Origin of the sequence: Micromonospora sp. NPDC049900 (genome assembly GCF_044461025.1) — a bacterium.
In the GTDB taxonomy this organism is placed as follows: Bacteria; Actinomycetota; Actinomycetes; order Mycobacteriales; family Micromonosporaceae; genus Micromonospora.
Map to the genome: position 1 here is coordinate 286,110 of NZ_JBITKM010000006.1, position 98,901 is coordinate 385,010.

Genomic DNA, 98,901 nt, shown 5'->3' on the forward strand with positions numbered 1-98,901 from the left:
TCGCACCGCGAAGGCGATCATTCGGGACACCGCTCTGGAACTCTTCGGCGAGCAGTGGCCGGCGGCGGCGTCGCTCAAGCAGGTGGCGGAGCGCGCGGGCGTCTCGCAGTCGCTCATCATCAAGCACTACGGGTCGCGGGAGGGCCTCGTCGCCGCCGTGGACGCGCACGTGCTGGGCGTGTTGGGCAACGCGCTGGAGGCGCTCGCCGAGACGGCCGGTTCCGGTCCGCCCGACCGCTTCCTCGCGTCGGCCGACGCGCTGTCCTCCCCGGCGGCCACCCGGTATCTCGCGCACCTGCTCGTCGGTACCACGTCGCGCTCGGTCGAGGCGTACCGCATGGTGCAGGGGTTCGCCGACTCGCTGATGAACCGGATGGCCGACGCGGGCGCGGTCGCGAAGGACGTGGACCGGGCACAGCTCGCGGTCGTGCTGCTCGCCCACGAGCTGTCCATCATCCTGCTGCGCGACCGCATCACCGACGTGCTCGGCGCCGATCCGATGGGTCGCGACGGCCTCCGGCGTTGGTGGGACACCATCGACCGGCTGTACTCCGGCACCGCGATCCAAGCCCCCGTACCAGCCGACGGCTGAGTGTCGCCTCCGGGCCGGGCCGTTTCATACCGGCCCCCGGCGCAGCCCGAACTCGACGGGTGCACAAACGTTCACTATGCTGAGCGATAGTTCACCAATCGTCTCCGAGCGAACGGCAGCCATGCCCACGACCACGTCCCCGAGTCCGCCGCGCGGTCCGGTCTCGCGGCTCAACGACCTGCTCGTCGCGCCCGGAGCCACGCGGGCGGAAAGTCGGCTCAGCTACCTCACCGCAGGTGTCGGCGCGACCGTCGCCGGGGCCGTGGGCGCCGCTGCCGGCTACCCGGTGCCGATCGTCCTCCTGCTGACGGTGCTCGGGTTCGACCTGTTCGGTGGTGCCGTCGTGAACGCCACCGTGTCCGCGTCGAGGAGATTCCACACCGGCGTCGACGTTGTCCGGCGACAACTGGTCTTCGTGGCGGCCCACGTCCACCTGCCCGTCGTCGCGTTCGTCCTGCCCGCGTACCCGTGGTCGACCGCGATCGTGCTCTATGCCGGCACCCTCGCCGCCGCCGTGCTGATCGCCACCGCCGCACCGGCGCTGAAACGCCCACTCGCGTTCGCGGCCGCGACCCTGCTGCTCGTCGCGGCGGTCACGCTCTCACCGGTCCCGACGGCACTCGCCTGGTTGGCACCGATGCTCATCCTCAAACTCCTGCTCGGACACCTGCTGCCCGGCTCCCGGACCACGGAGGGGACGTCATGACCGAGACCGGACAGACCCGCACGCGCACCGATGACGTGGCCGTGTCCGAGCGCGCCCTGGCCCGCACCGGGACCCTCGTCCTCGCCGGCTTCGCCCTGCTCTGGGCGGTCTCCGGCCTGCACCTCGCGCCCGCCGCCGCGCGCATCCCGCTGCTCGTCGCCGCGACCGTGATCACCGCCGTCGTCCTGGCCCTGGGGGTGACCCGGCCTCGACCGCAGGTCACCCGGCGCCTGTCGGCATCCTGGATGCGCCGGTTCAACCGGGTCGGCGTCGTGCAGGGACTGCTGATCGGCGGCGTCTGCCTGGTCGCCGTGCCGACCGGACACCCGAGGCTGATCCCCACCCTCGTCCTGGTCGTCGTCGCGGCGCACTTCGTGCCGCTCGTCGCGATCCTCCGGCAACGCGAGTACGTGGGCACCGTGCTCGCGCTCGCCCTGGTGGCCGTCGGGTCCCTCGTCTCGTACGTCATGGGAATGCCGGAACTCGCGGCGGCCGTCACCTCGCTCGGCGCGGCCGTGGTGCTCTGGACGACCGCGGTGGTGGTCACCCGACCGGTGGTGGCGGTGAGCACTCCGTCGGAAACCGTGAGTCGGGTGTGACGAGAGTCAGTCCTCCCCGACGACGGTGACGTCCTTCCAGAACGCGACCCGGTCCCGGACCATCTCCGCCTCCGGCAGCGGCTCGGGGTAGTACCAGACCGCGTCCACGCTGGTCTTCCCGTCGTGCGCCAACGTGTAGTAGGACGCGGTGCCCTTCCACGGGCAGAACGTGTGCGTGTCGGAGTCGCGCAGCAGGTCGTCGCGGAGCGCCGTACGGGGGAAGTAGTGGTTCCCCTCGACCACGACGGTGTCCGTGCTCTCGGCGAGGACCAGATCGTTCCAGATCGCTCTCGGCATGGTCCCAGACTATGCCGATCCGTGCGCCGGTCCACCCCTCGTCATCGCGGCACCTCGTGCAGTGTCACGGCGTCGAGCCGACCGTGGGCGACCTCGGCGGTGAGGTACGTGGCGTACGGCTGACGCCGCCGGTCGGTCGGCGAACCGGGATTGAGCAGTCGCAGGCCACCGGGCGCCTCGCTGTCCCAGGGGATGTGGGAGTGCCCGAAGACGAGCAGGTCGCAGTCGGGGAACCGGGCCGCGCACCGCCGCTCCCGGCCACCGGCCGGACCGGTCTCGTGCACCACGGCCATCCGCAGACCGCCGACCTCCGCGCGGGCGATCTCCGGCAACCGGGTACGCAACTCGGGACCGTCGTTGTTGCCGAAGACACCGATCAGCCGGGCGCTGCGTCGCTCCAGATCGTCGAGCAACGACGCACTGACCCAGTCTCCGGCGTGGACGACGAGGTCGGCCGCGTCGACGGCCGCCCACAGCCCGGCCGGCAGATCCCGCGCACGTTTCGGCAGGTGGGTGTCCGCCATGATGACCAACCGCACGCGGCCAGCGTAGCGTCGTCCGCGCGCGGTGACCGGCCGGAGCGGCTAGGCGAAGCGGTCGGCCAGTCGCGTCAGCTTGGCGAGGTACTCCGGCCACGGATAGTCGGTCGGGATGTTGGTGTTGTCCTGCCGTAGGCCGATCGCCGTGTCGAGCTGCTCGCGCATGATGTCGGCGTGACCGGCATGACGCGTGAGGTCCCAGATCACGTGGATGATGACCCGCTGCAACGTCACCGCCTGCCGCTCCGGCCGCCACCACGACACCCGTCCGGGCGCGTCGAGCGGCAGCTCGGTGATGGTCTGATCCGCGAAGGCCGCGACGCGGCGGTACAGGTCGATCAGGCCGTCCTGCGTCTCGTCCTCACGCGCGTACCAGTCCGCCTGCGGGTCCTCGTCGAAAGCCGACTCGGAGACCAACTCCTCGGGGGGTCGGGAACGCGCGACCGAAGGTGGGCCCGAAGTAGCCGGCGGCGGGAGGCCAGGACCTCGTCCCTGGTCCACCTGCACCGCCGTCGGAGTGCCGGGCTCGTCCACGTGCCGCTGCTCCTTCACCCGCACCGCTTACCGGCCCAAGCCGGTCGGGGCCGACCGCCTGTTCGGCAGCACGTCAGCGGGGCAGGGTCTGCCGGGGAACCGGCCCGGTCGATGGCGGGTCGATCGTCGCTGCCATCTGTCCTGCGGACTGCGCGAGCCGGCGGTGCTCGCTGGGGCTCACCCCATGGACCCGTTTGAAGGCCGTGCTGAAACCGAAGGCGTCCGAGTAGCCGAGTCGACGCGCCATGGCGGCGACCGTCACGGTGGTGTCGGTCAGCATGTCGGCGGCGAGGGCCATCCGCCAGTCGGTCAGGTAGGTCAGTGGCGGCTCACCCATCAACTCGGTGAATCGTTTCGCCAGCGTCGTGCGGGACACCCCGGCCCGGGCCGCCAGGGAGGCGAGCGTCCACGGCTCACCCGGGGCGTCGTGCATGGCGCGGAGCACCGGGCCCACCGTGTCGTCGCCCAACGCCCGATACCAGTGGGGTGCCGCCGCGCCGGGTTGGTCGAACCAGTCCCGGATGGTGCAGACCAGCAGCCAGTCCAGCAGGCGGTCCAGCACGATCTGTCGACCCGGGCGGCATCCGCCGAGCTGGAAGTCCAGGTAGTCGCGCAGCGACGAACAGTCGTGGTCGTCCGGTACGACCAGCACCGGCGGGAGCACTCCGATCAGCCGCTGCGGTGCCTGGCCCCGGACGTGGTAGGCCCCGGCCAGCAGCAGCATCTGCTCGGCCGTGCCCGGCTCCGCCGTCGGTGTGCCCGGCGGCTGGTGACAGTCGACGTCGCGCACCTCGTCGGGCCGGAACGTCGACCGGGGCTCGGCGGAGAGGACGAAGGGGTGTGGTCCCCGCACCACGACGGCCTCGCCGACCCGGACCCGAACCGGCTCGTCGCGTTCCGGGTGGACGATCCACGCCTCGCCGCGCAACGGAACGCAGAGCGTCAGAGGTGCGCCGTCGGTGAACCGCAGCGCCCACGACGGCGAGAGCACCGACCTGCCGAAGGCGGCGCCCTCGGCGCGGACGTCCCGCAGCAGGGTGTCGAACGGATCCATCGCTTCACCCTAGGGGTGCGGACGATCGCACATGCCGCGCGTACGACGAGCCATGTCCTGCCGACGGGAGGGCGGGTTGACTCGTGGCCATGACGAAAGAAACGAACGAGATCCTCGTCATCGGGGGGACCGGGAAGACCGGACGTCGGCTGGTGCGGGCGCTGCGGGCGTCCGGCGAGCGGGTACGGGCGGCTTCCCGTTCGGGCGAGGTGCTCTTCGACTGGACGCAGCCGGACACCTGGCAGCCCGCGGTGGCGGGGGCGTCGGCCGTGTATCTGATCGCCCCGGCGGACCCGGCGGTCGCCGACGACTTCGTGTCACGAGCGGTGACGTGGGGCGTCGGCCGCTTCGTGGCGCTCTCCGGACGCGGGATCGACAGGATCGACCGCGAGTTCTCGCCGAGCATGCTCGGCGCGGAGGAGGCGGTCCGTGCCTCCGACGCGCACTGGACGATCATCCGGCCGAACAACTTCCACCAGAACTTCGACGAGGACCTGTGGCGGCAGCCGCTGGTCGAGGGTCGCCTCGCCCTGCCGATGGACGCCACACCGGAACCCTTCGTCGACGCCCAGGACATCGCCGACGTCGCGGCGACCCTGCTGACCGAGGACGGCCACCACGGGCAGGTGTACGAGCTGTCCGGCCGCCGGGCACTGACCTTCGCCGAGGCGGTGGCGACGATCGCCGAGGTGTCCGGTCGGGCCATCCGGTACGTGGAGTTGACGCCGGAGGAGTACCGGACCGAGGTGCTCGCCGAGGGCTGGTCGGAGGCGGACGCGGCGGCGCTCAACCTGATGTTCGCCGGGATGCGGGCCGGCTACCTCGCCCAGCCGACCGACACCGTGCGGCGGCTGCTCGGACGTGAACCGATCGACTTCGACACGTACGTCGAGCACGCCGCGTCGGCCGGTGCCTGGTCGTGACGCGGCGCCGCCGTCGGGCCGCTCGAACGTGACGGTCTTCCCGACGCCGCGCGTCGCCGCGCTACCCCTCGGCCCAGACGCCCAACTCGTTCCCACTCGGGTCGGTGAAGTGGAAGCGACGGCCGCCCGGGAACTCGTACGGCCCCTCGACGACCTCACCGCCGGCCCTCCGGACGGCCTCGACGCTGCGGTCCAGGTCGGCCGAGTAGAGCAGCACCAGGGGGCCGCCGGTCCGCACCTGCTGGTCCAGGCGCAGACCGCCCACCTCAGGCCCGGAGGTCGGACCGTGGATGCCGGCGTACGCCGTCCCGTAGTCGGTGAACTGCCAACCGAACGCCTCGGCGTAGAAGCGCTTGGCGTCGGCCAGGTCGGTGACGGTGAGCTCGACGTAGTCGAGGGCATGGTGCCGGTGCGAGGTCTGCTGGGACATGCCCACCATTCTTCACCGGGGGTACGACTCAGGTGTCGGCTTCCTGTCGGCGCCGGTACTCCTCGTTCTGCCGGCGGGCCTCCTCGAGCTGGTCCTCAAGGATGATGATCCGGCAGGCGGCCTCCAGTGGAGTGCCCTGGTCGACCATCTCCCGCGCTCGGGCGGCCAGGCGCAACTGGTAGCGGGAGTATCGGCGGTGCCCGCCGGCCGACCGGGACGGGGCGATCAGCTTCGCCTCGTCGAGCCGGCGCAGGAAGTCCTGTGACGCGCCGGTGATCTCCGCGGCGCGGCCCATCGTGTAGGCGGGGTAGTCGTCGTCGCCGAACATGTCATCGGGTTGGGCCATAAACGAATCTCTCCATGACGAGGGCCCCGGCGCTTGTGCGCCGGGGCCCGGGATTACGGGTTGGAAACACCATCTACCGACTGGTCCGTCGGGTTCTCGTATCCGCACCTGCCGCCGTCGGCGTGGGGCGCGAGGATCGCATAAGCGTGACCGGAGACCACCTTTCGTTCGATGGAACCTGCGGTGTCCGCGCCAGTGGTGCAACCGTTTCCTGGCAGCGGGCGATCCAACGGTGTTCAGCCCTCCCTTTCCTCTACTTCCACCATGTGTCGTGCTGCCCGCCGGTGTCGGAGCCCACGCGACTTCATGGCCCCGCACACGTGCGGCGAGCTGTCCTGCCGGGTCGGGGAAACGCCCCGCCCGTGTTGCCCCTGACCGGGAACTGCGTCAGGTCCTGCTGCGGTGCCGTGTCGTGGCGCCGCTGTGCCGAGCGGGCCGCGATGGTTCCGGGCCCTGCTTGGTGCTCGGTCTTACCCGTCTGCGTCTTCCTCGGACCTCATCTGTCAACACCAGGAACACTAGCCAGATCGGATGCGAATGTCTAGTGCTTCGAGCATAGATTTTCTCGTTCACCCCCCGAGATCGTGAGATCGCGGTCAGTGCGGAAGGCTCCGGGGGTGCGGGAGTGGGGGAATTCGTCGCGGAGCGAGTGGGCGCGGGTGATCACCTGCCACCCACCGGTGGTGGCCGACGACGCGGCAGGATCCGTCAGCGCCCGATGATCGACTATGCGGCGGATCCGTACCGAGCCCGCAAACTCACCGTCCTAACAGGAATCTGATGAGTGGTCCGGATGATGCTTCTACGTCTTGATCGTCTGATGTGGAGGTCTGATGAGAGGACTGAAACGGGTCGGTGCGGCCGGGCTGGCCACCGCTCTCGTGCTGGGGCTGGGGCAGCCCGGCTGGGCTGTGCCGGGCGGGGGCGGTACGCCCGGTGGTGGTGGACCCGGCCTCGGCGGCGGGGCGTCGGCCAGGGCCGACCACCAGCCGGCGACGGTCACGCTGATCACGGGGGACCGGATCACCGTCGACCGGGGCGGTCGGGTGACGATCCGTCCGGCGAAGGATCGCGCGGACATGCGCTTCCGGTCCCACCGGATCGACGGCGAGTTGCACGTCGTACCCGCGGACGCGGTGCCGCTGATCGCCTCCGGCGTGCTGGACCGTCGGCTGTTCAACGTCAGCAAGCTGATCGAGTACGGCTACCACGACGCCGCCCGCGACCGGCTGCCGATGATCATGGCGTACCCGGACGGGGCCGCAGCCCGACGGGGCGGCTCGCCGGTGCCCGGTGGCGAGGTCCGGGTGGACCGGGCGCTCCCGGCGATCGAGGGAGCCGCGGTCAGCGCGGACAAGGCCGACCTGGCCGACGTCTGGACGGAGCTGACCGGAGCCGAGGAGGTCGCCGACCGCATTCCCGGCGTCGAACGGATCTGGCTCGACGGGAAGCGCCGCCCGGCGGTGGACCGGGGGGTACGGCAGATCGGGGCGCCGGCCGCGTACGAGGCGGGCTTCACCGGAGCCGGGGTGACCGTCGCGCTCCTGGACAGCGGCGTCGACCTGACCCACCCCGACCTGGCCGACGCGGTGAGCGAGGCGGTCACCTTCGTGCCGGACACCGACCCGGTCGACCGGCACGGGCACGGCACGCACGTGGCCTCGACCATCGCCGGCCGGGGCACCGCCTCCGGCGGCAAGTACCGGGGTGTGGCGCCGGACGCCGACCTGGTCTCCGCCAAGGTCTGCGACGACTGGTGCGAGGACTCGGCGATCCTCGCGGCGATGCACTGGGCGGCCGTGGACAAGCAGGCCGCCGTCATCAACATGAGCCTCGGCCGGTGGGACGGGCCGGAGATCGACCCGACGGAGGAGGCGGTGAACACGCTCACCGCCCAGACCGGCGCCCTCTTCGTGATCTCGGCCGGCAACGACGGACCGGGTGCGCGTACGGTCGGCTCGCCGGGCAGCGCGGACGCCGCGCTCACCGTCGGGGCGGTCGACCGGGACGGAAGTCTCGCGGACTTCTCCAGCCGAGGCGCGCGGGTCGGTGACGACGCCGTGAAACCGGACATCACCGCTCCGGGCGTCGGGATCGTCGCCGCCCGGGCGGCCGAGGGCGTGATGGGCGTACCGGTCGACCAGCACTACGTCGCCGAGTCCGGCACCTCGATGGCCGCGCCACACGTGGCGGGCGCGGCGGCGCTGCTCGCGCAGCAGCACCCCGACTGGGACGCGACGCGCCTCAAGTCCGCCCTGATGGGCTCGGCCAACCCACGGCCGGGTGACACCGCGTACCAGCAGGGGGCGGGCCTGGTCGACGTGGCGCGGGCCGTCGGGCAGGCGGTGACCGCCGATCCGCCGAGCGTGTCGTACGGCCGCACCCAGTGGCCGCATCACGACGACGACCCGATCACCCGGACGGTCACCCTTCGCAACGACGGGACCGAGCCGCTCACCCTCGACCTGACCTGGCAGATCATCGGGCCGGACGGCAAGGCCGCCCCCGTCGGCATGTTCCGCACCGCAGCACCGCAGGTCACCGTGCCGGCCGGTGGCTCCGCCGAGGTGGCCGCCACGGTGGACACCAGCGTCGACGGAGTGGACGGCTACTACAGCGGGCACCTGGTCGCGACCGCCGGTGAACGCCGTACCGTCGTCCCGGTCGGGGTGCACCGCGAGGTGGAGAGCTACGACCTGACCGTCCGACACCTCGACTCGACGGGGGCGGCAGCCGACACGTACTGGACGCTGGTCAACGGGATCGACGGTCCGGCGTACGAGGCGCTCGACGGCACGTCCGGCGGGCCCACCACCATCCGGATCCCCACCGGCCGCTACGCCGTGACCGGCCTCGTCGAGGAGTTCGGCGAGCGGGAGCGCAGCACCGTGCTGAGCCGACCGGAGATCGACCTGAACCGGGACCTGACGGTCACGCTGGACGCCCGGAAGGGCAAGCGGATCACGGCGACGGTGCCGGAGCGCACTGCCCGCCCGGTGCTGGTGCAGGCCGGGGTGCTGGTCGACATGTACGAGAACGCACCGGCGAAGATCGACGTGTGGGCCGGCGGGTTCGACGCCCTCTACACGGCCCAACTCGGTGACCGGGCGACCCACGACCACATCAGCGGCTTCGTCGCACACCAGTGGGCCAGGCCGGACGGCGACGGCGGTTTCGCCGGTAGCCCGTACATCTATCACCTGGGTGAGGGGTTCCCCGGCCGGTTGCCCACCGGCTACCGCAAGGACGTGCGGCGCGCGGAGTTGGCCACGGTACGGCACGAACTGCGCGGCGAACGCCTGGGCGACATGGTCGAGCGGAGCATGACGGCGGAGTTCGACGGGGTGTACGGCTGGACCGCGAGCGCGTCGGTGCCGGTCGGCGACGTCTGGACCGAGTACCACAGCACCACGGACACCGCCTGGTCGGGTGCGGTCAGTGTGGCGCAGAGCGGCGACGGGGAGCTCGACGAGGAGTTCCGGAAGATCCTCTACGGCGCGTCGGAGCGATACCGGGCCGGACGCAGCTACCGGGACGTGTGGAACGCCGCGCCGATCGGGCCGACCCTGCTGCGCAACGACACCCCGTTCAGCAGCGCGAGCCGGATCGAGGACTTCATGCGGATCGACATCCCGCTGCACGGCGACGCGGCCGGGCACGGTGGTGTCTCCAACGGGGACACCGGTCGGACCGCGCTCTACCGGGGCGACGAGCTGGTCGAGGAGTACACCGGGGCGCTCGACGCCGGTTTCGGCTTCTTCGAGGTGCCGCCGGCGGCGGCGTCGTACCGACTGGAGACCTCCTCCCGGCGCAGCTTCACCGAGTTGTCCACCGAGGTCGCTCTGAACTGGCGGTTCCGGTCCGCCCGGCCGGCCGGGGACGACTGGGAACGCCTGCCGGTCATGGTGGTGCGGTTCGATCCGAAGCTGGGCCGCGACGCCGCCGCGCCGGCCGGTGGGCGCCTGGACATCCCGCTGCGTGTGCTCGGCAACGAGGGGGGCGCGGTGACGCCGAAGAAGGTCACCGTGCAGGTCTCCTACGACGACGGCAGGATCTGGCAGCCGGCCACGGTCCGGTCTGTCGGCTCGACGTGGACCGCGACGGTCCAGCACCCCCGTTCCGGCGGGTACGTGTCGCTGCGCGCCTCGGTCACCGACCGGGCGGGCAACAGCGTCGACCAGACGATCGTCCGCGCGTACCGGCTGCGCCGGGGGTGACCTCGGTCGACGGCTGCTGCGGCGGCTGACCGCGCACCGTGCCGCCCGGTCGATCCGACCGGGCGGCACGGCCGGTCCGTGAGGCGACCGGAGTTCGGGGTGTCGTGGGATCAGTGCGCGGTGAGCGTCCCGCTGATCTCGTTCGGGGCCGACGGCAGTTCCACCGAGCCGACGATCGTGCCGGTGGTCAGGTCGAGCCGGTGCACCTTCCGGGTGGCCGGTTCGGTGACGTAGGCGGTGTCGCCGCGGACGAACAGGGCCGGGCGGGGCTCCTGCCAGTTCATCGGCTCCTGCCAGGCGGCGACCACCGGCCACGAGGCGGTGAAGGTGCCGGTGGCGGGGTCGACCACGTGCAGCTTGCCGTCGGTGCCGAGGATCAGGCCCGCACCCTTCGGGCCCCGGGCCAGCGACCGGAAGCTGTAGCTGACGCCCTCGGGCATCGGCACCACCTTCAGGGCGTTCGCGGCGGTGTCGATGAGCGCGAACTGCTCCGGGAACTCCCGCTCGGCGTCCGGATCGATCTTGTAGTCACCGAGCAGGACGGGCGAGTCGTCGCTGCCGACCTGGGTGCCGACGGCACCGTACGCCCGGTCGCTGGGAACCTTGACGAACGCGCCGTTCTTGAACAGCAGGACGCCGTCCTTGCAGCCGAACGCGACGACCTCGCCCTGGGCGACGGCCTCGCCGTGAACGCCGGGGCACTCCTCGCTGCGGGCGAACTCCCTGCCGTCCTTGTCGAGCGCGATCGCGCCGGGGCGGGACTCCTCGGTGCCCAGGGTGACCACGAGGGTGCCGTCGCGCAGTTCGACCGCCACGCCGTGGTGCGGCTGCGCGGTCCGGTACTGGCGTGCGGCGGGCTTGCCGTCGGTGAGGTCCGCGGAGGCGAAGCTGTGCACCTCACCGGTGCCGTCGGTGAACAGGATGGTGCGGTCACCGTGCAGGACGACGTGGCCGGGCTTCGCGCCGGGGTAGCTGATGTCGGTCATCCTGCCCGCGGCGGCGTCGAGCACCTGGAATCCGGCCTCGGTCGAGACGAAGACCCCGGTGGCGTTGCCGGCCGGGTTCACCCGGTTGAACCCGTCCAGAGCGATGGTGTGCGCCACCCGCAGGGTCTCGCCGTCGAGCACGTAGATGCCGCCCTCGTAGGTGATCGCCACCGGATCCTGCACCGAGTCGGTGCCGGCGGGTGCGGGCGATCCGCTCTCCTCCGTCGTCTCGGCGGCGCATGCGGTGAGTGCCAGCGATGCGGCCAGCACCGCGGCCAGACCACGGCTTCTGCGTGGAGTCACGATCGTTTCCCTTCTAATGAAACTGACAACCATTTCCAATAACTGTACAGAGGTGTGCCCGGACCGGACGTGCCGGGGGTCAGCCGCTCAGGCCGTCGACGATCGCGTCGACGTTGAACCGCATCATGTCCAGGTAGGTCGCCGCGTCGCCGTCGGCATCGCCGAGCGATTCCGAGTACAGCCCGACGACGCGTACGGTGATGCCGGCCTCGTCGGCCAGGACCTCGGCCAGGCGTGCCGGTTGCGCGGTGTCGGCGAAGACGGCCGGCACCCGGTGGGTCTCGATGGCGGTGACCAGCGAGGCGAGGTCGGAGGCGCTCGGTGAGGCCAGGGTCGTCCCGCTCGGGATGATCGCGCCGACGACGGTCAGGTCGTAGCGCGCGGCGAGGTAGCCGAACACGTGGTGGTTGGTGACCAGGACGCGGCGTTGCGCCGGCACCCCGGCGAACCGCGCGGCCACCGTCGCGTCCAACTCGCCGACCCGCTTCGCGTACGCCTCGGCGCGCTGCCGGAGGGCGTCGGGGTCCACACCGTCGACGTGCGCGACGATCTCCTCGGTCAGCACCCGCACGGCGGCGACGACGCGGACCGGATCGGTCCAGAAGTGTGGGTCCGGCAGGCCAGCCGCGTCACCGTCCTGATAGTCCATCGGTTCGACCCGCGCGCCGACCTCCACGGTGGGCACCCCCTCGGCCTGCGCCGCCCGCACATGGTGCAGCACGCCCTCCTCCAACCCGAGACCGTTGAAGACGAGCAGGTCGGCCGTCTGCATGGCGTGCGCCTCCCGGGCGGAGACGGCGAACGAGTGCGGGTCGGCGTTCGGCTTCATGAGCACGGTGACCCGAGCGTGGTCGCCGACGATCTCGCTGACGACGTCGCCGAGGATGTTGGTGGTGACCACGATGCGCGTCCGCTCCGGCCCGGTGCAGGCGAGACCGCCGACCATCAGGACGGCCACCGTGGCGAGCGTACCCAGGACTCTGCACACCCTCACCGGCCGACCTCCACCACGAGATCCGGTCGCTCGGTGACCCGCAGCGTCCGGGCGGTCCGCAGCCCGTCGCGATAGTCGATCTCGTGGACGATCCGGGCGGCCGGTTCGGCGAGGTAGGCGCGGTCGACGTCGAGCGTCAGGCTCGCCGCCGGCACGGCCGACCGGGCGAGTTCCCGCCCGGTCTCCAGGTCGTAGCTGACCAGCGTGCCGGTGGTGTCGAGGGCCAGCACCGTACGTCCGTCGGCCGGTGAGGCCGCCGCCACGAGTCGGCGGTCGTCCACCGGCAGGTAGCGCAGGACGGCCTTGGCCGCGTTCACCGACCAGATCCCGGCGCGGTCCGCGACCGCCGCCTCGTTGCTGCGTGGTCGGTATCCGAAGACTCCGGTGGCGACCGGGGTGCGGGGGCTGTCCAGAGTGGTGGCGGTGAGCCGATCACCCTCGTGCCTGACCCGGACGAGACCGTCCGCGCAGGCGATGACCGCGCCGCCGCGCAGCACCGCCGATCCGCGTGGGGCGGCACAGGCGACGTCGAGCCCGCCGGCCGGTTCGCCCCGCTCGTCCATGGACACGATCCGGTCCGCCGGCCGGTCCGGATCGTCGCCGACGGCGACGAGGAGATGCTCCGCGTACGGCACGGCGAGCGCCGTGGCACTGCCGGTGGGGATCGTGGCGAGGCGGGTCACCTGGCCGGCTTCGAGCGCACGCCGGTCGAGCACCGTGACCCTGCCGTCGGTGGTGCCGATGGTGGTGTGGGCCTCGAAGCCGACGACCGTGGTGATCGGCGCGTCGAGCGTCAACGAGCCGACCGGACGGGCCGACGCGCGGTAGTGGTGGACGTGGTCGGTGTGGTCGACCGTCCAGACGCCGGTGTCGACGATCTCGACCCGTCGGTCCCCGTCGTCGACGTAGACGAACCGACCGTCCTCCGTGATCCGTTCGGCACCGACGGAGAGGTCGACCCCGCTCTCCGACTCGGTGATCAGGTCGAGCAGGTGCAACCGCTGGCCGCCCCGGGGCGCGTACGCGATGGCCGACTGCGGCTCGGGTGTCTCCTCGGCACCGGCGACGTAGCCGTGCGGTGTCTCCTCGGTCCCCGGTGGATCACCCGACCCGCAGGCGGCCACGGTGAGCGTGAGGCCCAGGGCGAGGACACGGGCCGACAGTCTGTCGGTTCTTGTCACGGACGTCCTTCCAGCGAGGGGGCGGCGACGGGCGCGGGCACCGGGGACCGGAGACGCCGCACCGTGGTGGCGATCCACCGCGCGCCGAGAATGGTGAAGAAGATCAGTACGGTGACGGCCGCGATCGTGGCACCGGCGGCGGTCGCGGCGTACCAGGAGCCCCAGAGGCCGACCACGGTGGCCACCGAGCCGATCAGGAAGCTGGTCAGCATCAGGGCGGGCATCCGCCGCGCGACGAGCATGGCCGCTGCCGACGGCGCGATCAGCATGCCGAAGGCGAGCAGTGTGCCGACGACGCTGAAGGCCACCGCCATCGTGATCGTGAGTAGCGCGAGCATCACGGCGTTGGTCAGGTCGGGGCGCAACCCGAGCGTTCGGGCCTTGCGCGGGTCGAAGGTCAGCGCGAGGAACGGCCGGTAGCACGTGACGGTCACCGCCGCGACCACCGCCACCGCGACGCCCAGCATCACCAGGTCCGACCAGCGGATCGCCAGGACGTCGCCGAACAGGAACGCGGTCAGGTCGGTCGCGAACGACCGTGAGTGCGACACGATGATGACTCCGACCGAGAGCATCCCGACGAACAGCAGCCCGATCGTGGTGTCGCGTCCGAACTCGCGGCTGTGCCGGAGCGCGTTGACCCCGGCCGCCATGGCGAACGCGCTGGCGGCGGCACCGACGACGAGGTTCCCGCCGAGGATCGACGCGACCGCCACGCCGGGCAACATGCCGTGGCTCATCGCCTCACCGAGGAAGGTCATCCCTCGGGCGATCACCCAGACGCCGACCAGCGCGCACGCGCCGGCCAGCAGCACGCCGCCGACGAGCGCGCGGACGACGAACGACACCGTGAACGGTTCGATCAGGGACGACATCACCCGACCGACTATACTGAAACGAAAACCGTTGCCGATAAGGGGTTGCTGTGGGTCCCGTCGTCCTGACCGCCGAGAGCGTCGGCTTTCGATACGCCGACGTTCCCGTCCTGCGCCATGTCGACCTGCGCGTCGAACCCGGAGCCGTGATCGCGCTGACCGGCGCCAACGGCTCCGGCAAGAGCACGCTGCTGCACCTGCTGGCCGGCGTCGCGCAGCCCACCGAGGGGCGCGTCCACCGTCGGCCCGGCGCCCGCCTCGCCCTGCTGCCGCAGCGCACCAGCGACATCGACGCCACCCCGCTGACCGTCGCCGAGTGCGTCCAGATCGGGCGCTTCACACCGCGCCGCCGCCTCGGCCGCGACGATCGCGTCGCGGTCGCGCAGATCATGCGGCGACTGGACATCGCGCACCTGGCCCGACATCGGCTGCGCGAACTCTCCGGCGGCCAGCGACAGCGCACGCTCATCGCCCAGGCGCTCGTCCAGGACGCCGACGTCTACCTCCTCGACGAGCCCACCGCCGCCCTCGACACGCCCAGCCGACAGCGGGTCCACGAGCTGCTCGCCGAGCGCGTCGCCACCGGCGCGGCCCTGGTCGTCGCCAGCCACGACCCCGCCGAGACGGCGCTCGCCGACCGCGCCGTCCACCTCGACGGCGGCACGCGCGGCACCGTCGTCACACGGTGACGACCCCTGCCCCGGCCGCTCAGTGGCCCTTGGTCACGTCCAGTCCCTTCGGGGTCAGGGCGAACACCACGACCACCGACACCAGCATGATCGCGGCACCGATGCCGCCGACCAGCATCAGCCCACGGGTGAACGCCTCCTGCGCCTGGGCGGCGGCTGCGGCCCCGGCCGGACCGAGGCCCTCCAGGACGTGCAGGGCGCCGCCGAGGGACTCCTGGGCCACCCCCACCTGCTCGGCAGTCAGCCCTGCGGCGGCCAGCTCCGAGGCCGGGAGTTCGGCGCGGTACCACGCCGCCGCAGTGCTGCCCAACACGGCCACGCCCAGCACCGCGCCCAGTTCGTAGGAGGTCTCCTCGATGGCGGCGGCGCTGCCCGCGTGCTCGGCCGGGGTCCCGGACATGATGATCGCCGAGGCGATGGCCAGCGAGCCCATCCCGGCCCCGAGCAGGGCCAGGAAGACCCCGACCGGGGTGTACCCGAGTGGCTCGGGGGCCACCGCCAGGACCGCGAAACCCAGACCCGTCAACGCCAGGCCCCCGACCAGGACGGTACGGGCACCGATGCGCTGGGCCAGCGCCGGTGCCAGCGGCGAGACGACCGTCGCGGCGACGGCCAGCGGCAGCAACGCGACACCAGCCTGCAACGGCGACATGCCCCGGACGAGTTGGAGCCACTGGGCCGAGAGCAGCAGTGCCGACCCCATGGCCAGCATGGTGAACAGCGCCGCCAGCGTGCCGGCCGTGAACGAGGGGACACCGAACAGGCGTACCCGCAGCAGCGGCGAGTCGCTGCGCAGGCACCGCAGCACGAACCACACCAGCAGGGCGAGTCCCGCCGTCAGCGCCGTCAGCGCCAGCAGGTCGGTCGGTCCCTCCTTGGCGATGCGCTTGATGCCCCACACCAGGGCGGTCATGCCCGCGATGGACAGGGCGGTGGCCAGCGCGTCCCAGCGGCCCGGGTTCGGGTTGCGGGCCTCCGGCAACAGCAGCACCGCCGCGACGATCGCCGCGACCATCCAGGGCACGTTCAGCAGGAACGCCGCCTGCCAGGCGAAGTGCTCCAGGAGCGCGCCACCCACGATCGGTCCCACGGCCGCGCCCAGGGAGGCCACCGCCGCCCAGATGCCGAGCGCCTTGGCGCGTTCGGCCGGATCGGTGAACAGGCTGCGGATCATCGACAGGGTCGCCGGCATGATCATCGCGCCACCCACGCCCAGCAGGGCGCGAACGGCGATCACCATCGGAGCCGACTCGGCCACCAGGACCAGCAGGGACGCGCCACCGAAGACCGAGAATCCGGTCAGGAGCATCCGCTTGCGCCCCCACCGGTCGCCCAGCGTGCTCATGCTGACCAGCAACCCGGCGAGGACCAGCGAGTAGATGTCGACGATCCACAACTGCTGGGCGGCGGTCGGCGACAGCGCCGCGGCCATGTCGGGCAGCGCGACGTTGAGGATGGTCATGTCCATGACCACCACCAGCAGGCTGGTGGAGAGCACGGCCAGGGCGGCCCACCGGCGTCGGGCGGACAGGTGCCCGGCGGTGGCCCCGGGTGCGTCGGAGGTGTGCGTCGTACTCACTGGTCCTCCGGGAGGGCCGTGCCCATCAGGGCTGTGATGGCCATGCGCAGGGCCCGCTCGTCGACGGGCCGGTCGTGCAGCAGGGTGTAGAGGATGACGCCGTCCAGGTAGAGGGCGGTGGCCTGGGCGGCCTCCGGGGTGGCGTACGCCGAGAGGATCTCGGTCATGCCCCGGATCCAGCGCTGGGCGTACGGACGCAACTCGGGCTGCTGGACGCCGGCGTAGTAGAGCAGGTTCTCGGCCTGTAGTCGCGCGTGGTCGCTCAGGTAGTCCATGAACAGCGCGGCGAGACCCTCGGCGCTTCCCCGGCAGGCGTGCACGGCCGCCGCGACCTGCCGGATCTCCTCGTCGGCCTGGGCGACGACGACCTCCAACGCGCTCGTGCGCAGGTCGTCCAGGGAGTCGAAGTAGTAGGTGGTGGCGCCCAGCGGCACCTGGGCCAGCTCGGCCACCCGGCGGTGGGTCAGCGCCTCCCAGCCGTTGTCGATCATCTCTTTCGCGGCGACGTCGAGCATCGCGCGCCGCCGTCCCTCGGGGTCCCGGCGAGAGGTCACGGGCGCTCCCGGTGTGCGGGTCGTCCGGTGGTCATGCGTGACTCCTCGTTCTGGTACGTCCGTACAAGTACAAACGTACTAGACGGCGCGCGCCTGTCGGCGTGACCCGCGTCACCGCGCCCGGGCCGTGCGGGAAAGGAAGGGCCCCCTGCTAACGCCTGGTGTATTGCAAGGGTCCCTTCCTTGCATCCGGTCGGCCTCGGAAAGAATGCCGCAATCATCGACAAGCATCATTGCATTGTGCTGTGTTCAAGTGATGGCGAGCGGCGTTTCTCCTGCTCAACTGAGGTTGACAGCAAGAATTGTCCGGCACGGCGCGGGCGAGATCGTGGCCGCGATCGCCGCCCGGGTGCCGGTGGTCGACCTGCGGATCGACGAGCCCTCGATCGAGGACGTGGTCCGCCGGGCGTACGCGGGCGAACTCGGTCAGCCGACGGTGGGAAGACCGACACGAGGGCGTACCGGACGCTGGCCCGGACGGCCTGGTCGACGGTCCTGGTCTACCGGGGCGAGTTCCTGCTCCAAGTCGCCGGGGTCGCGGTGCAGACCGTGGCGCTGTTCGCGGTGTGGCGCGCGTTGTTCGCCGCCGACCCCGGCGGCGAGATGGCCGGCCTGACCTGGGAACAGATGAAGGCGTACCTCTTCGTCGCCTTCCTGGCCGGCACCCTGCTGTCCAGCTTCACCGACGGGCAGGTCGCCCTGCGGGTGCTGGACGGCTCGGTCGCCATCGACCTGCTCCGCCCGATCGACTACCAGGTGGCCCGGTTCGCCGAGACGATCGGCTATCTCGTCGGCGAACTGCTGGTGGTCGCGGTGATGGGCTCGGTGCTGCTGCTGGCGTTCGGCGGGATGCCGTTGCCCGACCCCACCCAGGCCGGGCTGTTCCTGCTCAGCCTGCTCGCCATGGTGTCGCTGAAGTTCGCACTGGTCTACCTGGTCGGCCTGGCCTGCTTCTGGACGGGCAACTTCCACGGGCTGAGCATGTCCCGGATCGCGATCACCAACATCCTCTCCGGAGCACTGGTGCCGATCGCCCGGTATCCCGACTGGCTCCGGACATCGCCGCGGCCGTGCTCGGCCAACTGGCCGGGCTGATCTTCGTGGCCATGATCTTCCGGCAGGTGCCCGTCCTCGACGGCTGGACACAGTGGGAGGTCCTCTGCGTCTGCGCGATGGTGATGCTCGCCGAGGGCACCTGGCACCTCAGCGGGATGGTCAACCTCGGTGCCCTGGACTATCTGCTGGTCCGCCCGTACCCGGTGATCCCCCAGGTGACCGGTCCGGGCCGTCGCGGACGCGACGGCTCCGATCCGGACCGACCACCCGGTGGACCGGTTCGTCGTCGACGACCGGACCGACCGGGTGCAGGACGCGGCCCGCCGCTCCCACCAGGAGGGACGGGACTTCCTTCCGGTCCATCCGACGCCGCGCGGTGTCCGGGTCGGCCCGTACGTCACGGCCGGGCAACCCGGCTGCCACCACTGTGTACGTGTCCGCGAACGTCGGGCCCGCGTCACCGGGACACCCCAGCGCTCGGCGCACTGGCGCGCCCTGTACGAGGGATCCGTCACCGCCCCGACCCCTGTCCTCGGCCCACCGGTTCGCGCCACCGTGGCCGTGCTGGTCGCCGACGAACTCGCGCGGGTGGCACGCGGTGCCACCGCCCGGTGCGCGGGCGCGGTGCTGGAGGTCGGCACCGCCACCCTGGCGGTCAGCCGACACCGGTTCATCGCCGAGCCCGAGTGCCCGTCATGTGCGACCCTGCCCGACGACGGTCCCGAGGCGGGCACCCTCACGTTGGTGTCCCGGCCCAAGTCGGCGCCGGACAACTACCGCGCCCGTAGTCTCCCCGCCGAGCACGAGCGGCTGCTGGAGACCATGGTCGACGTCGAAACCGGCCTGATCTCGTCGATGACGCTCCACCACAACCACCCGATGATCCTGGCCGCCGCCATCGGCGGCCCGGCCTGCTGCACCGAACTGTCCGGATACGGGCGCACGTTCAGCTTCCCGGCCAGTGTGTCGGTCGCCCTCGCCGAGGCACTGGAACGGCTGGGCGGCACCCTGCCCCGGGCCCGCCGGACCCGGGTCCGCGCCTCGTTCCGCGAACTCGGTCCGGACCGCGCCGTCGCACCCCCGGCGCTGGGCCTGCCCGACTCGCCGCCGCACCACAACGCCGCGCGCTACCATCCGGACCTACCGCTGATGCTGGTGGACGAGGACGACCGGGCCGGCGAACCCAAGGCGTTCTGCGGCGCGGGCGCACACCTCGACCCCGAACGGGCACTCTGGTCCGGGTTGGTCGAACTGGCCAGTGTCGCCGACGCCACGAAGGAGATGGTGGCCGCCGACACCACGGCACCCGGCTTGGTCGTCGACTCTGACCTGGTCCGGTCGATGGAGGACCACGCGCTGGTCGCCGCCGCCCCGCCCCGGCTCAGGGAACTCCCGGTCCGGCTGGGGTACCGGTCCACGCCGCTCCCGCCCGAGGAGATCAACCCCTACCCGCACCCGTTCCCCTGACCCGCACCGCGACGGTCGGCGGTGACGGCTGATCCCGGCGGGCAGCAGGTCATTCCGACGCCTCGGCGTCGGCGGTGGCCTCCGGCGGCAGGTCGGGATCGGGATCGGAGCGACGGGGGCCTTCCGGACCGTCGTCGTCGAAGCGGAGCAGGGTCTCGACCCGGGTGATCCGGAAGCGACGCTGCTCGACGGTGATGTCGTCGGTGCGGCCGGCGTCGAGCGCGTCGGTGGCCTGCTGGTACGCGGTGGCCTGCGCGTCGGTGAGCATCCGGGTGCGCGGTTCGAGGTGCCGGAAGGCGTAGGCCAGTTCGTCGCGGGCCTCCTGTGGGGTCGCGACCGCCCGGCTGACCGGCTGCCACGCGCCGTCGACGCGCTCGGCTGCGGCGTAACGGGTGGGCAGCAGGGCGGCGTGCGGGTGGGTGCGTACGGCGGCGACGCTGTCGGCGTACACGTCGGCCGGCACCTGGGCACGGGGGTAGTGCGCGGTCAGCAGGTCGACCTTCAGCATCGCGGCACCGACCCCGGTGGGCGCGGCCGGGTCGGCGATCACCTCCGCGTCGAGGAAGCTGTCGTGCTCACCGTATTCGGGCGGGTCCGGGTCGGTGGGACGCGGCGGTTCGGGCCCGTCGGGGCCGAACCGGGCGAACGTGTCCACGCGGACGACCCGGTGTGCCTGTCCCGCGACCGCGACCTCGTCGACCTTACGACGGTCGAGGATCCGCGCGGCGGCGGTCACCTCGGCGGCCAGCGCCGCGTCGGTGGTGTCGAGCAGCCGTTCCCGCAGCCGGTGCGCGAGGGTGGTCCGCGCCTCCTGCGGGGTGTCGCTGAACAGGGCGACGACCTGCCACCGCCCGCCGCCGAGGTCCACCGCGTGCCCGAACATCGGAGCGCCGATCCGGACGATCGGGTACGCCTGCGCACGGGACACGGCGTCGTGATCGGTGACCGCGCCGACGGGGTCGGTGCGCCGCTCGACCCACACCACGGTGGACGGCCGGGCCTCGTCGTTGCTCATGGGCATCATTGTGGTGCGCCATCGTGGCGACTGTCAGGTCGGCACGCGGCATCCGGTCGCGATCCCGGCCCATCGACCGGCGTGGCCGATCGGGCCGCAGAATGCGGCCCAGGGTCATCGGCTGCCCTGGTACGCACACCCATTCGTTCTCGCCACGCCGGCACCGATGGGGAGATCGGTGACCGGACGTCGATGCGATTCATGCACCACCGGTTAATGGCCCGTCACGGTGCGCGTGCCCCGGCTGTGCAGAGGCTTCACCGCACCGGTACGAGCGTTTCGTCCAACCGCGCGAGATGAGTCGTGCGGGCGGTCAGCGACCGGCTTTCGCGTGGTACTCGTCCACGATCTCCTGCGGAATCCGGCCCCGGTCGGAGATGTCCTTACCGGCCTTCTTGGCCCACTCCCGGATCGCCTTGTTCTGCTCCCGGTCGGTGCTGGCGGAACCCTGACCACGAGCAGCCCGGCCGCCCACGACCACGCCGCCGCGCCCCACCTTCGTGCCGTGGGCGACGTAGGAGGCGAAGGCTTCCCGCAACTTCGCGGCATTGCTGCTGGACAGGTCGATCTCGTACTGCACGCCGTCGAGAGAGAACTTCACGGTCTCGTCGGCGTCGCCACCGTCCAGGTCGTCGACCAGCTTATGAATGATCTGCTTAGCCACGTCTGAGCACATTCCCTTCCAGTGAGGACAGTTCCACGAACGTGGTAGTCACAATAGCGCCTGCGTTACTTGCCGCGTCAACGGGATCCGCATAACGGCCCAGGTATTGACCGATCCGATCGCCCGGGTGGATCTGCCCGGCCCGAGAGGGCCGAAAATGTGCGGTGCGGTAAGTGGACGGCGACTATGTGTCGCGGCGAAGGGTGGCCGACCACCCGCCGCCGCGCGATTCGGGGCTCCGGCCGGGGGCCGGGACGGTGCTCGCCCGACGCGGCCCCGGCCCGTCGTGAGCGATTGCGGCCCGGGCGGGTGCGGTCCACGCCGTCCGGGCCGCCTCGACGCGGTCGACGGCGGTGCGCGGTTCCGGTGCGGTTCCGGTCCGCCGGGTCGCTGCCGCCGCGCGATCGGCAGGCATTACCCCGATCTCGCCCGACGGCGTCCGGGGAATCGTTCGCGGAACGGTCGGCCGAGTCGGCGGGGCGAATTCGTGGGAGCGCCATTTTCGACTGCGTTCGACACCGGACGCACCGCTGCTCCGGTCCGGAAGTGGTCCGGGCCGGAGCAGCGGCGAAATTGCCGACCTTACGGATCAGACGATGTTGATGTCGCTGCACCACATGTAGGTCTGGTCCATGTGCGACGCCTTCCAGATCACGAAGAGGACGTGCTGTCCGCTACGGCCGGAGGTCGAGACGTTGAACGAGATGTTCTGCGTCGGCGCGTACCGCCCGGTCGTCTGGATCAGGTCGATGTTTCCCCACCCGACCTGCTGGGTGGCCGGGTTGAACCCCTGCCGGGTCAGGTACACCCGGAAGAAGTCGGCGCCGTGGCTGGCCTGGTCGTAGAACTGGAGCGTGAAGCTGCGGCTGACGGTGGTCGCCTTCCAGGCGCCCGGCTGGTTCAGGGCGTTGTTCCGGGAGAGGGCGTTGCTGCACAGTTGACCGTCGGGCGTACGGGCCTGGAACTGCCCACCCAGGCCGTCCCGCAACTGGCTCATCCAGTTCCACATGGTGTCGGGGTTGGCCTGGAAGGCCCGGTAGCACATCGGGTCCTGCGTCTGCATGGCCGGATCCATGTGCCGGTGGCCCCAGTTCTGCCAACACTGGTAGGCGCGGGTCGCCGGGTTGATCACGGTGCCGTGGGCCTGGGCGGCACCGGCCCAGGGCAGCATCGCGACGACCATGGTGAGCGCCAGGGCGAGCGCCTGAAGAGGTCGGTGGACGACCGACCGGGATTGAGGGGGGTGGTGTGAACTCACGGTGCATCCTCCGTTCCGAGCGCTCCGGGGGACGGTGTGGGAGCGCTTCCAACGAGTGTTGCATCGAGGGTACCCTATATCAATGATCGTCTATTGATTTTCGGAACCGCACCATTCACCCGGCACGACGAACTCGTCGATCGTGTCGCCGCTCATCTCGTGTCGTACGGGGAATCGGATCTCTGCGCCGTCCGCGTCGGTCCCGGGACTCCGACTCCATGGCACCGTCGACTGACCTTCCACTCAGTCGCCGCCGTCCCCGGCACGGGGGCGGCGGCAGGGCCACGCCCGGTGAGCGGGCGCGTCGTCCCGTAGGTTTGGCGGTGCGGCAACGGGAACCACGGCGAGGGGCGGAGCACACATCATGACGGCGGTATCGGGTCGACGGCCTGCTGCTGTGGGTCCGGCGGTGACCACGCCCGCGGCAGAGGACGACCTGCGTACGTTGTTCGGCCAGTCCATCGCCGTGTTCGCCGCGCTGGCCGGGCCGACGCACGTGCTGGAGGCCGCGAACCCGGCGTTCTTCACCACGATCGGCCAGGAACGCGCACGCACCGGGGTCCCACTGGCGGACCTGATGCCCGAACTCGCCGGTCAGGGCTTTATCGACCTGCTGGACCAGGTCTACCGCGCGGGGGAGTCCTACACCGGACGTGACGTCCGGGTCGAGCTGGGCACCGGCCCGCAGGCCCGGGAGACCTTCTTCGACTTCACCTACGAACCACGCCGCGACACCGACGGTACGGTGATCGGCATCCGGGTGATCGGCGTGGAGACCACCCAGGTCAAGCACGCCCAGTGGCTGATGGCCGAACATCGCGCCCTGCTGGAGCAGATCGCCCGACAGGCGCCCCTGACCGAGGTGCTCGACGGGATGGCCCGCTGCATCGAGAACCTCGCTCCGCAGGAGGTGCTCGTCTCGGTCCTGCTCGCCGACACCGACGGCCGGCACCTGCGCCACGGGGCGGCACCAAGCCTGCCGGACTTCTACAACCAGGCCATCGATGGCATCGCCACCGGCGAGGGTGTGGGTTCCTGTGGCACCGCGGCCCACCGGCGGCAGCCGGTCGTCGTCACCGACATCGCGACCGACCCGTTCTGGAGCGACTTCCGCGAGTTGGCCGACCGGGCCGGGCTGGCCGCCTGCTGGTCCACGCCGATCCTGGCCCGTGACGGCGGACTGCTCGGCACCTTCGCCATGTACCACCGCGTTCCGCGCGTCCCGCAGGACACCGACCTCGCCATCGCCCGGCTCTTCGCCGGCACCGCGGCACTGGCCATCGAACGCCACCACATCGAGCAGGCGCAGAAGGCCGCCGAGGAGCGCGCCGCGGCAGCCCACGACGAACTGGCCAAGGCGGTACGCGCCGAGCGCGAACTCCGCGCCGAGGCCGAGCAGCGCGCCGCCGCCGCTGCCGAACTCAACGCCCGGATGCGGTCCGCCGCCGCCGCACAGGTCGCGGTGCCGCACCCCGATCACTGCCAGCTCGGCGGCACGGCCGGATGCGCCGAACCGGCCGAGATCAAGATCGCCGACTCCTGGGGCGACGCCGCGTGGGGCTGCCCCGCCCACGTCGAGGAAGCCATCATCAACGTCCGTTCGGTGTTCATCGCCAACGAGGAGCTCGGTGGTCTGGCCGCCTACCTGGCCCGCTGACCCCTGTCGGGGCGGACCGGAACGACGCCGGCACCGACGACGGCGCGCGGCAGGCGGTGTGGGATGGGCCGACGGCAACCATCGCGCGCCGCCATCGCGGACCACCTCGCCCCGACCCTGCGGGCGTACACGCTCACCGTCGATCCGGCCCGGTGGGTGACCCTGGTGTTGCCGCCGGACCGCTACTGGCAGGAGCGCGCCGCGCTGCCCTGGATCTGAGGCCGTCGAACGCCACGAGCTGAATACCGCGGTCGGCGCCGTGACGTCAGCTCCCGCCCCGGGATCGGCGCGGATAGCCGCCGGTCGACCGGCCCGCGACGAAGGTGATGGCCGTCACAGTGATCCGGGACCCGATCGTGGTCCGCCCATCGTCTTACCCGGTGTGAGTACCGGCATGGACGCGGCGGACGAGGGCGAACTCGTGCGGCGCGTCGCCTGCGGAGATCGGCGGGCCTTCGACGAACTGTATCGGCGCACCGCGCCGTGGCTGGAGGTGCGGCTGCGCCGCCGGTGCGCCGACCCCGACGTCGTCGCCGAGGTTCTCCAGGACACCTATCTCACGGTCTGGCGGGCCTCGGGCACCTTCGCCGGAGTCCGGACCGGAGGGGGCGGGGCGCGGGGGACCGCCGTGGGCTGGCTGTGGACCATCGCCGCCCACCGACTGGTCGACGCGTTCCGTCGTCGGGCCCGCACGGCGCGACTGCCGCAGGTGCCACTGATGCCGACCACGGCACCCGCCGCCGAGGACGAGGTGATGGCGGCGCGGATCGGACAGGAACTCGAACAGGCGCTGCTCACGCTGCCGCCCGAGGTCCGGGCCGCCCTGCGCGCCACCGTCCTGGACGGCCTCTCGCCGCGAGAGGCGTCCGTGCTGCTGGGGGTACCCGAGAACACCGTCAAGTCCCGTGTCCGCCGGGCCCGCATCGCGCTCCGGGAGGCCCTGTCATGACCCCCCATCCGACCCTCACCCAGATCGAGCGGTACGCCACCGCCGACCCCCGCCTCGACGAGCCCAGCGTCTGGGCCATCGAGGTGCACCTGGAGGACTGCGCCGACTGCCGGGCCCGGCTGGCCGGCAGCACCACCGTCGACACGCGTACCGTCCTCGCCCAGGTCGCCGCCACCCTGGACCGGGAGATCGCCGCGTCCCCGGCCCCGGCCGCCCGCAGCCGGTCCTGGACGGTGCTGCGCCGCCGCTGGCTGGCCGGCACGCTCTTCCCCTGGCTGGCCATGACCGCCGCGGTACTCGCCTGCGCCGTCCTGCTCAGCGAGTTGTGGACCGAGTTGCCGTCGCTGGTGCTGCTGCTCGCGCCGCTGGCCCCGTTGCCCGGCGTCGCGGTCGCCTGGCACCGGCGGGCCGATCCCGCCTGGGAACTGATCGCCACCACCCCCGGCGCCGGCCTGACCACGCTGCTGCGACGCACCGCGACGGTGCTGGTGGTCGTCATCCCACCCCTCGCCCTCGCCGGCTACGGCACCGGCGTGCCACCGGCGCTGACGCTGTTGCCCTGCCTGACGTTCACCGCCGCCACGCTGGCGCTGGGCAGTCTCGTCGGCGTCCGTCGGGCCGCGATCGGACTGGTCGCGGTATGGACGCTCGCGGTGATCACACCCAGCATCGCCGCCGCCCGTACGCCACTGGTGCTGACCGAGGAGAGCACCGGCATCTGGGCACTGACCACGGTCGCCCTGACCCTCACCGCGCTGCTGCGGGCCGACGGGCTCCGACGACTCGCCCAGCAGTAACACCTTTCCGCCCACCGGACGCGCGACGCCGCGTCCCGCTCCACCGACCCCGAACGAAGGAGGATGCCGATGCGTGCCCTGAGCGCGGCCGAAACGGCCGTCACCACCCATCCCTGGGCTGTCCACGCGGAGGGACTGCGGGTCCGCGCCGGACGACGCCTGGCGGTCGACGGCCTCGACCTGGCCCTGAACATCGGGGTCCACGGACTGCTCGGCCCCAACGGCGCCGGGAAGACCACGCTGATGCGGTCCCTGGCCACCGTCCTCGCGCCGGCCGCCGGGCGTCTGACGCTGCTCGGACACCCGGTCGACGGCCGCGCCGACCTGCGGGCGGTGCGCCGTGGCCTGGGCTACCTGCCGCAGCACTTCGGCTTCTACCCGCGCTTCACCGTGCGGGAGTTCGTCGGATACATGGCGTGGCTCAAGGAGATGCCCAAGGCCGCGATCCCCGCGGCGGTCCAGCGGGCCGTCGACCGGGTCGGCCTGACCGACCGGGCCGACGCCCGGCTGAAGACCCTCTCCGGCGGTATGCTGCGCCGCGCCGGCATCGCCCAGGCCATCGTCAACGACCCACAACTCCTGCTGCTCGACGAGCCCACCGTCGGCCTCGACCCGGAACAACGACTCGACTTCCGCGAACTGCTGCGCGACCTCGGCACCGACAGTTGCGTCCTGGTCTCCACCCACATGGTCGAGGACGTGGCGGCGGCCTGCACCGACGTGGTCATGATCAACGAGGGGCGCCTGGTCTGGCAGGGCACCGCCGAGGCGCTCAGCGCCCAGGGCGACCAGAGCCACCCGGGCGACAGCCCGACCGAGCGCGGCTATTCCGCCGTCCTGCGCCGGCACCGGGCGGAGGCCGCCCGATGAGCATCCTGGGAGTCGAACTCCGCCGCTCCGCCGCGCTCGGTGCCGCGCTGATCACCGTGCTCGCCGGGATCGGCGCACTCTATGTCGCCCCGGCCCGCTGGTCCGGCGGCTGGATGTCGCTGGCTCTCATCACCCGCGAGTACCTGCTGCTGATGTGGCCGTTGGCGCTGGCCGCCGGTGCCTGGCAGGGCCGTCGGGAACACCGGTCGAACGTCGGCGAACTCTTCGGCACCACCGCCCGGCCCCGCGCCCAGCGGATGGTGCCCGTCCTCGGCGCGATGGCCCTCACCCTCGGCACCGCCTACCTGCTGGTGACCGTGGCGGGTGCCGCCCGGATCGCCACCAGCGCCGGCTATCTGCCCCTGCTCGGCTTCGCCGTCGTCACCGGCGTCGGCGTGCTGTCCCTGATCGCCGCGGCCTGGCTCGGTCTGGGGATCGGGCGTCTGCTACCCGCTCCGGCGACCGCGCCCGCGTTGGGCGTGGCCGGTGTCCTGCTCGTGTCGGTCAGCATGTTCCTCCGACCGGACTGGCTGGCCGCAGCGGTGTCACCGATCTATGGCACGAGCCAGTTCCACGCCTATCAGACGATCGACAACCGGGTCAGCGGTGCGGTGGCGATCTGGCTGGCCCTGCTCGCCGTCGCCGGACTGATCCTGTTCGTCGCCGGTGGCTGGCGGGCCCGTACGGCGGCGCTGGTGCCGGTGCTGCTCGGGCTCGCCGCGGCAGTGGCGGTCGTGCCCCGGGACCCGGCCGTGCTCGACGCGCCGGTCGACCCGGTCGCCCGGGAACTGGTGTGCACCGACGACGCCCCGACGGTGTGCGTGAGCCGGGTCAACACCAGGGTCCTCGACGACCTGACCCCGCTGGCCCGTGAAGGTCTGGCGGCGTTGGCGAAACTCCCGGACGCCCCGACCGCCGTGCACGAGGACACCGCCACGTACGGGCACGGCGAGGCCACGCCGTCCCGCGACGACGTCGTCGAGGTGCCGGTCCGGATCGACAGGTACGGCGGACTCGCGCACCCGGGCGTCGTGGCCGTCGAGGTCGTCCGAGGGCTGGGCGTCCCCATCGACCTCGAATGCCGGCAACACCACGAGGCGGTCGAACGGGCGGCGGGGTACTGGCTGCTGGGCCGCGAGCCGCAGTCCGACGTCGGGCTCATCCCCGGCATGATCCAGGAGGACCCCGAACTCAACGCCGAGGCGCTCGCCCTGTGGCACGGGCTCCGCGAGGTCTCCGCCGACGAGGCTCTGGCCCGGGTGACGGCGGTCCGTGACGCCAAACGCGCCTGCGAGGACCCGACGGGACTGCTGTCCCGGAGCCCCCGGTGACCTGGACGCTGCTCTACCTGCGCTCCCGGCGCGTACCCCTGGCCCTGGCCGTGGCCCTCGGCGGCGCGGCGGTGATCTGGACGCTGTGGCTGACCATCGCCGACGAACGGGACGTCGCCCCGACGACGGTCGTCCTGACGGTCCTGCTGATGGTCGCGGTGCTCTCGGCCACCCTGGCCGCCCCCGACGAGAACCTGGACCGGACCGCCTCGGTGCGGTGGCCGCCACGGCGCGCGGCACACCTGCTGGCCGGTCTGCTGGTGGTCCTGCTGGTCCTGCTCGCCACCCGCTACACCGGGGCCCGCTTCGGGCCGGCCACGCTGGTGTTCCGCGACGCCACCGGCCTGCTCGGACTGACGGCGCTGTGCGCGACGGTGGTGGGTGCCGGTCGATCGTGGTTCCTGCCGCTCGGCTGGACCGCCGTCGCGGTCATGTATCCCCTGGAGGGCACCAGGGGAGCGGTGCTGACCTGGCAGGCCCAACCCACCGACAGCACCGCCGCGACGGTGACGGCGGCGGTGCTGGCCCTCGGCGGGCTGATCGCCTACTCGCTGGCCGGCCCGGCCCGCAGGGAAGCCACCGAGTCGATTCCCTGAGGCGTTACAGGAATCGGCAAGCCATTGATATTCTTCGAGCAGATCCAGTTCGTGCCGCTCGTCATGGAGGTCGTCATGCGCCTGCGCCGCACGGTCGTGTCCCTCGTCCTGCTGGCCGCCGCCGGGGTGGTCGCCACCCTCGGTCTCGACCAGGCCCAGGAGATCTCGCACCTGGCGGGATTCACCTGGTCCAACTGACCCGACCGCACCTGCTCGTGATCGTGGACCTCCGACGAACGCGAGCAGGTGCGTGTGTCACCGGTCCGGTGCACCCGGGGTGCGAGGCGACCGGGTCACCGCCACGGTGAGCGCCGTGGACAGGCAGACGGAGGCGCGGGCGATGGGCATCAGCATGACGCCGGAGCAGCATCTGCGGGTCAGTGGCGCGCAGTTGTACGAGTCGATCGGGTCCGCGTACCCGGCGACGCGGCGCACCGAGCCGCGCATCGCCGCACGGGTCTGGGAAGCCCTCGGTGACGCCCGCACGGTGCTCAACGTCGGGGCGGGCACCGGCTCGTACGAGCCCACCGATCGTGAGGTCACCGCGGTGGAACCCTCGGCGATCATGAGGGCGCAACGTCCCGTGGACGCGGCACCGTGCGTGGCCGCCAGCGCGGAGAACCTGCCTTTCGAGAACGGGGCGTTCGACGCCGCGCTGGCCTTCAGCACCGTCCACCACTGGCACGACCCGATCGCCGGGCTGCGCGAGATGCGGCGGGTGGCCCGTCGCGTCGTGGTGTTCACGCACGACGCCAGTGACACCGGTTGGCGTCAGCGGTTCTGGCTCAGCCGGGACTACCTGCCCGAGGTCGCCGGCCTGGTGGTCGGCCGCCCCTCGGTGGACGAACTGGCCCGCGCCATCGGGGCCCGCACGGAGCCGGTGCTCGTCCCGTGGGACTGCGCCGACGGCTTCTTCGAGGCGTACTGGCGCCGACCCGAGGCGTACCTGGAGGAGCAGGTCCGCCGGGCGGTGTCGGTGTGGACCCGGGTCGGGCCGGCGGCCGAGCAGCGCGCCGTACGCGCTCTCCGGCAGGACCTGTCCTCGGGCCGGTGGGCCGAACGCAACCGCGAACTCACCGACCTCGACGCCGCCGAACTGGGCCTGCGACTTCTCGTGGCCTGAGGCTCACCACCCGGAGTGGGGATCGCTCAGGTCGCGGTGAAGACGACCGCGCGTCCGGCGGCGGCGGCGCGCTCGTAGAGGGCTGTGATCTCGGTGAAGCCGTCCCAGGTGTACGCGAAGTCCGCGTCGTCCTGGGCACCGAGGTAACTCGGGTCGTCGACTGCGTCGAACCGTCGGCGCAGCCACGCCGGTTGGACCTCGCGCAGGGCGTCGGCGACATCCCGCACCTCGGCGGCGCTGACGTAGACGACGTAGTACTGGTCGTGCAGGTGCCGCCCGCCGAGCACCGCGTGGGACAACGGGTACGTGCCGGCGTCCGGGTCGAGGGTGCCGTCGGTCAGGCAGCGGTGGACGGCGTCCCACGCCTTGTCGGTGTCCGCCGTCAACTCGCCGTCGGTCCACGACTCCTCGATGCCTTCGAGGATGTCACCCACACCGCCGCTGTCGCCTCGATCGGCGGCCACGAGCAGTGCGCGTTCCGTGTCCGCCGCGACGGCGAAATGCACTCCCAACATCCCGGGATCGTACGGGGGCACCGCACCGTCCCCGGTCGGTGCGGCGGGTGGGCACCCGGCTGACGCCGGATGCCCACCCGTTTCCCCGTCGGACGGTCACCGACCCGAGGCGAGGGGCGGTCCGGATGTCAACGGCGCAGCAACGCGTCCGAGACCTTGAGGTGCGAGATCACCTCTTCGATCTCCGGCGGTCCCTCGACGTAGTCACCGGCCTTGAGGCGCTGAGACTGCACCCGGTACTGCTCCTGTAGGGCGGCCAGACGCTGGGTTGCCTGGATGGCCACGCAGTCGCCGACCGGATCGCCCGGCATTTCGGGCACCGTCACGGCCGGGCAGTCCACACCGAACTGCGCCGGAGCGTGGCCTCGCGGTGAGAACCAGTCGTTGTACGCGCACGCACCGCCCAGCGTCTCCGGCCGGCACGCGTCGTACGCCTTCAGTGCGCCCGCCATCGCCTCGGCGAGGTGATCGGAATCGCCGGTACCCGGCAGGGTGAACGCGCCCGGGAGGTGCTGTCCGCCGAAGAGCAGGCTGTTCAGCGTCTCATTGGTGCGCAGCGCCTTGGCCCAACCGACCTGGCTGTACGCCTGCAGGAGCAGCAGGGTGTCGTTGAGCTTCGTGTACGCCCGAGCGAGCGGGGTCGCCGGAGAGTTCAGGTCGGTGAGCACCCGCTGGTAGTAGTACTTCTGCCGACCGTGCAGGGCTGCGGTGGCCCGCAGCCAGGCGTCGTCCTCGCTGGCGGCGACGTTCGAGATCTGGGCGTGCCGTTCCACGCCCGTCCGCAGGCCGCTCGCCCAGAGGTTGGACACCGCCTCGTCGGGGGCGATGCTCCGGCCGGACCCGGTCTTGGAGTTGTACCACTCGACCTTGCCGGCGGAGCCGACGTGGACCAGTCTGCGTGCCTCCCGCCACTCGCCACCCGGCCACTGGACGTGCAGCCGGATGGTGACCCGTACGTCGGCGGTGGTGCCGGTCTCGTAACCGGCCTCGTAGTACTCCTGGTTCTCGTAGACAGCGTCGAAGCAGGTCTTGAACGACGGCTGCGCCGCCTGCGGCAACAGGGTGTACGCGGTGTGGTACGAGTGCGGCAGGTTCGCCGTCACCCCGTTGCTCGGCACCGGCAGGGGCCTGGCATTGGTGGCGCAGGTGCGCATCGTGTCGACCGCCGCCACCCGACCCGGGGGTGCCTGGTTGGCGTGGCCGAACGGGTCGTACCTCCCGTTCATCCCGACCTCTTTGCGGATGTCGCCGAGCGCACCCGTGAGCGCCGTCAGGTCCGTCCCGTACGACTGGGTCAGCTTGGTGAACAGGGTATTGGTGCCACCGGCTTCGGTGGGACCGCTGAAGCTGCGGGCGACCGTCAGGATGTCCTGGCCGGTGTTCTGCAGGTCGATCGCCCGCTGCGGTGTGCCGGTGCGGGCGAATGCGGCGTTCTGCTCGGTCATCGCGATGTAGGCGCGGGAGGCGGCCGACCACACCCCGGCGTTCGGAACGCCGAAGCCGGTCTGCACGGTGGGCATCGGGAACTGGGGGTCGTACCCGCGGGCCAGCCGGGCGAGCAGCAGCATCGAGCCGTTCGGCGTGTGGGTCCTCACCCCGTCCACGCCGAGGGAGCCGACATCCTTGGTGGTGACGGCGAGCCCGCTGGCGGCCGACTTCTCTTTGCCGTAGTGGAAGAAGGCGGAGACCGCCGGCCAGTAGAAATCGAAGTTGTCCAGCGGGCGGCCGGATTTCGCCTCGTACCCGAGATAGGTCTCGGCCTGCAACTTGAAGTCGTGCATCGCGTTCTCCTCGAACGCGGCGTGGGTACTGACCGCCAACGCGCTGACCTTGGCGTCGAGCCCCAGCAGGATGGACTGGATCGAGTCGAGGCGGGCGCGGACGTCGCGGATGTCGCCCCGGAGCCGGTCGAACTGGACCAGCATCTCGTCGAAGATGACGACCAACGCCTGCTCGATCGCGTCGAACCGGACCTCCATCCGGGTGCCCAGCTCCCGCATCTCCTGACGCATGGCGGCGATCTGGTCGAGGATCATCTGTTCCGGGCTGGGACCGCTGCCGAAGAAGACCGACGTGAGTGACATCGCGGCGCCGAGCAGGTTCCCGGCGAGAGCAGCGGTCCCGATCGAGCTGAGCGCCTCGAAGACGTCCAGGCCGGCGACCTTCGGGATGTACTCGTTGATGGCGGTCGCGATCGTCAGCGCCGCGCCGCCGACCGTGGAGATCTCCTTGGCCGCCTTCTTGTCCGCGAACCCGATCAGGGTGGCGACGAAGTTCAGCGCGGCGCCGGCGCCGTCGATGGCGACCTGCCGGTCCTCGGCCTCGGACAGGGCCCGGGTGTAGTCCGCCGGGGTCGGCTTGGGCCCGGGGCCGACTGGATACTTCACCGACATCCGCGCCAGCTCCTCGCGGAGCGCCTCGGTGTCGGCGTTGATCCGTGCGAAGCCCTGCCGCGCCATGTCGAGCAGCTCCGTGGTGGACGCCCGCTGCTGGGACATCATCTGGTTGAGCGCCTCGGCATTGATGAAGGAGGCGAGCAGCGGATCGGCGAGCATCTCGCCCCACGTGGCGTTCAGCCGGATGCCGACCCGGGCGCCGATGAACCCGTCCCAGGCCTCGGCGAAGGCCGGATCCTGCTGCCCGAGTCGGGTGATCTCGCCCCACTCCCGGTCCTGCACGGTGTAGAACCGTTCCAGGTACAGGTAGTTCTGGTAGGCGCCGGTCACCTGATGCCGGTAGAGCTGTTCGGAGGCGAGTTGGTCACCCCAGGTGCTCTCCAGCAGCACCCGCAGGGCGGGGGCGACGAAGCTGACCCCCGGGAGCCCGGAGATCGCCTCGATTCCCTTGATCACATAGCTGTATGCGGTCGACTCTGTGCTCGGCATGCCGGCGTACTCGTTGCTGACCGCGGTGTTGAACCGGATGATCATGTCTCGGAGCTGGGCGGCGGTCGCCTGCGGATGGCTCGCCCGCCAGTCCCGCAGGGCGGCCGAGACGATCATGTCCTGGATGCCCTGCTGGCCCCGGTCGTGAATCCGCATGTGCAGCGAGAAGAGACGGTCGCGGGCCTGTTGCGGGTCCCAGTCGCCGGTGTCGTCGGCGCGGGCGACGACGGCGCTGCCGAGGAGCAGCGAGAGGACGGTGACGAAGACGACGGCGAGCCGTCGCCGCAGGGCGGTGCCTTTTCTCATGCTGACGCGCGACGGCGGGATCTTGCCGCCGGCCCACGTGGTGGGTGACACGTTCACTTCCCCAATCTGCTGTGGACAGCGTCGACCGCACATGGTCGGTGCGGCCGGACGCGAACGTCCCACCGTGACGGCCGGCGCTGCGAGACTGATGGGAAGTCACTGGGAAGCGGTCGGCACGAGCCCTTCGTCGACGAGCAGGCCGGTCAGGCCGGACCAGGTCAGACCGGTGCCGCGAGCGCGAGCGGCCCGGTAGTCGGCCGGGTCCATGGCGGCGGCCACGGCGGCGGTGTTGCCGGGCGCGTCATGCGGATCCATCTGCTCCGGGTGGTAACCGATGCTCGCGCCGAGGGTCTCGACGGCGCCGAGCAGCACCGCCCCCGTACCGGCCCGGCCGGTGCGGCCGAGCGCGCCCGCCACCGAGTGCACCAGGGCCAGCCAGCTCGACCGGTCGTGCCGGGGGTCCGCCTCCCGGAGAATGTCGGTCAGGATGTGCAGCGCCCGGTCCGGCTCACCGAGGTCCACACTGACCTTGGCCTGCATCCACGCCGAGGAGAGCATTGCCCACTGATGACCGCAGGAGCGGGCCAGTGTGTTGGCCCGCGCCAACTCGTCGCGCGCCCGGGGAAGGTCACCGCAGGCGCGGCTGAGCTGACTCCGGACGGTCAGCGCCTCGGCCTGCGCCCACGGTTCGCCGACCAGGTCCGCCAACCGCACCGCCTGGTCGGCCAGGGGAAGGGCACCGGGGACGTCGCCGCCGATGGCGGTCACCGATGCCAGGTAGATCACGGCGGTCGTGTGCGGGTGCCGGGCACCGACCTGGGCGCACAGTCGCGCGGACTCACCCAACGCGGCCACGCTACCGTGGTGGTCACCGCTGAGGTAGGCACAGCCACCGATCGCCATCAACAGCCGGGCCCGAGCCAGCGTCCACTCCGCCGAGCCGGACGCGGCCCCGTCCGCACGCGCGTCCAGCGCGGAAAGGGTACGACCGCCCCAACGTAGCCCTTCCGCGATCTGGCCGGTCCGGTACCAGAACCAGGCGAGCGCGCCGCAGATCCGCGCCGCGAGCAACACCTCGTCGGCGGCCAGTGCGGACGTCAGCGCGGCCCGGATGTTGTCGCGTTCCGCGCTGAGCCGCGACAGCCATCCGGTACCGTCGGCGGTCGGCAGCCGTTGTTCTCCGATCTCGACCAACCCGAGCAGCCACCGTCGGTGTCGCGCCGACGCCCGGTCCCGTTCCGCCTCGGTGAGCGCCGCGTTCGCGTACTGGCGAACCAGCTCCAACATCCGATAACGGCGCGGGGTGGTGTCGGAATCGGCGGTAACCAGCGATTTGCGGACCAGCGCCAGCAGGACCGGCACCGGGTCGGGCACCTCGGCGTCGCCGCTGACCTGCCGGACGGCGTCCAGGTCGAAAGCCCCGTCGAAGACGGCGAGCTGTCGAAACAATGTCTGCTCAGGCCTGGTGAGTAGTTGGTAGCTCCAGTCGATCGCGTTTCGGACGGTGGCGTGCCGGTGGTCCTCGTCGGGCGACCCGCTACCGAGCAGAGCGAGCCGGTCGTCCAGTTGAAAAGCGATCTCTCGCAGGGACAGCGCCCGGCACTGGGCGGCGGCCAACTCGATCGCCAGGGGCAGACCGTCGAGGTCGCGGCAGACCTGCGCGGCCAAGAGCCGGTCTGGCCCTTTGCCCGGATGCGTCAAGGTGGCTGCGGCGATTCGATCCGACAGCAACTCGACGGCGTCGTCCAGGCCGAGCGGCGCCAGCTCCATGACCGCCTCACCGGGTACGCCGAGCGGTTGCCGGCCGGTGACGACCAGGCGTAGCCCCAGACACCCTCCGAGCAGGGTACGGGCCAGGTCGGCGACCGCCGCGACGAGATGCTCGGCATTGTCGACCACCAGCAGCGCCTTCCGGTCGGCGAGCCGCTGAGCGAGGTGCTCGGCCGTGCTCACGCCCGGCAGCGCGAAGACGTCCGACACCGCACGGACGACCTCGGTGGGATCGTGCAGACTGGCCAGCTCGACGAGCCACGGACCGTCCGGGTCGGTCCGTTCCCGGCAGTGCTCCAACACCAGCCGCGTCTTGCCGACCCCACCCGGCCCGACGACCGTGACCAGACGATGACCGGTGACCGCCAGTCCGAGGGTCGCCAGCTCGCCGCGTCGGCCGATGAAGGACGACAGCCCGGCCGGCACGTTGCGTCGGGGTGGTGCCACGTCCGGCAACCTGCGGGACGGCGTCGGTCGCGGATCGAGGGACGTGTCGTTGCGAAGGACCTCAGCCTCCAACCGGCGCAACCCCGGGCCGGGGTCCACACCGAGCTCGGACACGATGCGCTCACGGGCCCGACGCAGGGCGGCGAGCGCGTCTCCCTGCCGTCCGGCCCGGTACAACGCCAGCACCAGCAACTCCCAGCCCCGCTCACGCAACGGCTCGTCGAGTACGAGCGCCTCCAGGTCGCCGACGGCACTCTCATGGTTGCCGCCGGCAAGCACCGCCGCCAGGCGCTGTTCGCGGGCCATGGCGTGCAGTGCGTCGAGCCGCGCCACCTCGGTCACGGCGAACTCGGAGTCGACGAAGTCGGCGTAGGCCGGACCTCGCCACAATGTCAGCGCCTCGCCGAGCACCGCCGTCGCGGCGTCGTGGTCGCCGGCCGAGGTGTGCCGGTCGCCGCGCATCACCAGAGCGGTGAACCGTTCCGCGTCGACGAGACCGGCCGGCACCCGCAGCGCGTACCCCGGGCCTTCCCTGACCACCACCTGCGCCGGAGTGCGGGCCGCCCGGCCTGGTTCCAGGGCCCGCCGCAGACTCGCCACGTAGCCGAAGAGGGTCGCCTGCGTCGGGGTGACGGCGTCGTCCCAGACCTGGTCCATCAACCGGTCAGTGGGAACGATCCGACCGCGCGCCGCGACCAGACAGGCGAGGACCTTGCGTTGGCGGAATCCGCCGAGGTCGACGGGGACCCCGTTCAGTCTCGCCTGCAGGGGGCCCAGCACCCCGAACTCAAGACGTGGTGGCACTTCCCGACAACCTCCACCGGTCGACCATTCCGAACCAAGATCATCATCGATGGTCGACCGTATCACGGGTTTCCACCCGTCGGTCGACACGTGTGAGGTGTCGAGGGGCTGAAGCGTAACCCATAAGTTACACTTCATTCGTGGACGAGGTGGCTGCGGCGATCGCCGACCCGGTGCGCCGGGAGATCCTGCTGATGCTGCGCGGCGAGTCGCTCTCGGCCGGGCAGATCGCCGACCGGTTCGTGATCAGCCGACCGGCGGTCAGTCGTCACCTGCGCGTGCTGCGGGAGGCCGGTCTGGTGCGCGACACGCCCGACGGACGTCGACGGGTCTACGCCCTGACCACCGCGCCCCTCGACGAACTGGTCGGGTGGTTGGGGCGGCTGATGCGCCCGCCCCGATGGCAGCAGCACCTCGACGCGTTGGAGACCGAGGTCTTCCGCACCCGCCGCGAGCGGCGCACCACCACGACCGCGCAGCACCCATCGACGAGGGAGACCGCGTGACACCGACCCCGACCGGCCGACTGTTCGACCGCGACCTCGTGCTCACCCGCACGTTCCGCGCACCCATCGCCGACGTCTGGGCGAGCCTCACCGAGTCGTCACGGACGGCGCGCTGGTTCGGCCCGTGGCGGGGTGACGCGGGGCCCGGCCGCACGATCGAGGTGCAGATGGCGCACGAGGAGGACACGCCCTGGATGGACATGACCATCGAGGCGTGTGAACCGCCGAACCGACTCACGGTCTCCGCGGTGGACGAGGACGGCAGTTGGCATCTGGACATGGCGCTGTCCGAGAGCGCGGGCGTGACCGAGCTGCGGTTCACCCACCACCTGACCGCCACCGACCACGTCGGCGAGTCCGGGTCGGGGTGGGAGTACTACCTCGACGCGCTGGTGGCCGCACACACCGGTCGGCCGAGGCCGAACTTCGACGACTACTACCCGGCGATGAAGGAGCACTTCGAAGCGCAGCGATGAGCAGCTTCCGGCGCGGGTGCTCCGCTCTGCCAGGACACGTTTTCCCGAGATGTCATGACATCGGCGGCTTCGCCGACCCATGGCGGCGGCGAGTGGGTCGACAATCCTCCATGGACTGGCGATCGGAGTCGCCTGGGGGAGGGTGCGGGATGAGTGGACCGGCCGGGCAGGCGCAGGCGGCTCTGGCCCGGTTCGTCGACGACCTCAAACGCCTGCGGCAACACTGCGGATCCCCGTCGCTGAACACCCTGGTGGCCGTGTCGACGGCGCTGGGGTCACCGCTGGCCCGCTCCACCCTCAGCGACAAGCTCAACGCGAAGTCGTTGCCGGAGTGGCCGTTCGTCGTCTCCTACGTCACCACCTGCCTGGCCCACGCCGAGCGGGCCGGGATCCCGGTGCCCGCCGAGATGGCGGAGCTGAGCCGCTGGGACGCGGCGCACTGGCGGCTGTTACGCACCGTCGACGCCGGTCGCGCGGAGGACCGCCTCCGAGCCGCCGCCCGCACGCAGCTCGCCCGGCGCACCGAGGACACCACCGTCGGGACGGCTCCGCCGGTGACACCCCGGCAGCTCCCGGCGGCGGTACCCGGGTTCGTGGGACGCCGTACGGTGCTCGCCGAGCTGGCGGCGCTGCCGGCACACCGGCACGCTGCGCCGGGCACCGTGCCGGTGGCGCTGCTCAGCGGTACGGCCGGCGTCGGCAAGACGGCGCTGGCACTGCACTGGGCACACCAGGTCGCCGACCGCTTCCCCGACGGGCAGCTCTACGTCGACCTGCGCGGGTTCGACCCGGACGGGCCGGTACCGGAACCGGCGGAGGTGCTGCGGGAGTTCCTGGAGGCGTTCGGGGTCTCCGCGCCCCGCATCCCGGCGGGTCTGTCCGGCCGCTCCGGGCTGTTCCGCAGCCTGCTGGCCGACCGGCAGGTCCTGGTGCTGCTCGACAACGCCCGCGACGCCGCGCAGGTGCGTCCCCTGCTGCCCAACTCGCCCGGATGCCTGGTGCTGGTGACCAGCCGTAACCACCTGCCGGGACTGGTCGGCATCGAGGCCGCCCGACCGTTCGTCCTCGAACCGCTGTCGCCGCCGGAGGCGTACGAACTGCTCGCGGTCCGGCTCGGTCCGCAGCGGCTGGCCGACGAGCCGCACGCGGCGGCACGGATCGTCGCGGCGGCGACCGGACTACCCCTGGCGTTGGCCATCGTGGCGGGACGGGCCGCCACCCGGGTCGGCCTCAGCCTCGGCCACCTCGCCGACGAGCTGGCCGAGCCGGGACGCCTCGACGGATTCACCGGCGGCGACCGGACCCTCGACATCCGGGCGGTCTTCTCCTGGTCGTACCGAGGTCTCGACGCGACCACCGCATCAGCGTTCCGCCTGCTGGGGCTGCATCCCGGACCGGAGGTCACCGGCGCGGCGCTGGCCAGTCTCGCCGACCTGTCCGCCACCCGGGCCGGGCGGACGCTGGCGGCCCTCGCCGACGCGAACCTGGTGTCCGAGCCACGGCCCGGCCGGTACGCCCTGCACGACCTGCTGCACGCCTACGCGGCCGAGCAGACGACCGGACACGACCCCGACCCGGTACGCCGGGAGGCGCTCGGTCGTCTCCTCGACCACTATCTGCACACCGCGTACGCTGCGGCCCTGCTCCTGTACGACCACCGCGACCCGATCAGCCTCGTCCCGGCGCGCGTCGGGGCGGTGGTCGACCCGCCGACCGACCGGGCCGGGGCCTGGCACTGGCTCGCCCGGGAACACCGGGTGCTGCTCGCGCTCGTCGCCCTCGCCGCACATCACGGCTTCGACACGCACGCCTGGCAGCTCGCCTGGACCGTCAACACCTACCTGGACCGCATCGGCGCCTGGTCGGAGCAGTTGGTCGTGCAGGAGCTGGCGTTGGTCGCCGCGGCGAGGGTGGGCGACCGGGACGGTCAGGCCCGTGCCCACCGCAACCGGGCCGTGGCCTGCCTGCGGCGCGAGGACCACGAGCAGGCCCGGTCCCATCTGGACGCCTCGCTGGCGCTCTACACGGCCCTCGGCGACGCGGTCGGCAGCGCCCGGGTCCATCTCAACCTCGGCATCCTGGCCGAGCGTGAGGGGCGACTGCGCGACGCCCTCGACCAGGCACGGCAGGCGCTGGAGCTGTTCACCGCGGCGGGGAACGTCAGCGGTCGGGCCAACGCGCTGAACAACATCGGCTGGTACCACAGCCAGCTCGGCGACTACCCGCAGGCGTTGGCGCACTGCCAGCAGGCGTTGGCGCTGCAACAGCAGGTCGGCAACCGGTACTGGCAGGCGCACACCTGGGACAGCCTCGGCTACGTGCACTTCCGGCTGGACCGGCAGCCGCAGGCGATCCGGTGCTATCACCGGGCGCTGGCGCTGTGGCGGGAGGCGGCGGAACGCTACTTCGAGGCGACCACGCTGACCCACCTCGGCGACAGCCACCGTGCGGCCGGCGAGCCGGACTCGGCCCGTACCGCCTGGTGTCGGGCGCTGGAGATCCTGGAGCAACTCGACCACGCGGACGCCGCGCAGGTCCGGGCACGGTTGACCGCCGCGCCGGCCCGGTCGGCCTGACCGAGCCGGCGTGGATCGGCTGTGGGCGGCGGTCACCGCCACTGCGCGTAGTTGGTGAGAGCCTGCTGCGTCAGTCGGGTGACGACGCTGCTGGTGTGGACCGGTCCGGTGCCACCCACGCCGCTGCTCAGGATGCCCAGGGCGGTGAGCGTGGGCGGGCAGGGGCAGGGCGGCTTCGGCCAGGGGAAGTCCAGTCGCGGCGGCAGCGGGCACCAGTCCTCCGGGTCGGGGGTGTAGGCGACGGGGCTGCCGTCCTGTCCGCCGCTGAAGCTGTGTGCCGCGTAGAGCTGCGTGGCGGTCTCGGCGCGGATGCGGTCGGTGCTCGCCCACTGCCCGGTCCGGTCCGCCGGATACCCGTGGGTGACGGTGCACGAGCCGGTCAGGGGCTGGGTGGTGGATCCGAGGTCGTACCAGCCGGTGCTGTTGCCGACGGCGCAGTTGAGCTGCACGGCCCCGTAGTCGTGGGCCGGGTCGCCGCCGCCGGGTGCGTAGATGGAGCCGGTCCAGTTCTGCGGGGCGAAGAGGCGGGTCGCCGCACACGAGCCGAAGGGCGCCGTCGTCCCGTTGTGCCCCGGGTACGCGACGATGTTCGTCCGCCAGCCACCGCTGGAACCTCCGGTGTGCACGCAGTGTCCGGCCGTCGCCACCGTTCGGGCGCTGATCATGAAGCCGGTGCACCTGCCGCCGGGGAACGTCAGCAGCACGGTGGCACTGGCGGGATACGTCGTGGTCGACGTGACCGGAACCCGGTTGTCCGGTCCGGCGCTCGTGGTGGCCGCCGCCGGTGCCGCCGCGAGGACCGTGGACGCGAGCGCCACGGCGGCCAGGGCGACGACCGCCCCACTTCTTCTCAGCATCGGATCTCCTTCGTCGGGGGGCGGTTGCCCGGTGTGCACGCCCACGGTGACCCGGTCGCCTGCTGTCCGGCCGGTTCCCGGACACCGGCCCGGCCGGACGACGGGGACCCGGTCGCGCGGCGTCGGCGGGTGCGGCTCTACAGCGGCGGTGTCGCCGGGACGGAGGTGCGACGTCGGCGGTGCGCGACGTCGAACAGGGCGATCGCCAGCAGGACCAGATTGGCGCAGATCACCGCGAGCAGCGGGGTGAGCGCCAACGCGACCGGGGCCAGCGCGCCGAGAAGCGCGATGCCGGCCAGCAGCGGCCAGGCGACCCGGCCGAAGACCTCGTACTCGAAGCGGATCCGCCCGACGAGGAAGATCGCCGGTCCGCCGACGACGATGGCGAGCAGCTCCGGCTCGACCGTGCCGGTCGGCTCGGTGATGATCAGTTTGGCGCTGGCGGCGGCCGTCACCACCCCGCCGATCATCAGCAAATGGGTGTACGGCGCGGACCGCGCGAACCGGCCGGGTTCCCGGGCCTTCTCGATGGCCCGGGTCAACTGCGCGGCGGCCCGGTGCACGTAGATCCGGAACAGCAGCGTCGCGCTGGCGAACGCCACCACGATCGCCGCGGTCCGTTCGGCGGTGACCGGGTGCGCGCTGTACGTCAGGCCGGCGACCAGGATGATGTCGCCCAGGGCGATGATGAAGAACTGGTGGTACCGCTCGGCCATGTGTTCGGCGATCGGGTTGAACTGGGCCGCGCCGATCCGTCGCCGACCGGGGAACGGGTAGCCGAGCGCGAAGGCCAGGTAGTCGACGGCTGCCGCGCCGCCCCACCACCACAGGCGCGCCGTGCTGTCGGCGAGGGCACCGGCGATCCACGCGACGGCCGAGATCCCGAACCACGCCCAGATCCGGACCGCGCGTCGGCGCGGGATCGGCTCGTGCAACGTCAGGAAGAAGAGGAATCCTCGACCGAGGTGACTGGCCACGTAGGCCCCGGCGAAGATGGCCGCGCGGTCGGCGAACGCGGACGGCAGGGCGGCGGCCATCATCAACGCGCCGAACATGACGCCGATCGTCACCACCTGGATGACCCAGCTGTCCGGGTTGTAGAGGTCGGCGACCAGCGTGGTCAGCACCCACACCCACCAGACGGCGAGCAGGACGACGACGGCCTCGGCGACGCCCCGCCAGGTCAACTTGGTCACCAGGGTCTCGGACAGCAGCGCGAGCGCGACGACGAAGACGAGGTCGAAGAAGAGTTCCAGGAAGGTCGCCCGGCGCGGGGTGGCGGCACTGCGGAGCAGGCTGTTGGCGGAGGTCATCGCGGCACCCGGCCGCAGGCCGACGCCACCACCGCAGACTGTCCTCTGGTAACCATACGGGCTATATCGTAGGAATGTCCTGGTGGCCAGGTGCGTGGTCCGTGGAGTACGTGCCCCCTCTGCGTCCGAGGCCGGAGCGTCTCCGGATTGACCTTGCCCCAGGGGCCGGGCCCACGATGAGACGATCCACAGCGTCGGGCCGGAGGAGAACCATGAACGACGACCTCACCGCCGGTGAGTTCCAAATGATGACCGGCTTGTCGGCCAAGGCGCTGCGCCTGTACGCGGAGCGCGGCATCCTGGCCCCGGCGTCGGTCGACCCGCACTCCGGCTACCGGCAGTACGCGCGCTCGCAGGTGCGACACGGGATCATGGCGGACCTGCTGCGCCGTGCCCAGGTGCCACTGTCGGAGTTGGGCGAGGCCGCCGACTTCCCGTTCGCGCAGTGGCGCGACAGCGTCATGATGCGGCGCAGCTTCGAGGACTTCTTCCTCGCCGTCGCCGAGCGCATCGCCGGATTCGACCCGACCGACCTGACCGCCCACCGTCAGCACGCACCGAGCCTGGACTGGGTGGGCGTGATGCTGGATCTCGACATTCCCGACGACGTGGAGGGCACGATCGGGCGGATGTCCGAGATGGCCGCCGTCACGCCCGAGATCGACCAGGCGTTCGGTGCGGCCCTCGCCGACCTGGCGGTGCCACCGGCCGACCTCTGCTGGTCCGCCGCCCCGCAGTCGGCCGGGGCCGGTGCGGGGGCCGCCCGGATGCTGCTGGCCCGCCCCGGGCCCGCCGGCCTCGACGGGGCGTCCCGCGACCTGATCGAGGAGCGGGTGCGCGCCCGGACCGGCGAGTCGGTCCGCGTGGTGACCGGGACGCTGCCGCCCCGGCTGGAGATCACGTTCACCGCCACCGCGGTCGGCGACCTCTCGCCGGTCGACGAGGCGGCGGCCGGTTACCGGCACCTGCTCGCCTTCGGGGAGTTCACCACCCGGCATGGCCTGACCGCGTTGTCCCCGATGCCCCGGGAGGTCAGTCACGGCCCGTCGCTGTTCTCCGACGACCCCGAGCACCGCCCGGTGAGCGTCTTCGACGCCCGTCCCTGACGAATCCGACCACGGTCAGCGCAGACATCCATCGTCTGCTATATATGGGAACGCTTCCACAGGCGGTCGACGGACTCTGGTCCCGCCTGGGCACCCGTGACGTACCGACGGTCGGACGCCGGGTGCCCGGCGGCGGACCGCTGCCGTGGCGACCAACGGAGGACAGGCATGCGCACACTTCTCGCCGCGGTGACCGCCGCGCTGACGCTCGCCGCTACGGCCGGCAGCGTCCCGTCCGACGCCGCGAACGCCTCGCAACGCGGCTCCTGCACCCGACACATGCTGTTCTGCGAGGACTTCGAGCGCCTGCCGCGCGGCGGTGCCAGCAGCCTGAACTGGGGCATCGACACCCGCAACGGCACCCTGACGGTGGAACGCACCCACCGGGGCAACCAGGTGCTGCACGTACACACCGTCGACAACGGACGCGCCTTCCTGCGCGTCGACGACTTCGCCGCACCGGGCAACCGCTTCTACGGCCGGATGCGGCTGCGCGTGGACGCCTTCCCGACCGCCCCCGACTGGGCGCACTTCACCCTCGTCGAGGCCACCGGCACCGGCAGCGCCGAGATCGTCCGACCGGTCGGCGGCCAGTACGCCCCCACCGTCCCCGGCATCTTCTGGGGCGTCGGTGCCGACGGCGGGCCCACCGGCGACTGGACCAACTGGCGCGAGTCCGCCCCGGTGGTGGAGGACACCTGGCAGTGCGTCGAGTGGAAGCTCGACCCGACCGACAACCGCGTCACGGTCTGGATCGACGGGGTGGCCAACCCGGAGCTGACCGCCTCCACCACCGAGCACGGCGGCAACGACGTGCCGTTCGTCCTGCCGACCGTGAACACCGTGAAGATCGGCTGGCAGCTCTATCAGGGCGGCACCACGCCGGGCGTCTTCGACCTCTGGATCGACGACATCGCGCTGTCCAGTCGACGCCTCGGCTGCTGACCGCCACCGTTGCGTGCAGGTCCGGTGGGAGCCCGGGTAGCCTCGGGCGGGTGCGGATCATCGCGTTCCTGGCAGTCCTCCTCGTCGTGCTGGCCGCCGTTGCGCTCATCGGAGCGGTGCTGACGGCCGGTGCCCGACGTCGCCGTCACGCTGCGCAGGTGTCGGCGCGGTGGACGGTGCGCCACTACGCCATCCCCGGTCGGGGGCACACCGTGGTCGGTGTCAGCCTCACCGACGCCGACGGTCGGATCCACGGTGAGAACGTCGTCGCCCGCATCCCGGACGGCGCTCCCGACTGGCAACGCGACTTCGTCGCGGCCCGGCAGGAGGCCGAGGAACGCGCGTTCCACCTCAACAGCGACCGCCCGCCGATGCTCGGGAGCTGACGCCGTCGGGTCTCGCGGGTGCGGCACCGGCGGCTGGGCTAGCCTGCCTGCTCATGGAGGCCACCGACGACCGTCTCGACCTGGTCGTCGACCCGGCCCGGCCCACCGGTCGCACGCTCCTGGCCGGTGGCGTCGAGCAGTCGTACGTGGATCTCGCCGACCCCACCTACCTGCACTTCGAGTACGTGCGCCGGATGGCCGCCGTGGCCGACCTCGCCGCACCGGCCGGTGATCCGCTCGACGTGCTGCACCTGGGCGGCGGCGCGTTGACCCTGCCGCGCTACGTCGCGGCGACCCGGCCCGGCTCGGCGCAGGTGGTCGTCGAGCGGGACCCGGCCGTGGTCGACCTGGTGACCCGGGAGCTTCCACTGCGGCAGCCCGGAGTCGAGATCCGGGTGGACGACGCGCGGCAGGCGGTCACCGCAGCGTCCGCCGACGCGTACGACCTGGTGTTCGCCGACATCTACCGGGCGGCCCGGATGCCGCCGCACGTGGCCACCGTGGCGTTCGCCGCCGAGATCGCCCGGCTGCTGCGGCCGGACGGCGTCTATCTGGTCAACGTCACCGACCTGCCGCCGCTGCTCCTGGCCCGGGTCCAGGCGGCCACCCTGCGCGCGGTCTTCGCCGACGTCTGCGTCGTCGCCGACCGGCGGATGCTGCGCGGCCGACGGTACGGCAACGTGGTACTCGCGGCGGCCACCCGCCCGGGTCGGCTGCCGGTGACGCGCCTGGCGGCGCGGGCGCGGCGAGACCCGGTGCCGGGCGCGGTGCTGCACGGGCCGACGGTGGACGCCTTCGTCGGCGGCGTCCGACCGCGCACCGACGACACCGGGCGCTGAGCAGGCCGCCACACGTCCCGCTGACGCGTCGATCGCCTGGCCGACGCGGTGCTGGCGTTAGACTCGCCGGCCATGGGACGGATCGTCTTCAGCCTCAACCTCACCCTGGACGGTTGCGTCGACCACCAGGAGGGGATCGCCGACGACGAGACGCACGCCTACTTCACCGGCCTCATGGACGAGGGCGGAGCGATGCTGTGGGGTCGCGTCACCTACGAGATGATGGAGAGTTCCTGGCCGGCCGTCGCCCGTGGCGACGTGGAGGCGCCGCCGGCCCTGCGCGAGTGGGCGGTCAAGCTGGAGGCCAAGCCCAAGTACGTGGTGTCGTCGACGCGCACGGACTTCCCGTGGGCCAACAGCCACCACATCGCCGGCGATCTGCGTGCGGGCGTGCAGAAGCTCAAGGACGCGACCCCGGCCGGAGTCCTCCTCGGCAGCGGCAGGCTCGCGACCGCGCTCGACCGGTTGGACCTGATCGACGAGTACAAGCTGCTCGTCCATCCCCGGATCGCCGGTCACGGCCCGACGCTGTACCAGGACGGGCTGCCGGGTACGCGTCGACTCGAACTGCTCTCGGCGCAGCCGATGCGCAACGGCGCGGTGGCGCTGCACTACCGCCGCGCGCACTGAAGCCGGAGTCCATCGCCGCCACCGGCCACGTCGGGCGGGCCGGCGGGGCTTGCGGCGCGCACGTCGCCGAGTAGGTTCATCGACGTGGATCTGGAGGAGATCGCCGTCCGGCTCGGCGTACCCGTCGACGACGTCGCACGCGTCCACCGGCTCGCCGGTGACCGCCCGTCGGCCCCGTTGCCCGCGAAGGCCGACGCGCCCGCGCTCCTGGACCGGCTGGCGGTACGCCCAGACGACGCCGCCGAGATCTTGGCGGGCTGGCCCGATCCCGACTCGCCGCTGTGGACCCCGGAGCTGCGGTGGCTGCTCGACCGCTCGATCGCCCTGGTCCGCGCCGACCTCGGTGGGTACGACTGGCTGCCGCCGGGCCCGGAACTGCCCCGCGAGCGTGGCCCGGCCTGGCGGCACCTGTACGTGTACGCGTACCTGGCCCTGCTCGACGTGGTGCGGGCCTTCCACCGCGACCACGGCGTCCCCGACGCGGTGTCCTGGACGACCCTGGCGGACCTGGGCCGCAACCTCGCGATCGACCGGCGGATGCACCGTGAGGGCTGGCCGGTCATGCAGAGCTGGTTGACCCTGCACGCCCGGGGCGGCCTCTACGAGTTGGGCCGGTTGCAGCACCACCGTGGCGAGGGCAGCATCGGCCTGCACGTCCCCGAGGCGGGGCCGCTGACGCCCCGGGCCGTCACCGACTCGCTCGACGCGGCCCGTGCCTTCTTCCCGCGCCACTTCCCCGACGAGGAGTACGCGACGTTCTCCTGCGGCTCCTGGTTGCTCGATCCGCAATTGCGGGAGTACCTGCCGGAGGACTCCCACATCGTCCGGTTCCAGCGCCGGTTCACCCTGGAGCCCTACGAGGAACCGGACGGGCTGGACGCCGACGTCGAGGTGCTGCGGTTCGTGTTCCGCAGCCTGAGCACGCCCGTGGACGAGCTGCCGCGCCGCACCGCGCTGCACCGCGCGATCGTCGACCACCTGCGCGCCGGTCGCCACTGGCACTGGCGTCGAGGCCACTTCCCGATCTAGGGCCGGGGCCATGACCGGGGCGTGTCCGGAGAACCTCGGTGTGGCTCGGGCGCTCTAGCCTGAGGGCATGTCCGGCTTACCAGCTTCGATCGAGGACACCGCAGAGGAGATCGGATTCGGCCGGGTGGAGCGGGCCTTCCGGCCGAGCTACTCGCTCAGCGTCTCCTCCGCCTTGTTCTTCCTCCTGTTGGGAGTGCTCTTCGGCGTCGCCACGACCGCGGTCACCACCACGGTCGGGATCGTGGTCATGGGCGGCCTGACCGGTGCGGCGGTGCTGCTCGCCGGATGGGGTGCGGTGGACACCCGGCGGCTGATCCGGCGCCGGTTCTATCTGTGCGACGGCGGCCTGTTGGCCGCCGAGAACCACACCCGACTCACCCACGCGATCGCCTGGGCAGACATCGCCGAGGTCTGGCGCTACCACCTCCGCATGTACAGCGAGAACGGCGCGACGACGATGCACCGCTGCCGGTTGCGGCTCACCGACGGCACCAGGGTCAACCTGGAGAAGCCGCCGCTGGTCGACGGTGCGGACCTGGGCGAGCAGGTGGAGCGCCGGGCGGCCTCGGCCCGCCTCCCGCAGGTGCTCGCCGAACTGACCTCGGCCGGCCGGGTCGAGTTCGGTCCGCTCACGGTGACCCCGGACGGGATCGCCTCGGCCGGCAGGTACGCGTCCTTCTCCGACATCGCCGTGGTGCGACTGCGTCGGGTCCGGCTCAAGATCTGGACCCGCGACGCCGCGAAGCCGGTCTCGGTCCTGGTCCGCCGGGTGCCGAACCTGTGGATGCTGGTACTCATCCTCCAACGCCACGGCGCGCCGACCGACATCGAGCTGTACCGGCCGGCCTGAGCACCGCGCGTCCACCGAGCCGAGCACGGCGGCCGACGGTGGCGCCCGTCCCGGTCAGCCGGTCGGCCGCTCCGGAGCACCGGGCTGCGCCGCCTCGGGCCCCGGCACGGCCGTCCGTTGGCCGGGTACGTCGGCCGGGGCGGCGCTGCCCGCCGACCCTTCGGACCCGGCGGCGGCCGGTGCGACCGGAAGCGCCGTCTGCTCGCCGGCCTCCCGCAACGCGGTACGCGCCACCACCTGCTGCAACGTCACGGTCCGCTCGGAGCGGCCCCGCCCGATGAAGCTGACGAACCAGTGCAGTACGGCGGTGACCCGATTCTTGAAGCCCACCAGGTACAACAGGTGCACGGCGAGCCAGAGCAGCCACCCGGTCAGTCCGGCCAACCGCAGCCGCCCGACGGTGGCCACCGCCGAGAAGCGCGAGATGGTCGCCATGCTGCCCTTGTCGCGGTACCGGAACGGCTGTCCCGCCGGCTCGCCCCGCAGCCGCCGCAGGATCTGCCGGGCCGCGTGCCGCCCGCCCTGGATGGCCACCTGCGCCACGCCCGGCAGCCGGTCCAGGGCCATCAGGTCGCCGACGACGAACACTTCGGGGTGCCCGGGCAGGGTGCAGTCGGGCTCGACCCTGACCCGACCGGCCCGGTCGGTCTCGGCGCCGGCCCGCGCGGCCAGGTGCGCGCCCAGCGGCGAACCCGACACCCCCGCCGCCCAGATCTTCGTCTTGCACTCGATGCGCCGTCGCTGGCCGTCCCGGTCGGCCACCTCGATGCCGTCGTCGTCCACGCCGACCACCGTGGCGCCCAGCTCCACGTCGACGCCGAGGCGGTGCAACTGCCGCAGCGCCTTGCCGGAGAGCCGGTCGCCGAACGTGCCGAGGACCGAGTCACCGGCGTCCAGCAGCACGATCCTGGCCTTGCGCGGGTCGATGCGCCGGAACTCGCCCGGCAGGGTCCGGTGCGCCAGCTCGGCGATCTGCCCGGCCATCTCCACGCCGGTCGGTCCGGCACCCACCACCACGAAGGTCATCCACCGCGCGATCGCCGCCGGGTCGGTCTCCAACTCGGCCAACTCGAACGCCCCGAAGATCCGCCCGCGTAGTTCGAGCGCGTCGTCGATGCTCTTCATGCCCGGCGCGTGCTCGGCGAACTCGTCGTGCCCGAAGTACGACTGCGTCGCCCCGGCGGCGACGATGAGACTGTCGTACTCGACGCGGAACGTGGTCAGCGGCGCGTTCGCGGTGACGGTCCGGGTCTCCAGGTCGATGTCGGTGACCTCGCCCAGCAGCACCTCGGCGTTGCGCTGGCGGCGCAGTATCTCGCGGGTGGCGGGCGCCACCTCGCCGGGGGAGAGGATGCCGGTGGCCACCTGGTAGAGCAGCGGCTGGAACAGGTGGTGGGTGGTCCGCGCGACCATGGTCACGTCCACCGGCGCGCGGCGCAGCGCCTTGGCCACGAACAGCCCGCCGAAGCCGGATCCGATGATCACCACCCGGTGCCGCCGGTCACCGGTGCCCGTGCCGTCGGTGCTCCTGTCTCGGTGCATCTGCGCCCTCCGTCCCGGTGTGAGCCACGCCCTTCGGCGTCTGCACGTCATCCTCAAGCGCGCTCCCGGCCGGACGGAACCGGCGGCTCGATCAATCTGATCTGATTTCCGGTACGTCGGCGGCGAAACCCGTGCCTCGGCGGCTCCGCGTACGGCCGGACCAGAGCGCCGTGTCCGGCGGCCCGCGCCGTACGTTGCCTCTGTGACGGCGCTCACCGGTCCCGGCCGCCGGCAGGTCGGCGCCGAGGCGTGGACGGACCGTGACACGCGCGTGCGGAGCGTCAGCAAACTTGATTGATTCCAAAAGAGTGGAGTAGGTTGGCCGGCATGACGTCCGACTTCGAGGCCCAGCTCCGTGCGGTCTCGTTGCGCGTGACCCGGCCCCGACTGGCGGTGCTCGCGGCGCTGCGGAACCACCCGCACGTCGACACCGACGCGGTGACCCGGCTGGTCCGGGCCGATCATCCCACCGTGTCCCACCAGGCCATCTATGACGTGCTGCGGGCTCTGACCGACGCCGGTCTGGTGCGTCGCATCCAGCCTGCCGGGGCCGTCGCCCGGTACGAGTCCCGGGTGGGGGACAACCACCACCACGTGGTCTGCCGCTCCTGCGGCGCGATCGCCGACGTGGACTGCGCCGTCGGTGACGCCCCCTGTCTCACCGCCTCCGAAGACCACGGTTTCGTGGTCGACGAGGCGGAGGTCGTCTACTGGGGCACCTGCCCCGACTGCGACCGCACGCACCACCAGTGACACGCACCACCAGTGATCCGCCAGGTCGGAAGGAAGCAGCACATTGAGTAACGCACAGCACGACGGTCCGACGAGCGCCCAGGGCGTGGACAAGAAGGCCGAGTCCGGCTGCCCCGTGGCCCACGACTCGGTGACCGCGCACGGCAGCGAGAGCGAGAACCCGGCGATCGACTCGCCCACCCCGAAGACCGGCGGTCGCCCGCGTACCAACCGGGACTGGTGGCCCAACCAGCTCGACCTCTCGGTGCTGCACGCCCACTCGTCCAAAGGCAACCCGCTCGGCGCCGACTTCAGCTACGCCAGGGAGTTCGCCAAGCTCGACGTCGAGGCGCTCAAGCGGGACATCACCGAGGTCCTCACCACCTCGCAGGACTGGTGGCCGGCCGACTTCGGCCACTACGGCGGTCTGATGATCCGGATGAGCTGGCACGCCGCCGGCACGTACCGCATCGAGGACGGTCGCGGCGGCGCCGGCGACGGCGGCCAGCGGTTCGCCCCGCTCAACAGCTGGCCGGACAACGCCAACCTGGACAAGGCCCGCCGCCTGCTGTGGCCGGTCAAGCAGAAGTACGGCCAGCAGATCTCCTGGGCCGACCTGCTCGTGCTCGCCGGCAACGTGGCCCTGGAGTCGATGGGCTTCAAGACCTTCGGCTTCGGCTTCGGCCGCCCCGACGTGTGGGAGCCCGAGGAGATCTTCTGGGGCCCGGAGGACACCTGGCTCGGTGACGAGCGCTACGTCTCCGAGCAGGAGATGGCCACGGGCGTCGGCGCGACCGAGATGGGCCTGATCTACGTCAACCCGGAGGGCCCCCGTGGCAACGCGGACCCGCTCGCCGCGGCGCACTTCATCCGGGAGACCTTCGCCCGGATGGCGATGAACGACGAGGAGACCGTCGCGCTCATCGCCGGTGGCCACACGTTCGGCAAGACCCACGGTGCCGGCATCGCCGACGACCACGTGGGCCCGGAGCCCGAGGGCGCCCCGCTGGAGACGCAGGGCCTGGGTTGGCTGAGCACGCACGGCAGCGGCAAGGGCGCCGACACGATCACCAGCGGCCTCGAGGTCACCTGGACCGACCGGCCGACCGAGTGGAGCAACCGCTTCTTCGAGATCCTCTTCGGCTACGAGTGGGAGCTCACCACCAGCCCGGGTGGGGCCAAGCAGTGGGTCGCCAAGGACGCCGAGGCGATCATCCCGGACGCCCACGACCCGTCGAAGAAGCACAAGCCGACCATGCTCACGACGGACCTGTCGCTGCGTGTGGATCCGGCGTACGAGCGGATCTCCCGCCGGTTCCTGGAGAACCCCGACGAGTTCGCGCTCGCCTTCGCCAAGGCCTGGTACAAGCTGCTGCACCGCGACATGGGCCCGGTCAGCCGCTTCCTCGGCCCGTGGGTCCCCGAGGCCCAGCTCTGGCAGGACCCGGTGCCGGCCGTCGACCACGAGCTGGTCGGTGACGCCGACGTCGCCGCCCTCAAGACCAAGGTCCTACAGTCCGGGCTGAGCACCGCCCAGCTCGTCTCCACCGCCTGGGCCTCGGCCGCCAGCTTCCGCTACACCGACAAGCGGGGCGGCGCCAACGGTGCCCGGATCCGCCTCGAACCGCAGCGGAACTGGGAGGTCAACCAGCCGGAGCAGCTCGCCGCCGTGCTCAAGACGCTGGAGGACATCCAGCGGGAGTTCAACGCGGCCGGTGGCGCGAAGATCTCCCTGGCGGACCTGATCGTGCTGGCCGGCTCCGCCGCGGTGGAGAAGGCGGCGCGCGACGCCGGGGTCGAGATCACCGTCCCGTTCCACCCGGGCCGCACCGACGCCAGCCAGGAGCAGACCGACGTCGAGTCGTTCCGGGTCATGGAGCCGCGAGCCGACGGGTTCCGCAACTACCTGCGCCCGGGTGAGAAGACCCAGCCGGAGGTGCTGCTCGTCGACCGGGCGTACATGCTCAACCTGACCGCGCCCGAGATGACCGCCCTGATCGGCGGCCTGCGCTCGCTCGGGGCCAACGTCGGCGACAGCCGCCACGGCGTCCTCACCGACCGGCCCGGCGTGCTCACCAACGACTTCTTCACCAACCTGCTCTCCCCGGGCACGCGGTGGAAGGCGTCGGAGACCGACGAGCACGTCTACGAGATCCGCGACCTGGCGACCGACCAGGTGAAGTGGACCGCCACCGCGGTCGACCTCGTCTTCGGCTCCAACTCGCAGCTCCGGGCGCTCGCCGAGGTCTACGCCAGCGACGACGCCCGCGGCAAGTTCGTGGCCGACTTCGTCGCCGCCTGGACCAAGGTGATGGAACTCGACCGGTTCGACCTGGCCTGATCCGGGTCGTACCGAAAGGGGCTCCGGTCGATCGTCGACGATCGACCGGGGCCTCCCGTCTGTGGGACACCGCGCCGACCTCCCGTTCCCGGCAGGCCGCGCGGTGTCCCTACGCGGTGCGGCGGGCGAGCACGAAACCCGCCCCTGCGGCGACGGCGACGAAGACGACCACCACGCTCAGCGCCTGGTTCAACGTCGCGCCCGCGCTCTCCGGCGAGGACCCGCCAGCGGCGGCAGGCGGCGCTGCGGTCGCCTCCGGCGGGTTCTCCAACACCGCGTTGGTCGCGATCAACCTCGGTGCCGGGTAGTCGCTGTCGGCGGTGCGGTCGATCCAGTCGAGTGAACTGCCGTCGGCACACCGTTGCAGCACCGGGAAGTGCAGCGTGTCGCCCGCCTGGGCGGCGATCCGGGCGGTCACGCCCACCTCGGCTGTCTCCAGCCCCGGTCCGGTGAACGTGACGCGGTCCCCGGAGAGCGCGGCGGACCAGCCCTCCGGTTCCACGGTGCCGGTCGCGGTCACCCCCTCGGGCAGGGCGACGACCAGTTCCGTGGTGGGGGAGTCGTCGCAACTGTGGTCGTAGGCGAACGTCAGGGTCGTGCTGCCGTCACCGTTCGGCTGCGCCCCCGCGACCTCGACGTGCGCCGAGGCCGGCGCCGTCCCCAACGCCAGGTACGCGACCACGCCGCCCGCCACGGCGGCCGTCCGGATCCACCGTCGCGGCGTCATCCGACGTCCACCGTGACCCGGGCGACCGGACTCTCGTACTTCGAGGTCCGGACGCTGACCTGGACCACCCACGAGCCGGCGAGCGGCAGGTCGACGACCGCCTCGTACCGGCCGGGTCCGGTCGGCGACAGCGTCCGTTCCAGCGGCCCGACGTCCATCGCGGGCAACTGGACCGTCAACCTGGGGTCGTCGACCGGCTCGACGGGCCGGCCCGTCGCATCGAGCAGATTCAGTTCCATCGAGTTCACTCCCACCACCCCGGGGGTCAGCCGGACCACGGCCCGCCCCGACCCCAGCGGAGCCTCCACCAGGATCGGACGCTCCCCGGCATCGGCCGCCGGACGCGTACCGGCCTCGGTGACCGGGCTCTGCGTGACCAGGAACCCGGTGGCGGCGACCACCCCGACCAGCAGCGCCGCCTCCCACCGGACCGCGCGCCGCAGCAGCCGCCACGCCGCCGGAGCTCCCTCGTCGCGATCGATGGCCACGACGCGCGGCACCAGACGGAACCGGTTGTGTGCGGCCACCGCCAGCACCACGACGGTCAGTCCCGCCTTGGTCAGCAGGGCCAGACCGTAGGCCGTGTCCCAGAGCGCCTCCCAGGACCCCAGGATGCGCCATCCGAGCAGTACCCCGGCGACGCCGAGCAGGGCGACGAGGACGGCGGCGACCCGCGAGAACGCGGACACCGTACGCGCCGCCGCGCCGGGCGGCAGTTCGGCCGACCGGGTCAGCGTCCAGGCCAGGGCCACCAGCCCGCCCAGCCACACCCCGGCGGTGACCACGTGCAGCACGTCGGCCGGGACGACCAGCCAGGCCGGACCGTAGGTCCGGGTGTGGCCGACCAGGGCGACCGCCCCCCAGGCGAGGACCACACCGGCGAACGCCACCGCGGTCAGCGGCGCCCGCCGGTCGGGACCGGTGGCCCCGGCAACCGGCGAGGGCTCGGCCGCCTCGACGGTAGGCGGAGACCCGGCCGTCGCGGTGGCCCACCAGGCGGCACCCAGACCCAGCATCACCAGCAGACTGCTCAGGGACTCCTCCGCACCGAGGCCGGCGGTCCACAGCGCGGGATCGACCAGTCCGTCCAGGTTGCGGCCGTCCTGCCAGGCGGGCACGGCCGGCACCAGGACCAGCCGCGCCACCACGGTCAGCCCCACCGACCAGGCGGCCAGCCGCAGCAGCCGTCGCCGCAGCACCGGCGCGTCGGCGCGCAGCAGCACCAGCAGGAAGACCAGGACGCCCGCGCCGACCAGCAGGCCGAGGTACGCGAGCGCCTCGGTGACCTGACGCAGGACGTCCAGCCCACGTCCCGGACTGCTCTCCGGCACCGCCACGGTGGAACTGCTCGGCGCCCCCACCGCGAAGCTGAATCCGCCCGAGACGGGGTGGCTGTCGGCGGAGATCACCCGGAACGTGACGATGTAGGTGCCGCCGGGCAGCTCCGGCGGCACGGTCAGGACCACCGTGGTGTCCACCGACCGGCTGTCGCTGGACAACTCCGCGCCGGCCGCGTCGAGCAACCGGACGCCGCCCGCGCGTACCGCCACCGGCTCGTTGAAGGTCAACGTGATCTGGGCCGGCGTGGTCGCCAGCACGGCGCCGTCGGCCGGGTCGGTGCCCAGCAGGACGGCGTGGGCGGCGGCCGGCGCCGCCGGCACGACGGCCGCCAACAGGCCGAGCAGGCCGGCGAACGCGATGGACCACACCCACCGCGTTCGCCCGCCTGCTGCCGTCCGCCGTGCCGCGAGGCCGCTACGGGACGTCACCTGCGTTGCCGCCCGTCAGGCCGTCCTGCGGGTACGCGCCAGCGCCAGCCCGCCGGCCAGCAGACCCAGCGCGCCGAGCACCAGGCCGATCCACCCCACCGCGCCGCTGCCGCCACTGGACTCCGTGCTGGTCCGGGCCACCGGCTGCACCGCGGCGTCGCCGTCGGCCTCGGCGGTCAACACGAACTTCGGTGCCGGATACTCCAGCTCGTCGGCGTTCTGACCGTCGGCGGGCATCTGCACCCAGGGCGTCTCACCCTGCTCGCAGGTCTGCACCGAGGGGAACGCCAGCGTCTCGCCGGCGGCGTCGGGCAGCTTCACCGACAGCTCGAAGGTGTCCCGCAGGTCGGCCGGCAACGGCGTCCTGGCGGTGTAGACCACCTCGGCGACCCGCTGGGTGACCTCGTTGCCGTGGCTGTCCTTGACCGGCGGATTCAGGTCCGCCATCACCTTCTCCACCGTCCAGTTCGGATTCACCGTCGGCGTGACGGTGACGATCCGCTCGGGGATCTGGATGGACACCTTGGTGGTGGCGGAACCGTCGCAGCCGTGCGGCACACCCATCGTCAGCACGGCGTACGAGCCGGCGGTCGTCACCGACGGGCTGATCGTGACGTGCGCGGCGGCCGGTGAGCCGGCGAGCGCCACGGTCGCGGCGGTGAAGAGCCCGAGAGCGCCGAGCTGGGCGACCCGACGACGTGTGAGGAACATGTGTGGACGACCTTCCGGGAGGGGTGCGGCGACCGGTGCGTACGCACCTCGCTTACCTGGTCGGGCACACCCCGCCCGGAGTTCCCTGCATCGTCGAGGATTTCTGCCGTGGTCAGGAATCCGCGCGGGTGCCGAGGGCGAACCGGATGGTCGTGGTCAGCCGGAGGCTTCCGCCGTCCGGGGACAGCACGTCCGCCACGTCGGCGAGGGCGGCGGGCAGCCGTTCGGCCGGGATGCTCTCCAGGATCGTGCGGGCTCCGTGGGACCAGACCCAGGCGACGAAGTGGTCGCTGTCGCGGAACCGGCTCTCGAACGGTACGTCGTGCACGGTGACCTGGTGGTAGCCGGCGCGGCGCAGCAGGTCACCGGTCGACTCGCGGGTGGCGAAGTCGTCCTCCCGGCCGGTCGCCGGTGGTTGGCGGCGCTCCGGCGGCACGTGCCGGGCCAGTGTGCCGAGCGCCGCGGTGAAGCGCGGGTCGTAGGCGGCGAAGGTGGTGACGCCGAGCCGCCCGCCGGGACGCAGCAACCGCCGGTAGGCGCTCAGTGCGGACAGCGGCGCGGGTAGCAGGAACACGACGAGTCCGGCGAGCACCGCGTCGAAGGCGGCCTCGGGCAGGGGCGGGTCCTCGGCGTCGGCGACCTCCACCCGGACGTGCGGGAGGCCGGCGGTGTCGGCGCGGGTCAGGTCGACCATCGTCGGAGCCAGGTCGATGCCGACGACACCGCCGGTGGGGCCGACGGCCTGTGCCGCGGGCAGCAGGACGGCACCCCGCCCGCATCCGACGTCGAGGACCTGTTGTCCCGGGCGCAACCCGGCCCGGCGTACCAGTTCCCGCCCCATCGGGCCGAAGAACTCCACGCCGACGCGGTCGTAGGTGGCGGCGCTGCGGTCGAACACCGCCGCCGTGTCGTGGCTGGCGCGAGTCGCGCCGATTCGGTTACTCACGGGCTTCCCCCTGGGTGTCTGGTGGTGCCGTCGAACCATCCATCGTCGTGCCTCTATACCCAGCCCACCCGGACCTTAACGATCACGGTATTCGTTCCAGCCTCCGCGCGTCGCTCCTTGGCGAACTCGGTTCGAAGAAACGTCCTCGCTGAAGCGCCACCGATATGAACTATCTTAAGATCTGGGCGTTGCGAGATTAAGAAAATCAAGCTACAACTAGTCCTAGGTACGTCGTCGACGGCAGGGGGCCGCAGGTGGACTGGCAGGAACTGACGGATCTGACCCGTGGGCAGTCGTTCGTGGTCGAACGGGTCCGCCTCACCGGCAGCGGCATCGCGGTCGAAGGACAGTTCGAGCCGCCGCAACTCGCCCAACTCGGCGTCGACGACCAGGTGTTCGTGGCCGCCTTCGTGCGGTCACACGGCTCGATCAAGGAGATGGAGCGGATCTTCGGAGTGAGCTACCCGACGATCAAGTCCCGCCTCAACCGGATCGCCGCCCAGCTCGACTTCGTGGACACCGACCCAGGGCCCACCGGCGCCGACGTCGTCGACCGCCTGCGGCGGGGAGAGATCGACGTCGCACAGGCGTTGACCGAGCTGGAGAGTTCACGGTGATCCCGCAGTTGGTGACGATCCGTCACCGCCGCCCCGACGGCCGCTGGCGGCGGCGGTACGTACCGGTCCTGCCGGTCCTGCTGCTGCTCGCGCCACTGCTGCTGATCGCCCTCCCGGTCGGCCTGATCGCCTGCCTCGTCGTCCGGGTGAACCCGGTGGCCGCGTCACGGGGGGTGGGACAGGTGCTGTGCGCCCTGCCCGGCACCCGGATCGAGATCGGGCAGGGCGGCAAGGCCCTGCTGATAAGCGTGAGATGAGTCGAGGAAGAGGACCGACATGAACGAGCAGCGCCGCCAGATCCTCCAGATGCTGGCCGACGGCAAGATCACCGCTGACGAGGCGGAACAGCTCATCAGCGCCCTGGAGCGTGAGCAGGTGGCGTCGCCGACGGCGGCCCTGCACCGCCCGAAGGCGCGCCCCAAGTATCTGCGCGTGCTGGTGACCTCGAACGACGACGACGGTCCCGGCCAGGTCAACATCCGGGTCCCGCTGCAACTGCTGCGCGCCGGGGTACGCCTCACCAGCCTGGTCCCCCCGCAGGCGCTCAGCAAGGTCAACGTCGAGCTGGCCAAGTCCGGCGTACCCATCGACCTGACCCAGCTCAAGCCGCAGCACATCGAGGACCTCGTCGAGCAGCTCGACGACCTCACCGTCGACGTGGACCAGCCCGAGGCCAAGGTGCAGGTCTTCTGCGAGTGACCCGCACGTCCCGCAGCCGGGCCGCGGGGTGTCGGGCAGCGCGGCCCGACACCACGCGTCACCTGTCGGACAACAGTGCGGCGACCGCCTCGGCGGTGCTCGGGTGGGTCTCCACCAGGGTCGCCGCGCCGCCACGCGGTGTGTGCCAGCCGTCCGCGACGCCGAACAGCTCGGCGACCGCGTCCACCGGTTCCGGATGACCGGCCAGCAGGGCGTGCACCGGCCCGGCCGCCGCACCCGGGACACCCGCCGCGACGGTCGGGGTGGTGGGGGCGGTGGCCAGCCAGGGCGGCACCCAGGAGTCCAGCTCGGGCAGGGTGCCCGGGAAGGTACGCCCCGCCTCCCGGACCAGCAGCGGCACCGACTCGGCGCCGTGCTCCCGCAGCGTGGTGACCAGATTGGGTAGCCAGGGCAGCAGCACCGGGTCGGGCAGCCGGGCGAACGCGGTCGACATGGTCTCCACCACGAACGGCGCGAGCCCCGGCACCGGTTCCAGCGCGTGCACGAACCCGGACAGGTACTGCGGGAAGGCCGGCACCACCAGCGGGTTCGCCAGCAGCTCCCGGCACTGGGCCCGCAGCTCGGTCAGGGGCAGCAGACCGAGCTGGTGCCGGGCCGCCCAGAGCAGGGCCACCTTGGCCGGAGCCTGCGGATGGGACTGACCCACCGCGAGTTCGAGCTGGGAACGTTCGCAGCCCAGGGCGAGTGCCAGGCTCTCCAGGCTGAACAGGAACCCGAGCATCGCCCCGACCTGCCGTACGCCGGTCTCCTCCTCGACGAAGGCGGTCGGCAGCAACGTGCAGTAGTGCGCGTACCCGGTGGTCACGAACGCCGCGCACCAGGCCGGCAGCGTCGGCGCGGTGGCCTGGTGGTGAGCGAGCAGCCGACGGATCCGGCGCAGCACGTGCGGCGCGTCGTCGACGGTACGTTCGGCGGCGAGCAGCTCCACCGCCCGGTTGCCGAGTTCCTCGACCAGCCGAGGGCTGTCCAGCAGCCGGATGGCGTCCTCGACGGCGGTGAGCGCACCGACGGCGGTGGCGTCCGGGCCGTGTGCCGCCCGACGCAGGCGCTGTTCCAGCACCTGTTCGACGGTCACGCCCTCGTACCCGAGTTCGATCAGCGCACGCTGGTGACGGCCCAGCGCCAGGTCCCAGCTCTCCTGGATGGACCGGTGACCGAGCCGACGTTCACCCATGATCGGACGGACCGCACCGGGCGGCAGCACGTGCCGCAGCATCCAGAGCAGATCCGAGCAGCCCGCCAGCTCCGGGCTGGCCGGTAGATCCAACAGCGCCCGCTGCATGGTCCGCTTCTCCAGGTCCAGACCGAGCGGCTGGAGCCGGTCCAGCACGTCGCGGGCCAGCGGCGGCAGGGCGTCGTAGCCGACCTGCCCGATCCGGTCCCCGCCGAGCAGGATCTCGCAGAGCCGCCGCACATCGCGCCGACCCGGCACCACGTCCTTCTCGATGCACGTCACCGCCGCGTCGGCGAAGTCGTACGGGGTGGGTCGGGCCCGGTCACGCAGCCCGGCCAACAGGATCGAGGTCTCGAACACCGCGATCGCGTCGGCGGTGCTGGCCAGGTAACCGTTGCGCCGGGCCAGCCGGACGATGTCCACACACCACCGGCGCAGCTCCGCCTCGTCGAGCCCGTCCAGGGTGGGGGGAGCGGCGAGGAACCCGGAGAGCCGGTCGGTGACCGCCTCGGCCGGTGCCGGATCCGGCTCGCCGCGTCCCCGTCGGCCCCGGGACGTGCCGCCCCGCTGGCCGTCCAGCCGGTACGGCGTCACACCCGACCCGCTCACCGCCCTGGTCCAGCTCGCCGCCGCGATCGACACCGATCCGGGCGCGAGACCGAACTGTGCCTCGATCGCCGAGTGGCTGGACGGGATCAGGCCGTACCGCCACCGGGTCGCGGTGCGCGGCGAGATGTCGAAGTCCGGGGCGGTGGAGTCCAGGCCGAACTGCTCGACCCGGCTGGCGGCGTGGAAGGCGCCGCAGACGTAGAGACAGTCCTCGGGTGCCGCGCCGGAGGCCGCCAGGTGCTGCCGGATCCGGGTCCACATGTAGCGTTCCCGGTCCTCGTCCCGGTCGGTGCGGTCCGACCCGGCGGGACGCAACCGCCGGAACAGGCTGCCGATCAGCACCATCACCTGACGGTAGGTGTCGTGGTCGGCGACGGTGAGTGGCCGCTCGACGTACTGGTCCCACCACTCCGACCAGTGCCGCACCTTGCCGTGGTGCAGCAGGTGCGCCTCCAACTCGGCGAACCGGGGACGCAGGTCGCCGATCTCCACGCCCACCGCGTCGCCGTGCAGGGCCGCCTGTTCGCCCGCCTCGGCCCCGCTCTCCGCGCCGGGCACCTCGCCCGGTGGTGGTGTCTCGGCACGGGGCGACCACTGGAAGACGTGATCGGTGGAGCGGTCGACCAGCACCAGTTCCACCCCGGGCGTCTCCAACGCGTACGCGATCGCCTGGTATTCGGCGGACGCCTCGGTGACCGGCGCGATCACGCTGAGCGGACCCCACGCGGCGGGGAAACCGTCGAGTTCGGAGGCGAACGCCTGCACCGCCACCGGCAGCCGACAGTTGCGCAGTTCCCCCAGCAACGGCCGCAGGTCCTCGCAGAGCTCCAGATAGATCACCCGAGGCTGCCTGCTCCGCAACCGACGCACCATGGCCAGCGCGGAGGCCGGCGAATGGTGGCAGACCGGGAAGATCTCCAGCCGCTCGCCCAGGGCCCGGTCCACGTCGTCGACCATCCCGGCCAGGATGTCGGCCAGCGCGTCCGGACCGCCCGCGAACGCGGCGGCCGCGTCGGTGAGCTGCTCACGCAGGGCACCGAACGCGCCGACGGCCGCCGGGGCGCTCATGACAGGGCGGCGATCGCCTGACGGCCACCGTCGAGGAAGCCGCGCCACTCACCGCCGTCCTCGGTGGCCCGGGGCTCCACCACCGCGTGCAGGTACTTGTTGAGGATCGCCAGGTCCTCCGGGCTGCGTCGGGCCAGCGATCCCATCAGCGAACCGGCGAGCGTCTCGGCCCGCAGGGTCCGGTCGCCGAAGAACTGACTGTGCAGGATCGCGTCCTCCAGCACCCCGATCTGCTCGGCGGTGGACAGCGCCGACTCCAACTTCTCGTCGTCGCTGGTCGCCGACGCGGCGGCGGCCCGCAGGTCGGCGAAGCTCTGCAACAGGATGTCCAGCAGCGTGGGCGGCACGTCCAGCTCCACATGGTGGCGGCGTAGCAACTCCTCGGTCCGGAACCGGACGATCTCCGCCTCGCTGCGTTTGTTGGTGACCACCGGGATCCGGACGAAGTTGAACCGTCGCTTCAGCGCGGACGACAGGTCGTTGACGCCCCGGTCCCGGCTGTTGGCGGTCGCGATGATGGAGAATCCGGGCTGGGCGAAGACGATGTTGTCGTCGTTCAGCTCGGGGATGGAGACGTACTTCTCGGACAGGATGGAGATCAACGCGTCCTGTACGTCGCTGGTGGACCGGGTCAGCTCCTCGAAACGGCCCACCACGCCCTGCTCCATCGCCGTCATGATCGGCGACGGGATCATCGACTCACGCGACTGGCCCTTGGCGATGACCATGGAGACGTTCCACGAGTACTTGATGTGGTCCTCGGTGGTGCCGGCGGTGCCCTGCACGACCAGCGTGGAGTTGCGGCAGATCGCCGCCGACAGCAGTTCGGCGAGCCAGCTCTTGCCGGTGCCCGGGTCACCGATGAGCAGCAGGCCCCGGTCCGACGCCAGCGTCACGATGCTGCGTTCGACGAAGCTGCGGTCGCCGAACCACTTCTGCGGGATCTCCCGGTCCAGACCGTCGGCGCGTTCCGAACCCAGCACGAACAGCCGGACCATGCGCGGGCTCAATCGCCACGAGTACGGCTTCGGTCCGGTGTCCACCGACTCCAGGAAGTCGAGTTCGTCGGCGTACTTGACCTCGGCGGGGGCACGCAGCATCTCGGACATCAGGGGTGTCTCTCCTAGGTGAGGAAGCTCTTGAGTTCGAAGACGAGTTTGCGGATGTGGCCGGAGACGACCGGGGTGCCCAGGTCCTTGAAGCGCTGTCGGAACCACGGATTGACGCTCTGCTGACCGGAACTGCTGACCGAACCGACCGGGATGAACCGCACCCCCGACCGGTGCACCGCCTCGATGCCGTCGAACAGGGGCTGGGACCGGCCGAACTCGTAGAAGTCCGAGATCCACACCAGCACCGTGTTCCGCGGCTCGACGATCTTCGGGCGGGCCATCGCCATCGCCACCGGCCCGTCGTTACCGCCGCCGAGCCTGGTGCGCAGCAGGACCTCGAACGGGTCGTGCACCCACGGGGTCAGGTCCAACGCCCGCGTGTCGTACGCGATCAGGTGCACGTCGACCTTGGGCAGCCCGGCGAAGATCGACGCCAGGATGGTGCAGTTGACCATCGAGTCGACCATCGACCCGGACTGGTCCACCACCACGATCAACCGCGACGGCGTGGTCTTGCGTGCCGTCTGCCGGTAGTAGAGCCGGTCGACGTAGAGGCGTTCGTCCTCCGGGCTCCAGTTGGTCAGGTTCTGCCAGATGGTGCGGTCCAGGTCGAGGTTGCGGTAGGCCCGCTTCGGCGGCACCGACCGGTCGATGCCGCCCACGCTGGTCTGCTCCACCTGGGTCCGCAACACCTCGGCGACCTCGTCGACGAAGCGGCGGATCAGCGCCTTGGCGTTGGCCAACGCGGTGCCGGACAGGTTGGCCTTGTCCCGCAGCAGTTGCTCGATCAGCGACATGCTGGGCGTGAGCTGACGGGCCAGCACCGGGTCCGCCAGCACCTCCCGCAGGTGCATCCGCCGGACCAGGTCGCCCTCGATGCCGGCGAGGGTGCCGCCGAGGCCGGTGCCCTGTCGGCGCAGCTCGCCGGGGGCGCTGCCGAGCGCCTGCTCGAACCAGCCGGCGTCGGCCTGCCAGCGGGCCAGTTGACCGGCGCTGACCGGCCCCGTACCGGTGGCGAACACGTTGAGCAGCACCTTCGACACCAGCGCGGCCCGCCGGACCTCGGCCTCACCGGGCTGATACGACCCGTCGCCCGTCGCGGCCTCGGGGTCGGAGAGCAGTCCCCGCAGCTCGTCGGCCACCTCGGGGAAGCGCTGCACCACGGTGTCCACCGACACCGACGGGTCCAGCAGGGCCGCCGGCAGGCCGAGGTCCTCGACCACGGCCATGCTCGCCGACTCCAGCGTGGGCTGCTCGTCCGGGTCGAAGATCCGGCCCAGCAGCCGCCAGTAGAGCACCTGCCGCCGGTTCGCGGCGGCCTGGTCGTCGGGGGAGTGGGTCATCGGCGCAGCAACCGTCCCGCGCGTTCGCGCAGTACGGCCACGGCGTCGCCCGCCCTGGCCTCGGACTTGGCCACCTTCGGGTCGGTGACGCCCTCGGCCCAGTCGCCGTTGTGCGCCTCGACGGGCGCGCGTTTGACCGTGGCCTGCACCGCCAGAGGCTGCACCCACCACCGTCCACCATCCCACCGCGCCAGACCGAGACAGCAGGTCGAGGCGGCGACCAGTGCGGGGGTGAGTGGACCGGCCGCCGGCAGCCGTTCGACCGTGACGCCGATCGACTCTCCGTCGCGCTCAAGGGTGAGGCCGTCGCCGTCCTTGCGTACCCGGTAGCCCTCCATCAGCACCGGTTCGGCGATCACGGCCGGATGCCGGTCCAGCGGGGCGGTGGCCGCCGCCGTCGCCTCGGCGAGCAGCAACCGGCCGGTGGCGAACGGGTCGGCCGGCTCGCCCGCGCGGGCCTGCGAGTCGCACCAGGTCAGGTCACCGCCGCGCACCGGCAGGTCGGTGACGGCCACCGCCCGCCGCTGGGCCACCGCCGCCAGCAGCACCGGGTACGCCGCCAGGAGCCGCCACACCGCCGGCCCGGTGATCGTCTCGACCTTCCCGGCCGCCACCGCCGTACGGACCAGTCGGGCCGGTCCGCCGTCGGAGGGCTCCAGGACGGCGTGCACCTGCACCTGCACCGCCGTGGCGTGCTCGTGCACGTCCACCCCGAGCGGGAGCAGCCGCCCGGAGACATGCGTGACGTCGTCCACCGGGCCGGAGCGATCCCGCGTCAGCAGCACGGCGCGGGTCCACAGGTCGGCCCAGCGGCGGGCCGGCACCTGCGGCATCGTGGCCACCGGCAGGCTCGCCCGCAGCTCGGCGGCGAGTCCGTCGAGCAGCACCGCCAGCCGGCGTAGCCGTGGCTCGGCCAGGGCGGCCTCGACCGGTGACCCGACGGCGGAGAGCATCTCGTGGTCCACGCCGCGCCAGCCGGCCACGGCCACCTCGTGCAGCCAGGCGGCGGCTGCGCCGCTCGCGGCGGAGATCTCGGCCGGTGCACCGGCCGGGGCCGTCCACGGTGCCCGGTCCCGCCCGACGGCGCTGTCGAACCGGTCGAGCAGCGCGTCGTGCGCCGCACCGAGCAGCGCCGACCGGGCGCCGGCCAGGACGGCGAGGTCGTCCGGCCCGAACCCGCCGGAGGTCACCCTGCCCACCGCGTCGGCCACCCGGGCAGCCAGCGGGGTGCCCGCCACCGCGTCGGCCATCGTCGCCAGTGCTGCGGCGGCCTGGTCACCGACCCGCGCGAACCCGCCCACCAGTGCCTCGTCGAAGCCGACCACCACCGTGTCGACGTCGGCCAGACCGACCGGACCATCCTGCGCCAACTGCGCCAACTGGGTGCCGAGCATCAGCGACCCGCCCCGGTGGCCGGGAACCAGTGCAGCTCGGGCAACGCGGTGCCGCTGTCCGGTAGTTCGAGGTAGGCCAGGTGACGCAGGAACCGGCTGAACACCACGGCGGCCGGGGTCGGCTCGTGCCGGGTGTCCATCCGGGCCAGCAGGTCCGTCCCGCTGCGCACCCCGTCACCGCCGTCGACCCGCAGGTACCGGCCGACCCGCTCGACGCCGTACTGGAGGACGGCCTCGTCGGCGAGGGAGTGCAGATGCTTGCAGGGCGCGCCGCGCAACCCGCCACAGGGCCGGTTGTTGTTGGTGCTGCAGTGATAGGCGTGGGTGCCGGCGGTCACCGACGAGACGTAGACCCGCTCGATGTCCGAGCCGCTGGAGACGACGCCCTGTAGTCGGCCGTCGGCCAGTTCGACGAAGGGCACCTTCGCCAGCTTGCGCGGGCGGGCCGGCGGCATCACCGCCAGCACGCTCCGCCGCCGCCACGCGGCCTCGTCGGCGTCCGTCACCGCAATCCTCCCGCCCGCCGCGGACTCGACGTCCGCCGTGGTGATGTCGCGCCGACCGGTGTCGGCGTCGTGCTGACAAGATCCTTGCCCACCGGTACGACATCCGATCGTGCGGGCTGACATGCCCCGCCGCCCGTCACCCATCAGTCCATCCTCCTAGGATGCTCTACGGGGCGTGTCAGCCGACACGAACCCCGACCGAGGCAACGGGCGATGGACCGCGATCAGGGGACGACCGGTGGTGGCCGCATGGGACTGCTGCGGTCCGCCTGGCTACTGACGGGCGCGGTGTGCCGCGCACTGGCCCGCCTGACCCGTCGGCAGCGGGCGATCGTGGTGCTGCGCTACGTCGAAGACCTGTCGGTGGCGCAGATCGCGGCGGTTCTCGGTTGTCCGACCGGCACGGTCGAGGCGGCGACGCACCAGAGTCCCGCACCGGACCGACTCGACGCGGTGGAGCACCGCGTCGAGTCGTGATCCGGATGTGGCACCGGCGTCGCGCTCCGCTCCCTCAGCGGGATGCCGGCTGGGCCGCCGGTCCTGCGCTGCGCCTGCCGGCGGCGACCGACGGCCGGTGGGGGCCGGTCACCTCGCGCGCGATCGACGCGGTCGGTCCCGGGAGGTGCTCCGGCGTCCGCAGGACGTGGTCCGCGCCGCTGAGCGCGATCACCCTCGCCGCGCTGCTGGTGGCGGTGACGGTGACGGTGATCCGCTGGCCCCGCGTGGCGGCGGTCTCCCGGACCACGAGCAGCGCGGAGAGCGCGGCGCAGTCGAGATAGCGCAGCGGAGTCAGGTCGAGCACCAGATGGGTGACCCACGGGGGAGTCAGGAGTTGCCCGAGGTGGTGCCGGATGACCGTGGTGGTCGCCAGATCGGCCTCCCCGGACAGGGTCACGTGCCGGGTGCTCGGTCTGGCGTCGTAGTACTTGAATCGCAGAAGGTCCTGGTCAGTGACGAGATTCATGCGAATGCTCAGTCCCTGCCCTGGCGAAGGGCACTGGCGCGGCCGGATGAGGTTGCCACCATCGATCCGGCGCCGGGGAGGACAGCGCGTGGGTGCCGACCTCGACGTGGCGCGTAGGGCGCCTCCCTCGACCGTACCCGTGGCCGGCGACCGGTGCCATCCCCGCCGATGCCGGCGTCGACGCCGTCGGCCCGGGTCCGCCGTGCCTCGGCCTGCTCGTCGCCGCAGGTCAACCGTCTGATACCGGGGTGACCGGTTCGAGCTGCCGGACCGCGTCGACGATGTCGGGGAACGCGTCCACGAACGCGTCGACGTACCGGGGCTCGAAGTCCGCGGGCGTCCGGATCCGACTCTGGAGGCAGCCGATGAAGTGCAGTCCCGCGCCCCCGGCGGCCAGGGCGTCACCGGGGGAGTCCCCCACGTAGACGCACTGTGCCGGCGGCAGTCCCGTCGACGCCAGCAGTTCGTCGAAGGTACGCGGGTCCGGCTTGCGGAACCGCGTGTTCCCGGCGTGGTAGACGCCACTGACCCGGGTGGCCAGGACGTGGTCGGGTGCCAGCATGTGCCGGACCTCTTCCTCGGTCCGCGACGTCAACAGGAACACCGCCCGGCCGGACAGTACGAACTCGTCCAGCGCCCGCAGGTTCTCCGGCGGGATCACGTCCAGCCGGCCGTCGGCGATGTGCCGTTCCAGTGCCTGCTGGTGCAGCGCGGTGAACCGGGCCAGGTCGAGGCCCGGCGACCGGATGGGCATGGCGTCCAGCAGCGGCGCTCCCCACGTGGACAGGTGCACGTGCGGAGGGATCGGAGGTCGGCCCATCCGTGCCAGCACCTCGTTCTCCAACGCGAGCGCGGCGGCCTGGGTGAGGCACAGGGTGTCGTCGACGTCCACGATCACAGCCCGGATCACACGCCCAGCGTAGACCTCTCTCGAGTCCGTGCGAGGGACCGAGGAGGTGGCACCCGTGACTGTTTGGAGATGGGCGTTCCTCTCCGGGGCCACGGTCGGGCGATAGGTCGTCCGGAAGCACAGGCCGCCACGGACGCGCTGCTGCCGCTGCCCGAGTTCGGCGACGGCCGCAGCGCTGTGGTGACCCTGAATGGCCCGGGGCGTGCGCCGCCCCGGGCCACCGGCGCCAGGGACGCGGGCGTACGGCTGCGGAGGACGACGAGCCCTGAGCCCGCCTGCCGGTCGCCCGGGATGCGGCAACGCACGCCGCGACAGCCTGCGTTTCCCCGTACCGCTTCCACCACTGACGCGCGTCACCCGACACGTCGATACCGATTCGACATCTGCCGGAGTCCGTGGATGCCTTTGGGTATCGGGCGGTGTCCGCTACGGTGTCACTGCCACAATAGTTGTCAGGTGCAACTCAGTAGAGCACAGCGCCACGCCGTTCAGCAACTATTGTGGTCGTCCCCAATCGGGGTGCGGCGATCGTCGCAGGTGGATCGGAAGGATGGTCATGGCCGACGTTGGTGGCACCGACGGGCCGACCTCGTTCGCCGCCCGGTTGCGGCACCTGTTCGAGACGCGTCTCAAACCCGGCACCGACAGACCGTTCACGCCGGACGAGGTCGCCAAGGCGACCGGTCTGTCCACCAGCTACGTCAACTACCTGCTCCGGGGGGAGCGGGACAATCCGTCGCGATCGGCCATCCAGCAACTGGCCAACTTCTTCCGGGTGGAGCCGAACTTCTTCTTCGACCGGGTCGCCGACGCCGAGTCGGTGAGCGACCCGGACCTGGAGACGATCACCGTGCTCGCCCGCCGGATGCCGCCCGGCGCGCCACGGGCCAGCCTGCGGGCGATCGTGGAGCAGGTCGCCGCGCTGGAGGCACAGAGCAAGGAACGCCGGGACCGGTCCGACCCGTAGCGCGGATCCCGCTCACCGAAGGGCGAGGAACGTCGGCACGGCGACGAGCACTCCCACGACGGTGCCGGCGACCACCTGGGCGACGGTGTGGTCCCGCAGCCGTACGCGCGACCAGCCGACCAGCGCCACCAGCGGTACGGTGACGACGAGTGCGGGACCGAACGCGACCACGAGCACCGCGGCCGAACCGGCGGCCACCGCGGCGTGGATGCTGAGCTTCCAGACCAGGTTCACCGCGGTCACCGCCACCCCGAGCAGGAACATCACCACGACGATCGCGACGACCGGTCGGGGCGCGTCGAGGCCGATCATCAGCGACAGTCCCACGAGTACGGAGAGCAGGCCGTACAGCAGCGGCGTCCGGCGCTGCTCGCGGACCCGGATGTGGTGGTCGGTCAACCGCCCACGGCGGACGTCCCACCAGATCAACGCGTTGGGGATCGCCGAGCAGAACAACGCACCCACGAGCGCCCACCCGAGGCCGTCGACGAGGGGGGACACGCTCGTCACCCCGATGACGACGGGCATCGCCGCGGCCAGCAGCGCCGGTGCGAACACCTCGGTCACCACGCGTGCGGACCGCAGCGCCGGTCGACCGGAGCGGACCTCCCTGGTGTCGGACACTCCCGCATTCTGCCCGGCCCGGCCGGTCCGTCGCGGCAGGGGCGCGCGCCCGCGCGGGGATCCCACGATCGACGCCGGTTGGCTATGCTGCCCCCTTGTGCCACCACTATTGTGGCGCAGCGCGAGTCTCGACGGACCGGACGTGGGGATCAGGACGAGGACGGACGACAGGCACGGGAACGTCTCGGTGGAGGCTCGCACGGGGGGAGCGCGGGGGCGATGTGGCGGCACCGACGGCAGGTCCAGAGGCTGATCCGCCAACTCGTGGTCGACCTGCCGGCACCGTTGACGCTCCCCGGCATGATCTCGACCCTGGCCCAGGCCCGTCGCCGGGACATCCAGGTCCTGGCCATGACGATGGGTGAGCAGGCCGGGCTGTGGGTGGCGACCGCGGAGACGGACTACGTGCTCTACAGCCGCGACTCGTCCCCGCTCGTGCAGACCCAGACGATCCTGCACGAGTTGATGCACATCGCGCTGCGGCACACCGGCAAGGTGCTGCTGCCGTCCACCGTGCCGGAGCCGACGGACTCGGCCGGCGTCCGGGCACTGCTGGCCCGCTCGTCGTCGACGTTCCACGACCGCCAGGAACACGACGCCGAGCTGCTGGCCACCCACCTCGGCGCGCAGATGGCCGCCGTCGGCCGGGTCGGCGGCTTCGACGATCTCGCGGACGAGACGGCGGCGGTGATGTACCGCATCGCCGCGACGCTGACCGACTAGCCGGGAGGTACGCATGCTGGTGGCGGCGGGCCACGTCGCGGCGCTGGTGGTCGCCGTCGCGGCGTTCGTGGTGAGGCTGGGCGCGCTACGACGAGACCCGTCGAACCCGAGGATCCGGGCCAGCCTGGCGATCTGCCTCGGCTGCGGCGTCGCCGTCACCGCCGGGTGGGCCCCGGTGCACAGCGGGATCGACGGGATGTCCGGGGTGCCGAACCTGGCCAAGCCCGTCGAGCACGGCGCGGCACTGATCACCGCCACCGCGATCCAGTTCCTCTTCCTGCATCTGGGGGATCCGCAGCGGGCGCGTCGGTCGATGCGACGGCGATGGCTGTTCTTCGCGGTGGTGGCCACCGTGATGATCACGATGTTCTGGGCCGCCCACGTCCCCGAGTCGGAGCCGATGCACTTCGCCGAGCGCTACGGCGACCGGCCACAGGTCATCGTCTACATGCTCGCGTTCCTGGCATACCTGGGCGTCTCCGTGGTGGACATCCTGCGCATGTCGCTGGGCTACGCGCGCTTCGCCGGCACCCGGCTGAAGGTCGTCATGCGGTTGTTGAGTGCCGGTGCGTTCTTCGGCGCCGCCTTCGTCGGGCACAAGGCGCTGTTCCTCGCCTGGAGACTGGCCGGCTCCACGCCTCCCTGGCCCGAACCGGTCGCGTCGCAGTCGCTGGTCACGCTGTCGGTCGTGCTGATCTGTTCGAGCTTCGTGCTGTCCGCGGTGTGGAGGACCGTCGACGGTCTGCGCGCCTGGCCGCGCAGAAGGGCGCTCTACCGCGACCTGCATCCGCTGTGGTTCCTGCTCTACCGGGCCGTTCCGAGCATCGCGCTGCACCCGCCCCGCAGCCCGGAGCGCAACCCCTGGTGGGTGTGGGGCGTCGGGCAGCGACTGTACCGGCGGTGCGTGGAGATCGGTGACGGTCTCCAGGCGGTGGGGCCGTCGGATCCGCAGGTGGTGGCGCGGGCCCGGCGGCGTGCCGCGACGGCAGGATGGGACGGGGCCCGGGTGGCTGCTGCCGGGGAGGCCGCCGGGATCCTGGTCGCCGTCCGGCGGTACGTGCGGGGACAGGTGGCCGACGCCACGGTGGAGCCCGGTGTGGAACCGCCGTCGGGAGACATCGCACACGCCGACGTGGAGGCCGACGCGCGGCGCCTCGCGTCGATCTCCGCCCTGCTGGGGGACCGGTTGATCCACGACACCGCCGTCGAGCGCCTCGACACCGGCTCGACCTAGTCGTCGGTGAGGACTGGCGCCGACCCGTGTGGTGATGAGAGCGTATGTGCCGCAACCAGATGACTTGTCCGGGCGGGCGCGTGCGCGGGAAGCGGCAGGAGATCACCATGTCCGAGAAGGGCACCAATCAGCCACGCCTGCGTATCGGTGGTTGGATCTCTGCGCCCGACACGGACACCGCCCCGACAGCGTCCCATCGGTCGGGCCGCGGCCGACCCGACCGGCCTGGTGGAACGCCGCACCGGAGCACGCCGTCCCCGGCCTTGCCCCGCATCGTGCTGTCCGCACCCACCCGGCGGAGCCGTACTCCCGCCGAGGCCGGTCCGGGTCGTCGTCCCGGCGACGGGTCCGCCACCGTACTGCTCCCGCCGTCCGGTCGGTCGCATCCCGGCGCGGCCGCCGACGTCCGGCGTAAGTTGCTGCTCTGTGGGGTCGCGGTGGTCGCCGTGAGCACCATCGTCGGCGTGACGGCACTGTACGACGGGTCCACACCCGAGCCGGTACGCGGCGAGTTCGCCGCCGCGGTGCCCCGCCCGGACCAGCCCGGCGACGGACTTCCGATCGGTCCCGGTGCTCCCGGTTCCGACACGCCTTCGGCTGTCCCCGCAACGCCCACCCTGTCGCCGGGGGCCACCCCGACCGTCGACGGTGGTGGAGCGAGCGTGTCCCGCCGGGCGACTCCGGGCCCCACGTCCGCACACCCCGTCCCCGTCCTGCCGCCGCCGGTGGCGAGCGACCCCGCGCGTCCCTCGTCGACGCCACCGGCTCCGACCGGCACCGCCCTGACTCCGGGTGCCCGCATCGGCCTGGAGGCAGCCGCCCTGCCCGGCCGCCGGGTGCGGCACGCCGGGTTCCAGGCTCGCGTCGACGCCGTCGACGCCGGCAGCAGCGCCAGTTCCAAGGCCGACGCGGCGTTCGTCGTCCGCACCGGCCTCGCCGGGGCCTGCCTCTCCTTCGAGTCGGTCAACTTCCCCGGTCACTACCTGCGGCACCACGAGTTCCGGGTGTTCCTGCACCGCGCCGACGGCAGCGACCTGTTCCGCGCCGACTCGACGTTCTGCCAGGTCACCGGCATCAGCGGTACGCACACGTCGCTGCGTTCCTACAACTACCCGAACCGTTACCTCCGGCACGACGGGCAGCGTCAGATGCAGGTGTCCCCGATCGGCGACGGTGCCTCCTCGTCGTCGGCGACCTTCGTCGTCCGTCCCGCCCTCTGACGCCCCGCGTACCCCCGGCTCCGTCCCGGTAGTCCGCGCCGCGCCGACGTCGCCACCAACCGGGTCGCGGGCCGTCGGGCCCGACCGAGGAGACGGATCGGCGGATCGGAGCGACACCCCCCGGGCCGCCCCGATCCGCCACGCCCGCGTACCGCCGATGAGTGTGCCGGTCCGGGCGTCCCGGTTGACAGAGGCCGGTATCCCGACGGCCGGGACATCGGCCCGATGGCCCGATTCGGCCTACGGCCGCCGCTTCCGTGGATGTCCGAGGATCAGCGCACCCGATCCTGCTACTGCGCGGCGTAGATCTGTTGCAAGATAGTGGCAATAGCAAAGTCATCGCAGAATGACGTGGAGGAACTTCCTGATGGCGGTCTACACCCTGCCCGACATGCCCTACGACTACGGCGCTCTGGAGCCGGCGATGTCGGGGCAGATCCTGGAGTTGCACCACAGCAAGCACCACGCCGCGTACGTCAAGGGGGCCAACGACGGCCTGGAGCAGCTCGCCGAGGCCCGTGCCAGGAGCGACTTCGGCACGCTGGTCGGTCTGGAGAAGACGTACGCGTTCAACCTGTCGGGGCACGTCCTGCACACGATCTTCTGGGGCAACCTGTCGCCGGACGGCGGCGACCGCCCCGACGGTGAGTTGGCGGCGGCGATCGACGAGCACTTCGGCTCGTTCGAGGCGTTCGCCGGCCAGTTGTCGGCGGCGACCAAGAGTGTCCAGGGCTCCGGCTGGGGCGTACTGGCCTGGGAGCCACTCGGGCAGCGGCTGATCGTGGAGCAGGTCTACGACCACCACGGCAACGTCGGACAGGGCACCACGCCACTGCTGGTCTTCGACGCCTGGGAGCACGCCTACTACCTGCAGTACAAGAACGTGCGACCGGACTACGTGGACCGGCTGTGGAACCTGGTCAACTGGTCGGACGTGATCGCCCGGTTCGACGCCGCCCGCGCCGCCACGCCGACGATCTGAGCGGCGTGACCGGCCCAATCCCGGCCGTGGCGGAACTGGTGCAACGCGCCGCCGGGGTGATCGCCGCCAAACACCGTGGTGACCTCGCCGGTGCCGAGGAACTACTCGCCGCCTTCGACTCCGAGCAGGCCAGGACGCTCGGCTTCTATCTGCTGGCCGACCTCAGCCTCGGACTGCTGCGGACGCAGAGCGGCCAGTCCCTGGACGACCTCGTTCGGGAACTGTCGCTGCTCGTCGCCGCCACCGCCGGACGGCCCGAAGCCTGATCGGCGGAAACGACACTGGCGGCCCTGTCCCACGGGTACGGGACAGGGCCGCCGAGGCGCTCACCCCGGCGGGCCTGTCGTGGGCCCGCCGGGCGTGGATCGGTGGGTCAGCGTTGCAGGGTGAGCAGTCCGGGGCGGTAGGGCAGGAGGCCGTAGTCGCCGCCGGAGTTCGGTGCACGGCCCTGGTACAGGAACTGGAGGTTGCAGGCGTTGACGGTCATGGTCTGGTCGGCGTTGGTGCGGATGAGTTCGCCGTGGCTGATGTCGTTGGTCCAGGTGGCGCCGCTGTTGGCTTTGCCGGCGAAGGGGTTGTTCTCGGTGGCGGCCTGGGGGGTCCAGGTGCCGCCGAGGCTGGTGGCGGTGAAGGAGCGGAAGTAGCGTCCTTGGGAGCCGATGGCTTCGACGAGCATGAGGTACCGGTTTTCGCCTTCGAGTTTGTAGACCTGCACACCTTCGAAGAGGTTGTTGGTGGTGTCGGTCATGATCGTCGTGTAGTTCGAACCGAAGTTGCCGGGGAAGTTGCCGATGGGCATGCTGGCGCGGTAGATGCGGCCGTTGTCGCCGGCGAAGAAGAGGTACATGTTCTGGCTGTCGCCGATGAGGGCCTGGTCGATGGGGCCGGTGCCGGAGTTGGTGATGGATCCGGTGAACAGGGTTTGTGCCGGTCCCCAACTGTTGACGTCTGCCGGGTTGGTGGAGGTGCGGTAGGAGAAGGCGGGGCCGCCCCACTGGTAGGCGAGGACCCAGATGTTGCGGGGGGCGAAGTAGAACAGGGAGGGGGCGACGGCGGAGAAGGGCATCGGGTTCTGGCTGGCGGAGCCCATCTGGTTCCAGTTGGAGAAGAGGCCGAAGTTCATCGAGCCCCAGCTGGTGCCGGTGTCGTGGGTGGTGGCGTAGACGAGTTGCTGGCCGTTGTAGGGGGCGTGGGTGAAGTCCTTCAACGACACCCAACCCGCACGCGGCTGCGCCAACGCGCCGGTCGAGGACCACCGGTACGACGACGGCAGCGAGCAGGTACCCGACGGCGGCGGAGTGGTCGGCGTGGTCCCGCCGTCGGCGCGGACGAGCTGCCACTGCTGGTTGGTGCCGCCCCAGTCGTCGTACTGCACGATGTTGCCGCCGTCAGCGGTCGAGGCGCCCTGCACCTCTACCGCCTTGTTGCTGTTGCGGTTGATCAGACGAACGTAGCCACCGGCCGAGTCGGCCAGCCGGAACTGCTGGTTGGTGCCGTTGCCGTCGGTCCACTGCACGATGGACGCGCCGTTGGCGGTGGAGAAGTTGTAGACGTCCAGCACCTTGCCGGACAGCCGCGACTTCAACCGGTAGTAGCCACCGCCGGAGTCGACGAACTGCCACTGCTGCTGATTGCCGTTGTTCCTGGTCCACTGGGTGATCCGCGCACCGTCGCTCGTGGCCAGGTTGTACACGTCCAGGGCCTTGCCGCTGTTGCGGTTCACCAACACGTACCACGCGTTGGTGTCGACCGTGGCCGCAGCGGCGGGCGTCGCCAGCACCGCGGCGGCGGCACCACTGACCATCACCGCTGCCACGCCGGCAGCGATGACCCGCGGCAACCACCGGCGCCGCCGCGACGGCGGTGCGATCGATGGAGATCTACCGAAGGCAGACATGATCCTCCTTCAATGACCAACAGATGAACGGTCCGCCCGGAGTCGGGCGCACCGTGACGCACGGGTCGAGCGCAATCGCGGTATGGCAGCGCTAACATGATCGCCGCTATAGCTGGGCGCGCCCGATCCCAGATCCGGCGCAGCGGGCTTGCCCGGTAAGCCGCAGGCGCCGTCCTTAGGCATCGACTGTGAGCGATAACATGCCGTTCGTCAAGTCGTAACGTTTCCGACTCGGCACTCCGGTGCCGGGGCTGCCGGACCGACGGTCAGGGGTGGCCGTGCGCGCCGTCCGGGCCCGACGGGGTGAGCCTGCGGCTTCCCGTCATCACGACCCTGGGGGATCGACCCGCCGTGTCGCTCGGCGAGCCCCCGCATGCCGCGCAAAGCTGCGGGTTGCGGCGTAGCGCGTCGCCGGTGCGCAGACGTTCGAGGCAGGTCGTCGGTGGGCACATCGGACAACGGCCATGGTGACCCCGAGCCTCCCGGCCGGACCTCCACGCCGCCGTCGATGTCGGTGCCCACCGTCTGCTCGCCTGCTGCCACGCACGCCCGCCACGCTGGCGGATGTCACCGCGACGCGCAGTGGCCGGAGGCAACTGGGTCTGGGTGGGCAGCGGCGGCGGCTCCGCCGACGCAACGGCGGCTATCATGATGGCCCGACGGCGAGCCGCTGAGACTCGCGTCGCCGGCCCCGGGGTGAGCTGCGAGGCTGCCGTGTCGGCCCGAGGCCCCGGACGAAGGGGAGTGGCGATGGCGATCAAGTCGATTCCGGGCGCTGCCCGCAACACCAGGCAACGGGCCGAGGTCGTCGGGCTGCTCGACGAGTTGACCGAGTTCCGTAGCGCCCAGGGACTGCACGCCCAGTTGCGGGACCAGCAGGCGTCGGTCGGCCTGACCACCGTCTACCGCACCCTGCAGGCGTTGGTGGACGCGGGTGAGGTCGACACCGTGCGTCTGCCCTCCGGCGAGCAGTTGTACCGCCGGTGCAGCCGCAGCCACCACCATCACCTGGTCTGCCGCGAGTGCGGTCGCACGGTGGAGGTGGTCGGTCCGGCGGTGGAGGAGTGGGCCGAGGGCGTCACGGCGCAGCACGGGTTCACCGATCTCAACCACACGCTCGAGATCGTCGGTGTCTGCGCCGACTGCGTGCGCCGATAGGGCGTGCGAAGCCTCCTGCACGGACGGTGGCGGCTGACGGGCATCGTGGTGGCTTTCCGTGTTCGGGCATTGACGCGTGGTCACCGACATGGTGTGCTCAGTCTAACGAAAGCGAAAACCGTGATCGTTAACTGAGGAGGACCATGTCTCTCACCGTGCCGCCCGACCTGTTGCGGGCCGCCGAGTCCGGCCCCGTCGACGACGAGGAGTTCGTCGCCTGCGTTCGGGAGTCGTTGCCGTACGCCTGGCAGACTGTCAGCCGGGTGGCGTCGGACCTGGCCGGCTCCGGCGAGGAGTTCGCCGACAACGTGCTCCCGCCGCCCAGTGAGGCGGAGCGGGGGCAGTTGCTGCGGGCGCTGGCCAGCGACGCCATCCGGTCCAGCCTGGAGCGCCACTTCGGCGTCAAGCTCGCCTTCCAGAACTGCCACCGGGTCGCGGCCTTCCGGCCGTCGGCGGTCGACTCGGACACCTACCGCCGGTTCGTCTCCACCCGGGGCCAGTTGCTCAACCAGTCGCCCGAGCTGCGTGACTGCTGATCCCCGCCGCACCCGGCGGGCGGAACGGGACGTGCACGCACACCTGTTCCTGCTCGCCGGGCAGCGGCCCGGCCACACCCACACCGAGGTGCTCGCCGACGCCCACCGGTACGGCAGCGCGGCGGAGGCCGCCGGCTTCGACGGGGTGTGGATCGCCGAGCACCACTTCATCCCCTACGGCGTCTGTCCCTCTGCGGTCGCCTTCGCCGCGCATCTGCTCGGCGCCACCCGGCGCATCGCGGTCGGCACCGCCGCCTGCGTGCTGTCCAACCGGCATCCGGTGGCGCTCGGCGAGGAGGCGGTGCTGCTGCACGAGCTCTCCGGCGGTCGGTTCCGGCTGGGCGTGGGCCGTGGCGGTCCCTGGGTCGACCTCGAGGTCTTCGGCACCGGCCTGGACCGGTTCCGACAGGGCTTCGGCGACTCGGTGGAACTGCTGCTGCGGTGGCTGTCCGGGCAGCCGGTGGTGGCGGGTAACGCGCGCTTCCCGTTCCGGCCCGTCGCGGTGGTGCCGCGTCCGCGTGGCCGGGTGCCGGTCTGGGTGGCCGCGACCACCCCGGGGACGGTCGACCTCGCCGCCCGGCACGGACTTCCGCTCCTGCTCGGCCTGCACGCGGACCTGGCCGAGAAGGCGGAACTGGTCGCCCGGCACGCGCGGGTGGCCGCCGCACACGGGCACGACCCGACCGGCATCCACCACGCCAGCGCCCACCTCGCCCAGGTGGCGGCGACCGACGACGCGGCGGCGCGGGCGGTCCGCGCCGGCCTGCCGCCACTGCTGGCCGGCACCCGGGAGTACGTGCGCCTGGACGGTGCCGCAGGTGGGCGTCGCGATCCGGAACGCTATGTGGACCATCTGATCGACATCCACCCGGTCGGCTCGCCCCGCCGATGCCGAGAGGCGGTGGCCCGGGCGGCGGCCCTGCCCGGCGTGCGGCATCTGCTGTTCATGGTCGAGGCGGCCGGCGGCCGGGACGCCACGCTGGACACCATCCACCGGCTGGCGGCGGACGTGCTCGACCTCCCCGCGCAGGCCGAGCCGGAGAGGGCGTGACGAGCCGGCGACAGCGCGCCGGAGGCGATGACCTGGTTCTGACGCAATCAGCGGGTTGTCCGCGGCGGGTGCCGCACCACCCGTTACCATCGCGCTCATGGAAACGGTTTCCGTTGGCATCAAGGGGTGGTCGCGGTGAAGGTAGCGTTCGTCGGCAAGGGCGGTAGTGGGAAGACCACGCTCACCGCGCTCTACGCCCGCCACCTCGCCGCCGCCGGCCGTCCGGTGCTGGCGATCGACGCCGACATCAACCAGCACCTCGCGGTCGCCCTCGGCGGGCCGGAGCCCGCCGCCGCTCCCGTGCCGCTCGGCGCTCACCTGCCCGCGATCAAGGAGTACCTGCGCGGCGGCAATCTGCGGATCGGCTCCGCCGCCGAGATGGTGAAGACCACCCCGCCGGGCCGGGGTTCCCGTCTGCTCCGGGTGGACGAGGAGAACCCGATCTACGCGACCTGCGTGGCCCCCGTCGGCGCGGTGCGACTCGCGGTGACCGGCGAGTTCACCGCCGAGGACCTGGGGGTGGCCTGCTACCACTCCAAGGTCGGTGCAGTGGAGCTGCTGCTCAACCACATGCTCGACGGCCCCGGCGAGTACGTGGTGGTGGACATGACCGCCGGTGCCGACTCGTTCGCCTCGGGGCTGTTCACCCGCTTCGACCGCACGGTGCTGGTCTGCGAGCCGACCGTGCGCGGGGTCGGTGTCTACCAGCAGTACGCCGGCTACGCGCGGGACTACGGGGTGGCGCTGTCCGTGGTCGGCAACAAGGTCGAGGACGCCGCCGACGTGGAGTTCCTGCGCGAGCACGTCGGAGACGACCTGCTGACCTGGGTGGGACGCTCGGCGTACGTGCGCCGGGCCGAGCGTGGCGACCTCGGGCCGTTGGACGAGGTGGAGCCGGAGAACCGGGCGGCGCTTGGTCGCCTGGCCGAGGTCGTCGACACCACCACCCAGGACTGGGCGGCGTTCACCCGCTGGGCCCACGAGTTCCACCGGCGCAACGCGATGGCCTGGGCCAACGACCGTACCGGCGTGGACCTCACCACGCAGATCGACCCGGACTTCCGGATGGGGCCGGCCACCGTCCCCGCCTGAGCGCGGCAGTGGACCCGGCGGCTGAAACCCCGTCGTCCCGCCCGGTGTCCGGTGCCGAGGCCGGGCGGGCGCGGGTTGTCGGAGGAGCGTGTGAAGATCCTCGCCATGACCGAATGGATCTACAACGAGCGCCCGGCGGGCGTACGGTTCCTCACCGAGCGCATCGGGGAGCCGGGACGCGACGAGATCGAGGCCGAGATCTGGGCCTGGATCGTGCGCGGCGACACCGACGCCGACGAGTTCGTGGACTTCTTCGACCAGGACGGTCAGCGTCACGGCGCTACCGACGACGAGCTGCGTGCCGCGTACGAGACGGCGGTGGCGGCGCGGCGGGAGCAGCAACGCGGCTGGGGTGAGGTGAGCGGCAACCTGACCCGCGCCTTCGCCGAACTCAACCGGCGTGGAGTGGTGGCCAGGGAGAACTTCACCTGCTGCGGCACCTGCGCGGCGGGCGAGATCCACGACGAGCGGGACGACTCCCGGCACTGGCACGGCTACCTCTGGTACCACCAGCAGGACACCGAGTCGCTGGTCGACAGCGAGGACGGCCAGGTCTGGCTCGGCTACGGGGCCTATCCGCCGGTGGACTTCGACGAGGCCGCCTACTCCGCCCTCTCCGAGGCCGAGCAGCAGGCCGGATACCAGGCCGACCTGGAACGATTCCTCGACGATCTCGTCTTCCCGGTGCTGCGCGAGCACGGCCTGCGGGTGGAGTGGAACCGCCAGCAGTCCCAGCGGATCAGCGTCACCGGGGCCCAGTGGTACGCGTCGGTGCTCTGAGTTCGCCCCGGCCCGCCCCGGCCGGGAGGTGGCGACCCCGACCTGCACGGGGTGACCGTCGAGGCCGCTGACGCCGGACTGCGCGACCCGGTGTGTCGCGAGACCGAGCCGGCCTGACGACGCTCCGTCAGGCCGGCTCGGCCGCTGACGTGTCGCCTCCCGGGCCGGGCGCGCGGTCGAGGAGACGGCGCAGGTTGGCGCCGAGGACGTCCGCCCGCTCGGTGGGGGAGAGGTCGTCCAGCCCGACGGGTTCCAGCGTCTGCGTGAACGACACATGGTCCAGGCTGGGCGGGAAGTCCGAACCCCAGTACAGTCGCCGGCTGCCGAAGCGGTCCAGGAGCAGCTCGACGAAGGGCCGGGCCGCCGCGTGCGGCCAGGCGTGCGACGGCTCGCTGACCGCGTACAGGCCGGAGATCTTCACTCCGACGTGCGGCAGTCGGGCGAGGTCGAGCAGCGCCGCCAGGGTCTCGGTGGCCTGCTGTGGAGTCGGGGGCGTGGGCCGACTGCCGGGCAGCCCGAGGTGGCTGAACAACACCGGACACCCGTCGAGGGCGGCGAGCGCGGGGCCGAGCCGCCGGGTGGCGGCCGGGGTGGCGTTGAGGCTGAGCACCGCACCGGCCGTGGCGAGGTCGGCGGCGCAGCCGGTCACCCAGTCGGCGAAGCGGTCGGCGGCCTCGGGTTCCGCCAGGTAGGCGGCCACCCCGACGAAGCCCGCCGCCCACCAGCGGGCCAACTGCCCGTCCGCCGGTCCACCTGGTGGAACGTAGGCGACCGGGGCGATCCAGGGGTGCCGGGTGGCCAGCCCCGCCAGGTAGTCGTTGTTCCCGGCGAAGCGCGGCTCGCCCTCGTACCCGACCACGAGGGCCCGATCGATGCCGTGTACGCGACGGATGTCCTGATACAGAGCGATCTCCTGGCCGCCTGCCGGGGAGCGTCCGTACCGGCCCGGGTAGCCGTCGGCGAACAGGTGCAGGTGGGCGTCAGCGCGATCCATGGTCACGGACGATAACCCAAATTCTGGCTGGTTATTGACGCGGCCACCCCCCTGACTTAGGTTCTTGTCTCAATTAGGTCCGGATTGCAGGTCGCGAGCGAAGGGTGGGCCGGGTGGCGCGGGGACACGACGGGGTTGATGAGCTGGTACGGCTGAGGCGTCAGCTCCATCGCCACCCCGAGCTGCGGTTTACTGAACACCGCACGGCCGGGACGTTGGCCGAGAAGCTTCAGCCGTTCGGGCGGTTGCGCACCGGCATCGCCGGTACCGGACTGGTACTCGAACTCGAAGGTCGCCTCCCGGGGCCATCGGTCCTCCTTCGGGCCGATATGGATGCCTATCCCGTGCAGGACGCCAAGACCGAGCCGTACGCCTCGACGTCCGCCGGGGTCTGCCACGCCTGCGGACACGACGTGCACATGACCGTCGCGTACGGTACCGCCGCCCGGCTCGCCGCCGACCCGCCGGCCCGGGGCTCGGTCACCGTCCTGTTCCAACCCGCCGAGGAGATCCCGTTCGGCGAGACCTCCGGCGCCGCCGCCGTCCTCGTCGACGAGGCGCTGCGCGGCCGGCGCTTCGACGCCGTACTCGGCCTGCACTGCTGGCCCGACCTGCCGGTCGGCACCCTCGGCGTGGACCGCACCACCGCGATGGCGGCCAAGGACGCGTTCCGCATCGAGGTCCTCGGTCGGGCCGCGCACGCCGCCACCCCGGCGCTCGGCCGCGACGCCATCCTCGGACTGAGCGGCATGGTGAACCTGCTGCACGCTGCGGTGGCCCGATCGCGCAACGCCGACGAACTGATGGCCTTCAACATCGGCACCATCTCCGGCGGAGCCAGCCAGAGCCAGGTCGCCGGTTACGCGGAGGCCACCGGCACGCTGCGCACCCTGGACGAGGGCGTCCGCGACCGGCTCAAGACGGTCATCGAACGGGTCGCCCGCCAGCAGGCCGCCGCGCTCGACCTCGGCGTCCGCTTCACCTGGGCCAACGAGATGCCGCCGGTACGCAACGCGGCCGAACTCGTCGCACTCGCCCACCGCGAGCTGCCCGACCTGGTGCAGGTGGCGGACCTCGCGGTGCCGCCGCTGACCACCGACGACTTCGCGCTGCTCGGCGCGCTCGGCCCGAGCCTGTACGTCAAGCTCGGCGTCACCGGCGAGCGCGGGGGCGCGCCCCTGCACTCCGGCTCGTTCGACGTCGACGAGCGGTGCCTCGACGTCGGCGTGACCGCCTTCGAACGGCTCACCCGAGCCGTACTGGACGGGCGACTCCCTGCGGCTGCCCCCGGTGTCGGGACGACCGTACCGGCACCCGCCGGGCCGGACGCGGCCGTCGCGGCGGTGACGGCATGAACCGCGTCGTCGACCGCACCGTCCCGGTGCCCACCGGCGGCACCCGGGCAGGCGCGGCATGAACGCCGCGCCGGAGGTCGCCGTCATCGGTGCGGGCGCGTTCGGGCTGCGGCACGTCGCCGCGTACCGGTCGATCGGCGTACCGGTGGCCGCGCTCGTCGACCCGGACCCCGACGTGCGGGACCGGGCCGCCGCCGCGCACGGCGTCGCCCGTACCTACGGCACCGTCGCGGACCTGCTCGCCGCCGGAGCCCCGCAGGCGGCCTCGGTCTGCGTACCCGGACCCGCCCACCGGGAGGTCGCGGTCGCGCTGCTCGCCGCCGGAGTGCCGGTCCTGGTCGAGAAGCCGCTCGCGGCGACGGTCGCCGACGCCGCCGCGATCGTCGCGGCGGCCCGCACCCACCAGGTCCTCTGCCAGCCCGGACACATCCTCCGTCACAGCGCCCCGCACCGGGCGCTGTACGACGCGGTCCGCGCCGGCCGGCTCGGCCGGGTGCTGGCCGTCTCCTCCCGCCGGGACCGCCCGCGCGCGCTCAGCCGGCTCTTCCCCGGCGAGCATCCGGCCCTGCTCACCGCCGTGCACGACGTCGACCTGGCCATCTGGTACGCCCAGTCGCCGGTGGTCGAGGTCCGTGCGACCGCCCGGACCCGACCGGGACCGACCTCGCCGGTCCTGGTGTGGGCGGAGCTTCGGCACGCCAACGATGTCGTGTCGTCGATCCGCAACAGCTACCTCCTGCCTGACACCACGCCCAACCACACCTCGGACCTGGTCGAGGTGTACGGCACCGACGGGGTCGCCCACGTCGACCTCGGCCACCCCACGCTGCTCGTCCAGGCCGAGCAGACCGAGGCGCCGGACTGGCTGCTCTCGCCGGCCGACGGCGGCGGCGCGCTCGCCGCCGAACTGCGCCACTTCGTCGGTCAGGTGACCGGCACCGACTCGTCGGCGGTCGTCCCGCTCGCCGACGGACTGCACGTGGTGCAGGTCGCCACGGCCATGGCCGACAGCGCCGCCGCCGGTGGCGAACCCCGTCGGATCTCCCTCGAACCCCTCTCCTGACAGGAGCTTGCGCCGATGTTTCGTCGTAGATTGACCGGCGTCCTCGCCGCCGGTGTGGCCACCGCCGCGATGCTGGCCGGATGCGGGGGCGGTGGCGACGCCGCCGACGGCCCGGTCACCCTCAAGGTGCTCACCTGGGAGCCGGGCGGCTCCGAGTACTGGCAGCAGGTGAAGACCACCTTCGAGGCCAGCCACCAGAACATCAAGCTGGACCTGCAGTCGGTCCCGTTCGACAAGTACCCCGAGGTGCAGGGGCCGTACATCACCTCGCAGTCCGGGCCGGACGTGATGGCCAACAACGCCGGGCTGGAGCTGTTCGACCGGCGGGGCGCGTACGTGCCGCTGGGCGATCGGGCCGCTGAGATCAACAAGGACCTGGTCACCTACAGCGGCGCCTGCGAGGGCTTCGACACCAGCAAGGCCTGCTTCGGCGTGCCCTTCTCCTACCAGGGCAACGTCCTGTACTTCAACAAGGACGTGCTGCGCGGCGCCGGGCTGGACCCGGAGAACCCGCCGGCCACCTGGGACGAGTTCGGTGCCGCCTGCGAGGCGATCAAGAACTCCGGCAAGACCTGCCTGGCGCTGGGGTTGTCCGGCACCTTCCCGGCGTACTGGGACTTCCCGGAGATCGCCCGGAACTACCTGACCGAGGACGACATCCGCGGTCTGCTCGCCGGCACGCTGTCCTGGAAGGACCCGAAGCTGGTCCAGGTCCTGGAGAAGCTCGCCGAGATCACCACCAAGGGCTGGACGAACAAGAACGCCCCGTCGATCACGATGCTGCCCGACGGCGCGGACATCTTCCAGCGCGGTGACGCCGCCTTCGCCGGCACCATCATCTCCGACGCGGTGAACTGGGAGGCGTTCGGCAAGGCCCTCGGCGACGACAAGCTCGGCGTCACCCGGTGGCCGGTGATCAACCAGTCCGCGCCGCTGGCCGGCAAGTTCTCCGGCATCGAGGGCGCCGTCTACGGCGTGACGCAGTGGAGCGAGAAGAAGGAAGCCGGCCTGGAGTTCATCACCTGGCTGGCCGGCAAGGAGAACGGCGAGCTGTGGGTGAAGCACGCCAAGGGGCAGCCGTTGAACAAGAACGTCGACCCCGCCCTGCTGCCGTCGTCGCCGGCCTTCAAGAAGATCCAGGAGTTCGTGGCCGAGCCGACCCTGCACGCCGGTGTCATGCTCTCCGGCCCCGAGGCCGACGCGCTGGCCCGAGGCTGGCAGCAGATCACGCTCGGTCAGCTCACCGTCGACAAGTGGGCCGACCAGATGCAGCAGGCGCTGGAGCGCAGCCCGACGAAGAAGCAGGGCAACTAGTCGCACCGGGTGGGGTGGCCGGGCGCCACCCCACCCGCCAGCCTCCGGGGAGGACAGCCCGATGAGCATCTCCACCGCGTCGGCCGCCGATTCGGCCGTCGCGACGAACCCACCCCCGCCGGTACGCCGCACCCGGCGACCCCGGCACGCCCGGGAATGGTGGCTCGGCGCCCTGCTGGTGCTGCCGGGGATGGCCCTGGCGGTCACCTTCAAACTGGTGCCGCTGATCCGGGGCGTCATCACCAGCTTCGAATCCTCCAGCGGGTTCGGCGACAGCTCGTTCGCCGGCTGGGACAACTACACCCGGATGTTCGACGACCCGGTGGTGCTGGCCAGCTTCCGCAACGCCCTGCTGGTGGTGGCCACCCTGCCGGTCTGGATCGTGCTGCCGCTCGTCCTGGCGGTGCTGATCCACCAACGGGCACCGGGCTGGAAGTTCTTCCGGGCCGTCTACTTCGTCCCGTACACCATCGCGCCCATCGTGGTCGGCATCATGTTCCGGCAGATCCTCAGCCCGGACGGACCGATCAACGCCCTGCTGCGCGCGGTCGGGTTGGAGCCGCTGGCCATCGAGTGGCTCAACGGGCAGAACAGCGCGCTCTTCTCACTGGTCGCGGTGGCGCTGTGGAGCTTCTTCGGTCTCGGTGTGATGACCTACCTGGCCGGGCTCGCCACCATCCCGGACGAGGTGCTGGAGGCCGCGTACCTCGACGGGGCCAACTTCTGGCGGCGGCTCTTCTCCGTCGTGGTGCCGATGCTGCGTCCCACCGTGGCGTACTGGAGCGTGCTCTGCGCCTCCGGCGTGCTGATCTGGCTGTTCCCGCTGATCTACGCGTTGACCCAGGGCGGCCCCGGCGACGCCACCATGCTCCCCGAGTACCTGGTCTTCCTGACCACCTTCCAGTTCCTCGACCGGGGGTACGGCTCGGCCATCGGCATCGCCCTGTTCGTCTTCGTCGCCGTGTTGTCGATCTTCAGCGTGCGGCACATGTTCAAAGAGGGGACCCGGAAGCCGCGATGAACCGGCGACACTCCGCCCAGATCGGGCGCTACCTGTTGGTCTTTGCGTTGGTGGTGGTCGCGGTGGCGGCGCTCTATCCGCTGCTGTTCACCGTGGTCAGCTCGCTCAAGACGCAGACCGGGTTCGCCCGGGACCCGCTCGGGCTACCGGCCGGGATCACCTTCGAGAACTACGTCGAGGCGTTCAAGCGGATGAACATGCCCCGGCTGCTGCTCAACTCCATCATCACCACGGTCGGTGGCCTGGTGCTGTCGGTGCTGGCCGCGATGCTGATCGCGTACACGGTGACCAAGCTGCGTTTCCGGGGCGGCAAGCTGGTCTTCCTGTTCATCATCATCACCCTGACCATCCCCAGCCAGGCGATCATCTACCCGCTCTACCAGACGGTGCTGGACCTGGGGATGTCCGGCGAGTACCAGGGACTGATCCTGGCGTACGCGGCCTTCGGCCTGCCGCTGGGCACGTACCAGCTCGCCGGCTACTTCCAGCAGGTGCCCGACGAGCTGATCGAGGCCGCCCGGGTCGACGGGGCCGGACACTTCACCATCCTGTTCCGGCTGCTCGCCCCGATCGCCACCCCCGCCCTGGCGGCGCTGGCCATCTTCAACTTCGTCTGGATGTGGAACGACCTGCTGCTGCCACTGGTCATCATGGGCGGCTCGGACTCCAAGACGCTGATGGTCGGCGTGTCCCTGCTCAGCGGCCAGTACGACGTGTCGGTGCCGCTGGTCAGCGCCGGCCTGATCGTGGCCCTGCTCCCGGTGCTCATCATCTACCTGGTGTTCCAGCGCCAGCTCGTCTCCGGTGCGCTCGCCGGCTCCGGCAAGTGAGCACACCGACCGACCGGCCCGACCCGGATACTCCTCAATGTCCGAGCGCGGGTCACCCCGGTCCCGTCCCCGATCCCGGCACCGGATCGGGGACGGGACCGGCCCGCGGGCCGGGCGTGCAGGTGTGCCACCTGTACCGCCTGCGTCCCGGGGCGGAGGCCGAGTACGAGCGCCGGCACGTCGAGCTGTGGCCGGAGATGGCCGCCCTGCTCGACGAGGCGGGCGTGTACGACTACCACATCTACCGGCACGGTCTGCTGCTGATCTGCGTCCTGCAGACCCGGTGGGGCTTCGACCACGCTGGCCGGGTCACCGGCGCCTCCGAGGTGCAGGCGCGGTGGACGGCGTCGTTGTCGCACCTGTTCGCCGAGATCGCCGACGCCGACGGCGAACCCCTGTGGGCGTACCCCGTCTTCCACCATCCCGGCCGCCGGGTGTAGGCACCGGGATGTAAGGAACGGCTGTAAGGAAGGGTCCCCTGCTATGCACGAGGCGATAGCAGGGGACCCTTCCTTACAGCTATACGGCGTAGGCGATGGAGCCGTCGGCGCGGTGGGGGATGCGGGTGAGCGGGCGGCCGGTCAGGTCCAGCGGGGTCTCGTCGGTGAGGTCCAGGGTGACGCCGAGACCGGGTTCCTCGGGGATCGGCAGGAACCCGCCCTCGCGGCGGACGCACGCCCGGGCCGGACCGTCGGCGAGGGTGTCGTCCAGCGGGGAGTACTCCTGCGTCACGAAGTTCGGGATCGCCGTGTCCAGGTGCACCGAGGCCATGGTGAGCAGCGGTCCGAGGCAGTTGTGGCTGACCACCGCCGCGTGGTACGACTCGGCCAGCGCCGCGATCTTGCGGGCGTGGCTGATGCCGCCGGCCAGGCCGAGGTCGGGCCGGACGTACTGGGCCCCGCCCTGCGCCAGCAGCTCCTTGAACTCCCAGATGGTGTGCAGCCGCTCGCCGTTGGCCATCGGCACCCCGAGCGCGCGGCGGCTCACCTCGGCCTGGCTGCTGACGCTGTCGATCTGGATCGGGTCCTCGACCATCAGCGGGTGCAGCCGACCGACCGCCGGGATGACCGCCTCGGCCTGCAACGGGGTGAGCTTGCGGTGCAGCTCGATGAGCAGGTCGACGTCGGGTCCGACCGCGTCGCGGACGGCGGCGGTGGTGGCCTGGGTGTCGCTGACCAGCCGGGCCAGCGACAGGTCGCCGTAGTCCGCCGGCAGCGGGTCGAACTTCACCGCGGTGAACCCGTCGGCGACCGCCGCCGCGGCCTGTGCGGCGAGGTCCTGCGCGCCGGTACCGGGCAGCAGCAGGTGCAGCCGGATCCGGTCCCGGACCCGACCGCCGAGCAACTGCCAGATCGGTACGCCGAGTCGCTTGCCGAGCAGGTCCCAGAGCGCCAGGTCGATGGCGGAGACGGCGGCGGTGAGCACCGATCCCCGGAACGGTCCCATCCGGTACAGGTGGTGCCAGTGGTGCTCGATGCGGCTCGGGTCGGCGCCGAGCAGGTGCGGGCGGAACGCCTCCACGACCGCGTGTACGGCTCCCGGATACCCCCAGCAGGCGGACTGCCCGACGCCGACCAGCCCGGTCGAGGTGTGCACCGCGACGAAGTGCGCGTCGCCCCGCACCACCGACTCGACGGCGGTGATCTCCATGCTGCCCCCAAATTAGAGCCCTATAACGGCCACAAACTTGCTCATGCACTCTTCCATAGCATGATGTCCCTGGTCTAGGCTCCAATCCGAACGAGCCGGAATAGGGCTCTAATTCATCTATGGGGGTGTGATGGGTCTGCCGGACGACTACCGGGCGATGGCCCGGATCCGCCGGTTCGAGGAGCGGCTGGCCGCCCTCAAGGACGACGGTGAGATCCCGGGCTCGATCCACCTGTGCAACGGTCAGGAGGCGATCCCGGTCGGTGCCGCCCGCGCGCTGCGCGACGGTGACCACGTGACCGCGACCTACCGTGGGCACGGCTGGGCGCTGGCCCGGGGTGTGGACATGACCGGGCTGTTCGCCGAGATGATGGGCCGGGACTCGGCGGTCAACGGCGGCCGGGCCGCCTCGCCGTACCTCTCCGATCCCGGACGCTGGTTCATGGGGGAGAACTCCATCGTCGGCGCCGGAGTGCCGATCGCCACCGGTGCCGCGCTCACCGCGCAACGCACCGGCAGCGGCGCGGTCTCGGTGGTCAGCATCGGTGACGGCGCGATGAACCAGGGCAACGTGCACGAGGCGATCAACCTCGCCGCCGTGCTCGACCTGCCGCTGGTCCTGGTGGTGGAGAACAACGTCTACTCGGAGATGTCCCGCATCGAGGACATGGTCCGCATCCGCCAGCTCGCCGAGCGCGCCGCCGGGTACGGGATCCCCGGCCGGGTCGCCGACGGCAACGACCCGGACGCGGTCGCCGAGGCCGTCGCCGAGGCGGTCGCCCGCGCCCGGGAGGGCTCCGGCCCGTCCATCGTGGAGGCGATGACCGAGCGCCTGGTCGGCCACTACAGCGGCGACGTGCAGCACTACCGCCCGGCCGGTGAGATCGCCGCCGCCCGCGAACGCGAGCCGCTGGTCCGGATCCGGGCCGCCGCCGACGCCGAGCTGACCGCCCGGCTCGACGCCATCGACGCGGAGGTGGCCGCCGAGGTGGAGGCCGCCGTCGTCGCCGCCCGCGAGGTGCCGTTCCCCGACCCGGCGACCGTCAAGGAGTACGTCTATGTCTGAGTCGCTGCGGTACATCCAGGCCGTCAACGCGGCGCTGACCTGGGCGCTGGACAGCCGGTCCGACACCGTCTACTTCGGTGAGGACGTCGCCCTGCCCGGCGGCCCGTTCGGTGCCACCAAGGGGCTGCACAAGCGGTTCGGCACCGAACGGATCTTCGACACCCCGATCTCCGAGACCGGCTTCCTGGGCATGGCGCTCGGCGCGGCCATGACCGGCCTGCGTCCGATCGCCGAGATCATGTACGCCGACTTCTCCTTCGTGGCGATGGACCAGATCGTCAACCAGATCGCCACCATCCGCTACTCCAGTGCCGGTCGGTGGAAGGCCCCGCTGGTGATCCGGATGCAGCAGGGGTACTCACCCGGTGCCTGTGCCCAGCACTCGCACTCGGTGGAGGCGTACTTCGCGCACACGCCCGGCCTTCGGGTGGCGCTGCCGTCCACACCGGACGACGCGTACCAGATGCTGCGCACCGCGGTGGTCAGCGACGACCCGGTGGTCGTCGCGGAGGCCCGGATGCTCTACCCGACCCGGGGCCCGGTCCGCACCGACGCGCCGGTCGAGCCGATCGGCGGCGCCCGCGTGGTCCGCGACGGCCGGGACGCCACCGTGGTGGCCTGGTCCCGGATGGTCCCGGCAGCCCTGGCCGCCGCCGACCAACTCGCCGCGGAGGGGATCGAGACCGAGGTGATCGACCTGCGGTGGCTCAATCCGCTGGACTTCGACACGGTCGGCGCGTCGATCGCGCGCACCGGCCGCCTGGTCGTCGCCCACGAGGCGAACCTGACCGGCGGATTCGGTGCGGAGATCGCCGCCCGGGCCGCGTCCGAGTGCTTCGCCGACCTGCGTGCCCCGGTGGCCCGGGTGGCCGCCCCGGACGTGCCGATGCCGGCCGCCCCGGCGTTGCAGAAGGCCGTGGTGCCCGAGGCGGACCACGTCGCCGAGGCGGTCCGCGGGACGGTCCGGCGGTGACCGGCGTCGCCCCGGCGGTCGGCCTGCTCACCGGCCGCCGGGTGGTGGTCGTCGGCGGTGCCTCCGGCATCGGGCTCGCCACGGTCCGGGCCGCCGTCACGGCCGGCGCGGCCGTCGCGGTGCTCGACGCCGACGCGGACGGCGCCGCCGGTGCCGCCGCGCAGGCCCGTGCCGCCGGGGCGACGGCCGTCGCCCACGCGGTGGACGTGACCCGGGAGACGCAGGTCGCCTCGGTGTTCGACGCGGTCGCCGCCGACCTCGGCGGCATCGACGCGGTGCTGCACGTCGCCGGGATCATGCGCGGGCAGGGCACCGACGTCACCGACCTGCCGCTGGAGCTGTGGCAGCGGGTGATCGAGGTCAACCTCACCGGACCGTTCCTGGTCGCCAAGCACGCCGTACGACACCTGACCGACGGGCACGGGGTGCTCGTCCTGGTCGGTTCCAAGGCGGGCGTGTTGGCCGGATCCGGCTCGGTACCCTACGGCGCGAGCAAGGGAGGACTGCACGGCCTGGCACTGACGCTGGCCCGGCAACTCGGCCCACGCGGGATCCGGGTGCACACCCTCTGTCCCGGCGACATCGACACCCCGCTGATGCGGCGGTCGCTGGACGAGGCACGGGCCAACGGCACCGACGGTGCCCAGGTCGCCCGGATCGAGGCGGCGCTGGGCCGTCCCGAGGACGTGGCGTCGGTGCTGACGCTGTTGGCGGCACCGGCCAGCGCCGGCATCGCCGGCACCGTCTACACCGGCTGAGCAGCCCGAGGCGACGGCGAGGCGACGACGTGGAGGCGGCAGCGTGATCGGGATCATCGGCCCGGAGGACTCGATCCGGCTCGTGCAGGAGGTGGCGGCCGGGGAGGGGCGCGCGGAGGAGGTGACCACCCGCGCGTACACCGACCCCGAGCAGGCCCCCGAACTGGCCCGCGAGTTGGACGACCTGTGCCAGGTGCTGCTGTTCACCGGGCGGATCCCGTACGCCTTCGCGGCGGCGGGCGGTGGGCTGCGCGCCGAGATCGACTACATCCGGCACGCCGGGATCGACCTGTACCGCACCCTGTCCCGGATGCTGCTGGCCGGTGGCGGGCGACTGCCCCGGGTCAGTGTGGACACCATCGAGGCGGAGACCGTCCGGGAGACGTACCACGACATCGAACTGACCCCGCCCACCGACATCCTGCCGATCGCCGACTCGTCCGGCCTGCTCTTCTCCGGCCTGGCCGAGATCACCGCCTACCACCGCGAGCGCTACGAGTCCGGCGCCGTCGAGGCCTGCCTGACCTGCCTCGGCGCGGTGCACCGGGAACTGCGTGAGCGCGGCGTGCCGGTCTGGCGCGTCGAGCACACCCGCGCCTCGGTCCGCGACGCGCTGCGCCGGGCCTGGCTCGCCGCCGAGGTACGCCAGTCCCGGGCCACCCAGATCGCGGTGATGATGATCGAGGTGGCCGAGTCGGCGAACCGCCCGCAGGACCCCTACCAGGCGGAACGACAGCGCCTGCGGTTGCGCGAGGCACTGCTGGAACACGCCGAGCGGATGCGCGGGCGACTCAACACCATCGACGACCGGACGCTGGTCATCACCACCAGCCGGGGCACGGTGGAGAGCGCCATCGCCCGGCACCGGGCCGGGCACGCCTCCCTGCTGAGCCTGCGCGGCGTCGACGGCGACCACACCGTCGGTTTCGGCGCCGGCACCACCATCGCCGCCGCCGAGGCCAACGCCCGCCAGGCGCTCGCGCTGGGCCGGGGCGGTGAGACGCACGTGGTCTTCCCGGACGGGGAGATCTACTCCACCCGGGAGAGCGCGGTCAAGCAGCGGCTGCGCGAGACCGCCCCCGGTGTGCTGCGGGTCAGCGAGCAACTGCGCCTCGGACCGCTGTCCACCCGGCGGTTGCTGGAGGCGCTGCACCAGATGGACCCCAACCAGGTGACCGCGCGGGGCCTGGCCGACGCGTACGGGGTGGAGACCCGTTCGGCCCGCCGGCTGCTCAAGGCGCTGCGCGCGGCCGGGTTCGCCGAGGAGGTCGGTGTGCACGTCAGCACCGGCGCGGGTCGGCCGCAGAGCGTCTACCGGGTGGCCCTGCAACGCCTGGTCGGGGCGATCGGGGCGGACACGTGATCTTCGAATCGACCTTCCTGGTCACCGCCACCTTCGCCGCCGACGCGGCGCAGCGTCGCGAGCCGTACCGGGCGGCCCACCTGGCCCACGTACGCGGACTGCTCGCCGACGGCACCGCCCTGCTCGCCGGGGCCCGCGCCGACCTGAGCGCCTCCGTCCTCGTGCTGCGGGCACCCGACGCGTCGGCCGCCCGCACCCTCGTCGAACACGATCCGTACTGGCGGCACCGGGTGTGGACGGCTCTCGACGTCGTCGACTACCTGGCCGCCACTCCGCAGTCCCTCGGGAGGTCATGATGTCGTACCGCCAGATTTCCGGCGTCCGGGTGCACGGCGCCGAGCACGCGCCGTTCGCGGCCACCCTGCTGGCCGAGTCGCTGGGGGAGGGGGCGGAGCCGGTGCGGTTCGTTCCCGACCCGACGCTGCCCGAGGGCGGTTTCCGGGTCGAGGTGCCGGCCACCGGGGAGATCCGCGTCGTCGGCGACCCGTTCGCCGGCCTGGTCTACGCCGTCCGGGACCTGCTGGACCGGGCCACCCCGGCCGGGCTGCCCGTCGGAGCGCACCAGAGCGCCCCCGGGCTGCCGCTGCGTACACTCTGGACCTGGGACCACTCCACCAACTGGGACCTTCGCCAACTCGGCCAGCAGGAGATCGGCGCGCTGAACCCGTACGCCAAGGGCGGCGACGCCTTCGGCGCGGACTACCGACGGCTGGTGGACTTCTGTAGCGCCGAACGCATCGGCGGGATCGTGGTGTACGGGCTGCTGCGCGACGCCCACGGCGGCGTCGAGGCCGCCCGCGACCTGTGCGAGTACGCCAACGCCCGGGGCGTACGCATCATCGCCGGGGTGGGCGTCAACGCCTACGGCGGCATCTACTTCGACGGCCGGCACCGGTACAACCTCGCCACCTGGCTGCGGCAGCGCCCCGATCTGGCCGCCGAACTGCCGAAGAAGGTCGGCTTCGACATCGACGAGTTCGGCGACCTGCACTTCCCGGCCAGCGAGTACATGATGGCCGCCTGCCCGTCGCAGCCGGAGAACCTGGCCTGGCACCGCGACGCCATCGACTGGCTGCTGGACACCCTGCCGGTCGGCGGGATCAACTTCGAGACCGGCGACTACGGCAGTTGCGCCTGTGCGCGGTGTGTCGAGCGCACCGGTGGCGAGCGCACCTCCTGGTCGTACGAGGCGATGCGGTCGGTGTACCCGACCCTGCTGGACACCGCCCGTCGGCCGGGTCCGGCCGGGGTGCCGCTGCGTCACCTGGTCGAGGTGTACTGGGACAACATCTTCGACCTCGACGCGCAACGGCCGCTGGCCGACCTGCCCGACGACGTGGCCTACCAGTACTGCGTCAACCGGGGCTTCTGGTACGACAACCGGGACCGGCTGACCGCCGCGCACGTGGCGGCACTGCCGCACACCACCAACGTGCTGCGGACGCACGCGGGGTCGCAGTGGAACCGGCAGCGGCACTCCTGGGTGCCGGAGATGTACACCGACATGGCCACCCGGGCCGCCGCCGCCGGCATGCGCGGGTTGACCATCTTCGCCGAGGCGTCCGCGTACCACCCGACCAACGAGGTGAGCTACCTGGCGTACGCCCGGTTCTCCTGGAACCCCGAGTTGACCTGGGGCGAGTTCTGGCGGGACGAGGTCGCGCCCCGGTTCGGCGGGTCGAGCGAGGCGGAGGCGTTCCGCGACGGCGCGGCGCTGCTGGACGACCCGGCGGCCGAGGCGGAGGCGTTGCGCAAGGTGGGCGGCGACGCCCTGTCGATGGTCGCCGCCACCAGCGGTGAGGTGCAGCGTCGCTGGCTGTGGCTGGCCGAGCGGACCGCCCGGCACGCCCACTCGGTCGGCTGAGCCCGGCGGAGCGTGGCGGACTTGACAGGCAAGTGACAGCTTGCCTATAACTGTCCGGGTGGACGCGGAACCGGACCTGTTCAAGGCGCTCGGTGACGCGACGCGACGCATCATCCTGGACGAGTTGGTCGACCGGGACGGCCAGACCCTGTTCGAGATCTGCGGCCGGCTGACCATGAAGCACGGCCTGACCTCGTCGCGTCAGGCCATCTCGCAACACCTCGCGGTGCTCGAACAGGCCGGGTTGGTGCACGTCCGGCGAGAGGGCCGGTACAAGTTCCACCACATCGACACCGGCCCGCTGCGCGCGATCGCCGAGCGGTGGCCCACCGACTGAGAGGAAGCGACCGTGCTCCGCATCAACATCACCAGCGTGTTCGTCGACGACCAGGTGAAGGCGCTCGCCTTCTACACCGAGAAGCTGGGCTTCGTGAAGAAGACCGACGTGCCGGCCGGTGAGGCGCGCTGGCTCACCGTGGTGTCCGCCGCCGACCCGGACGGGGTGGAGCTGCTGCTGGAGCCGGACGGCCACCCGGCGGCCCGACCCTTCAAGGAGGCGCTGGTCGACGACGGCATCCCGTTCACGCAGTTCGCCGTCGAGGACGTCCACGCCGAGGTCGAACGCCTCAAGGGGCTGGGTGTGCGGTTCGTCCAGGAGGCGACCGACCTGGGGCCGGTGGTCACCGCCGTGCTCGACGACACCTGTGGCAACCTGATCCAGATCGCCGCGATGAAGTAGCGCGAACGCGGCGGCTCCGGCCCGGGACGGATCCCGGGCCGGAGCCGACGCCGCAGTGGGCGGGACTACCGGATCAGCCGAAGTTCACGTCGCTGCACCACATGTACGCCTGGTCGAGGTGGGATGCCTGCCAGATGACGAACACGATGTGGTGTCCGGTGTATCCGGACGTCGAGACGTTGAAGCTGATGTTCTGCGCCGGGGCGTAGCGCCCGGTCTGCGTGATGAAGTCCAGGTTCCCCCAGCCGAGGGTCTGGGTGGCGGGGTCGAACCCGTTCTTGCTGACGTACACCCGGAAGTAGTCGGCGCCGTGGCTCGCCTGGTCGTACAGCTGGATCGTGAAGTTGTTGCTGACGTTGGTCCTCTTCCACGCCCCGGGCTGGTTCAGGCTGTTGTTCCGAGACAGGCCGTTGCTGCACAGTTGCCCGTCGGGGGTGCGGGCCTGGAAGTTGCCGCCCAGCCCGTCCCGCAGCGCGCTCATCCAGTTCCACATGGTGTCCGGGTTGGATTGGAACGCCTGCCAGCACATGGGGTCCTGCTGCTGCATGGCCGGGTTCGTGTGGTTGCTGCCCCAGGTTTGCCAGCACTGGTACGCCCGGGACGCCGGGTTGATGATGGTGCCGTGGGCCTGTGCGGCACCGACCCAGGGGATCATCCCGGCCGTCATGGCGAGCAGCAGTACGAGCGCCCGAAGCGGCTGGCGGGCAGCGGACCGGACTCGCGAGCCGGACTGGTCGGGCTTGTGTGAACGCACGTTACGTCCTCCGTTCGGCGATCGGATCGACATGGGAGCGCTTCCAAGCCCCAGCATTACACCGATGTTTCCGATTATCAACGATGGTCGATGAATGATCGATCTGGATGGACTGGATGTGGTTGGTCCGAGTCGCCCACAATCGCAGCTCAGCGGGGCTTTCGGGATGGATGGACCGGGCTCGCCGATCGCCCGAAATTAGATTTCCGGAAGTCGATGTGTGCCTGGTTCGCCCCGGTTGGTCGGTTGAGGTGGGCCGCCGCCCTCACCCGGCGTACGCGGCGAGCAGCGACAGTCGCTCGGCGGCGGCACTGCCCGGGGCGGCGGTGTAGGCGATCAGGATCGGCCCGGTGCGCCCCGGCGGTGTGTAGGCGTCCCAGTCCAGGCGCAACTCGCCGACCTGGGGATGCGCGAAGACCTTGCTGCCGTGGACCGACTCGCGGACGTCGTGCCGGGCCCAGAGCCTGCCGAACTCCTCGCTGCGGATGGTCAACGTGCCGACGATCTCCTGTGCGCGCGGGTGCTCCGGATCGGCGGCCACCGCCGCACGCAGGAAGCCGAGATAGTCCAGGACCGTCTCGCGCCACCCGGCGCACCGGTCCCGCGCCTCGGCGTGGGTGAACATGTCGATCAGCACGTTGCCCGGGCCGATGCCCGGATACAACGCGGTGGCCATCCTGTTCCAGGCGAGCAGGTCCAGGTGACGGCTGATCACCACGGCCGGGGTGTGCAGGCTGTGCAGCAGCCGATGGATGCTCTCCGGAACCGTCTCCCGGGTGCGGCGCCGTGGCGTCGGCGGTCGCTGGGCCCGACGCGCGAGGGCGTGCAGGTGGCGGGTCTCCTCGGCGTTGAGGGCGAGGGCCCGGGCGATGCCGGTCAGCACGTCGTCGGAGGGGCGGACGTCGCGGCCCTGCTCCAGACGCTGGTAGTAGTCGGTGCTGACTCCCGCGAGCAGAGCCAACTCCTCACGCCGTAGGCCGGCGACCCGGCGGCGCGGTCCGGGCGTCAGGCCGAGGTCCTCCGGACGCAGCCGGGACCGCCGGTTGCGCAGGAAGTCCGCCAACTCGCGGGTGTACGCCGTGGTGGTCACCACCCGAGTCTGCCGGGTCGGTCCGGCCGCAGGGTAGGTCCCCCGGTCCCAGGTTGGCGAGGTCTCTCCGGGGGCCCGGAGCACCTCCTAGCGTCGACGGACATGCCGAACTGGACCGAAGAACAGATTCCCGACCAGCAGGGCCGCCGAGCGGTGGTGACCGGCGCGAACTCGGGCGTGGGTCGGGTCACCGCCCGGGAGCTGGCCCGCCACGGCGCCTCGGTGGTGCTCGCGGTACGCGACGTCGCGGCCGGTGAACAGACCGCCGCCGACCTCCGACGACAGGTGCCGGGAGCCGAGGTCGAGGTGCGCAGACTGGACCTGGCCTCCCTCGACTCCGTACGCGCCTTCGCCGCCGCCCTGTCCGGGCCGGTCGACCTGCTGGTCAACAACGCCGGGGTGGCACTGACCGGCGCCCGTCCGGCCCCGACGGTGGACGGCTTCGACATGCAGATGGGGACGAACGCGCTCGGCCCGTACGCGCTGACCGGCCTGCTGCTCGACCGGTTGACCGGCGGACGGCAGCCTCGGGTGGTCACCGTCTCGTCCATCGTGCACCGACGGCGCGGACTGGACCTGGCCGATCTCAACTCCGAGAAGTCCTACCACGGCCCGACGGCGTACTCGAAGGCCAAGCTGGTCGGCACCATCCTCGGCCTGGAACTGGACCGTCGACTGCGGGCCGCCGGGTCGCCGGTGATCAGCGTGCTCGCCCATCCCGGGATGACCCGCACCAATCTCACCCCCCGCGCGCTGGCCAACCGCAACGTGTTCCTACGCGTCCTCGGCCGACTCAGTCCGCTGCTGATCAGCCGGGTCGAGGCGGGCGCCCGACCACAGCTCTACGCGGCCACCGCGACCGGCGTACGCGGTGGGCAGTTCTTCGGGCCGCGCGGGTTCTCCGAGATCCGTGGGCCGGTCGGTGAGGTGCGGCCGAGCGCGCCGGCACAGGACCCGGACAACGGGCGACGGATCTGGGCGGAGGCCGCCCGGCTGACCGGCGTCCGATATCTGTGAGGTCGCACGTTCGTCCGCAATTCTGCTGACCCGACGGACCCTGCTGGGGAAGCGGGACATCACCATCGCGGAATGAGTGGGACAGTGCCGTCCCCGCGAGAGAAGACCGTCCGGGTGTTCGTGGCCCGGGCGTTTTCTCGTACCGCGTACGGGTCGACGACAGCGCCGGACATCGCCTCGGTGCCTGGGCGGAGTCGACGCCCGAAGGCGGTCACTCCGCCCAGGGCAGCGGCCCCTTGTTGTCGCTGTCCCGCCATTGCGGCCCGTCTGGTGACGGTCGGCGCGTAGTCACCCGCGTGAATCGCCGAACGTGCACCCCCACAACCTTCCGACCGGGCGGTAGGATGGCGGGACATTGACGGGGTACGGAAGGCGGAGTCCACAGATGGCGCGTACGACGTCCAGCCGGCCGGCGACGACCCGACGTCGGCAGCGGTGGCCCGACGGCTACGACCCGGAGAACACCCGTCGATCACTGATCACGAGCGCGCTCGAACTGTTCGAGCGTCGGGGCTTCGACCGGACGTCGGTCCAGGAGATCGCCGACCAGGCGCGGCTCACCAAGGGTGCCTTCTACCACCACTTCGAGAGCAAGGACGACCTGCTGCGGCACATCCAGGAGGAGTACCTGGAGGCGCAGCTCGCCGCGATCGAGCGGATCGAGAGCGGCAGCGACGACCCCAAGGTGCGGGTCGCCGAGCTGATCCGGCTCAGCCTGACCAGCGTGGCCGAGTACCGCGCCCACGTGACCATCTTCTACCAGGAGCGGCGCTACCTCACCGGTGACCTGTTCGCCGAGGTGACCCGCAAGCGCGACCGGTTGGAGGCGGCGTTCGCCGGTATGATCCAGGACGGCGTGGCGCGGGGCGTGTTCCGGGCCGACGTCGATCCCCGGATCGCCACCTTCGGGCTCGTCGGCATGTGCGCGTGGGCCTACCAGTGGCTCAACCTCGACGGCCCACTCAGCATCGACGACGTGGCGCGCCAGTTCAGCGCCATGGTGCTGGAGGGGCTGGTCTGAGTCGCCCGGCCCGGTCGCCGCCGAGCAGCGACCGGGCCGTCACGATTCAGCGCGCCGTCACGACTCAGTCCTTCAGCAGTTGGCGGGCCATCACGATGCGTTGGACCTGGTTGGTGCCTTCGTAGATCTGGGTGATCTTGGCGTCGCGCATCATCCGCT

At 71.6% G+C, this 98,901-nt stretch carries 97 protein-coding genes and 2 pseudogenes (1 of these 99 cut by a window edge); 60 read left to right on the plus strand and 39 right to left on the minus strand.

Annotated features, from left to right (window positions below; all coding sequences use genetic code 11):
- From ACIBMZ_RS16775 to ACIBMZ_RS16785, 3 genes are all read left to right on the plus strand, one after another.
- Positions 1–592: the 3' portion of a TetR/AcrR family transcriptional regulator gene (locus ACIBMZ_RS16775; protein ID WP_396694611.1), read on the plus strand. 17 nt of this gene lie to the left of the window's left edge; only the last 592 of its 609 coding nucleotides appear in the window; its start codon lies beyond the left edge, outside the window; it ends in the stop codon at positions 590–592.
- Positions 593–713: 121 nt separating this feature from the next.
- Positions 714–1,298: a hypothetical protein gene (locus ACIBMZ_RS16780; RefSeq protein ID WP_396694613.1), complete on the plus strand. Its 585-nt coding sequence runs from the start codon at positions 714–716 to the stop codon at positions 1,296–1,298.
- The gene (locus tag ACIBMZ_RS16785) at positions 1,295–1,897 is read left to right on the plus strand and encodes a hypothetical protein (RefSeq protein ID WP_396694615.1); all 603 of its coding nucleotides are present in this window, start codon (positions 1,295–1,297) and stop codon (positions 1,895–1,897) included. Before ACIBMZ_RS16780 ends, ACIBMZ_RS16785 begins: the two co-directional genes overlap by 4 nt.
- A gap of 6 nt (positions 1,898–1,903) precedes the next feature.
- Here ACIBMZ_RS16785 and ACIBMZ_RS16790 read toward each other — a convergent pair whose 3' ends face one another.
- The 4 genes and pseudogenes from ACIBMZ_RS16790 to ACIBMZ_RS16805 all read right to left on the minus strand — a co-directional run bounded on the left by ACIBMZ_RS16790 (position 1,904) and on the right by ACIBMZ_RS16805 (position 4,321).
- A complete protein-coding gene (locus ACIBMZ_RS16790) occupies positions 1,904–2,194 on the minus strand; it encodes a DUF427 domain-containing protein (RefSeq protein WP_396694617.1) in 291 nt (96 codons plus the stop codon).
- Positions 2,195–2,235: 41 nt separating this feature from the next.
- On the minus strand, positions 2,236–2,733 hold the full coding sequence (locus ACIBMZ_RS16795) for a metallophosphoesterase family protein (protein WP_396694619.1): 498 nt from the start codon (positions 2,731–2,733) through the stop codon (positions 2,236–2,238).
- A 45-nt stretch (positions 2,734–2,778) separates the two neighbouring features.
- Positions 2,779–3,205, minus strand: a pseudogene (locus ACIBMZ_RS16800) (DUF664 domain-containing protein); the annotation flags it as partial.
- A gap of 135 nt (positions 3,206–3,340) precedes the next feature.
- Positions 3,341–4,321, minus strand: a complete 981-nt coding sequence (locus tag ACIBMZ_RS16805) for an AraC family transcriptional regulator (protein WP_396694621.1) — start codon at positions 4,319–4,321, stop codon at positions 3,341–3,343.
- 89 nt (positions 4,322–4,410) lie between these two features.
- Between ACIBMZ_RS16805 and ACIBMZ_RS16810 the strand changes: the two genes are divergently transcribed.
- Complete coding sequence (locus ACIBMZ_RS16810; protein WP_396694623.1) at positions 4,411–5,244, plus strand: NAD(P)H-binding protein; 834 nt, start codon at positions 4,411–4,413, stop codon at positions 5,242–5,244.
- Between the two features lie 61 nt (positions 5,245–5,305).
- Here the strand turns inward: ACIBMZ_RS16810 and ACIBMZ_RS16815 are convergent, their stop codons facing one another.
- Together ACIBMZ_RS16815 and ACIBMZ_RS16820 are read right to left on the minus strand one after the other, a co-directional pair.
- Complete coding sequence (locus ACIBMZ_RS16815) at positions 5,306–5,674, minus strand: VOC family protein (RefSeq protein WP_396694625.1); 369 nt, start codon at positions 5,672–5,674, stop codon at positions 5,306–5,308.
- A gap of 28 nt (positions 5,675–5,702) precedes the next feature.
- Positions 5,703–6,020 carry a MerR family transcriptional regulator gene (locus ACIBMZ_RS16820; RefSeq protein WP_396694627.1) on the minus strand — a complete coding sequence of 106 codons (318 nt, stop codon included), beginning with the start codon at positions 6,018–6,020 and terminating at the stop codon, positions 5,703–5,705.
- 833 nt (positions 6,021–6,853) lie between these two features.
- Here ACIBMZ_RS16820 and ACIBMZ_RS16825 point away from each other — a divergent pair.
- Complete coding sequence (locus tag ACIBMZ_RS16825) at positions 6,854–10,237, plus strand: S8 family serine peptidase (protein ID WP_396694629.1); 3,384 nt, start codon at positions 6,854–6,856, stop codon at positions 10,235–10,237.
- 110 nt (positions 10,238–10,347) lie between these two features.
- Here ACIBMZ_RS16825 and aztD read toward each other — a convergent pair whose 3' ends face one another.
- From aztD to aztB, 4 genes are all read right to left on the minus strand, one after another.
- Positions 10,348–11,526, minus strand: a complete 1,179-nt coding sequence (gene aztD / locus ACIBMZ_RS16830; RefSeq protein WP_396694631.1) for a zinc metallochaperone AztD — start codon at positions 11,524–11,526, stop codon at positions 10,348–10,350.
- Positions 11,527–11,605: 79 nt separating this feature from the next.
- Positions 11,606–12,520 carry a zinc ABC transporter substrate-binding protein AztC gene (gene aztC / locus ACIBMZ_RS16835; RefSeq protein ID WP_396694633.1) on the minus strand — a complete coding sequence of 305 codons (915 nt, stop codon included), beginning with the start codon at positions 12,518–12,520 and terminating at the stop codon, positions 11,606–11,608.
- Positions 12,517–13,701: a hypothetical protein gene (locus ACIBMZ_RS16840; protein ID WP_396694635.1), complete on the minus strand. Its 1,185-nt coding sequence runs from the start codon at positions 13,699–13,701 to the stop codon at positions 12,517–12,519. Before ACIBMZ_RS16840 ends, aztC begins: the two co-directional genes overlap by 4 nt.
- Positions 13,698–14,576, minus strand: coding sequence for a zinc ABC transporter permease AztB (aztB, locus tag ACIBMZ_RS16845; protein ID WP_396694805.1), 879 nt, complete (start codon positions 14,574–14,576; stop codon positions 13,698–13,700). Before aztB ends, ACIBMZ_RS16840 begins: the two co-directional genes overlap by 4 nt.
- A gap of 50 nt (positions 14,577–14,626) precedes the next feature.
- On the opposite strand from aztB, the gene aztA reads away from it, so the two are divergent.
- Complete coding sequence (aztA, locus tag ACIBMZ_RS16850; protein ID WP_396694637.1) at positions 14,627–15,265, plus strand: zinc ABC transporter ATP-binding protein AztA; 639 nt, start codon at positions 14,627–14,629, stop codon at positions 15,263–15,265.
- 19 nt (positions 15,266–15,284) lie between these two features.
- Here aztA and ACIBMZ_RS16855 read toward each other — a convergent pair whose 3' ends face one another.
- The gene (locus ACIBMZ_RS16855; protein ID WP_396694639.1) at positions 15,285–16,844 is read right to left on the minus strand and encodes an MFS transporter; all 1,560 of its coding nucleotides are present in this window, start codon (positions 16,842–16,844) and stop codon (positions 15,285–15,287) included.
- Positions 16,841–17,398, minus strand: a complete 558-nt coding sequence (locus ACIBMZ_RS16860) for a TetR/AcrR family transcriptional regulator (RefSeq protein WP_396694641.1) — start codon at positions 17,396–17,398, stop codon at positions 16,841–16,843. Before ACIBMZ_RS16860 ends, ACIBMZ_RS16855 begins: the two co-directional genes overlap by 4 nt.
- A gap of 549 nt (positions 17,399–17,947) precedes the next feature.
- On the opposite strand from ACIBMZ_RS16860, the gene ACIBMZ_RS16865 reads away from it, so the two are divergent.
- Entirely contained in the window at positions 17,948–18,493 is a 546-nt protein-coding gene (locus ACIBMZ_RS16865) for an ABC-2 family transporter protein (protein ID WP_396694643.1), read from the plus strand.
- A gap of 231 nt (positions 18,494–18,724) precedes the next feature.
- A complete protein-coding gene (locus ACIBMZ_RS16870; protein ID WP_396694645.1) occupies positions 18,725–19,921 on the plus strand; it encodes a TOMM precursor leader peptide-binding protein in 1,197 nt (398 codons plus the stop codon).
- A gap of 49 nt (positions 19,922–19,970) precedes the next feature.
- Here ACIBMZ_RS16870 and ACIBMZ_RS16875 read toward each other — a convergent pair whose 3' ends face one another.
- The 3 genes from ACIBMZ_RS16875 to ACIBMZ_RS16885 all read right to left on the minus strand — a co-directional run bounded on the left by ACIBMZ_RS16875 (position 19,971) and on the right by ACIBMZ_RS16885 (position 22,858).
- Entirely contained in the window at positions 19,971–20,936 is a 966-nt protein-coding gene (locus ACIBMZ_RS16875) for a DUF5954 family protein (protein WP_396694647.1), read from the minus strand.
- A 313-nt stretch (positions 20,937–21,249) separates the two neighbouring features.
- The gene (locus ACIBMZ_RS16880) at positions 21,250–21,600 is read right to left on the minus strand and encodes an Lsr2 family protein (RefSeq protein ID WP_131053450.1); all 351 of its coding nucleotides are present in this window, start codon (positions 21,598–21,600) and stop codon (positions 21,250–21,252) included.
- A gap of 589 nt (positions 21,601–22,189) precedes the next feature.
- A complete protein-coding gene (locus ACIBMZ_RS16885) occupies positions 22,190–22,858 on the minus strand; it encodes a lytic polysaccharide monooxygenase (RefSeq protein WP_396694649.1) in 669 nt (222 codons plus the stop codon).
- 409 nt (positions 22,859–23,267) lie between these two features.
- Here ACIBMZ_RS16885 and ACIBMZ_RS16890 point away from each other — a divergent pair, with 409 nt between their 5' ends.
- From ACIBMZ_RS16890 to ACIBMZ_RS16930, 9 genes and pseudogenes are all read left to right on the plus strand, one after another.
- Positions 23,268–24,515, plus strand: a complete 1,248-nt coding sequence (locus tag ACIBMZ_RS16890; protein WP_396694651.1) for a GAF domain-containing protein — start codon at positions 23,268–23,270, stop codon at positions 24,513–24,515.
- 63 nt (positions 24,516–24,578) lie between these two features.
- A complete protein-coding gene (locus ACIBMZ_RS16895; protein WP_396694653.1) occupies positions 24,579–24,734 on the plus strand; it encodes a hypothetical protein in 156 nt (51 codons plus the stop codon).
- A gap of 175 nt (positions 24,735–24,909) precedes the next feature.
- On the plus strand, positions 24,910–25,464 hold the full coding sequence (locus tag ACIBMZ_RS16900) for an RNA polymerase sigma factor (RefSeq protein WP_396694807.1): 555 nt from the start codon (positions 24,910–24,912) through the stop codon (positions 25,462–25,464).
- Complete coding sequence (locus ACIBMZ_RS16905; protein WP_396694655.1) at positions 25,461–26,261, plus strand: hypothetical protein; 801 nt, start codon at positions 25,461–25,463, stop codon at positions 26,259–26,261. Before ACIBMZ_RS16900 ends, ACIBMZ_RS16905 begins: the two co-directional genes overlap by 4 nt.
- A gap of 69 nt (positions 26,262–26,330) precedes the next feature.
- A complete protein-coding gene (locus ACIBMZ_RS16910) occupies positions 26,331–27,131 on the plus strand; it encodes an ABC transporter ATP-binding protein (protein WP_396694657.1) in 801 nt (266 codons plus the stop codon).
- Complete coding sequence (locus ACIBMZ_RS16915) at positions 27,128–28,462, plus strand: hypothetical protein (protein WP_396694659.1); 1,335 nt, start codon at positions 27,128–27,130, stop codon at positions 28,460–28,462. Before ACIBMZ_RS16910 ends, ACIBMZ_RS16915 begins: the two co-directional genes overlap by 4 nt.
- Positions 28,459–29,058: a hypothetical protein gene (locus ACIBMZ_RS16920; protein ID WP_396694661.1), complete on the plus strand. Its 600-nt coding sequence runs from the start codon at positions 28,459–28,461 to the stop codon at positions 29,056–29,058. The genes ACIBMZ_RS16915 and ACIBMZ_RS16920 overlap by 4 nt, the downstream gene beginning before the upstream one ends.
- Before the next feature lie 24 nt (positions 29,059–29,082).
- Positions 29,083–29,256, plus strand: coding sequence for a hypothetical protein (locus tag ACIBMZ_RS16925; protein ID WP_396694663.1), 174 nt, complete (start codon positions 29,083–29,085; stop codon positions 29,254–29,256).
- Between the two features lie 88 nt (positions 29,257–29,344).
- Positions 29,345–30,181 (plus strand): annotated as a pseudogene (locus ACIBMZ_RS16930) (class I SAM-dependent methyltransferase); the annotation flags it as partial.
- A gap of 26 nt (positions 30,182–30,207) precedes the next feature.
- Here ACIBMZ_RS16930 and ACIBMZ_RS16935 read toward each other — a convergent pair.
- The 3 genes from ACIBMZ_RS16935 to ACIBMZ_RS16945 all read right to left on the minus strand — a co-directional run bounded on the left by ACIBMZ_RS16935 (position 30,208) and on the right by ACIBMZ_RS16945 (position 36,908).
- Positions 30,208–30,696 carry a DUF1877 family protein gene (locus ACIBMZ_RS16935; RefSeq protein ID WP_396694665.1) on the minus strand — a complete coding sequence of 163 codons (489 nt, stop codon included), beginning with the start codon at positions 30,694–30,696 and terminating at the stop codon, positions 30,208–30,210.
- A 128-nt stretch (positions 30,697–30,824) separates the two neighbouring features.
- A complete protein-coding gene (locus ACIBMZ_RS16940; RefSeq protein WP_396694667.1) occupies positions 30,825–33,938 on the minus strand; it encodes a hypothetical protein in 3,114 nt (1,037 codons plus the stop codon).
- Between the two features lie 105 nt (positions 33,939–34,043).
- Positions 34,044–36,908: a BTAD domain-containing putative transcriptional regulator gene (locus tag ACIBMZ_RS16945; RefSeq protein ID WP_396694669.1), complete on the minus strand. Its 2,865-nt coding sequence runs from the start codon at positions 36,906–36,908 to the stop codon at positions 34,044–34,046.
- A 140-nt stretch (positions 36,909–37,048) separates the two neighbouring features.
- Between ACIBMZ_RS16945 and ACIBMZ_RS16950 the strand changes: the two genes are divergently transcribed.
- The 3 genes from ACIBMZ_RS16950 (at position 37,049) to ACIBMZ_RS16960 (ending at position 40,466) form a co-directional block, all read left to right on the plus strand.
- Positions 37,049–37,414: a metalloregulator ArsR/SmtB family transcription factor gene (locus ACIBMZ_RS16950; RefSeq protein ID WP_396694671.1), complete on the plus strand. Its 366-nt coding sequence runs from the start codon at positions 37,049–37,051 to the stop codon at positions 37,412–37,414.
- A complete protein-coding gene (locus ACIBMZ_RS16955) occupies positions 37,411–37,890 on the plus strand; it encodes an SRPBCC family protein (protein ID WP_396694673.1) in 480 nt (159 codons plus the stop codon). Before ACIBMZ_RS16950 ends, ACIBMZ_RS16955 begins: the two co-directional genes overlap by 4 nt.
- A gap of 149 nt (positions 37,891–38,039) precedes the next feature.
- Positions 38,040–40,466: an ATP-binding protein gene (locus ACIBMZ_RS16960; protein WP_396694675.1), complete on the plus strand. Its 2,427-nt coding sequence runs from the start codon at positions 38,040–38,042 to the stop codon at positions 40,464–40,466.
- Positions 40,467–40,498: 32 nt separating this feature from the next.
- On the opposite strand, the gene ACIBMZ_RS16965 is transcribed toward ACIBMZ_RS16960, so the two are convergent.
- Positions 40,499–41,323, minus strand: coding sequence for a trypsin-like serine peptidase (locus ACIBMZ_RS16965; RefSeq protein ID WP_396694677.1), 825 nt, complete (start codon positions 41,321–41,323; stop codon positions 40,499–40,501).
- Between the two features lie 137 nt (positions 41,324–41,460).
- The gene (locus ACIBMZ_RS16970; RefSeq protein WP_396694679.1) at positions 41,461–42,636 is read right to left on the minus strand and encodes a low temperature requirement protein A; all 1,176 of its coding nucleotides are present in this window, start codon (positions 42,634–42,636) and stop codon (positions 41,461–41,463) included.
- Between the two features lie 212 nt (positions 42,637–42,848).
- Here ACIBMZ_RS16970 and ACIBMZ_RS16975 point away from each other — a divergent pair, with 212 nt between their 5' ends.
- The 7 genes from ACIBMZ_RS16975 (at position 42,849) to ACIBMZ_RS17005 (ending at position 48,421) form a co-directional block, all read left to right on the plus strand.
- Positions 42,849–43,742, plus strand: coding sequence for a MerR family transcriptional regulator (locus ACIBMZ_RS16975; RefSeq protein WP_396694681.1), 894 nt, complete (start codon positions 42,849–42,851; stop codon positions 43,740–43,742).
- Between the two features lie 168 nt (positions 43,743–43,910).
- Positions 43,911–44,687, plus strand: a complete 777-nt coding sequence (locus ACIBMZ_RS16980; RefSeq protein WP_396694683.1) for a hypothetical protein — start codon at positions 43,911–43,913, stop codon at positions 44,685–44,687.
- A gap of 50 nt (positions 44,688–44,737) precedes the next feature.
- Positions 44,738–45,073, plus strand: coding sequence for a hypothetical protein (locus tag ACIBMZ_RS16985; RefSeq protein WP_396694685.1), 336 nt, complete (start codon positions 44,738–44,740; stop codon positions 45,071–45,073).
- 53 nt (positions 45,074–45,126) lie between these two features.
- Positions 45,127–45,912 carry a spermidine synthase gene (locus ACIBMZ_RS16990; RefSeq protein ID WP_396694687.1) on the plus strand — a complete coding sequence of 262 codons (786 nt, stop codon included), beginning with the start codon at positions 45,127–45,129 and terminating at the stop codon, positions 45,910–45,912.
- 72 nt (positions 45,913–45,984) lie between these two features.
- On the plus strand, positions 45,985–46,542 hold the full coding sequence (locus ACIBMZ_RS16995) for a dihydrofolate reductase family protein (protein WP_396694689.1): 558 nt from the start codon (positions 45,985–45,987) through the stop codon (positions 46,540–46,542).
- Between the two features lie 84 nt (positions 46,543–46,626).
- Positions 46,627–47,571 carry an acyltransferase domain-containing protein gene (locus ACIBMZ_RS17000; protein WP_396694691.1) on the plus strand — a complete coding sequence of 315 codons (945 nt, stop codon included), beginning with the start codon at positions 46,627–46,629 and terminating at the stop codon, positions 47,569–47,571.
- Between the two features lie 67 nt (positions 47,572–47,638).
- Positions 47,639–48,421, plus strand: coding sequence for a DUF6585 family protein (locus tag ACIBMZ_RS17005; RefSeq protein ID WP_396694693.1), 783 nt, complete (start codon positions 47,639–47,641; stop codon positions 48,419–48,421).
- Positions 48,422–48,475: 54 nt separating this feature from the next.
- Here ACIBMZ_RS17005 and ACIBMZ_RS17010 read toward each other — a convergent pair whose 3' ends face one another.
- Positions 48,476–49,963 (minus strand): NAD(P)/FAD-dependent oxidoreductase, encoded by a 1,488-nt coding sequence (locus ACIBMZ_RS17010; RefSeq protein ID WP_396694695.1) that lies wholly within the window; start codon positions 49,961–49,963, stop codon positions 48,476–48,478.
- Between the two features lie 327 nt (positions 49,964–50,290).
- Between ACIBMZ_RS17010 and ACIBMZ_RS17015 the strand changes: the two genes are divergently transcribed.
- Together ACIBMZ_RS17015 and katG are read left to right on the plus strand one after the other, a co-directional pair.
- On the plus strand, positions 50,291–50,716 hold the full coding sequence (locus ACIBMZ_RS17015) for a Fur family transcriptional regulator (protein ID WP_396694697.1): 426 nt from the start codon (positions 50,291–50,293) through the stop codon (positions 50,714–50,716).
- Positions 50,717–50,759: 43 nt separating this feature from the next.
- A complete protein-coding gene (katG, locus tag ACIBMZ_RS17020; protein WP_396694699.1) occupies positions 50,760–53,036 on the plus strand; it encodes a catalase/peroxidase HPI in 2,277 nt (758 codons plus the stop codon).
- Between the two features lie 109 nt (positions 53,037–53,145).
- Here katG and ACIBMZ_RS17025 read toward each other — a convergent pair whose 3' ends face one another.
- The 4 genes from ACIBMZ_RS17025 to ACIBMZ_RS17040 all read right to left on the minus strand — a co-directional run bounded on the left by ACIBMZ_RS17025 (position 53,146) and on the right by ACIBMZ_RS17040 (position 57,177).
- Positions 53,146–53,763 (minus strand): DUF1775 domain-containing protein, encoded by a 618-nt coding sequence (locus ACIBMZ_RS17025; protein WP_396694701.1) that lies wholly within the window; start codon positions 53,761–53,763, stop codon positions 53,146–53,148.
- Complete coding sequence (locus ACIBMZ_RS17030) at positions 53,760–55,472, minus strand: copper resistance protein CopC (protein ID WP_396694703.1); 1,713 nt, start codon at positions 55,470–55,472, stop codon at positions 53,760–53,762. The genes ACIBMZ_RS17025 and ACIBMZ_RS17030 overlap by 4 nt, the downstream gene beginning before the upstream one ends.
- A gap of 75 nt (positions 55,473–55,547) precedes the next feature.
- Positions 55,548–56,243 (minus strand): YcnI family protein, encoded by a 696-nt coding sequence (locus tag ACIBMZ_RS17035; protein ID WP_396694705.1) that lies wholly within the window; start codon positions 56,241–56,243, stop codon positions 55,548–55,550.
- A 112-nt stretch (positions 56,244–56,355) separates the two neighbouring features.
- Positions 56,356–57,177 carry a class I SAM-dependent methyltransferase gene (locus ACIBMZ_RS17040; protein ID WP_396694809.1) on the minus strand — a complete coding sequence of 274 codons (822 nt, stop codon included), beginning with the start codon at positions 57,175–57,177 and terminating at the stop codon, positions 56,356–56,358.
- Positions 57,178–57,443: 266 nt separating this feature from the next.
- Here ACIBMZ_RS17040 and ACIBMZ_RS17045 point away from each other — a divergent pair, with 266 nt between their 5' ends.
- The 3 genes from ACIBMZ_RS17045 to ACIBMZ_RS17055 are packed head-to-tail and all read left to right on the plus strand — an operon-like array spanning position 57,444 to position 58,505.
- The gene (locus tag ACIBMZ_RS17045; protein ID WP_350699841.1) at positions 57,444–57,806 is read left to right on the plus strand and encodes a DUF2089 domain-containing protein; all 363 of its coding nucleotides are present in this window, start codon (positions 57,444–57,446) and stop codon (positions 57,804–57,806) included.
- Complete coding sequence (locus tag ACIBMZ_RS17050) at positions 57,803–58,063, plus strand: hypothetical protein (protein ID WP_396694707.1); 261 nt, start codon at positions 57,803–57,805, stop codon at positions 58,061–58,063. The genes ACIBMZ_RS17045 and ACIBMZ_RS17050 overlap by 4 nt, the downstream gene beginning before the upstream one ends.
- A 19-nt stretch (positions 58,064–58,082) precedes the next feature.
- Positions 58,083–58,505 (plus strand): SHOCT-like domain-containing protein, encoded by a 423-nt coding sequence (locus ACIBMZ_RS17055; RefSeq protein WP_396694709.1) that lies wholly within the window; start codon positions 58,083–58,085, stop codon positions 58,503–58,505.
- A gap of 58 nt (positions 58,506–58,563) precedes the next feature.
- On the opposite strand, the gene ACIBMZ_RS17060 is transcribed toward ACIBMZ_RS17055, so the two are convergent.
- From ACIBMZ_RS17060 to ACIBMZ_RS17080, 5 genes are read right to left on the minus strand one after another with little or no spacing between them, the layout of a single operon-like run.
- Positions 58,564–61,377, minus strand: a complete 2,814-nt coding sequence (locus ACIBMZ_RS17060; RefSeq protein ID WP_396694711.1) for a DUF5682 family protein — start codon at positions 61,375–61,377, stop codon at positions 58,564–58,566.
- Complete coding sequence (locus tag ACIBMZ_RS17065) at positions 61,374–62,486, minus strand: AAA family ATPase (RefSeq protein WP_396694713.1); 1,113 nt, start codon at positions 62,484–62,486, stop codon at positions 61,374–61,376. Before ACIBMZ_RS17065 ends, ACIBMZ_RS17060 begins: the two co-directional genes overlap by 4 nt.
- 14 nt (positions 62,487–62,500) lie before the next feature.
- Complete coding sequence (locus ACIBMZ_RS17070; RefSeq protein WP_396694715.1) at positions 62,501–63,832, minus strand: VWA domain-containing protein; 1,332 nt, start codon at positions 63,830–63,832, stop codon at positions 62,501–62,503.
- Positions 63,829–65,226 carry a hypothetical protein gene (locus tag ACIBMZ_RS17075; protein WP_396694717.1) on the minus strand — a complete coding sequence of 466 codons (1,398 nt, stop codon included), beginning with the start codon at positions 65,224–65,226 and terminating at the stop codon, positions 63,829–63,831. The genes ACIBMZ_RS17070 and ACIBMZ_RS17075 overlap by 4 nt, the downstream gene beginning before the upstream one ends.
- Positions 65,226–65,681 carry a hypothetical protein gene (locus ACIBMZ_RS17080; RefSeq protein WP_396694810.1) on the minus strand — a complete coding sequence of 152 codons (456 nt, stop codon included), beginning with the start codon at positions 65,679–65,681 and terminating at the stop codon, positions 65,226–65,228. The genes ACIBMZ_RS17075 and ACIBMZ_RS17080 overlap by 1 nt, the downstream gene beginning before the upstream one ends.
- Before the next feature lie 300 nt (positions 65,682–65,981).
- Between ACIBMZ_RS17080 and ACIBMZ_RS17085 the strand changes: the two genes are divergently transcribed.
- Positions 65,982–66,209 (plus strand): sigma factor-like helix-turn-helix DNA-binding protein, encoded by a 228-nt coding sequence (locus tag ACIBMZ_RS17085; protein ID WP_396694719.1) that lies wholly within the window; start codon positions 65,982–65,984, stop codon positions 66,207–66,209.
- 34 nt (positions 66,210–66,243) lie between these two features.
- Here ACIBMZ_RS17085 and ACIBMZ_RS17090 read toward each other — a convergent pair whose 3' ends face one another.
- Both ACIBMZ_RS17090 and ACIBMZ_RS17095 read right to left on the minus strand, forming a co-directional pair.
- On the minus strand, positions 66,244–66,696 hold the full coding sequence (locus tag ACIBMZ_RS17090; RefSeq protein WP_396694721.1) for an STAS domain-containing protein: 453 nt from the start codon (positions 66,694–66,696) through the stop codon (positions 66,244–66,246).
- 229 nt (positions 66,697–66,925) lie between these two features.
- The gene (locus ACIBMZ_RS17095; protein ID WP_396694723.1) at positions 66,926–67,606 is read right to left on the minus strand and encodes an HAD family hydrolase; all 681 of its coding nucleotides are present in this window, start codon (positions 67,604–67,606) and stop codon (positions 66,926–66,928) included.
- Between the two features lie 556 nt (positions 67,607–68,162).
- Here ACIBMZ_RS17095 and ACIBMZ_RS17100 point away from each other — a divergent pair.
- Complete coding sequence (locus ACIBMZ_RS17100; RefSeq protein WP_396694725.1) at positions 68,163–68,573, plus strand: helix-turn-helix domain-containing protein; 411 nt, start codon at positions 68,163–68,165, stop codon at positions 68,571–68,573.
- Between the two features lie 12 nt (positions 68,574–68,585).
- Here the strand turns inward: ACIBMZ_RS17100 and ACIBMZ_RS17105 are convergent, their stop codons facing one another.
- Entirely contained in the window at positions 68,586–69,197 is a 612-nt protein-coding gene (locus tag ACIBMZ_RS17105) for a phosphoesterase PA-phosphatase (RefSeq protein WP_396694727.1), read from the minus strand.
- A 219-nt stretch (positions 69,198–69,416) separates the two neighbouring features.
- On the opposite strand from ACIBMZ_RS17105, the gene ACIBMZ_RS17110 reads away from it, so the two are divergent.
- From ACIBMZ_RS17110 to ACIBMZ_RS17130, 5 genes are all read left to right on the plus strand, one after another.
- Entirely contained in the window at positions 69,417–69,920 is a 504-nt protein-coding gene (locus ACIBMZ_RS17110; RefSeq protein ID WP_396694729.1) for an ImmA/IrrE family metallo-endopeptidase, read from the plus strand.
- Between the two features lie 13 nt (positions 69,921–69,933).
- A complete protein-coding gene (locus ACIBMZ_RS17115; RefSeq protein ID WP_396694731.1) occupies positions 69,934–71,154 on the plus strand; it encodes an MAB_1171c family putative transporter in 1,221 nt (406 codons plus the stop codon).
- A 263-nt stretch (positions 71,155–71,417) separates the two neighbouring features.
- Complete coding sequence (locus ACIBMZ_RS17120; RefSeq protein WP_396694733.1) at positions 71,418–72,374, plus strand: AbfB domain-containing protein; 957 nt, start codon at positions 71,418–71,420, stop codon at positions 72,372–72,374.
- 367 nt (positions 72,375–72,741) lie between these two features.
- Complete coding sequence (locus tag ACIBMZ_RS17125) at positions 72,742–73,356, plus strand: superoxide dismutase (protein ID WP_396694735.1); 615 nt, start codon at positions 72,742–72,744, stop codon at positions 73,354–73,356.
- A gap of 5 nt (positions 73,357–73,361) precedes the next feature.
- Positions 73,362–73,622 (plus strand): superoxide dismutase, encoded by a 261-nt coding sequence (locus ACIBMZ_RS17130; protein WP_396694737.1) that lies wholly within the window; start codon positions 73,362–73,364, stop codon positions 73,620–73,622.
- Positions 73,623–73,729: 107 nt separating this feature from the next.
- On the opposite strand, the gene ACIBMZ_RS17135 is transcribed toward ACIBMZ_RS17130, so the two are convergent.
- Positions 73,730–75,253, minus strand: a complete 1,524-nt coding sequence (locus ACIBMZ_RS17135; RefSeq protein WP_396694739.1) for a non-reducing end alpha-L-arabinofuranosidase family hydrolase — start codon at positions 75,251–75,253, stop codon at positions 73,730–73,732.
- A 750-nt stretch (positions 75,254–76,003) separates the two neighbouring features.
- Between ACIBMZ_RS17135 and ACIBMZ_RS17140 the strand changes: the two genes are divergently transcribed.
- The 5 genes from ACIBMZ_RS17140 (at position 76,004) to ACIBMZ_RS17160 (ending at position 79,870) form a co-directional block, all read left to right on the plus strand.
- Complete coding sequence (locus tag ACIBMZ_RS17140; RefSeq protein ID WP_396694741.1) at positions 76,004–76,411, plus strand: Fur family transcriptional regulator; 408 nt, start codon at positions 76,004–76,006, stop codon at positions 76,409–76,411.
- Between the two features lie 143 nt (positions 76,412–76,554).
- Positions 76,555–76,947, plus strand: a complete 393-nt coding sequence (locus tag ACIBMZ_RS17145) for an SCO5389 family protein (RefSeq protein WP_396694743.1) — start codon at positions 76,555–76,557, stop codon at positions 76,945–76,947.
- Complete coding sequence (locus ACIBMZ_RS17150) at positions 76,937–77,998, plus strand: LLM class flavin-dependent oxidoreductase (RefSeq protein WP_396694745.1); 1,062 nt, start codon at positions 76,937–76,939, stop codon at positions 77,996–77,998. Before ACIBMZ_RS17145 ends, ACIBMZ_RS17150 begins: the two co-directional genes overlap by 11 nt.
- A 135-nt stretch (positions 77,999–78,133) precedes the next feature.
- Positions 78,134–79,090: an ATP-binding protein gene (locus ACIBMZ_RS17155; RefSeq protein ID WP_396694747.1), complete on the plus strand. Its 957-nt coding sequence runs from the start codon at positions 78,134–78,136 to the stop codon at positions 79,088–79,090.
- Positions 79,091–79,195: 105 nt separating this feature from the next.
- Positions 79,196–79,870, plus strand: a complete 675-nt coding sequence (locus tag ACIBMZ_RS17160) for a DUF6891 domain-containing protein (RefSeq protein WP_396694749.1) — start codon at positions 79,196–79,198, stop codon at positions 79,868–79,870.
- Positions 79,871–79,997: 127 nt separating this feature from the next.
- Here the strand turns inward: ACIBMZ_RS17160 and ACIBMZ_RS17165 are convergent, their stop codons facing one another.
- On the minus strand, positions 79,998–80,864 hold the full coding sequence (locus ACIBMZ_RS17165) for an amidohydrolase family protein (RefSeq protein ID WP_396694751.1): 867 nt from the start codon (positions 80,862–80,864) through the stop codon (positions 79,998–80,000).
- 113 nt (positions 80,865–80,977) lie between these two features.
- Here ACIBMZ_RS17165 and ACIBMZ_RS17170 point away from each other — a divergent pair, with 113 nt between their 5' ends.
- The 6 genes from ACIBMZ_RS17170 to ACIBMZ_RS17195 all read left to right on the plus strand — a co-directional run bounded on the left by ACIBMZ_RS17170 (position 80,978) and on the right by ACIBMZ_RS17195 (position 86,887).
- Positions 80,978–82,219: a M20 family metallopeptidase gene (locus ACIBMZ_RS17170; RefSeq protein ID WP_396694753.1), complete on the plus strand. Its 1,242-nt coding sequence runs from the start codon at positions 80,978–80,980 to the stop codon at positions 82,217–82,219.
- Between the two features lie 58 nt (positions 82,220–82,277).
- Positions 82,278–83,282, plus strand: a complete 1,005-nt coding sequence (locus ACIBMZ_RS17175) for a Gfo/Idh/MocA family protein (protein ID WP_396694755.1) — start codon at positions 82,278–82,280, stop codon at positions 83,280–83,282.
- A gap of 15 nt (positions 83,283–83,297) precedes the next feature.
- The gene (locus ACIBMZ_RS17180; RefSeq protein WP_254876823.1) at positions 83,298–84,596 is read left to right on the plus strand and encodes an ABC transporter substrate-binding protein; all 1,299 of its coding nucleotides are present in this window, start codon (positions 83,298–83,300) and stop codon (positions 84,594–84,596) included.
- Between the two features lie 61 nt (positions 84,597–84,657).
- A complete protein-coding gene (locus tag ACIBMZ_RS17185) occupies positions 84,658–85,617 on the plus strand; it encodes a carbohydrate ABC transporter permease (RefSeq protein ID WP_396694758.1) in 960 nt (319 codons plus the stop codon).
- Positions 85,614–86,447 (plus strand): carbohydrate ABC transporter permease, encoded by an 834-nt coding sequence (locus tag ACIBMZ_RS17190; RefSeq protein WP_396694760.1) that lies wholly within the window; start codon positions 85,614–85,616, stop codon positions 86,445–86,447. The genes ACIBMZ_RS17185 and ACIBMZ_RS17190 overlap by 4 nt, the downstream gene beginning before the upstream one ends.
- A gap of 122 nt (positions 86,448–86,569) precedes the next feature.
- Positions 86,570–86,887: an L-rhamnose mutarotase gene (locus ACIBMZ_RS17195; RefSeq protein ID WP_396694762.1), complete on the plus strand. Its 318-nt coding sequence runs from the start codon at positions 86,570–86,572 to the stop codon at positions 86,885–86,887.
- Between the two features lie 79 nt (positions 86,888–86,966).
- Here ACIBMZ_RS17195 and ACIBMZ_RS17200 read toward each other — a convergent pair whose 3' ends face one another.
- Entirely contained in the window at positions 86,967–88,097 is a 1,131-nt protein-coding gene (locus ACIBMZ_RS17200) for a mandelate racemase/muconate lactonizing enzyme family protein (RefSeq protein ID WP_396694764.1), read from the minus strand.
- 130 nt (positions 88,098–88,227) lie between these two features.
- Here ACIBMZ_RS17200 and ACIBMZ_RS17205 point away from each other — a divergent pair, with 130 nt between their 5' ends.
- Genes ACIBMZ_RS17205 through ACIBMZ_RS17240 form a run of 8 tightly spaced genes read left to right on the plus strand, consistent with a single transcriptional unit; the run spans position 88,228 to position 94,860 of the window.
- Positions 88,228–89,163 (plus strand): thiamine pyrophosphate-dependent dehydrogenase E1 component subunit alpha, encoded by a 936-nt coding sequence (locus tag ACIBMZ_RS17205; RefSeq protein ID WP_396694766.1) that lies wholly within the window; start codon positions 88,228–88,230, stop codon positions 89,161–89,163.
- Positions 89,156–90,136: an alpha-ketoacid dehydrogenase subunit beta gene (locus tag ACIBMZ_RS17210; RefSeq protein ID WP_396694768.1), complete on the plus strand. Its 981-nt coding sequence runs from the start codon at positions 89,156–89,158 to the stop codon at positions 90,134–90,136. The genes ACIBMZ_RS17205 and ACIBMZ_RS17210 overlap by 8 nt, the downstream gene beginning before the upstream one ends.
- Positions 90,133–90,894 carry an SDR family NAD(P)-dependent oxidoreductase gene (locus ACIBMZ_RS17215; RefSeq protein ID WP_396694770.1) on the plus strand — a complete coding sequence of 254 codons (762 nt, stop codon included), beginning with the start codon at positions 90,133–90,135 and terminating at the stop codon, positions 90,892–90,894. Before ACIBMZ_RS17210 ends, ACIBMZ_RS17215 begins: the two co-directional genes overlap by 4 nt.
- A gap of 43 nt (positions 90,895–90,937) precedes the next feature.
- Positions 90,938–92,257, plus strand: coding sequence for a hypothetical protein (locus ACIBMZ_RS17220; protein WP_396694772.1), 1,320 nt, complete (start codon positions 90,938–90,940; stop codon positions 92,255–92,257).
- A complete protein-coding gene (locus ACIBMZ_RS17225; protein WP_396694774.1) occupies positions 92,254–92,553 on the plus strand; it encodes a YciI family protein in 300 nt (99 codons plus the stop codon). The genes ACIBMZ_RS17220 and ACIBMZ_RS17225 overlap by 4 nt, the downstream gene beginning before the upstream one ends.
- Complete coding sequence (locus ACIBMZ_RS17230; protein ID WP_396694776.1) at positions 92,553–94,121, plus strand: hypothetical protein; 1,569 nt, start codon at positions 92,553–92,555, stop codon at positions 94,119–94,121. Before ACIBMZ_RS17225 ends, ACIBMZ_RS17230 begins: the two co-directional genes overlap by 1 nt.
- Before the next feature lie 58 nt (positions 94,122–94,179).
- Complete coding sequence (locus tag ACIBMZ_RS17235) at positions 94,180–94,458, plus strand: ArsR/SmtB family transcription factor (RefSeq protein WP_396694778.1); 279 nt, start codon at positions 94,180–94,182, stop codon at positions 94,456–94,458.
- A 12-nt stretch (positions 94,459–94,470) separates the two neighbouring features.
- Complete coding sequence (locus ACIBMZ_RS17240; RefSeq protein ID WP_396694780.1) at positions 94,471–94,860, plus strand: VOC family protein; 390 nt, start codon at positions 94,471–94,473, stop codon at positions 94,858–94,860.
- A 73-nt stretch (positions 94,861–94,933) separates the two neighbouring features.
- On the opposite strand, the gene ACIBMZ_RS17245 is transcribed toward ACIBMZ_RS17240, so the two are convergent.
- The gene (locus ACIBMZ_RS17245; protein ID WP_396694783.1) at positions 94,934–95,614 is read right to left on the minus strand and encodes a lytic polysaccharide monooxygenase; all 681 of its coding nucleotides are present in this window, start codon (positions 95,612–95,614) and stop codon (positions 94,934–94,936) included.
- A gap of 265 nt (positions 95,615–95,879) precedes the next feature.
- Positions 95,880–96,704, minus strand: a complete 825-nt coding sequence (locus tag ACIBMZ_RS17250) for a helix-turn-helix domain-containing protein (RefSeq protein WP_396694785.1) — start codon at positions 96,702–96,704, stop codon at positions 95,880–95,882.
- 102 nt (positions 96,705–96,806) lie between these two features.
- Here ACIBMZ_RS17250 and ACIBMZ_RS17255 point away from each other — a divergent pair, with 102 nt between their 5' ends.
- Positions 96,807–97,721 carry an oxidoreductase gene (locus tag ACIBMZ_RS17255; RefSeq protein ID WP_396694787.1) on the plus strand — a complete coding sequence of 305 codons (915 nt, stop codon included), beginning with the start codon at positions 96,807–96,809 and terminating at the stop codon, positions 97,719–97,721.
- 385 nt (positions 97,722–98,106) lie between these two features.
- Positions 98,107–98,742 carry a TetR/AcrR family transcriptional regulator gene (locus ACIBMZ_RS17260; RefSeq protein WP_396694789.1) on the plus strand — a complete coding sequence of 212 codons (636 nt, stop codon included), beginning with the start codon at positions 98,107–98,109 and terminating at the stop codon, positions 98,740–98,742.
- 64 nt (positions 98,743–98,806) lie between these two features.
- On the opposite strand, the gene ACIBMZ_RS17265 is transcribed toward ACIBMZ_RS17260, so the two are convergent.
- Positions 98,807–98,901, minus strand: a 95-nt coding sequence (locus tag ACIBMZ_RS17265; RefSeq protein ID WP_363795502.1) for an acyl-CoA dehydrogenase family protein, incomplete at its 5' end; no start/stop codon positions are given.

Excerpts from the sequence above, each read along its gene's own strand:
- ACIBMZ_RS17060 (WP_396694711.1), bottom strand. The coding sequence starts at position 61,377 with ATGAGCGCCCCGGCGGCCGTCGGCGCGTTCGGTGCCCTGCGTGAGCAG.
- ACIBMZ_RS16935 (WP_396694665.1), bottom strand. The coding sequence starts at position 30,696 with ATGTTGGGAGTGCATTTCGCCGTCGCGGCGGACACGGAACGCGCACTG.
- ACIBMZ_RS17230 (WP_396694776.1), top strand. The coding sequence starts at position 92,553 with ATGTCGTACCGCCAGATTTCCGGCGTCCGGGTGCACGGCGCCGAGCAC.
- ACIBMZ_RS17190 (WP_396694760.1), top strand. The coding sequence starts at position 85,614 with ATGAACCGGCGACACTCCGCCCAGATCGGGCGCTACCTGTTGGTCTTT.
- ACIBMZ_RS16815 (WP_396694625.1), bottom strand. The coding sequence starts at position 5,674 with ATGTCCCAGCAGACCTCGCACCGGCACCATGCCCTCGACTACGTCGAG.
- ACIBMZ_RS17090 (WP_396694721.1), bottom strand. The coding sequence starts at position 66,696 with ATGAATCTCGTCACTGACCAGGACCTTCTGCGATTCAAGTACTACGAC.
- ACIBMZ_RS17085 (WP_396694719.1), top strand. The coding sequence starts at position 65,982 with ATGGGACTGCTGCGGTCCGCCTGGCTACTGACGGGCGCGGTGTGCCGC.
- ACIBMZ_RS17210 (WP_396694768.1), top strand. The coding sequence starts at position 89,156 with ATGTCTGAGTCGCTGCGGTACATCCAGGCCGTCAACGCGGCGCTGACC.
- ACIBMZ_RS17260 (WP_396694789.1), top strand. The coding sequence starts at position 98,107 with ATGGCGCGTACGACGTCCAGCCGGCCGGCGACGACCCGACGTCGGCAG.
- ACIBMZ_RS16895 (WP_396694653.1), top strand. The coding sequence starts at position 24,579 with ATGGGCCGACGGCAACCATCGCGCGCCGCCATCGCGGACCACCTCGCC.
- ACIBMZ_RS17065 (WP_396694713.1), bottom strand. The coding sequence starts at position 62,486 with ATGTCCGAGATGCTGCGTGCCCCCGCCGAGGTCAAGTACGCCGACGAA.
- ACIBMZ_RS17175 (WP_396694755.1), top strand. The coding sequence starts at position 82,278 with ATGAACGCCGCGCCGGAGGTCGCCGTCATCGGTGCGGGCGCGTTCGGG.
- ACIBMZ_RS17025 (WP_396694701.1), bottom strand. The coding sequence starts at position 53,763 with ATGACGCCGCGACGGTGGATCCGGACGGCCGCCGTGGCGGGCGGCGTG.
- ACIBMZ_RS17205 (WP_396694766.1), top strand. The coding sequence starts at position 88,228 with ATGGGTCTGCCGGACGACTACCGGGCGATGGCCCGGATCCGCCGGTTC.
- ACIBMZ_RS17180 (WP_254876823.1), top strand. The coding sequence starts at position 83,298 with ATGTTTCGTCGTAGATTGACCGGCGTCCTCGCCGCCGGTGTGGCCACC.
- ACIBMZ_RS17110 (WP_396694729.1), top strand. The coding sequence starts at position 69,417 with ATGTGGCGGCACCGACGGCAGGTCCAGAGGCTGATCCGCCAACTCGTG.
- ACIBMZ_RS17135 (WP_396694739.1), bottom strand. The coding sequence starts at position 75,253 with ATGTCTGCCTTCGGTAGATCTCCATCGATCGCACCGCCGTCGCGGCGG.
- ACIBMZ_RS17255 (WP_396694787.1), top strand. The coding sequence starts at position 96,807 with ATGCCGAACTGGACCGAAGAACAGATTCCCGACCAGCAGGGCCGCCGA.
- ACIBMZ_RS17010 (WP_396694695.1), bottom strand. The coding sequence starts at position 49,963 with ATGCACCGAGACAGGAGCACCGACGGCACGGGCACCGGTGACCGGCGG.
- ACIBMZ_RS16785 (WP_396694615.1), top strand. The coding sequence starts at position 1,295 with ATGACCGAGACCGGACAGACCCGCACGCGCACCGATGACGTGGCCGTG.
- ACIBMZ_RS16805 (WP_396694621.1), bottom strand. The coding sequence starts at position 4,321 with ATGGATCCGTTCGACACCCTGCTGCGGGACGTCCGCGCCGAGGGCGCC.
- ACIBMZ_RS16790 (WP_396694617.1), bottom strand. The coding sequence starts at position 2,194 with ATGCCGAGAGCGATCTGGAACGATCTGGTCCTCGCCGAGAGCACGGAC.
- ACIBMZ_RS17125 (WP_396694735.1), top strand. The coding sequence starts at position 72,742 with ATGGCGGTCTACACCCTGCCCGACATGCCCTACGACTACGGCGCTCTG.
- ACIBMZ_RS16915 (WP_396694659.1), top strand. The coding sequence starts at position 27,128 with ATGAGCATCCTGGGAGTCGAACTCCGCCGCTCCGCCGCGCTCGGTGCC.
- ACIBMZ_RS16960 (WP_396694675.1), top strand. The coding sequence starts at position 38,040 with ATGAGTGGACCGGCCGGGCAGGCGCAGGCGGCTCTGGCCCGGTTCGTC.
- ACIBMZ_RS16810 (WP_396694623.1), top strand. The coding sequence starts at position 4,411 with ATGACGAAAGAAACGAACGAGATCCTCGTCATCGGGGGGACCGGGAAG.
- ACIBMZ_RS17200 (WP_396694764.1), bottom strand. The coding sequence starts at position 88,097 with ATGGAGATCACCGCCGTCGAGTCGGTGGTGCGGGGCGACGCGCACTTC.
- ACIBMZ_RS17140 (WP_396694741.1), top strand. The coding sequence starts at position 76,004 with ATGGCGATCAAGTCGATTCCGGGCGCTGCCCGCAACACCAGGCAACGG.
- ACIBMZ_RS17070 (WP_396694715.1), bottom strand. The coding sequence starts at position 63,832 with ATGACCCACTCCCCCGACGACCAGGCCGCCGCGAACCGGCGGCAGGTG.
- ACIBMZ_RS17005 (WP_396694693.1), top strand. The coding sequence starts at position 47,639 with ATGTCCGGCTTACCAGCTTCGATCGAGGACACCGCAGAGGAGATCGGA.
- ACIBMZ_RS17075 (WP_396694717.1), bottom strand. The coding sequence starts at position 65,226 with ATGCTCGGCACCCAGTTGGCGCAGTTGGCGCAGGATGGTCCGGTCGGT.
- ACIBMZ_RS16995 (WP_396694689.1), top strand. The coding sequence starts at position 45,985 with ATGGGACGGATCGTCTTCAGCCTCAACCTCACCCTGGACGGTTGCGTC.
- ACIBMZ_RS17100 (WP_396694725.1), top strand. The coding sequence starts at position 68,163 with ATGGCCGACGTTGGTGGCACCGACGGGCCGACCTCGTTCGCCGCCCGG.
- ACIBMZ_RS17145 (WP_396694743.1), top strand. The coding sequence starts at position 76,555 with ATGTCTCTCACCGTGCCGCCCGACCTGTTGCGGGCCGCCGAGTCCGGC.
- ACIBMZ_RS16820 (WP_396694627.1), bottom strand. The coding sequence starts at position 6,020 with ATGGCCCAACCCGATGACATGTTCGGCGACGACGACTACCCCGCCTAC.
- ACIBMZ_RS16975 (WP_396694681.1), top strand. The coding sequence starts at position 42,849 with ATGAACGACGACCTCACCGCCGGTGAGTTCCAAATGATGACCGGCTTG.
- ACIBMZ_RS16780 (WP_396694613.1), top strand. The coding sequence starts at position 714 with ATGCCCACGACCACGTCCCCGAGTCCGCCGCGCGGTCCGGTCTCGCGG.
- ACIBMZ_RS16910 (WP_396694657.1), top strand. The coding sequence starts at position 26,331 with ATGCGTGCCCTGAGCGCGGCCGAAACGGCCGTCACCACCCATCCCTGG.
- ACIBMZ_RS17185 (WP_396694758.1), top strand. The coding sequence starts at position 84,658 with ATGAGCATCTCCACCGCGTCGGCCGCCGATTCGGCCGTCGCGACGAAC.
- ACIBMZ_RS16970 (WP_396694679.1), bottom strand. The coding sequence starts at position 42,636 with ATGACCTCCGCCAACAGCCTGCTCCGCAGTGCCGCCACCCCGCGCCGG.
- aztB (WP_396694805.1), bottom strand. The coding sequence starts at position 14,576 with ATGTCGTCCCTGATCGAACCGTTCACGGTGTCGTTCGTCGTCCGCGCG.
- ACIBMZ_RS16965 (WP_396694677.1), bottom strand. The coding sequence starts at position 41,323 with ATGCTGAGAAGAAGTGGGGCGGTCGTCGCCCTGGCCGCCGTGGCGCTC.
- ACIBMZ_RS16990 (WP_396694687.1), top strand. The coding sequence starts at position 45,127 with ATGGAGGCCACCGACGACCGTCTCGACCTGGTCGTCGACCCGGCCCGG.
- ACIBMZ_RS17080 (WP_396694810.1), bottom strand. The coding sequence starts at position 65,681 with ATGCCGCCGGCCCGCCCGCGCAAGCTGGCGAAGGTGCCCTTCGTCGAA.
- ACIBMZ_RS16875 (WP_396694647.1), bottom strand. The coding sequence starts at position 20,936 with ATGAGCAACGACGAGGCCCGGCCGTCCACCGTGGTGTGGGTCGAGCGG.
- ACIBMZ_RS16825 (WP_396694629.1), top strand. The coding sequence starts at position 6,854 with ATGAGAGGACTGAAACGGGTCGGTGCGGCCGGGCTGGCCACCGCTCTC.
- ACIBMZ_RS17055 (WP_396694709.1), top strand. The coding sequence starts at position 58,083 with ATGAACGAGCAGCGCCGCCAGATCCTCCAGATGCTGGCCGACGGCAAG.
- ACIBMZ_RS16980 (WP_396694683.1), top strand. The coding sequence starts at position 43,911 with ATGCGCACACTTCTCGCCGCGGTGACCGCCGCGCTGACGCTCGCCGCT.
- ACIBMZ_RS17115 (WP_396694731.1), top strand. The coding sequence starts at position 69,934 with ATGCTGGTGGCGGCGGGCCACGTCGCGGCGCTGGTGGTCGCCGTCGCG.
- ACIBMZ_RS16905 (WP_396694655.1), top strand. The coding sequence starts at position 25,461 with ATGACCCCCCATCCGACCCTCACCCAGATCGAGCGGTACGCCACCGCC.
- ACIBMZ_RS17015 (WP_396694697.1), top strand. The coding sequence starts at position 50,291 with ATGACGTCCGACTTCGAGGCCCAGCTCCGTGCGGTCTCGTTGCGCGTG.
- ACIBMZ_RS16900 (WP_396694807.1), top strand. The coding sequence starts at position 24,910 with ATGGACGCGGCGGACGAGGGCGAACTCGTGCGGCGCGTCGCCTGCGGA.
- ACIBMZ_RS17160 (WP_396694749.1), top strand. The coding sequence starts at position 79,196 with ATGACCGAATGGATCTACAACGAGCGCCCGGCGGGCGTACGGTTCCTC.
- ACIBMZ_RS17165 (WP_396694751.1), bottom strand. The coding sequence starts at position 80,864 with ATGGATCGCGCTGACGCCCACCTGCACCTGTTCGCCGACGGCTACCCG.
- ACIBMZ_RS17035 (WP_396694705.1), bottom strand. The coding sequence starts at position 56,243 with ATGTTCCTCACACGTCGTCGGGTCGCCCAGCTCGGCGCTCTCGGGCTC.